Annotated in this window: 114 protein-coding genes, 1 tRNA gene, 2 pseudogenes and 1 other annotated feature (2 of these 118 only partly in view); of the genes and pseudogenes, 87 read left to right on the top strand and 30 right to left on the bottom strand. The window is 28.5% G+C overall.

What is annotated here, in order from left to right:
- From psyc5s11_RS25025 to psyc5s11_RS25000, 6 genes are all read left to right on the top strand, one after another.
- A protein-coding gene (locus tag psyc5s11_RS25025) for a glycoside hydrolase family 1 protein (protein ID WP_224035171.1) crosses the window boundary here: on the top strand, positions 1–1,118 show its 3' portion. The gene continues 295 nt to the left of window position 1, outside the view; 1,118 of the gene's 1,413 nt are visible here — the last part of the coding sequence; the start codon falls outside the window, past its left edge; the stop codon is at positions 1,116–1,118.
- Between the two features lie 73 nt (positions 1,119–1,191).
- Positions 1,192–1,560, top strand: a complete 369-nt coding sequence (locus tag psyc5s11_RS25020; RefSeq protein ID WP_224035170.1) for a Lin0368 family putative glycerol transporter subunit — start codon at positions 1,192–1,194, stop codon at positions 1,558–1,560.
- Positions 1,557–1,892, top strand: coding sequence for a Lin0368 family putative glycerol transporter subunit (locus psyc5s11_RS25015; RefSeq protein ID WP_224035169.1), 336 nt, complete (start codon positions 1,557–1,559; stop codon positions 1,890–1,892). The genes psyc5s11_RS25020 and psyc5s11_RS25015 overlap by 4 nt, the downstream gene beginning before the upstream one ends.
- Positions 1,893–2,032: 140 nt before the next feature.
- On the top strand, positions 2,033–3,460 hold the full coding sequence (locus psyc5s11_RS25010) for a 6-phospho-beta-glucosidase (protein WP_224035168.1): 1,428 nt from the start codon (positions 2,033–2,035) through the stop codon (positions 3,458–3,460).
- A gap of 19 nt (positions 3,461–3,479) precedes the next feature.
- Positions 3,480–3,737, top strand: a complete 258-nt coding sequence (locus psyc5s11_RS25005) for a SemiSWEET transporter (protein ID WP_224035167.1) — start codon at positions 3,480–3,482, stop codon at positions 3,735–3,737.
- 358 nt (positions 3,738–4,095) lie between these two features.
- Positions 4,096–4,827 (top strand): MurR/RpiR family transcriptional regulator, encoded by a 732-nt coding sequence (locus psyc5s11_RS25000; RefSeq protein ID WP_224035166.1) that lies wholly within the window; start codon positions 4,096–4,098, stop codon positions 4,825–4,827.
- A gap of 48 nt (positions 4,828–4,875) precedes the next feature.
- Here the strand turns inward: psyc5s11_RS25000 and psyc5s11_RS24995 are convergent, their stop codons facing one another.
- Both psyc5s11_RS24995 and psyc5s11_RS24990 read right to left on the bottom strand, forming a co-directional pair.
- Positions 4,876–5,421 (bottom strand): glutathione peroxidase, encoded by a 546-nt coding sequence (locus psyc5s11_RS24995; RefSeq protein WP_224035165.1) that lies wholly within the window; start codon positions 5,419–5,421, stop codon positions 4,876–4,878.
- A gap of 192 nt (positions 5,422–5,613) precedes the next feature.
- Entirely contained in the window at positions 5,614–8,304 is a 2,691-nt protein-coding gene (locus psyc5s11_RS24990) for a sigma 54-interacting transcriptional regulator (protein WP_224035164.1), read from the bottom strand.
- Between the two features lie 503 nt (positions 8,305–8,807).
- Here psyc5s11_RS24990 and psyc5s11_RS24985 point away from each other — a divergent pair.
- The 11 genes from psyc5s11_RS24985 to psyc5s11_RS24935 all read left to right on the top strand — a co-directional run bounded on the left by psyc5s11_RS24985 (position 8,808) and on the right by psyc5s11_RS24935 (position 22,409).
- The gene (locus tag psyc5s11_RS24985; protein ID WP_224035163.1) at positions 8,808–9,128 is read left to right on the top strand and encodes a PTS lactose/cellobiose transporter subunit IIA; all 321 of its coding nucleotides are present in this window, start codon (positions 8,808–8,810) and stop codon (positions 9,126–9,128) included.
- 136 nt (positions 9,129–9,264) lie between these two features.
- The gene (locus psyc5s11_RS24980; RefSeq protein WP_224035162.1) at positions 9,265–9,573 is read left to right on the top strand and encodes a PTS sugar transporter subunit IIB; all 309 of its coding nucleotides are present in this window, start codon (positions 9,265–9,267) and stop codon (positions 9,571–9,573) included.
- Positions 9,574–9,792: 219 nt separating this feature from the next.
- Entirely contained in the window at positions 9,793–11,130 is a 1,338-nt protein-coding gene (locus psyc5s11_RS24975; RefSeq protein WP_224035161.1) for a PTS sugar transporter subunit IIC, read from the top strand.
- Positions 11,131–11,525: 395 nt separating this feature from the next.
- Complete coding sequence (locus tag psyc5s11_RS24970; protein ID WP_224035160.1) at positions 11,526–12,845, top strand: ABC transporter substrate-binding protein; 1,320 nt, start codon at positions 11,526–11,528, stop codon at positions 12,843–12,845.
- A 304-nt stretch (positions 12,846–13,149) separates the two neighbouring features.
- Entirely contained in the window at positions 13,150–14,037 is an 888-nt protein-coding gene (locus tag psyc5s11_RS24965) for a carbohydrate ABC transporter permease (protein WP_224038263.1), read from the top strand.
- Positions 14,038–14,090: 53 nt separating this feature from the next.
- Positions 14,091–15,014, top strand: coding sequence for a carbohydrate ABC transporter permease (locus psyc5s11_RS24960; RefSeq protein ID WP_224035159.1), 924 nt, complete (start codon positions 14,091–14,093; stop codon positions 15,012–15,014).
- A gap of 436 nt (positions 15,015–15,450) precedes the next feature.
- A complete protein-coding gene (locus psyc5s11_RS24955) occupies positions 15,451–16,335 on the top strand; it encodes a glycosyltransferase family 2 protein (protein ID WP_224035158.1) in 885 nt (294 codons plus the stop codon).
- A 142-nt stretch (positions 16,336–16,477) separates the two neighbouring features.
- Positions 16,478–17,329, top strand: coding sequence for a LicD family protein (locus psyc5s11_RS24950; protein WP_224035157.1), 852 nt, complete (start codon positions 16,478–16,480; stop codon positions 17,327–17,329).
- Between the two features lie 679 nt (positions 17,330–18,008).
- Positions 18,009–18,992 carry a glycosyltransferase family 2 protein gene (locus psyc5s11_RS24945; protein WP_224035156.1) on the top strand — a complete coding sequence of 328 codons (984 nt, stop codon included), beginning with the start codon at positions 18,009–18,011 and terminating at the stop codon, positions 18,990–18,992.
- Between the two features lie 61 nt (positions 18,993–19,053).
- Positions 19,054–20,919: a polysaccharide biosynthesis protein gene (locus tag psyc5s11_RS24940; protein WP_224035155.1), complete on the top strand. Its 1,866-nt coding sequence runs from the start codon at positions 19,054–19,056 to the stop codon at positions 20,917–20,919.
- A gap of 2 nt (positions 20,920–20,921) precedes the next feature.
- The gene (locus psyc5s11_RS24935; protein ID WP_224035154.1) at positions 20,922–22,409 is read left to right on the top strand and encodes an O-antigen ligase family protein; all 1,488 of its coding nucleotides are present in this window, start codon (positions 20,922–20,924) and stop codon (positions 22,407–22,409) included.
- Positions 22,410–23,091: 682 nt separating this feature from the next.
- Here the strand turns inward: psyc5s11_RS24935 and wecB are convergent.
- A complete protein-coding gene (gene wecB / locus psyc5s11_RS24930; RefSeq protein ID WP_224035153.1) occupies positions 23,092–24,156 on the bottom strand; it encodes a non-hydrolyzing UDP-N-acetylglucosamine 2-epimerase in 1,065 nt (354 codons plus the stop codon).
- Between the two features lie 265 nt (positions 24,157–24,421).
- On the opposite strand from wecB, the gene psyc5s11_RS24925 reads away from it, so the two are divergent.
- The 10 genes from psyc5s11_RS24925 (at position 24,422) to psyc5s11_RS24880 (ending at position 36,452) form a co-directional block, all read left to right on the top strand.
- Complete coding sequence (locus tag psyc5s11_RS24925) at positions 24,422–25,642, top strand: glycosyltransferase family 4 protein (RefSeq protein WP_224035152.1); 1,221 nt, start codon at positions 24,422–24,424, stop codon at positions 25,640–25,642.
- A 168-nt stretch (positions 25,643–25,810) separates the two neighbouring features.
- On the top strand, positions 25,811–26,416 hold the full coding sequence (locus tag psyc5s11_RS24920) for a sugar transferase (protein ID WP_224035151.1): 606 nt from the start codon (positions 25,811–25,813) through the stop codon (positions 26,414–26,416).
- Positions 26,417–26,461: 45 nt separating this feature from the next.
- The gene (locus psyc5s11_RS24915; RefSeq protein ID WP_224035150.1) at positions 26,462–27,550 is read left to right on the top strand and encodes a Gfo/Idh/MocA family protein; all 1,089 of its coding nucleotides are present in this window, start codon (positions 26,462–26,464) and stop codon (positions 27,548–27,550) included.
- Positions 27,551–27,679: 129 nt separating this feature from the next.
- Positions 27,680–28,552 carry a UTP--glucose-1-phosphate uridylyltransferase GalU gene (gene galU, locus psyc5s11_RS24910; RefSeq protein ID WP_224035149.1) on the top strand — a complete coding sequence of 291 codons (873 nt, stop codon included), beginning with the start codon at positions 27,680–27,682 and terminating at the stop codon, positions 28,550–28,552.
- Positions 28,553–28,576: 24 nt separating this feature from the next.
- On the top strand, positions 28,577–29,656 hold the full coding sequence (locus psyc5s11_RS24905; RefSeq protein ID WP_224038262.1) for a glycosyltransferase family 4 protein: 1,080 nt from the start codon (positions 28,577–28,579) through the stop codon (positions 29,654–29,656).
- A gap of 647 nt (positions 29,657–30,303) precedes the next feature.
- The gene (locus psyc5s11_RS24900; RefSeq protein ID WP_224035148.1) at positions 30,304–31,386 is read left to right on the top strand and encodes a sensor domain-containing diguanylate cyclase; all 1,083 of its coding nucleotides are present in this window, start codon (positions 30,304–30,306) and stop codon (positions 31,384–31,386) included.
- A 501-nt stretch (positions 31,387–31,887) separates the two neighbouring features.
- The gene (locus tag psyc5s11_RS24895; RefSeq protein ID WP_224035147.1) at positions 31,888–32,301 is read left to right on the top strand and encodes a hypothetical protein; all 414 of its coding nucleotides are present in this window, start codon (positions 31,888–31,890) and stop codon (positions 32,299–32,301) included.
- 243 nt (positions 32,302–32,544) lie between these two features.
- Positions 32,545–33,822, top strand: a complete 1,278-nt coding sequence (guaD, locus tag psyc5s11_RS24890) for a guanine deaminase (protein WP_224035146.1) — start codon at positions 32,545–32,547, stop codon at positions 33,820–33,822.
- A gap of 206 nt (positions 33,823–34,028) precedes the next feature.
- Positions 34,029–35,822, top strand: coding sequence for a diguanylate cyclase (locus psyc5s11_RS24885; protein ID WP_224035145.1), 1,794 nt, complete (start codon positions 34,029–34,031; stop codon positions 35,820–35,822).
- A gap of 249 nt (positions 35,823–36,071) precedes the next feature.
- Positions 36,072–36,452 carry a RidA family protein gene (locus tag psyc5s11_RS24880; RefSeq protein WP_224035144.1) on the top strand — a complete coding sequence of 127 codons (381 nt, stop codon included), beginning with the start codon at positions 36,072–36,074 and terminating at the stop codon, positions 36,450–36,452.
- Between the two features lie 148 nt (positions 36,453–36,600).
- Here psyc5s11_RS24880 and psyc5s11_RS24875 read toward each other — a convergent pair whose 3' ends face one another.
- Positions 36,601–37,668: an NAD(P)H-dependent flavin oxidoreductase gene (locus psyc5s11_RS24875; RefSeq protein ID WP_224035143.1), complete on the bottom strand. Its 1,068-nt coding sequence runs from the start codon at positions 37,666–37,668 to the stop codon at positions 36,601–36,603.
- A 255-nt stretch (positions 37,669–37,923) separates the two neighbouring features.
- On the opposite strand from psyc5s11_RS24875, the gene psyc5s11_RS24870 reads away from it, so the two are divergent.
- From psyc5s11_RS24870 to psyc5s11_RS24855, 4 genes are all read left to right on the top strand, one after another.
- Positions 37,924–37,998 (top strand) — tRNA-Trp (locus psyc5s11_RS24870).
- 467 nt (positions 37,999–38,465) lie between these two features.
- On the top strand, positions 38,466–38,885 hold the full coding sequence (locus psyc5s11_RS24865; RefSeq protein ID WP_224035142.1) for a DUF6678 family protein: 420 nt from the start codon (positions 38,466–38,468) through the stop codon (positions 38,883–38,885).
- 128 nt (positions 38,886–39,013) lie between these two features.
- A complete protein-coding gene (locus tag psyc5s11_RS24860) occupies positions 39,014–39,268 on the top strand; it encodes a hypothetical protein (protein WP_224035141.1) in 255 nt (84 codons plus the stop codon).
- A 547-nt stretch (positions 39,269–39,815) separates the two neighbouring features.
- Positions 39,816–40,571 (top strand): phage antirepressor KilAC domain-containing protein, encoded by a 756-nt coding sequence (locus psyc5s11_RS24855; protein ID WP_224035140.1) that lies wholly within the window; start codon positions 39,816–39,818, stop codon positions 40,569–40,571.
- A gap of 161 nt (positions 40,572–40,732) precedes the next feature.
- Here the strand turns inward: psyc5s11_RS24855 and psyc5s11_RS24850 are convergent, their stop codons facing one another.
- Entirely contained in the window at positions 40,733–40,951 is a 219-nt protein-coding gene (locus psyc5s11_RS24850) for a DUF2922 domain-containing protein (protein WP_224035139.1), read from the bottom strand.
- 144 nt (positions 40,952–41,095) lie between these two features.
- A complete protein-coding gene (locus psyc5s11_RS24845) occupies positions 41,096–41,320 on the bottom strand; it encodes a DUF1659 domain-containing protein (RefSeq protein ID WP_224035138.1) in 225 nt (74 codons plus the stop codon).
- A 261-nt stretch (positions 41,321–41,581) separates the two neighbouring features.
- Here psyc5s11_RS24845 and psyc5s11_RS24840 point away from each other — a divergent pair, with 261 nt between their 5' ends.
- Complete coding sequence (locus psyc5s11_RS24840; protein WP_224035137.1) at positions 41,582–42,391, top strand: RpnC/YadD family protein; 810 nt, start codon at positions 41,582–41,584, stop codon at positions 42,389–42,391.
- Between the two features lie 452 nt (positions 42,392–42,843).
- On the opposite strand, the gene psyc5s11_RS24835 is transcribed toward psyc5s11_RS24840, so the two are convergent.
- Positions 42,844–43,248 carry a PTS sugar transporter subunit IIB gene (locus psyc5s11_RS24835; protein WP_224035136.1) on the bottom strand — a complete coding sequence of 135 codons (405 nt, stop codon included), beginning with the start codon at positions 43,246–43,248 and terminating at the stop codon, positions 42,844–42,846.
- Between the two features lie 357 nt (positions 43,249–43,605).
- Between psyc5s11_RS24835 and psyc5s11_RS24830 the strand changes: the two genes are divergently transcribed.
- The 15 genes from psyc5s11_RS24830 (at position 43,606) to psyc5s11_RS24760 (ending at position 54,197) form a co-directional block, all read left to right on the top strand.
- Complete coding sequence (locus psyc5s11_RS24830) at positions 43,606–44,889, top strand: hypothetical protein (RefSeq protein ID WP_224035135.1); 1,284 nt, start codon at positions 43,606–43,608, stop codon at positions 44,887–44,889.
- Positions 44,890–44,967: 78 nt separating this feature from the next.
- A complete protein-coding gene (locus psyc5s11_RS24825) occupies positions 44,968–45,405 on the top strand; it encodes a CPCC family cysteine-rich protein (RefSeq protein WP_224035134.1) in 438 nt (145 codons plus the stop codon).
- Between the two features lie 153 nt (positions 45,406–45,558).
- Positions 45,559–46,026 carry a VOC family protein gene (locus tag psyc5s11_RS24820; protein ID WP_224035133.1) on the top strand — a complete coding sequence of 156 codons (468 nt, stop codon included), beginning with the start codon at positions 45,559–45,561 and terminating at the stop codon, positions 46,024–46,026.
- An 86-nt stretch (positions 46,027–46,112) separates the two neighbouring features.
- On the top strand, positions 46,113–46,598 hold the full coding sequence (locus psyc5s11_RS24815; RefSeq protein ID WP_224035132.1) for a GNAT family N-acetyltransferase: 486 nt from the start codon (positions 46,113–46,115) through the stop codon (positions 46,596–46,598).
- Between the two features lie 76 nt (positions 46,599–46,674).
- Positions 46,675–47,130 carry a VOC family protein gene (locus psyc5s11_RS24810; protein ID WP_224035131.1) on the top strand — a complete coding sequence of 152 codons (456 nt, stop codon included), beginning with the start codon at positions 46,675–46,677 and terminating at the stop codon, positions 47,128–47,130.
- Positions 47,123–47,302, top strand: a complete 180-nt coding sequence (locus tag psyc5s11_RS24805; RefSeq protein WP_224035130.1) for a hypothetical protein — start codon at positions 47,123–47,125, stop codon at positions 47,300–47,302. The genes psyc5s11_RS24810 and psyc5s11_RS24805 overlap by 8 nt, the downstream gene beginning before the upstream one ends.
- Before the next feature lie 169 nt (positions 47,303–47,471).
- The gene (locus psyc5s11_RS24800; protein ID WP_224035129.1) at positions 47,472–48,581 is read left to right on the top strand and encodes a C45 family autoproteolytic acyltransferase/hydolase; all 1,110 of its coding nucleotides are present in this window, start codon (positions 47,472–47,474) and stop codon (positions 48,579–48,581) included.
- 16 nt (positions 48,582–48,597) lie between these two features.
- Positions 48,598–49,470, top strand: coding sequence for an AraC family transcriptional regulator (locus tag psyc5s11_RS24795; protein ID WP_224035128.1), 873 nt, complete (start codon positions 48,598–48,600; stop codon positions 49,468–49,470).
- A gap of 467 nt (positions 49,471–49,937) precedes the next feature.
- Positions 49,938–50,567 carry an HD domain-containing protein gene (locus psyc5s11_RS24790; RefSeq protein ID WP_224035127.1) on the top strand — a complete coding sequence of 210 codons (630 nt, stop codon included), beginning with the start codon at positions 49,938–49,940 and terminating at the stop codon, positions 50,565–50,567.
- Positions 50,568–50,629: 62 nt separating this feature from the next.
- Positions 50,630–51,121, top strand: coding sequence for an NUDIX hydrolase (locus tag psyc5s11_RS24785; protein WP_224035126.1), 492 nt, complete (start codon positions 50,630–50,632; stop codon positions 51,119–51,121).
- A gap of 32 nt (positions 51,122–51,153) precedes the next feature.
- Complete coding sequence (locus psyc5s11_RS24780) at positions 51,154–51,666, top strand: GrpB family protein (protein ID WP_224035125.1); 513 nt, start codon at positions 51,154–51,156, stop codon at positions 51,664–51,666.
- Between the two features lie 69 nt (positions 51,667–51,735).
- Entirely contained in the window at positions 51,736–52,092 is a 357-nt protein-coding gene (locus tag psyc5s11_RS24775; RefSeq protein WP_224035124.1) for a RidA family protein, read from the top strand.
- 125 nt (positions 52,093–52,217) lie between these two features.
- Entirely contained in the window at positions 52,218–52,766 is a 549-nt protein-coding gene (locus psyc5s11_RS24770; RefSeq protein ID WP_224035123.1) for a GNAT family N-acetyltransferase, read from the top strand.
- A gap of 69 nt (positions 52,767–52,835) precedes the next feature.
- Complete coding sequence (locus tag psyc5s11_RS24765; RefSeq protein WP_224035122.1) at positions 52,836–53,345, top strand: GNAT family N-acetyltransferase; 510 nt, start codon at positions 52,836–52,838, stop codon at positions 53,343–53,345.
- 63 nt (positions 53,346–53,408) lie between these two features.
- Complete coding sequence (locus psyc5s11_RS24760; protein ID WP_224035121.1) at positions 53,409–54,197, top strand: YdcF family protein; 789 nt, start codon at positions 53,409–53,411, stop codon at positions 54,195–54,197.
- 367 nt (positions 54,198–54,564) lie between these two features.
- Here the strand turns inward: psyc5s11_RS24760 and psyc5s11_RS24755 are convergent, their stop codons facing one another.
- From psyc5s11_RS24755 to tnpA (psyc5s11_RS24740), 4 genes are all read right to left on the bottom strand, one after another.
- Positions 54,565–54,750: an aspartyl-phosphate phosphatase Spo0E family protein gene (locus tag psyc5s11_RS24755; protein ID WP_224035120.1), complete on the bottom strand. Its 186-nt coding sequence runs from the start codon at positions 54,748–54,750 to the stop codon at positions 54,565–54,567.
- Between the two features lie 126 nt (positions 54,751–54,876).
- Positions 54,877–56,487, bottom strand: a complete 1,611-nt coding sequence (gene tnpC / locus psyc5s11_RS24750) for an IS66 family transposase (RefSeq protein ID WP_224033632.1) — start codon at positions 56,485–56,487, stop codon at positions 54,877–54,879.
- Between the two features lie 99 nt (positions 56,488–56,586).
- On the bottom strand, positions 56,587–56,937 hold the full coding sequence (gene tnpB / locus psyc5s11_RS24745; RefSeq protein WP_224033073.1) for an IS66 family insertion sequence element accessory protein TnpB: 351 nt from the start codon (positions 56,935–56,937) through the stop codon (positions 56,587–56,589).
- A complete protein-coding gene (tnpA, locus tag psyc5s11_RS24740) occupies positions 56,930–57,253 on the bottom strand; it encodes an IS66 family insertion sequence element accessory protein TnpA (RefSeq protein ID WP_224033074.1) in 324 nt (107 codons plus the stop codon). The genes tnpB (psyc5s11_RS24745) and tnpA (psyc5s11_RS24740) overlap by 8 nt, the downstream gene beginning before the upstream one ends.
- Positions 57,254–57,586: 333 nt before the next feature.
- On the opposite strand from tnpA (psyc5s11_RS24740), the gene psyc5s11_RS24735 reads away from it, so the two are divergent.
- Both psyc5s11_RS24735 and psyc5s11_RS24730 read left to right on the top strand, forming a co-directional pair.
- A complete protein-coding gene (locus psyc5s11_RS24735; protein WP_224035119.1) occupies positions 57,587–57,973 on the top strand; it encodes a VOC family protein in 387 nt (128 codons plus the stop codon).
- A 235-nt stretch (positions 57,974–58,208) separates the two neighbouring features.
- On the top strand, positions 58,209–58,505 hold the full coding sequence (locus psyc5s11_RS24730; RefSeq protein WP_224035118.1) for a hypothetical protein: 297 nt from the start codon (positions 58,209–58,211) through the stop codon (positions 58,503–58,505).
- 114 nt (positions 58,506–58,619) lie between these two features.
- Here the strand turns inward: psyc5s11_RS24730 and psyc5s11_RS24725 are convergent, their stop codons facing one another.
- Entirely contained in the window at positions 58,620–59,003 is a 384-nt protein-coding gene (locus psyc5s11_RS24725; RefSeq protein WP_224035117.1) for a hypothetical protein, read from the bottom strand.
- Between the two features lie 32 nt (positions 59,004–59,035).
- Positions 59,036–59,290, bottom strand: coding sequence for a hypothetical protein (locus tag psyc5s11_RS24720; RefSeq protein WP_224035116.1), 255 nt, complete (start codon positions 59,288–59,290; stop codon positions 59,036–59,038).
- Between the two features lie 225 nt (positions 59,291–59,515).
- On the opposite strand from psyc5s11_RS24720, the gene psyc5s11_RS24715 reads away from it, so the two are divergent.
- From psyc5s11_RS24715 to psyc5s11_RS24690, 6 genes and pseudogenes are all read left to right on the top strand, one after another.
- Positions 59,516–60,088: a GNAT family N-acetyltransferase gene (locus psyc5s11_RS24715; protein ID WP_224035115.1), complete on the top strand. Its 573-nt coding sequence runs from the start codon at positions 59,516–59,518 to the stop codon at positions 60,086–60,088.
- A 116-nt stretch (positions 60,089–60,204) separates the two neighbouring features.
- On the top strand, positions 60,205–60,654 hold the full coding sequence (locus tag psyc5s11_RS24710; protein WP_224035114.1) for a GNAT family N-acetyltransferase: 450 nt from the start codon (positions 60,205–60,207) through the stop codon (positions 60,652–60,654).
- A gap of 91 nt (positions 60,655–60,745) precedes the next feature.
- On the top strand, positions 60,746–62,128 hold the full coding sequence (locus tag psyc5s11_RS24705; RefSeq protein WP_224035113.1) for an MATE family efflux transporter: 1,383 nt from the start codon (positions 60,746–60,748) through the stop codon (positions 62,126–62,128).
- A gap of 43 nt (positions 62,129–62,171) precedes the next feature.
- Positions 62,172–62,279 (top strand): annotated as a pseudogene (locus psyc5s11_RS24700) (hypothetical protein); the annotation flags it as partial.
- A gap of 48 nt (positions 62,280–62,327) precedes the next feature.
- Positions 62,328–63,281, top strand: coding sequence for a methionyl-tRNA formyltransferase (fmt, locus tag psyc5s11_RS24695; RefSeq protein ID WP_224035111.1), 954 nt, complete (start codon positions 62,328–62,330; stop codon positions 63,279–63,281).
- Positions 63,282–63,588: 307 nt separating this feature from the next.
- The gene (locus psyc5s11_RS24690; protein WP_224035110.1) at positions 63,589–63,774 is read left to right on the top strand and encodes a hypothetical protein; all 186 of its coding nucleotides are present in this window, start codon (positions 63,589–63,591) and stop codon (positions 63,772–63,774) included.
- Between the two features lie 204 nt (positions 63,775–63,978).
- Here the strand turns inward: psyc5s11_RS24690 and psyc5s11_RS24685 are convergent, their stop codons facing one another.
- The 3 genes from psyc5s11_RS24685 to psyc5s11_RS24675 all read right to left on the bottom strand — a co-directional run bounded on the left by psyc5s11_RS24685 (position 63,979) and on the right by psyc5s11_RS24675 (position 65,823).
- Positions 63,979–64,179 (bottom strand): YvrJ family protein, encoded by a 201-nt coding sequence (locus tag psyc5s11_RS24685; RefSeq protein ID WP_224035109.1) that lies wholly within the window; start codon positions 64,177–64,179, stop codon positions 63,979–63,981.
- 115 nt (positions 64,180–64,294) lie between these two features.
- The gene (locus psyc5s11_RS24680; protein WP_224035108.1) at positions 64,295–64,825 is read right to left on the bottom strand and encodes a hypothetical protein; all 531 of its coding nucleotides are present in this window, start codon (positions 64,823–64,825) and stop codon (positions 64,295–64,297) included.
- Positions 64,826–65,229: 404 nt separating this feature from the next.
- Positions 65,230–65,823 (bottom strand): sigma-70 family RNA polymerase sigma factor, encoded by a 594-nt coding sequence (locus tag psyc5s11_RS24675; protein WP_224035107.1) that lies wholly within the window; start codon positions 65,821–65,823, stop codon positions 65,230–65,232.
- A 490-nt stretch (positions 65,824–66,313) separates the two neighbouring features.
- Between psyc5s11_RS24675 and psyc5s11_RS24670 the strand changes: the two genes are divergently transcribed.
- The 16 genes and pseudogenes from psyc5s11_RS24670 (at position 66,314) to psyc5s11_RS24595 (ending at position 83,807) form a co-directional block, all read left to right on the top strand.
- Positions 66,314–67,210, top strand: a complete 897-nt coding sequence (locus psyc5s11_RS24670) for an N-acetylmuramoyl-L-alanine amidase (RefSeq protein WP_224035106.1) — start codon at positions 66,314–66,316, stop codon at positions 67,208–67,210.
- Between the two features lie 424 nt (positions 67,211–67,634).
- Positions 67,635–67,811 carry a hypothetical protein gene (locus psyc5s11_RS24665; protein WP_224035105.1) on the top strand — a complete coding sequence of 59 codons (177 nt, stop codon included), beginning with the start codon at positions 67,635–67,637 and terminating at the stop codon, positions 67,809–67,811.
- A gap of 2 nt (positions 67,812–67,813) precedes the next feature.
- On the top strand, positions 67,814–68,524 hold the full coding sequence (locus tag psyc5s11_RS24660; protein WP_224035104.1) for a Fic family protein: 711 nt from the start codon (positions 67,814–67,816) through the stop codon (positions 68,522–68,524).
- A gap of 144 nt (positions 68,525–68,668) precedes the next feature.
- Positions 68,669–69,244 carry a Uma2 family endonuclease gene (locus psyc5s11_RS24655; RefSeq protein ID WP_224035103.1) on the top strand — a complete coding sequence of 192 codons (576 nt, stop codon included), beginning with the start codon at positions 68,669–68,671 and terminating at the stop codon, positions 69,242–69,244.
- A 56-nt stretch (positions 69,245–69,300) separates the two neighbouring features.
- Positions 69,301–69,660, top strand: a pseudogene (locus psyc5s11_RS24650) (PD-(D/E)XK nuclease domain-containing protein); the annotation flags it as partial.
- 418 nt (positions 69,661–70,078) lie between these two features.
- The gene (locus psyc5s11_RS24645) at positions 70,079–70,783 is read left to right on the top strand and encodes an ABC transporter ATP-binding protein (protein WP_224035101.1); all 705 of its coding nucleotides are present in this window, start codon (positions 70,079–70,081) and stop codon (positions 70,781–70,783) included.
- Positions 70,780–72,387 carry a hypothetical protein gene (locus psyc5s11_RS24640; protein WP_224035100.1) on the top strand — a complete coding sequence of 536 codons (1,608 nt, stop codon included), beginning with the start codon at positions 70,780–70,782 and terminating at the stop codon, positions 72,385–72,387. Before psyc5s11_RS24645 ends, psyc5s11_RS24640 begins: the two co-directional genes overlap by 4 nt.
- Positions 72,388–72,600: 213 nt before the next feature.
- The gene (locus tag psyc5s11_RS24635; protein WP_224035099.1) at positions 72,601–73,284 is read left to right on the top strand and encodes a response regulator transcription factor; all 684 of its coding nucleotides are present in this window, start codon (positions 72,601–72,603) and stop codon (positions 73,282–73,284) included.
- A 4-nt stretch (positions 73,285–73,288) separates the two neighbouring features.
- The gene (locus psyc5s11_RS24630) at positions 73,289–74,701 is read left to right on the top strand and encodes a sensor histidine kinase (protein ID WP_224035098.1); all 1,413 of its coding nucleotides are present in this window, start codon (positions 73,289–73,291) and stop codon (positions 74,699–74,701) included.
- A 191-nt stretch (positions 74,702–74,892) separates the two neighbouring features.
- Positions 74,893–76,110: a hypothetical protein gene (locus tag psyc5s11_RS24625; protein WP_224035097.1), complete on the top strand. Its 1,218-nt coding sequence runs from the start codon at positions 74,893–74,895 to the stop codon at positions 76,108–76,110.
- Between the two features lie 522 nt (positions 76,111–76,632).
- Positions 76,633–77,502: an IS1/IS1595 family N-terminal zinc-binding domain-containing protein gene (locus psyc5s11_RS24620; RefSeq protein ID WP_224035096.1), complete on the top strand. Its 870-nt coding sequence runs from the start codon at positions 76,633–76,635 to the stop codon at positions 77,500–77,502.
- Positions 77,503–77,888: 386 nt separating this feature from the next.
- A complete protein-coding gene (locus psyc5s11_RS24615; RefSeq protein WP_224035095.1) occupies positions 77,889–79,043 on the top strand; it encodes an AlbA family DNA-binding domain-containing protein in 1,155 nt (384 codons plus the stop codon).
- 191 nt (positions 79,044–79,234) lie between these two features.
- Positions 79,235–80,455, top strand: coding sequence for a tyrosine--tRNA ligase (tyrS, locus tag psyc5s11_RS24610; RefSeq protein WP_224035094.1), 1,221 nt, complete (start codon positions 79,235–79,237; stop codon positions 80,453–80,455).
- 320 nt (positions 80,456–80,775) lie between these two features.
- The gene (locus tag psyc5s11_RS24605; RefSeq protein WP_224035093.1) at positions 80,776–82,686 is read left to right on the top strand and encodes a flagellar hook-length control protein FliK; all 1,911 of its coding nucleotides are present in this window, start codon (positions 80,776–80,778) and stop codon (positions 82,684–82,686) included.
- 79 nt (positions 82,687–82,765) lie between these two features.
- Positions 82,766–83,023: an EscU/YscU/HrcU family type III secretion system export apparatus switch protein gene (locus psyc5s11_RS24600; RefSeq protein WP_224035092.1), complete on the top strand. Its 258-nt coding sequence runs from the start codon at positions 82,766–82,768 to the stop codon at positions 83,021–83,023.
- Positions 83,024–83,117: 94 nt separating this feature from the next.
- Positions 83,118–83,807, top strand: coding sequence for a metallophosphoesterase (locus psyc5s11_RS24595; protein ID WP_224035091.1), 690 nt, complete (start codon positions 83,118–83,120; stop codon positions 83,805–83,807).
- 134 nt (positions 83,808–83,941) lie between these two features.
- Here psyc5s11_RS24595 and psyc5s11_RS24590 read toward each other — a convergent pair whose 3' ends face one another.
- Complete coding sequence (locus psyc5s11_RS24590) at positions 83,942–84,889, bottom strand: methyl-accepting chemotaxis protein (protein ID WP_224035090.1); 948 nt, start codon at positions 84,887–84,889, stop codon at positions 83,942–83,944.
- A gap of 36 nt (positions 84,890–84,925) precedes the next feature.
- Positions 84,926–85,606 (bottom strand): DUF2225 domain-containing protein, encoded by a 681-nt coding sequence (locus psyc5s11_RS24585; RefSeq protein WP_224035089.1) that lies wholly within the window; start codon positions 85,604–85,606, stop codon positions 84,926–84,928.
- Positions 85,607–86,006: 400 nt separating this feature from the next.
- Between psyc5s11_RS24585 and psyc5s11_RS24580 the strand changes: the two genes are divergently transcribed.
- From psyc5s11_RS24580 to psyc5s11_RS24560, 5 genes are all read left to right on the top strand, one after another.
- Complete coding sequence (locus psyc5s11_RS24580; RefSeq protein WP_224035088.1) at positions 86,007–86,798, top strand: GTP pyrophosphokinase; 792 nt, start codon at positions 86,007–86,009, stop codon at positions 86,796–86,798.
- A gap of 201 nt (positions 86,799–86,999) precedes the next feature.
- Positions 87,000–87,779, top strand: coding sequence for a hypothetical protein (locus psyc5s11_RS24575; protein WP_224035087.1), 780 nt, complete (start codon positions 87,000–87,002; stop codon positions 87,777–87,779).
- A 44-nt stretch (positions 87,780–87,823) separates the two neighbouring features.
- Positions 87,824–88,909 (top strand): AAA family ATPase, encoded by a 1,086-nt coding sequence (locus psyc5s11_RS24570; protein WP_224035086.1) that lies wholly within the window; start codon positions 87,824–87,826, stop codon positions 88,907–88,909.
- Positions 88,910–89,406: 497 nt separating this feature from the next.
- Positions 89,407–90,741 carry a vWA domain-containing protein gene (locus tag psyc5s11_RS24565; protein ID WP_224035085.1) on the top strand — a complete coding sequence of 445 codons (1,335 nt, stop codon included), beginning with the start codon at positions 89,407–89,409 and terminating at the stop codon, positions 90,739–90,741.
- A 92-nt stretch (positions 90,742–90,833) separates the two neighbouring features.
- Entirely contained in the window at positions 90,834–91,508 is a 675-nt protein-coding gene (locus psyc5s11_RS24560) for a hypothetical protein (RefSeq protein ID WP_224035084.1), read from the top strand.
- A gap of 60 nt (positions 91,509–91,568) precedes the next feature.
- Here the strand turns inward: psyc5s11_RS24560 and psyc5s11_RS24555 are convergent, their stop codons facing one another.
- The gene (locus tag psyc5s11_RS24555; protein ID WP_224035083.1) at positions 91,569–91,898 is read right to left on the bottom strand and encodes a HesB-like protein; all 330 of its coding nucleotides are present in this window, start codon (positions 91,896–91,898) and stop codon (positions 91,569–91,571) included.
- A 241-nt stretch (positions 91,899–92,139) separates the two neighbouring features.
- Here psyc5s11_RS24555 and psyc5s11_RS24550 point away from each other — a divergent pair, with 241 nt between their 5' ends.
- Positions 92,140–92,883, top strand: a complete 744-nt coding sequence (locus psyc5s11_RS24550; protein WP_224035082.1) for a hypothetical protein — start codon at positions 92,140–92,142, stop codon at positions 92,881–92,883.
- 144 nt (positions 92,884–93,027) lie between these two features.
- Here the strand turns inward: psyc5s11_RS24550 and psyc5s11_RS24545 are convergent, their stop codons facing one another.
- Entirely contained in the window at positions 93,028–94,515 is a 1,488-nt protein-coding gene (locus psyc5s11_RS24545; RefSeq protein WP_224035081.1) for a sensor histidine kinase, read from the bottom strand.
- Positions 94,516–94,519: 4 nt separating this feature from the next.
- Positions 94,520–95,221 carry a response regulator transcription factor gene (locus psyc5s11_RS24540; protein ID WP_224035080.1) on the bottom strand — a complete coding sequence of 234 codons (702 nt, stop codon included), beginning with the start codon at positions 95,219–95,221 and terminating at the stop codon, positions 94,520–94,522.
- A gap of 182 nt (positions 95,222–95,403) precedes the next feature.
- On the opposite strand from psyc5s11_RS24540, the gene psyc5s11_RS24535 reads away from it, so the two are divergent.
- Both psyc5s11_RS24535 and psyc5s11_RS24530 read left to right on the top strand, forming a co-directional pair.
- Positions 95,404–96,438, top strand: coding sequence for a hypothetical protein (locus psyc5s11_RS24535; protein ID WP_224035079.1), 1,035 nt, complete (start codon positions 95,404–95,406; stop codon positions 96,436–96,438).
- Positions 96,439–96,464: 26 nt separating this feature from the next.
- Complete coding sequence (locus psyc5s11_RS24530) at positions 96,465–96,806, top strand: FlxA-like family protein (RefSeq protein WP_224035078.1); 342 nt, start codon at positions 96,465–96,467, stop codon at positions 96,804–96,806.
- Between the two features lie 133 nt (positions 96,807–96,939).
- On the opposite strand, the gene leuS is transcribed toward psyc5s11_RS24530, so the two are convergent.
- Positions 96,940–99,399: a leucine--tRNA ligase gene (gene leuS / locus psyc5s11_RS24525; RefSeq protein ID WP_224035077.1), complete on the bottom strand. Its 2,460-nt coding sequence runs from the start codon at positions 99,397–99,399 to the stop codon at positions 96,940–96,942.
- Between the two features lie 148 nt (positions 99,400–99,547).
- Positions 99,548–99,763, bottom strand: a binding site (T-box leader).
- A 527-nt stretch (positions 99,764–100,290) separates the two neighbouring features.
- Here leuS and psyc5s11_RS24520 point away from each other — a divergent pair.
- A complete protein-coding gene (locus psyc5s11_RS24520) occupies positions 100,291–100,941 on the top strand; it encodes a DUF6033 family protein (RefSeq protein ID WP_224035076.1) in 651 nt (216 codons plus the stop codon).
- 145 nt (positions 100,942–101,086) lie between these two features.
- On the opposite strand, the gene psyc5s11_RS24515 is transcribed toward psyc5s11_RS24520, so the two are convergent.
- Both psyc5s11_RS24515 and psyc5s11_RS24510 read right to left on the bottom strand, forming a co-directional pair.
- Positions 101,087–101,950 carry an aminotransferase-like domain-containing protein gene (locus psyc5s11_RS24515; RefSeq protein ID WP_224035075.1) on the bottom strand — a complete coding sequence of 288 codons (864 nt, stop codon included), beginning with the start codon at positions 101,948–101,950 and terminating at the stop codon, positions 101,087–101,089.
- A 27-nt stretch (positions 101,951–101,977) separates the two neighbouring features.
- Entirely contained in the window at positions 101,978–102,430 is a 453-nt protein-coding gene (locus tag psyc5s11_RS24510; protein WP_224035074.1) for a GntR family transcriptional regulator, read from the bottom strand.
- A gap of 109 nt (positions 102,431–102,539) precedes the next feature.
- Between psyc5s11_RS24510 and psyc5s11_RS24505 the strand changes: the two genes are divergently transcribed.
- Together psyc5s11_RS24505 and psyc5s11_RS24500 are read left to right on the top strand one after the other, a co-directional pair.
- Positions 102,540–102,827, top strand: coding sequence for a YciI family protein (locus tag psyc5s11_RS24505; protein ID WP_224035073.1), 288 nt, complete (start codon positions 102,540–102,542; stop codon positions 102,825–102,827).
- Positions 102,828–102,845: 18 nt separating this feature from the next.
- A complete protein-coding gene (locus psyc5s11_RS24500) occupies positions 102,846–103,097 on the top strand; it encodes a hypothetical protein (protein WP_224035072.1) in 252 nt (83 codons plus the stop codon).
- A gap of 103 nt (positions 103,098–103,200) precedes the next feature.
- Here the strand turns inward: psyc5s11_RS24500 and tnpC (psyc5s11_RS24495) are convergent, their stop codons facing one another.
- From tnpC (psyc5s11_RS24495) to tnpA (psyc5s11_RS24485), 3 genes are all read right to left on the bottom strand, one after another.
- On the bottom strand, positions 103,201–104,811 hold the full coding sequence (gene tnpC / locus psyc5s11_RS24495) for an IS66 family transposase (RefSeq protein ID WP_224033632.1): 1,611 nt from the start codon (positions 104,809–104,811) through the stop codon (positions 103,201–103,203).
- Between the two features lie 99 nt (positions 104,812–104,910).
- A complete protein-coding gene (gene tnpB / locus psyc5s11_RS24490) occupies positions 104,911–105,261 on the bottom strand; it encodes an IS66 family insertion sequence element accessory protein TnpB (RefSeq protein ID WP_224033073.1) in 351 nt (116 codons plus the stop codon).
- Positions 105,254–105,577 (bottom strand): IS66 family insertion sequence element accessory protein TnpA, encoded by a 324-nt coding sequence (gene tnpA / locus psyc5s11_RS24485; RefSeq protein ID WP_224033074.1) that lies wholly within the window; start codon positions 105,575–105,577, stop codon positions 105,254–105,256. The genes tnpB (psyc5s11_RS24490) and tnpA (psyc5s11_RS24485) overlap by 8 nt, the downstream gene beginning before the upstream one ends.
- An 89-nt stretch (positions 105,578–105,666) precedes the next feature.
- Here tnpA (psyc5s11_RS24485) and psyc5s11_RS24480 point away from each other — a divergent pair, with 89 nt between their 5' ends.
- A complete protein-coding gene (locus tag psyc5s11_RS24480; RefSeq protein WP_224038261.1) occupies positions 105,667–105,855 on the top strand; it encodes a GNAT family N-acetyltransferase in 189 nt (62 codons plus the stop codon).
- Positions 105,856–106,032: 177 nt separating this feature from the next.
- Here the strand turns inward: psyc5s11_RS24480 and psyc5s11_RS24475 are convergent, their stop codons facing one another.
- Both psyc5s11_RS24475 and psyc5s11_RS24470 read right to left on the bottom strand, forming a co-directional pair.
- The gene (locus psyc5s11_RS24475; protein ID WP_224035071.1) at positions 106,033–107,346 is read right to left on the bottom strand and encodes a DUF4179 domain-containing protein; all 1,314 of its coding nucleotides are present in this window, start codon (positions 107,344–107,346) and stop codon (positions 106,033–106,035) included.
- A 4-nt stretch (positions 107,347–107,350) separates the two neighbouring features.
- Positions 107,351–107,887 carry a sigma-70 family RNA polymerase sigma factor gene (locus psyc5s11_RS24470; protein WP_224035070.1) on the bottom strand — a complete coding sequence of 179 codons (537 nt, stop codon included), beginning with the start codon at positions 107,885–107,887 and terminating at the stop codon, positions 107,351–107,353.
- 346 nt (positions 107,888–108,233) lie between these two features.
- On the opposite strand from psyc5s11_RS24470, the gene cls reads away from it, so the two are divergent.
- Positions 108,234–109,667, top strand: a complete 1,434-nt coding sequence (cls, locus tag psyc5s11_RS24465; RefSeq protein ID WP_224035069.1) for a cardiolipin synthase — start codon at positions 108,234–108,236, stop codon at positions 109,665–109,667.
- A 470-nt stretch (positions 109,668–110,137) separates the two neighbouring features.
- Positions 110,138–111,289, top strand: coding sequence for an MFS transporter (locus tag psyc5s11_RS24460; protein ID WP_224035068.1), 1,152 nt, complete (start codon positions 110,138–110,140; stop codon positions 111,287–111,289).
- A 327-nt stretch (positions 111,290–111,616) separates the two neighbouring features.
- Here psyc5s11_RS24460 and psyc5s11_RS24455 read toward each other — a convergent pair whose 3' ends face one another.
- Positions 111,617–112,987, bottom strand: coding sequence for a DUF2334 domain-containing protein (locus psyc5s11_RS24455; RefSeq protein WP_224035067.1), 1,371 nt, complete (start codon positions 112,985–112,987; stop codon positions 111,617–111,619).
- A gap of 633 nt (positions 112,988–113,620) precedes the next feature.
- Here psyc5s11_RS24455 and aroB point away from each other — a divergent pair.
- Together aroB and aroA are read left to right on the top strand one after the other, a co-directional pair.
- Positions 113,621–114,673, top strand: a complete 1,053-nt coding sequence (aroB, locus tag psyc5s11_RS24450) for a 3-dehydroquinate synthase (protein ID WP_224035066.1) — start codon at positions 113,621–113,623, stop codon at positions 114,671–114,673.
- Between the two features lie 11 nt (positions 114,674–114,684).
- A protein-coding gene (gene aroA, locus psyc5s11_RS24445) for a 3-phosphoshikimate 1-carboxyvinyltransferase (RefSeq protein ID WP_224035065.1) crosses the window boundary here: on the top strand, positions 114,685–115,343 show its 5' portion. It continues 649 nt past the right edge of the window; the window shows 659 of its 1,308 coding nt (coding positions 1–659); the start codon lies at positions 114,685–114,687; its stop codon lies off the right edge, out of view.

Genomic DNA, 115,343 nt, shown 5'->3' with positions numbered 1-115,343 from the left:
TTTATAATAATTTAATAGATGAATTACTATCATATGGTATAGAACCATTAGTTACAATGTATCATTTTGATTTGCCAGATGCACTTCAAAAGGATGGCGGTTGGTCTAATAGGAAAACTGCAGATGCATTTGTAAATTATGCAAAAATATTATTTGAGAACTTTGGAGATAAGGTTAAGTACTGGCTTACAATAAATGAACAAAACATGATGATACTTCATGGAGCGGCCATTGGAACTGTTAATGCAGGTACAGATAATATTAAAAAAGAATTGTATAAGCAAAATCATCATATGATGTTAGCTCAAGCACAAACAATGAAATTGTGTCATGAAATGTGCCCAAAAGGTAAGATAGGACCAGCTCCAAACATAACAACAATATATCCAGAAAGCTCAAAGCCAGAAGATATCTTAGCAGCTAGCAATCAATCTTCAATAAGAAATTGGTTATACTTAGATATGGCTGTACATGGTAGATATAATCCAATAGCTTGGAGTTACATGGTTGAAAAAGGCATTGAACCTACAATTGAAAATGGTGATATGGAAATCTTAAAAGGTGGGAATCCTGATTTTATAGCATTTAATTACTATTGTACAGGAACAGCTGCTGAAAGTAAGATTGATGATACTGAAGTATCTACTCAAGGCGGAGATCAACAAATTTCAATTGGAGATTTAGGAGTTTACAAGGGTGCTTCAAATCCAAACCTACAAAAGACTGAATTTGGATGGGAGATTGACCCAATAGGCTTTAGAAATACTTTAAGAGAAGTATATGAAAGATATGCATTACCTGTAATTATTACTGAAAATGGATTGGGAGCTTATGATAAAGTTGAAGAAGAAGATACTATAAACGATGATTACAGAATTGAATATTTAAGAAAACATATAGAACAAGCAAGACTTGCAATAACTGATGGTGTGGATTTAATTGGATATTGCCCATGGTCAGCTATAGATCTTATAAGTACACATCAAGGATTCCAAAAGAGATATGGATTTATATATGTAAACAGAGATGAATTTGATCTTAAGGATTTAAGAAGAATAAGAAAGAAAAGTTTCTTCTGGTATAAGAATGTAATTAAAACTAATGGAGAAGAACTTTAAGATATATATATAAAGCTAAAGATACGATTTATCTATTGTCCTTCATTCTAAATTTCAATAAGGAGTTTTAGTTATGGGAAAAATAAAAATATTTTTAAGAAGCACTCTTGGATTTTGTATGGCAGGAATAGTGTTAAATAATGCTTGGAGTATTTTTGTAAATAAGTTTGGCATTAAAGGTGGATGGATTTCAGCATTAATATTAACAGGAACGCTATGGTTTATTAATCATCATTTAGGAATGGTAGAGAATAAAAAAGAAGCAATGTTTATTGATATGGGGTTAGTTGTGGGTTTATGTTCTTTAATTAGGGATAGTTTATTAAAAGGAATTAGTGGACTTGTAAGTTCAATGCCTACATTTGCCTGTGTATTAATAGGAGGAACGATTGCTGGAGTTTTGGGTGGTTATTTGCAAAAGCAGGGTGAATATAAAAAATGACAGTTAAAGAAATTATAATGACAATAACTGGAGCTGCTATATTCTCATTCTTAGTTATAACAGTTTGGGGCAAATTAGTAAATTTGTTTGGAGCAATTGGAGGATTTATAGCAGCAATGATTATACCAGGTACCATGTGGATAATAAATCATGGAGTTAATAATCATTTAATAAAACAAAGTGGAACTGTTTGGATTGATATGGCTTGGGCTGTTGGCATAGGAGTTTGCATATCATCAAAAATACAAGGTGGAAAAATGACTAAGGCCAAAAATACACTGTTTGCAGCAATTTTAAGTGGGATAATAGGTGGATATATATTAACTTTTTAGAAATAAATGATGAATGAGTAAGGAAAAAAAAGCCTTTGGCTTTTTGTATAAATAATTAAGAAATTACGGAGCAATTTCAACCGTAATTAATCATTCATTCTTCATCAATAATCATTAATCAAAATTAAGGAGGAAATTGTATGGCATTTCAAAAGGATTTTTTATGGGGTGGTGCAGTTGCAGCTCATCAATTAGAAGGTGGCTGGAATAAAGGGGGCAAGGGACCAAGTACTGCTGATGTAATGACAGCTGGAGCACATGGAGTTCCAAGGCAAATTACAGATGGAGTAATTGAAGGATTAAATTATCCTAATCATGAAGCAATTGATTTCTATGGACATTATAAGGAAGATATTGCATTATTTGCAGAGATGGGATTTAAATGCTTTAGAACTTCAATAGCATGGTCTAGAATTTTTCCAAATGGTGATGAACTTGAGCCAAACGAAGAAGGCTTAAAATTCTATGATGATATGTTTGATGAAATGCTTAAGTATGGAATTGAACCTGTAATTACATTATCACATTTTGAAATACCTTATGGAATAGTTAAAAATTATGGTGGATGGAGAAGTCGTAAAGTTATTGATTTATTTGTTAGATATTCTACAACTGTTATGGAACGTTATAAAAATAAGGTTAAGTATTGGATGACATTTAATGAAATAAATAATCAAACAGAAACAGGATATGATTTATTTGCATTTACTTGTTCAGGAATTGTATTTATAGAAGGAGAAAATAGGGAAGAAGTAACATATCAAGCTGTTCATCATGAACTTGTAGCTAGCGCATTAGTTGTTAAACTCGGTCATGAAATAAATCCAGATTTTAAAATTGGATGTATGCTTGCATATGTACCAATTTATCCATATTCCTGTAATCCAGAGGACATGATGCTTTCTGTAGAAGCAATGCACGATAGATATGTTTTTGGAGATGTTCATTGTAGAGGATATTATCCAAGTTATGCAATTAAAGATTGGGAAAGAAAAGGATTAAGGATTAAAATGGAAGATGGAGATGCTGAAATCTTAAAAGAAGGTTGTGTTGACTACATTGGATTTAGTTATTACATGTCAGCAGCAGTAAGAGCTGATAATGAATCTGCTGGAGATGGAATGTCAGGATATTCAAAAGCAGCTAAAAATCCATATGTAAAAGCAAGCGATTGGGGATGGCAAATTGATCCCGTTGGATTACGTTATGCTTTAAATTCACTATATGAACGTTATCAAAAACCGCTATTCATAGTTGAAAATGGCTTTGGAGCAATTGATGTGAAAGAAGAAGATGGATCGTGTAATGATGATTACAGAATTGATTTCTTAGGTGAACACATTACAGAAATGAAAAAGGCAGTGGAAATTGATGGTGTTGATTTAATGGGTTATACACCTTGGGGATGTATTGATTTAGTATCATTTGGAACTGGTGAAATGAAAAAACGATATGGATTCATTTACGTTGATAAAGATAATGATGGTAATGGAACGCTTGGGAGAAGCAAGAAAAAGTCATTTAATTGGTACAAAAAGGTGATTGAGACTAATGGAGAAGAACTTTAAGATATAGAGGAGAAGATTTATGATAGGAAATATTGCAGCAGTATTAACCACACTTTCATTTTTGCCACAAGCACTCAAGGTTATAAAAACTAAAAATACAGAAGGAATATCACTTGGAATGTATTCTATGTTTGTTTTAGGTGTATTTCTTTGGGGCATATATGGTTATACAAAAAGTGATATGGCAATAATGGTATCTAATTTTATTACATTCACACTTGCAAGCATAGTACTATTTTATAAGATTAAATACTCTGTTAAAAAAGTAAGTAATTAGAGAATATAAATTTAAATTATTAACAAGCTCAAATCTAATATTAATATATAGAAGGTGCTTCAAAATATAATGTAAAAGTTATTTTGAAGCACCTTATTTTAAATGTCTATTATTTTCATTAATGTGCCTTAAAAAAACTTCATAAATAGTATATAATTAAGTAAACGTATTTAGGCACAATCAAATAAATAACAAGTCTATTTGCCAGCCTATTTTCCATCATGCTGCGTCGGCAAACTGACTTAATAGGCTTGCTATGAGGGCAATTTGTCTCCTTGCCTGATGAAAAATATCCATGGCAACTTTGGACTTGTTATTTATTTTCATGTGCCTTATGAAAGAAGAGGTTGCTTAATTTATGTTTAATTATGAAATTATCCAAAGCCTGAATGAGTTAGAATTATCACTATATAGATACATAATGAAAAACAGTGAAAAAGTAATTTATATGAGAATCAGAGAATTAGCAGATGAGGCACATGTATCAACAACAACAATATTAAGGTTTTGCAAAAAGGTTAATTGCCAAGGATACTCAGAATTTAAAGTTAAGTTAAAGATGAATATTGAACAAAGTGGAAATAACAAAGTAAATAATGATACTTCTATAATAATAGACTTTTTTAAAAAATTGGATAATAGTGAATTAGATAAGAAACTAAATACCCTTTGTGATTTGATAAAAGAGGCAAGCAATGTCATATTTATAGGAGCAGGCACATCTGGAGTACTATGTAAGTATGCTGCGAGATATTTTTCTTCAATAGGTAAATTTGCTATGTATATAGATGATCCATATTTTCCGAGGAATTATAAGGTTTATGAAGATTCTGTAATAATAGCAATATCAGTTTCTGGAGAAACATATTCTGTTATTGATCATATAAGCAATTTAAGAAGAGAAAGAAGCACTGTTGTAAGTATAACTAACAGCGAAAATTGTACTATAGCTAAAATATCTGATCTTAATATATCCTATTATGTTCAGCAAGAGAAAGTTGGAATTAGTGACATAACTACACAAATACCAGTATTATATATGATTGAAAATATAGGTAAGAGATTGCATAATAAGTTTTTAGCAAATTAAAAAATTAAAAATGCAGGCATTGGAAAATATTTTCCAATGCCTGCATTTTTAAAGAAGTTTTTCTATAAATGGTGCTATTTCATAAGGCTCTACACTAGATTCAAATCTTTGCATAACATTACCTTCTTTATCTACTAGGAATTTAGTGAAATTCCATTTAATTGTATCACCTATTAAATAATCAGGTAAATCCTCCTTCAACATACTGTGTAGTAGTTTAGCGCTAGGATTATTTAAGTCAAAACCTTTAAATGGGGCTTTGCTTGCTAAATAATTAAATAAAGGATGTGCATTTGATCCCCTTACTTCTACTTTTTCGGAAAGTGGGAATGTTACGCCGTAATTAAGCATGCAAAATTGCTTTACTTCATTGTTATTTCCAGGTTCTTGTTCAGCAAATTGATTGCATGGCAAGCCAATTATTTCAAAACCTTTAGATTTATACTTATCATAGATTTTTTGTAAGTCTTCATATTGGTAAGTAAATCCACATTTGCTAGCAATATTAACAATCAATAGGGCTTTTCCCTTAAAATTCTCCATGTTAATTTGTGGACCATCAATAGAATTTATTTTAAAATCATAAATATTCATATTCCATCTCCTAAAATTTAAATTTATCAAAATTAAATTTAATACAATCTATATGCTTAATTTATCATCTAATTCTTAAGATGTCAATAAAAGTTTTAAGGGTAGATAAAAAACAGTACTGTAATAAATATATGCTATTTATTTTTAAGCAATATATTTGTTACGGTACTGTTTACACGTTAAGTATTCAAATTATTTAAGTTTATTATCTATTATAGTTTCTGCATTTGATAAAAGATTCATTAAGTAGCATATTTCATCGTCTACTATGTCTATTTTATATTTATTATTTATGAAGGTTAAATTTTCTTTTATTATATTGTACAAATCAATATTTTCTGATATATAAACATCCTTCATAGGATAAGCAGCAGGGTTGTCTTCATTTCTTAATCTACCTATAACAAAAGATAAATGCAGAATTACACCAACAGTATTTTCATCAGATAGTTTAATGGAAAGCTTATTTTCCAATATCTTTAAAAGTTTAGTTACATCATTAAATAAAGCAACACCATCTACATTATATATATTTTCTTTTATAATTTTAGGGATATTAAGCATAGCAGTTTTTGAATCTATGGAAGTTTGAAGTTCTTTTAGTACATTCATATTAAATACTTCATACATTGAGTATTGTTTTACTTTTGAATCCACTGGGAAAGAAGAAACTATAAATAGTATTTCATTCTCCTTTTGAAGATTAATTATTTTTTGCTTAAAGAACTTTTTATCTAAGCAATTTAAACAAGTGATTTCAAAATAATCACCATTTAATCTAAGATTACTAACTAAAAAGTTTTTAATGGCAATAGCGGCACCTTCGCCAGTTAAACATGCTGTTACTATTAGTATTTTATGTTCATTTTCTGGTTTATCATTTAAGTTCTTATGTATTTCTACATAAGAATTAACCATAAGGACATCATTATAAATTTCATCTAAAGATGATCCTAGCAATGCTTTTCTTGTAGCTTCTAATACATGTAGTGTTGAAACAAGAGATATTACTTTAATTTCAACTTTAAATTCTTTTTTTATAACATCTGCAAAAGTAGTTAAAGAGCCCATATCAACCAATAAAAGATAACCAGCCGAACTTGGATTTTCTTGTATTTGAACTTTTAAATTTTCTAATACTTTTGATGGAGCAACATCAATTGATGCATTTATAGGAATTACATAATTTTCACCTAAAAGTCTATTTGAAACATCAGCCATTGAAGTTGCAGTAGATTCTCCATGTGCAATAAGAATGACTTTTACTTTATCATGGGATACATCATTAAAAGTATTATCCGGTATTAAAAACAGTGAAAGATAACCAGCTTCATCTATTGGAATTGATTTATTTATATAATTTTCAATAAGTTCTTTTATTTCAAGGGCTACAGAAAATTCTAAAGGGTAAAGTTCTTTGATCTTATTTAGGTTAGTATTTATGATTATTTTGTCACTATTAATTCTATTTATTAATGTGTTAATATGCAGCGCAAAAGCTGTGTATAAATTATTATCAAAGGTTATAGCAAGCTTTTTAGAAACATGAGCTATTATTTTGTCAAAACAGTCTAATGTATCCTCATCAATAATGGTTAATAAGTTTTTTCTATTAATTTCTTCAGATACTTCAAAATTATTTTTGTTAAAATGCTTTGCAATATCTTTTTCAAGAATATTTTCAATGTCAATGTCGGAAATATCTAAAGACTTTAGCTTTTCTAGTTTATTTTCTATAAAATCATAAATAGTATTATCATCAGTATTAAATATAGTATTAGTATCTTCATTGGAACCATTAAATCTAAAATATTCAATTTCTTCGCTCATAAGTGTATTCCATAAAACTCTATGTTCCTTTTCTTTATAAAGTCCGTCTTTAATATAAGGAGGTAAAACTTTGCTGTGAATTCTTACATCAGGTTTTATATTTGTTAAAAATTCTGAATATGCTTTAGCACAAAGGAGCTGAACATCACTTTTTAGCTGACCAATATTATTAGGGCAATCATAGGAAAGTAATGCTCTAAGTGAATTTAATGATACATAGATTTCTTTGTTCAAACGAATACTCTCATATTTAAAGAAGCTTTTAATTAAAAACAATCTTTCATCTAAAGTTCTATCTTTAAGAGAAGGAAGGTTTATTACAATAGGAATTCTTCTAGTGAAAGTGTTTAATAAAGCAGAACTTGGATCTTCTGTTGTAGCTGAAATTATTAAGACATCTGATGTTCTAGACTCGGAATCACCAATTCTTCTGAAAGTTCCACTGTCTAGAAATACAAAAAGGGCCTCTTGCCCCTCAGGAGGAAGTCTATGAATTTCATCCAAGAATAAAATTCCACCATTAGCTTGTTCAATTAACCCAATCTTATCAGTTTCAGCACCAGTATAGGCACCTTTCTTTACACCAAAAAGTTGAGATGTAAGTAATTGAGGATTATTACTATAGTCTGCACAGTTAAATATTATAAATGGAGAATCTTCAGATTTTACGCTCATCTCTAAAGCATAATTATGCATTAGAGAAGCAAACATAGATTTTCCAACACCTGTGCCTCCGAGTATTAAACAATTCATACCCTTAGGAGGGTATAATATAGCAGCTTTAGCTTGCTCAACGGAATCTTTTAGGGATACATTATTTTTAGCAAGTAGGTCCAATTGAGATTCGTGACGCATAAGTTTATTTTCTGAAAGAAAGAATAATACAGGTCTGCCAGATGATTTATATAATTTACCATCTTTACAAAGTTCATTTAGTTCGTGACTTAAATTTGCGCGAGTCATATCAAGCAGTGATGCTAGAGTTTGAGTATCAATACCTTCAGAAGAATCTAATTGAAGAAACCTTTGATAAATTAAATCTTTTTTTGCCATTGAGCATCCTCCTATTATTAGTTTGTGAGTATTATGTACATATATATAAGTATTATATAGTATATTTAAAAGTATTATATAGTATATTTAAAAATATCATAGAGCATATATAAAAATATTATAGATTATATTGAAAATGATATCATAAGTTTGTTGAGATAGTCAAACATCAGTGTAGTGTTTAAGCATAGGGACAAACACTATAAACACTAGGCTAAAAAATCAAAACACTAAAGAAATCTAACAAACAGTTATGGTAAAAGATAGAAAATGGAATTAATTAAGAAAAACATAAAAATAAAATTTTAAATAAAATAAAACTTAATAATACAAGCTGAAATGAGATAGTGATAGGGTTTTTGACTAAATAGCACAGAATATAAAATTAAGAAATTAAGTTGATTTTTAAAAAAAATTAATGTTTGGCAGTGTTTGGCACGGATATTGCTTTATATATAAGCATAAGACATAAAGCAATAAAAGCAGAACTTGGAGGTAAAGTAATGGACGAATTAGAAATGGCAATTATGAATATTATAATTAATGCAGGGGATTGCAAGAATCATTGTTACATGGCTCTTGGAATGGTAAATGAAGGAAAATATGATGAGGCAGAAGAAGAAATAAAATTAGCAAATGATGCATTATCAAAAGCACATGACTCGCAAACAGCAATGATTCAAAAAGAAGCTAGTGGAGAAAAAATAGAATTATCACTATTATTTGTTCACGCACAAGATCATTTAATGACAGCTATATCAGAGAAAACTTTAATCGAACAAATTATTGAATTAAGAAAAGTAGTAAATACATTGATGAAATAATAATTAACAAAATAATATAGAAATATAATTTACAAATATTAACAAAAGAGGTATTATATAATATATTACTAGAAAAATAAAATTTAATATCAATATATATTTAAAATTGATTATAAAAATTAAGGAGGAAAAAATTATGATAATAATTAAATTATTCTGTGCATCAGGAATGTCAACAAGTGTTTTGGTTAATAAGATGAAGGATGCAGCTAAACAAAAAGGAATAGAAGCAGAAATTTCAGCATTTCCAGAAGCTCAAATGGACAGACATCTAGACAGTATGAATGTTGCATTACTTGGACCACAAGTTGGATATACTCTAGGTAAAGCAAAGAAACTTTGTGATCCAAAAGGAATTCCAGTAGAAGTTATACCAATGATTGATTATGGAATGATGAATGGAGCTAAGGTTTTAGACTTAGCATTAAAGTTAGCTCAAAAATAGAACTAATCTTAAGTTAACTTGGTGAAATAGCAGTAAAATGTATTTTGCCACCTTGAGGGAAAACCTCTACATTAGAGAAAAATCAATTCACAAACTGTAGTGATACTAAGATGAAAATTAAAATAATCACAAAAGTTTATAAACTAGGTAATAATAGCAAATTTTTATTTGTAATTATTCATATTATATTCATATTATAATTATAAGGGGGAAAAAAATATGTCAATGAATCAAACATTGAACGAAAAAGTAGTACCAGCGGTTATGAAATTTGTTAACCTTAAGGCACTTCAAGCACTGAAAGATGGTGTATTGTACACAATGCCACTAAATATAATAGGATCATTGTTCCTATTAGTAGCTGCATTCCCATCAGTAGCATACACTAATTTCATGTCTTCTATATTTGGAGCAGACTGGCAAACTCCATTGTATAAAGTACAAAATGGTACAATGGGCCTTATGGGATTAGTTTGTGTTATTAGTATAGCTTATATTTATGCAAAGAATGAAGGTTGTGAACCTTTATCAGCAAGTATAATGTCATTAGCTGTATTCTTTATTACAACTAAAAACACTATTAATTTTACTCCAAAAGATACAAAAGATGTATTTGTAGTAGGCGGTATCCCAGCAAATTGGCTTGGTTCTCAAGGCATGATTTCTGGAATTCTAATTGCTCTAGCTGTCGGTTATATTTATTCATGGTTTATGAAGAAAGACATTAGAATTAAAATGCCAGAAGGTGTTCCATCAGGTGTAGCTGATGCTTTCTCAGCTTTGATTCCAGCAGCAGTTACATTTATAATTGCAGACATAATTTATATTTTATTTAAATATGCATTTAATGATTCAACATTGGTTGAAATGATTTACAAAGTTATTCAAACACCATTACAAGGTATATCAGATACACCAGGCGGAATTTTTGTAATTGCATTCTCTATACCATTCTTATGGTTCTTTGGTGTACATGGTGCAAATGTTGTCAGCGGTGTAGTTATAAGCGTATTACAAGCAAATACTGCAGATAATGCAGCTCTTCAAATAGCAGGTAAACTTACTCTTGCTAATGGAGCTCATATCGTAACTTCACAATTCTTTGATAACTTTATTAATATGGCAGGTTCTGGGGAAACTCTTGGTCTTGTTATATGTATGCTATTATTTGCAAAATCATCACAATATAAACAATTAAGTAGATTAGGAATAGCACCAAATTTATTCAATATAAATGAACCAATTCTATTTGGTATTCCAATAGTAATGAATCCAATAATGGCAATACCATTTATAATAACACCAATATGTACAGCAATGTTACTTTATGCAGCAATTGCATCTGGTTTACTTGCTCCAATGGGTGGAGTTATGCCACCTTGGACATTACCACCAGTACTTTCAGGTTTATTAATTGGTGGAGTTCCATATGCATTAGCACAATTAATATTCTTAGTATTGGGAGCAGTAATATACTTCCCATTCTTCAAGAAAGCAGATGGTATGGCTTATGCAGACGAATTAGCTGCTGAACAAGGAAATGGCGTAGAAGCTTAATAGAAATTAATTAGCCCTTTTATTAACAATTTAAAAATATATTTAAACTAAAGATTTCAATGAAATAAGATTGAAGTTCAGTATTCATAAGATATTATGAATGCGGGGCTTCTTTCTTTTTGTGTAAATAATAAGAAGTATGGTTTAGCTACTTGAATTTATATGTAAGAAATTACGGATTTAAAAATAAAAAGCTGAGTACTTATGTAGTTTAAAAATTCCACATAAACAATAAAATAGTTTTTTTAGAAATTTTTATTGAACATATTGAGTTGAACAATGAACCATGTTAATATGAAGTTGTTCAAAAAATGAACTTAATATAAATGCAATTGTTATATATATTTTTTCGTATATTTAAAATTGCATGATAAAAATATAATGGGGGTAAATTCATGAATAAATTTATAAAAAAACTTTGTGCTATTGGATTAGTTTCAATTTTGGCAGGAAGCATGGTTGCATGTGGAGGTACAAGCACAGCAAAAGGATCTAAAAAAACTGCTAATGGAAAAGTTGAGATTGAGTATTGGTATGGTCTTGGGGGTAAGCTTGATGAAAATATGCAAAAAATAATTGCGGATTTCAATGGCTCACAAGATAAGTATGAAGTTAAGGGAGTAGCTCAAGAGGATTATAAGACTACATTTAAAAATCTGCAAGCTGCAATAGCCGCAAAGAAGACACCAGCTCTTGCATTATTAGAAGCAGATAAAGTAGATATGCTTGCAAATAAAGAGTTATTAACAAATATAAGTGATTATACAAGTAAGGATGCAGATTATAAAGAAGAAAATTATGTAGCATCACTTTTAGAAACAGGAAAAAAGGGAGACAAGTTATTTGCATTCCCTATATATGGTACAACTCAACTTCTATATTATAATAAGAAAGCATTTAAAGATGCAGGAATTTCTGAAGATTCATTAAAGACATGGACAGGAGTTGCAGAAGCAGCTAAAAAGCTTACTAAAAAAGATGGTAATGAAGTTTCATTTTATGGCTGGGAACCTATGTGGGGAGAAGACAATTTAATTGATGCATCATTAAGTAATGGTGGAAAAATACTAAGTGATGATGGAAAACAAGTATTAATTAATTCGGAAGAATGGACTGAAAGTTGGGATAGTTTTAGAAAATGGATTAATGAAGATAAAATTATGAGAATTCACTCTGGTGGACAAGGCTGGGAATATTGGTATGCAACAGTTGATGATGCTATGAAGGATAAAGCGGCTGGATATACTGGTTCGTCAGGAGACCAAGGTGACCTTGATTTTGATAAATTAGGCGCATTTGAGCAACCAGCATTTAAAGCTGGCAAAGAAGCAAAGCCAATTGCAGAAGCTAGACTTTTAGCTATTCAAAAGGATGTTAGCGAGGAACAAAAGCAAGGTGCATATGAATTTATTAAGTACTTTACATCTGCAAAGGTTAATGCAGAGTGGTCAATAGCTTCAGGATATATTTCAGTGAATAAGGCAAGTGCTAGTACTCCTGAATTTGTAGAACATGTAAAGAAAAATCCACAAGCAGCAGTGCCAACAGCTCAAGCAACTCATGCTACAAAAGTATTTATAGATCCAACAGGCGGTAAAATTATTGATGCTCTTAAAATTGCAGCAGATAAAGTTGAAATAGAAAATGTTTCAGCTAAGGTAGCTTTAGATGAAGCACAAAAAACTGCACAAGAGGCACTTGATAAAGTTAAATAACCAAAGTATGCGTATAGCCCGCCGAAATTGAATACATATTTGTTCCATAGGACTGTGAAAATTTCGCTGGAAGCATCTAAATGGGAGGTTGCACCCATTATAGTTTGCTCCAAATGTAAAATTTGGACAAACTATAATGGAACAACCTTCCATTAAGATGCTTCGGCAACTTATTTTCAATGCCTATTCCACAAATATGTATCCAATTTCTCTGTTTGTATGTATCCATAAGTAAGGTAAATACTGAAATAAAGTTGTTATTTAACTATAACTTGAAACAAAGAAAGTGGTGATTTTGGTGGAGATGACAAGTAGTTTTAAAAAGAAAATTAGCAAAGCTTCATGTGTGTTACTATTTATATTGCCAGCTGTAATTCCTCTTAGTGTATTTTGGTTATGGCCAATGGTTAAGGCTATATTTATGAGCTTTACTGATTGGGATTATATGAGTTCAACTTACAATATGGTGGGTACTGAGAATTATAGAGAGTTGTTTTCAGATAATATGTTTTATGATTCACTAAAAAATACTTTTGTATTTACACTTGGAACTTTGATACCTACTATAGCAGGTGGGTTAGCTATGGCTATGGTATTAAAGAAAAGTATTAAGGGATCAGCTTTATATAAGGCAATAATATTTTCACCATGGATAACGCCAACAGTTGCTATATCTATAGTTTGGAGTTGGATTTTTGAACCACAATATGGCTTTGCAAATTTTATATTACAATTATTTAATTTGCCAAAGTCACAGTGGTTACAAAGTTCAGACACAGCAATGATAGCAGTTATAATTGTTACAGTTTGGAAAGGGTTTGGATGGGCTATGGTATTTTATTTAACAGCGTTAGAAAGAGTACCTATAGAATTATATGAAGCTGCAGCAATTGATGGGGCAAATTCATTGAATAAATTTATAAGTATAACATTACCACTAATATCACCAACTACATTTTTCTTAAGTATAATAACAACAATAAATTCAATTCAAGCTTATGATCAAATTCAAGTTTTAACACAAGGTGGACCAGCAGGAAGTACAAGAACTATATTATATATGTATTATCAGACTGCTTTTGAAAATTTTAATATGGGACAAGCAACTGCTATGGCTACTGTTATACTTCTAATAATAGGAGTACTTGCAGGAATGCAATTTATTGCTTCAAAGAAATGGGTGCACTATTGATTGATGAATGATGAAAAATGAATGATTAATGTAAGGGAGAAGGAATATAAGTAATGGATATAAATGCTAAAAATAATATTGAGAGTCTTAGGGATATTAATAAAGATATAGAAGAGGAATACTTGTATATATCTAAAAAATTAACACTAGCACAAGCTATAATTAAGTATATACGACATTTAGTATTGATTTGCATAAGTATAATTACATTTTTCCCTTTTCTATGGATGTTAAGTAGTGCCCTTAAGACTAAGGATGAGGTATTTAATTTTCCACCAACATTAATTCCAAAAATACCCCAGTGGAATAACTTTGTCCAAGTATTTAAGGAAGCACCTTTTGGAGTATATATGGGAAATAGTTTATTTGTTGCATCAATTGAAGTTATATTTCAAGTGATTAGTGCAGCTATGATTGCATATGCTCTTACACAACTTAAATTTAAAGGTAAGAAAATATTATTTGCAATAATAATGGGTACATATATGTTGCCTTCAGCAGTTACATATATACCATGTTATATGATACTTTCAGATCTGAATTTAATTGATACATTAACTGGACTTATAATAAGCAATCTTGCTAATGTATTTGGAATATTTCTAATTAGACAAGCATTCTTACAAGTAGATAAAAGTTTAGTTGAAGCAGCAAGAATGGATGGGGCTTCTCATCTTAAAATACTTTTAAAGATTATGCTTCCATTAACAAAGCCAACTTTTATAACATTTGGCTTAATTAGCTTTGTAACTTATTATAATGAGTATATGTATCCTTCTCTTATAACCAAAAGTCCGGAAAACTTTTTGGTCTCAGCAGGACTTAGACAATTTTTTATTCAAGGAGGAGCCTATGGAATAAAGTGGCCAGAAATAATGGCGGCAAGTACACTTACAGTACTGCCACTATTGATATTATTTCTAATAGCTCAAAAATGGTTTATGCAAGGTGTAAATGATAGTGGTGTAAAAGGTTAATTGAATAAGGCACATGAAAGAAAATAACAGGTCCGAGATGCAAGCATACGGGCCTGTTTTTTTCTTGATTTAAAATATGTTTGAATATGGATAATAAGAAAGCTGCCTCAAAAAGAGTTCAATTTCTAGAGTTAGCCAGTTTTATGGTATAATTAAACATAAATTTATTAGTTTAGGTCAAAGGGACATGCTTTATATATTAAAGATAGGAGTTACTTATGGAGAAAATAAAAAAGTATGAGCCATCATTACAAAGTTTTAGTACAAATATTTTATTATATATAATAAAAGTATAGAGGATTTAAGACATCAAAAAGAAAGCCATGTACGTTATAAATGAGGTTGTTTGTACAGTGCTTAAGTGGTAAAATAAAGATGTTTGATTTTAAAAATAATAGTGCAATATATTGGGCAAAAATATAAGAGGTGATAAAATATGAATGAACCTATGGTAACTGTTTTAATGGCAGTATATAATGGAGAGAAATTTCTAAAAGAAGCTATGGAAAGTATATTAACTCAGACTTTTACTGATTTTGAGTTTTTAATAATAAATGATGGATCTACTGATAATAGTGTCAAAATAATTGAAGAATTTAATGATCCACGTATAAGATTAATTCATAATGAAAAAAATTTAAAGCTAATTGCATCATTAAATAAAGGAATATCCCTTGCAAAGGGTAAATATATAGCGAGAATGGATTCAGATGATATTTCTATGCCTGATAGATTAAAAAAAGAAGTGAATTTTTTAGAAAACTCTTTGGAATATGGTTTGGTAGGAACTTATTATACTGTTATAGATGGTGAAGGAGTAAATCAACGTAATGTAAGTTATCCATCTAGTAATGATTTGATTAAATTATTTTTATCATTAAATTGTCCGTTAGCTCATGGAAGTATAATGGGTAGATGTGAATTGTTTAAACAAAATTTATATGGAAGTAAACAATATTCTGCTATTGAAGATTATGAACTGTGGACAAGAATTGCTAAAGTAACTAAAATTCATAATATTCCAGAGTATTTATTTAAGTATAGAGTATACGGAGAAAGTTTTTCTGATACTAAAACTCAATTAATGTATAACCAAACTTTGGAGTTAAGTAAAAAAGCATATAAAAATAATATAAAAGAGTATAAAAAATTAATAAAAGAGCAATTTTTAGAAGAATCATATACTGAGGAAAAAGAAGAAGTTATAGAATATGTGAATGAATGGTTGGTGAGTTTTGTTAAAAGGCTTCTTTATGTACATGAATTTGGTTTAGCATTAAAATTATATGCTAAATCTATAAAAATAAATAAATTTAAATAAGGCACATTCAAAAAAATGTACAAAAAAAGAGTGCTAATAGCTATTAAGATGATAAAATAACCTTTGATTTATATATAAGGTTATTTTTACTTAAAAAAACTAATTTACTAGTATAATGTTTAAGGATAAGGTGTAAATCAATATGGATAATAATTATACATATAATAAAGATGACTATGAGGATTTAAGCTTAAGAGATGCTCAAATGCTTATGGCCGATATTTTGAAGGACGTTCATGAATTATGTGAAAAACACGGCATTAAGTATTTTTTAGATGCAGGAACTTTAATTGGAGCTGTAAGACATAAAGGTTTTATTCCTTGGGATGATGATGTTGATATAGGAATGATAAGAGAAGAGTATAATAAGTTCTTAAAAATAGCAAAAAAAGAACTCCCAAAACATTTATTCTTACAAACCTTTGAAACAGATGAGTATTACAATGTTTACCCAACACCATGTAAAGTAAGGTATAATAATACATTGTTTTTGGAAGATGGGACAGAAGAAAATCATAAGATGCATAATGGAATATTCATAGATGTATTTCCATATGATAGTTTGCCAAAGCATAATTTTACATATAAAATACAACGTACATTAAGTTACAATATTCTAAAGAGTTTTAAAAGACTTAGAGATATGCCAGAACATTTAAGTTTTAAAAATAAAATAACATTTTCATTTTATAAATTAGTCGTAAAAATGTTCCCTAATAAAAGAAGATTAAGATTTTTCAACTATCTAGTTAAGTGGAATGATTCAAAATCAAAATATATGGGATATGGTGTTGATACTTATTGGAGTGAATATGTCTATAAAAAATCAGACTATTTTGATTTGACGAAATTGGAGTTTGAAGGTGAGTATTTTTATGCTCCTAAAAATTATGATGCGATTTTAACGCGATTATATGGTGATTATATGACAATGCCAAAACAAGAAGATAGAGTGTGGCATGCTAAAGAAATGAAAAAACTTAAAGGGTTATAGAGGAACCATAATTATGAGTATAACTCGTCGAAATTGAATCCATGTTTATTCCAGCGGACTAAGAAAATTTCGCTGGAGGCCACTAAATGCAAGGTTGCATCCATTTTAGTTTGTTCCCAATATAAAAGCTCACAGAGAAAGTTCGAAGAACGAAATATAAAATTTCGATTCTCACTTTTTGGACAAACTAAAATGGAACAACCTACCATTAAGTGGCCTCAACAGCTTATTTTCTAATGCCGCTTTCATATTATGACCCTTGTGGTTACAAACATAGATCCAATTTCTTTGTTTAATTATATACATAAGTATAGTAAATACAATATCGAGTATAAGTGCAAATTTAAATGAGAGTATATATGGTTAAATAATGAAAACTAAGCATATGCACTTGTAAAATAGTTGATATTATACAACTTTTAATAATATATATATGTTAAGCATTGACTAAGCAACCCTATAATTATGAACTTTTACTTAATAAATGTGACTAAATATTGCATATTGATAGCAATATTAGTATAATTCTAAGAGAATATATATAATAAAATTGTTAATAAATAAAAACGACAATATGTGGACATTTTTTGGGAAATAATTTTAATTGGGTATTATTGCATAATCAAAAAATAGAGTTATAAGTAGAAGTAGTATAATTTAGTGAAGGTAGTGAATAATATTGGTAAGTGTATCTATAATTACTCCTGTTTATAATGTAGAAAGATGCATTGAAAAAACTATAAATTCAATTATAAATCAGAGCTGTAAGAATTTTGAACTCTTACTTATAGATGATGGTTCTAATGACAAGAGCATTGAAATAGCGGAGAATTTACTTATAAATTCAGACGTTGATTTTAAGGTTATAAGGCAAGAAAATAGTGGGGTTAGTGTTGCAAGAAATAAGGGGATTTCTGAAGCAAAAGGGGAATATGTTTGCTTTTTAGATTCTGATGATTATATTCATACAGATTATATTAAACTCATGTATGAAAAGGCATCAAATTGCAACTGTGATTTAGTTTTTTGTGATTATACTCAAGTTGATTCACAAGATAAGGTATTAGTGAAAAGTACAACTAGATTTTTAGATGATTTTATAAATGGAAGAGAAGCTGCTTTAAAGCAATTAAGCTGTGACATTACTATTGGGATGGGAAGTGCTTTATATAAAACTTCAATAATAAAAGAAAATAATATACTTTTTGATAGTAGTAGAAAATATGCTGAAGACGTTGTATTTACAATTAAAGCATTGCTTAATATGGATAAGATTATATCAATTGATAAAACATTGATGTTTTATGTTAGGTGGAATTCATCAGTAACTAATCTAGTTTCTTTAAAACATCTTGATTGTTATTATTCATATGTGGATTTATTGAAATATTTAAATTCCCAAGAAGATTTTAAAAACATAGAAAAATTTTTAATAGAATATAAAATTCCATATGCAATAAGTCATATTTTTTCTATTCTATGTAGAGATAAAAAATTTCATAAAGATCTTTTTGAATTTTTAAATAAAAGAGAGGTAAAAGAATCATTAGGATGTTATAAAATGCAGAAGTTTAATAAAAATGATATTAGGTATTTAATTCAATGCAAGGGTATATTGTATTTTCCTAATATTTTATTAAAAGTTTTTAGTAAGCGAAAATAATTTTAAAGATTTGACTTGCTTTTAATTAGCAAAGATCTTTCCAGAGTGGAGGAAAGTTAAAATGAAAAATTGGAAAACATTAATAATTATGACTATTGATATGTTTATGGTTAATTTGGCATACCTTTTTTCTATAAATATAACACAAACCGGAAGTTTTACAGAAATTTCGAAAATATATACTCATGATGTTATAGCATTGAGTTTAATTTATTTAGTATGTTTTTACTTATTCAAAATGTATGAAAGTTTATGGCATTTAACTGGTACAGATGAATTTTTACTAGGTGTTGGTGGAAATATTTTAGCAGGTATATTATCAATTGGATATACCAGATCATCTTTTGGGGCAGTTATACCACTAAATGTTTCAGTAGTAGGAATACTTTTAAGTATCTTCTTTGTAATAGGTTATAGAATTCTTTATAGGGTTTATAGAAGAACCCTTTTGTACATCCCATTTAAATATTCAGCAGATCAAAGAAGAGTGATGATAGTTGGAGCTGGTTCAGCTGGAACTATGATTATTAATGAAATGATGGCAAGAAGAGAATTAAAGTACAATCCTATAGCTCTTATAGATGATGATAAAAATAAGCTTGGTAAAAGAATATCAGGAGTTAAAATAGAAGGAAATAGGCATGACATACCTTATATTGCTGGAGAGCAAGAAATTGACTTGATTTTAATTGCTATACCATCTCTTGATGCAAAAAATAAAGCTGAAATAATTGAAATTTGTAAGAATACTAATTGTAAATTAAAAATAATTCCTGGAATGTATGAAATATTAAATGGAGATGCTACAGTTAGTAGGATTAAAGATGTTGATTTAGAAGATTTACTTGGAAGAGACCCTATTCAGTTGGACAATAAGGGGATTTCAGAATACATCAAAGGAAGAACTATATTAGTTACTGGTGGTGGAGGATCTATAGGATCAGAACTTTGTAGACAAATAGCTATATATAATCCTAAAAGACTTATAATATTTGATATTTATGAGAATAATATATATGATATTCAAAATGAGCTTAAAGAAGACTTTCCAGATGTGAATATTACTGTATTAATAGGGTCAGTTAGAGATAGAAAAAGACTACATGAAGTGTTTACTAAATATAAAATAGATGTTGTATTTCATGCAGCAGCACATAAGCATGTGCCTCTAATGGAAGATAGTCCTAAGGAAGCGGTTAAGAATAATGTATTTGGAACACTAAATTTAGCTTTAGAAGCTAGTGAAGCTAATATTGAAAGATTTGTTATGATTTCAACAGACAAAGCTGTTAATCCAACTAACATAATGGGAGCAACAAAGAGATTATGTGAAATGATTATACAAGCTATGGATAAGCAATCTAAAACTGAGTTTGTTGCAGTTAGATTTGGCAATGTACTAGGAAGCAATGGTTCAGTAATACCATTATTTAAAAGACAAATTGCCAACGGTGGGCCTGTAACTGTAACTCATAAAAAAATCATTAGATATTTTATGCTAATTCCAGAAGCTGCTCAATTAGTACTTCAAGCAGGAGCATTTGCTAAAGGTGGAGAAATATTTGTCTTAGATATGGGAAAACCAGTTAAGATTTATGATTTAGCATGTGATTTAATTAAGCTTTCAGGTCTTGAACCTAATAGAGATATAAAAATTGTGTTTACAGGTCTTAGACCAGGTGAAAAATTATATGAAGAACTTTTAATGAGTGAAGAAGGTCTTGAAGATACTGTTCACAAAAAAATACATATAGGCAAACCAGTGTTTGAAGATATGGACACTTTAAAACAAAAGCTTGAACAATTACAGAATTTATTAGATTTAAATGATATATCAGAAATTAAGCACCAAATGCAAAAAATTGTGCCAACATATCATTATAAAAATGAAGATGAAGTAGCTGCGGATAATGCAGATAAGGAGTAATTATGACTAGAGAAGACAGAAGTATATATATTGTTTTAGCGATTGTATTTGCGATTGCAGGATTTTTAGGAATATCAAATGGAAGTTACTTAATAACTGCAATGTATATAATAACAGTATTAGCAGTAACTTTTATAATAAAAGAAAAGGATGTTTATAATCTGCTTTATGCTGTGCTTTTAGTATCTGCATTTTATGATTATGCACTATTTGTTCCGGGAATACAAAACATATATATTTTTCATATAGTTTTAGGTGTATTCACACTTTTATCATTATATAAAGTATTTAAAGACAAAGATGTTTTCAAAAATTTAGATAAGAAAGTTTTGGTGATATATGTTATTTGGTTTATTTATATGTGTGTTAGTATTAAATGGGCATTAAATAGAAACCTAGCAATTAAGTATATAGCTATCTATTTGATGATGTTTGCATTTATTGTTGATATGATGATTTATAATGTAAATAAAGAAAGAATAAAAAAGACTATTAATTTACTATTGTTTTTGATTTCGATAATAATCATTATTGGGTTAGTAGAAGTGCTTTTAGGTAAGCAGCTACCTATAAGACATTATATTGATGGATTTATAGAAAATTTACCACAATGGCAAATTAATACTATACAAGCAAGACCAATAGCATTTTCATATAATACAAATAATTTAACAGCAGCCCTTGCAATACTTGTACCAATTTGTTTATTTGCGATTTACAAATTTGAAAATGTATTAGCAAAAATATGGTTCACGGTAGTTTCTTGTATAAGTTTTTCATTAGTTGTTACGACTACTTCAAGAACAGGATTTTTTGCATTTTTGTTTGGATTTGCAATATTTATAATTTATTCAGTATTTAATGTTAAGAATTTAGGTATTAAGCAAATGATTTATCCAATATTATTAGTATGTGGATTTGCTTTGGCTTATAATTATAGTTATTTGCTCATGAATATAAAGCCTTCGGATGATCAATTAACAACTAGTCTATCAGGTAAATTGAGTTCATTAGAAGGCCTTACAGAAGGTGAAATTAATGCAGAAGGTTCTGCATTACACAGGATGGAGATAATTAAAGACGTATTTAATGGTGTAATAACAGAAAAGCAATATCAAGGTTATGGAGTAGGTAATGTTGAACAACTTTTAAAAGATAAAGGAAATACTGGATCTGTATATAGCCCACATTGCTACCCAATTGAAATTTTGGGTGATTTTGGACTACCAGGAGTAGCCCTATATGGTATTTACTATTTATATCTACTTATAGAAAATTTGATTATTGGAATAAAGAAAAAAACTATTGTATCATTTGCGGCAGTGGCAGGTCTTATAGCTTTTGCACCAGCAAGTTTTGGGCCAAGTTCCATAACATATGTATTTTCATATTGGATACTTATGGGATTTGCTGTGTCATGTATTCAAGTCTATAAAAAAGAAAATAATAAATATGGGAAATCATCTACAAAAGAATATAGAATGATATAGCAAACTACCTGAGGATATTGCGAAATAGAGATACCCAAAGTGAAAAATAAAGTTAGTTGCATAAATCACCGAAATGAAGGTCATGCATTTGTTCGGGTTACTGAGGATTTACCCGTGAATTTCTAACAGTTCAAGTTGTACCCATTTCTACATGTTCCTAAGGCAAGCTTAGGACAAGTAAAAATAGAACAACTTATACTGAAGAAATATCTACAGCTAAATCCTCTGATGTAACGCCTCCACAAAAGCAAAACCTTCATTTTTATTTTAATATATATTTTAGGATATAAGTTTAACTTAAAATTGGGCATCTATATATAAAATACTTGCAGTAATATTCAAACTTGAGTTTACTGGATGTTTCTAACATAGAATGGTAGGTATTCCTTTTCATAGAATCAAATATTATATCAGATATATTCTTAGAATTATCACAATACAAAGAAAGAGGATACATACATGTGCAGCAGGCATTGAAAAATGAGCTGATGGTATATTTTAATGGGAAGTTGTTCCATTTTAGATTGTCCCAATCTTGTATTGGGAGCAATCTGAAATGGGTGCAACTTCCCATTTAGATATACCCAGCGAAGTTTTTCTAGTCCTGCGGAACATGTATGTATTCTCTTTCGAGGGTTTATTGCCGCACTTTAAGTAATTCGCAATAGCTGTAAGATGAGAATTATCCTATATATTTCCCTATAATGTCTGTAATTATTGAAGATGTATCTCCATTTCCAAATGCTGAAGCGGGAGTACCTGTTGGATTGAAGTTATCTAACGCATCTAAAATTTTATTAGAATCACTTCCAACTATTACGTTCCAACCATTGTCTACAGTTTCAACCCATTCAGTTTCATCTCTCATAGTTATACATGGCTTCTTTAAGAAATAGGCTTCTTTTTGAACTCCACCACTATCTGTCACTATTTTTTTTGCATTTTCTTGTAAGGAAATCATATCTAAATACCCTACAGGATCTATAATTTCAATATTTTCGCCAACATGCAAATTATATTCCTCAATGAACTTCTTTGTTCTTGGGTGAAGTGGAAGTATTATTTTCTTACCAGAATTACTTAAAGCACTTATTATTGAAGTTAATCTTTCGATGTTATCTGTGTTTTCAGCACGATGTATTGTTGAAAGTATATAGCTGTCTGGACTTAAATCAAGTTTTTCATTTATTGTTGAAATCTCCTTAGCTCTTTCTTTAAAAAGATTTATTGCATCGTACATTACATCTCCAGTATTATGAACACCTTTTGTGACATTTTCATTTTTTAGGTTATTTACTGCTGTTAATGTTGGTGCAAAAAGCAAATCTGAAATATGATCTGTAAGTATTCTATTTTGTTCTTCAGGCATAACTTTATTAAAACTTCTAAGTCCAGCTTCTACATGGGCTACAGGTATTAATAATTTACTAGCACAAAGACTTCCTGCAAGTGTTGAATTTGTATCTCCATAAACTAAAACCATATCTGGCTTTTCTTTTAAGTAGATTTCTTCAAGAGCTATTAGCATGCTACCAGTTTGGTGGCCATGACTTGATGAACCAATACTTAGATTATAATCAGGCTTTGGAATAGCAAGTTCTTCAAAAAATATATCTGACATATTATTATCATAATGTTGTCCAGTATGTACTAATATTTCACTATTTCCATCTTTTCTAATTTTATTTGATACTGTTGCAGCTTTTATAAACTGTGGTCTAGCTCCAATAACAGTGAGTACTTTCATGTATTGTTCCTCCTTAAATTTCAAAAAAAGTTATTTTAATTAAACATAATATCATTTTAGCATATTATAGATATTAATAAAACTAAACTATTATAAACTTAATTGACTGAGTAAGTTCGAAAATCAAAATCATAGATTTAGATTCTCACTTTCCCAACTGCATTGGATAAGTTCGAAGGACAAAATCATAGATTTTGATTCTCACTTATGTTATAATTTATGAAGTTAATTAGCATTATAATGTAAAAAAAAGGAGCAAATTAAGATGAATATCTTACTTATAAATCACTATGCAGGGTCTGATTATCATGGAATGGAATTTAGACCTTATTATATGGCTAGGGAATGGGTCAATATGGGGCATAATGTAACTATACTTGCTGCAGATTTTTCTCATTTAAGAAAGAAGAATCCTAACATAAAAGAAGATTTTGAAGAAGAAATAATAGATGGAATTACATATGTATGGGTAAAAACTCCAGAGTACCATGGAAATGGTGTGGGAAGAATTAAGAATATATCAACATTTATGTATAAACTAAGAATGAGTTATAAGAAGGTTGCAGATAAATATAAACCCAATGCAGTAATAGCATCTTCAACTTATCCTTTAGATATATATCCAGCACACAGAATTGCAAAGAGATCTAAGGCTAAGCTTTTCTTTGAAATACATGATTTATGGCCATTGACTCCAATGGAAATAGGAGGATATTCTAAGAGTAATCCTGCTATAGTCTTGATTCAAAGAGCAGAGGATTTTGCTTTTAAAAATTGTGATAAAATTATTTCGATTTTACCAAATGCTGATAAGCACATGGAAGATAGAGGATTTAAAACTGACAATTATGTGCATGTTCCAAATGGAATAATTGTTGGTGAAAAGAAAAATACTCCTATAGAAGAAACTATTGAAAGATTACAAGAACTAAAAGAGCAAGGTTATTTTTTAGTTGGATATACAGGAAATCATTCTCCAGCAAATGTTTTAGATACAATGCTTGATGCTGCTAAAAAGACAACTGACAAAAATATAAAATATATATTGGTTGGAAATGGAAATGTAAAAGATGAATTAATAAAATATGCGAAAACAAATAATATAACAAATGTAGAATTCCTAGAACCGGTGTTAAAGGATAACATGGATAATGTACTACAATTATTAGATATTTGCTATATAGGTTTGAAAAAGCAAAATTTATTTAATTATGGAGTAAGTCCAAACAAACTATTTGATTATATGATGGCAGCAAGACCAGTAATATATGCAGTAGAAGCTTCTAATGATCCAGTTAAGGATTCAAATTGTGGTATTACAGTGCCAGCAGAAAATCCAGATGCAGTAGTAAATGCTGTTATGAAGATTAGGAATTTAAGCGAAGAAGAAAAAAGCAAAATGGGCCAAAATGGGAATGATTATGTATTAGCAAATCATACCTATCATGGACTCGCAGAAAAATTCTTAAATGCATTGCTTCCTTAAAAAGTGATTTGTGTAAATCATGTGATTAGCGAACAAATGCGAATAAAATTTCATTAGTATTAAAAAATTTATTAAGAAGTAAATTTATATGAGCTAAATTGATTAAAAAGTTGTAGAATAGGAAATATATATGATGTATAGTGAAATAATTTTAACGGGAGTAGATACATGAATAAATTTAATAAAGCAGTTAAGAGAATATTTGATTTTATATGCTCTACTTTAGGACTTATAATTTTAAGTCCAATTTTGATTGCAATTGTAATTAAAATAAAAACTGATTCTGATGGCCCGGTGTTTTTTAAACAAATAAGAGTTGGTGAAAAAAAGAAGGAATTTGAAATTCTTAAGTTCAGAACTATGGTTGTTGATGCCGAAAAATTAGGAAGGCAAATAACAGTAGGAAATGATAGTAGAATCACTAAAGTAGGTGGATTTTTAAGAAAATATAAGCTAGATGAATTGCCACAATTAATAAATGTATTTAAAGGCGATATGAGTTTAGTTGGACCAAGACCAGAAGTGCCACGATATGTTAAACTTTATAATGAAGAACAAAGAAAGGTATTAGAAGTTAAACCAGGAATAACTGATTTAGCATCCATTAGATATAGAGATGAAAATGATTTACTTGGAGAAGCAGAAAATCCAGATGATTTGTACATAAATACAATTATGCCAGATAAATTAGCATTAAATCTAGTATATATAAATAAGAATAATGTATTTTTTGATATTTATATAATACTTAAAACAATAATAAAATGTATTTAATCAGTTAAGAGTTAATTGTTAACTGAAAAAGAAGGGGTAATTAAAATGAAAAAATTAAAATTTGCTATTATTGGTTGTGGAAGAATTTCTTATAAACATGTTGAAGCTTTAGTTAAAAATAAGACACATGCAGAATTAGTTGCAACTTGTGATGTGGTTTTAGAAAATGCTGAAGCAAAGAGAACTGAATACATAGAAAAGACTGGAGTAAATCCAGACTATGTTCATGCATATACAAACTACAAGGAAATGTTGGAAAAAGAAGATATAGATGTAGTTACTATAGCTACAGAAAGTGGATATCACGCAGAAATTGCTATTTATTCTATGAAAAAAGGAGCAAGTGCTTTAGTAGAAAAACCAATGGCTATGTCTATTGAAGATGCTAACGAAATGATTAAAGTAGCTAAAGAAAATAATGTTAAGCTTGGAGTTTGCCATCAAAACAGATTTAATAAGCCAATACAAAAATTAAGAGAAGCTATAGAAGATAACAAATTTGGAAGATTGATTAATGGTACAGCAAGAATACTTTGGAACAGAAATATGGGTTACTATGAACAAGCTCCTTGGAGAGGAACATGGGCTTTAGACGGCGGTACACTTATGAATCAATGTATACATAATATTGATTTGTTACAATGGATGATGGGTGGAGAAATCGAGAGAGTATATGCTGAATGTGATACTTATTTAAGAGATATCGAAGCAGAAGACTTTGGAGCAATAATTATAAGATTTAAAAATGGTGCAATTGGAATTGTTGAAGGTTCAGCTTGTGTTTATCCTAAAAATTTAGAAGAAACATTAAGTATATTTGGAGAAACTGGAGCAGTATCAATTGGTGGTCTTGCAGTTAATGAACTTGAAACATGGAGATTTGAAGGCGATGATGAAGCAGCTATTATGAATGAAGTAAATGTAAAAATAGATAATGTATATGGGGAAGGACATACACCTTTATTTAAAGATGTAATTGATTCTATAAATGAAAATAGAGATCCGTTAGTATCTGGAGAAGAAGGTAAGAAGGCAATGTCAATAATCCTGGCAGCATATAAATCAAGAAAGACAGGAATGCCGGTACAATTTCCGTTAACAAATTTTAAAACATTAGATATGAAGGATAATTAATTATATATTGTAAACCGCTAATTATAAAAATTAAGTTATTTCAATCTATATATTGTCATATAGTTATATATAACAATATATAGATTCTTAAGAATTGTAAAATCTTTAAGATGAGAGGATGTATATGACATGAAAGTAAAAAAGGCTATTATACCAGCTGCAGGACTTGGAACAAGATTTTTACCTGCAACTAAAGCTCAACCAAAGGAAATGCTTCCAATAGTTGATAAGCCAACAATTCAGTATATAATAGAAGAAGCAGTTGCTTCTGGAATTGAAGAGATTTTAATTATCACAGGCAGAAATAAAAAATGTATAGAAGATCATTTTGATAAGTCAATAGAACTAGAGTTAGAATTAGAGAAATCAGGAAAACTAGAATTGCTTGAAATGGTAAGAAATATTTCTGATATGGTTGATATACATTATATAAGACAAAAAGAACCAAAGGGCTTAGGTCATGCTATCCATTGTGCAAAAACTTTTGTTGGGAATGAGCCATTTGCAGTTTTATTAGGAGATGATGTAGTTGATAGTGAAACTCCTTGTTTAAAGCAATTACTTGATTGTTATAGTGAATATAACACTACTATTTTAGGAGTTCAAACTGTCGACAAGGAGAAGGTTTCTAAATATGGAATTGTAGATGGAATCCATATAGAAGATAGAGTTTATAAGGTTAAGGATTTAGTTGAGAAGCCTTCTGTGGAAGAAGCACCAAGTAATGTTGCCATACTAGGAAGATATATTATAACACCAGAAATATTTAATATATTAGAAAACACTAAGCCAGGAAAAAATGGAGAAATTCAATTAACAGATGCACTAAAGACTTTAGCTAGTAAAGAAGCTATGTATGCATATAATTTTGAAGGCAAAAGGTATGATGTAGGCGATAAGATTGGCTTTTTACAAGCTACTATAGAATTTGCTTTAAAGAAAGACGAATTAAGAGAAGAATTTATAGAGTACTTAAATACTAAACCTTGGGAAAATATGTAGGAGAATAAATAAAAAATGAATATTATAAAAATATGCTATTTAGCAGATATCAATAGTACGCATACTCATAAATGGTTAGATTATTTTGTTAATAAGGGATATGACATTCATGTTATATCCCTTGGAGAAGGTCAATATGAAGGAGTTACAGTTCATTCTTTAGATGTGCAAGATAATGTTATGAAGAAAATTTCTGATAAGAATAAATTAGAATACTTAAAAAAAATAAAAAGAGTTAGATCTTTGATTAAAGAGATTAAGCCTGATATACTTCATGCACATTATGCGAGTAGTTATGGATTATTAGGTGCTTTGGCAAACTATCATCCATATATAATTTCGGTATGGGGTAGTGATATTTATGATTTCCCAATTAAATCACCTATACATAAATTTATAATAAAATATAATTTAAAAAAAGCAGATCATATTTTATCAACAAGCAATGTGATGAAAATAGAAACTGAGAAATATACAAATAAGGATATAAAAGTAACTCCTTTTGGTGTTGATATTAATAAATTTATTCCGAATAGAACAGAAAAAGAAGAGATTGTTATAGGAACAATTAAAACTTTAGAAGAGAAATACGGAGTGCAATACTTAATAAAAGCTTTTAAAGAAGTTAAAGAAAGAAATAAATGCTTAAAACTTAAACTTAGAATTGGAGGACGAGGAAGCCAAGAAAGTTATCTAAAAGAATTAGTTAAAGAATTTGCTATAGATGAAGATGTGACTTTTTTAGGTTTTGTAAATCCAAAAGATGTAATAAAGGAATTTCAAAACTTTGATATAGCAGTTTTTCCATCAACCCTTGATAGTGAAAGCTTTGGAGTTGCCGCAGTTGAAGCAGAAGCGTGTGGAACTCCAATAGTTGTAACAGATGTGGGGGGGCTTATGGAGTCTACTAAACCAAATGTAACAAGTTTAGTTGCTAAAAAGAATTCAGTAGAAGATTTATCAGAAAAAATAGAAATTTTAGTCAAGGATAAAGATTTAAGACTGAAAATGGGAACTGATGCAAGAAAGTTCGTAGAAGAAAATTATAGTTTGGAAAATAATTTTAATGATGTGGATAAAATTTATATAAATATAATGAGTTAAATAGGCCTTAAGGAATCCTACAAAGTAAAAATTAATTTTAGGATTCCTAATTTATTGATTAGTTATATATATGTCGTAGTTTTTCAGATTTTCTTTTATGCATCTTAAATTAATAATGTTTGATGAACCTTTGAATTAAAAAACTTACAATAAAAATAATTAGACCGCTTAGCAATACTATATTCAATACTGCAGTACTAAATTTTATAAACAATAAACAGATGAGTAAAAACATAAATATACTTAAAAGCCAGTGTATAAATTTCATTTTCATATCCCCTTTTATTTTAAAAGTAAATTTGTACTATTAGTTTATCCTAAATGCAAAGATGAAATTCATAAAAAATTATACTTAGATTTTAGTTATTTATAATTTTAAAATGAAGTATAATAGAAATATATATATGTTGCAAAATGATTCTTCATTTCAAATTTAAGAAATTCTGTAAAAATTTCATCCGGAATTTTATATTGTAAATTGTTAATTGCAACACATATATATACATTCAAATAAGTGTATTCAAATATTGGATTAATTGTAGTATAATTGTAGTGAATTAAAAATCGTTATAAATAAATGTAAGTAATTAAACAAAAGTTGTTAAATAGTCATAATGGGGTTATGGTTTGAGGATGGTGAGGAATAAATGCAGAATTATGAAAAGATTTATAGTACATTAAAAATAGAATATGAAACCTATCAAATGTTTTCAGAACAACATATACAAGAATTAAATCAAAAGAATGTAAAGTTAGAAAAAAGCATAGATTCATTATCAAACATAATAGAAGTGAGCAAGTATATAAATACATTTTTCAGTAATGATGATTTGATATCAATGATTAATGATATGATACTCGGAATATTAGGAGTTACATATTCAACAATATTTTTACTTGAAGACGGTGAATTAGTTGTTAAAGCTAGTAATATTGAAAATATGGACATAAAATTAACATCAGAAGAACTTTTACATATAAATAAGGAAGAAGAATTTATAATAAATTCAGAAAAAACTTTAAAAGAAACAGGGGAGAAAAAAACTCAGATACACTCTATTATGGGATCTCCAATTAAATTAAGAGATAAATTTATTGGATATATAATGGTAGAACATAATCTTTATAAATTTATGACTATAGAATTAAAGCTTTTTCTTAGATCAATTGCTAATCAAATTGCAATTGCTATTGAGAATTCTTTATTATACAAAGAATTAGAAAAAATAAATCAAAGAGACTCGTTACTTGGTATATATAATAGGAAATATTTTTTTGAATTTTTAGAAAAAAACAAGTGCAAAAAAATGGAAGATAAATTTGCTATAGTAATGATAGATATAGATGATTTTAAAAAGGTGAATGATACTTATGGACATCAATTTGGAGATAAAATACTAATTAACACAGCAAAAATTGTGGAAAGTGGTATAGATAAAAATGATATTCTAGCTAGATACGGTGGAGAAGAATTTATTTTATACATTTCAAGTTTTGTTGACGAAAATAGTGTATATAATAAAATTGAAACAATAAGAAGTGTTCTTGAAAATAGTGGAGTTAGTTTAAATAACGAAAATAAATCTGTAACAGCTAGTTTTGGAATTGCATTTTCTAATTTAAATGGTACAGGTATAAATGAATTAATAAAGAATGCTGATGATTTATTGTATAAAGCTAAGAAAAGCGGTAAGAATAGAGTTTTGAGCGGACATATATTTAAAATTTAATATAGATACGCAAAGTGGAAATTGCATTTATGTGGATACCACCGAAATCGGATACATGTTTGTTCCTGAGACTTAAGAAAATTTCGTTGGAAGACATTAAATGGCAGGTTGTGCCCAGTTAAGTTTAATCCCAATACAAAAGCATTATGTGAAAGTTAGAGACGCCAAATATAAAAGCTCCAGGGAGAAAGTTCGAAGAATGAAATGTAAAATTTCAATTCTCACTTTTTGGACATTCGTTTTTGGAGAATCACTTTTTGGACGCTCAATTTTGGGACAAACTTAACTGGAATAGCCTGCCATTAATTGGTTTCAACAGCTTATTTTCTAATGTCTCGCACAAATATGCATCCAATTGTTATGCTTGTTTATGCGCCAAGTATGATGGATATAGTAATGAATTAAAGCTATTTAGGGATTTTTTAGAATCGGTCTGACATTAGATTAATTTTTATTGCATATAAATTAACTATAAAAAATTTATAGGGAGTTTGATTTGTAATGAAAATGGTATTTGAAAAGATATTTCAGGATTTAAATAAAACTGATGAGAGAAATTTTAATGAAGAAATTTTAGTTGCTATGTCAAAGGAAAATGATTCTGGAACTAAAGATTCTATAGGTTTTGACTTCGTTTTGGATAATAATGGAGATTATAGCTATACGACAAGTGAACATGGTTTTGGCAAAACTGTGAATATTCGTGGAAAGATTGTATTTCCGGAAGATGGCATTTATTCTGTAAATATTAGATGTTCAGATGGAGGTGGAGGGAAATGGGATGGAGTTAAAGCAAACCAAGAAGTATCATGTATTATAAATACAAGTTTTTGGCATGTAACAACTATTACAGTTTATATACATTCAAATAAGCCTAATTGTAATGGACATGCAATTATAGATTATTCTATATAAGATACATCATACATTGGTCACAGACTAACCACAAATGGCATAAATTGTTAATTAAAATATATATAAAGCATTATGAACTTAATAATAGATATAAAAAAATTTAGAGTAATGTTAAACATTAATATTTATCAAGTGAAACTTGATTCAGGTGGGGTTTGATCACCATCTGAATCTTAGTTGAACTTATCTAGGAGCAAACTGTGGCTATTGAAGATATTTTTATTTATGAGGAGGAAAAATAAAATGAAAAAAAGTAGTCATATTAATATTTTAAAGGGGAATATAGTACATACTGAAACTAGTAAGTTGTTTAATATATCAAAAAATGGATACATAGTAGTACAGGGTAATTGTATTGAGGGAGTATATGATAAATTACCAGAAAGATATAAAAATATTGAAATTGAAGACTATGGAGATAAATTAATAATCCCTGGATTTGTTGATTTACATACTCATGCTCCTCAATTTGCTATAAAAGGTATTGGTTACGATAAAGAACTTATACCATGGCTTGAAACATATACTTTCCCAGAAGAAGCAAAGTTTATAGATAAAGCGTATGCTGAAAAAATATATAAGGAATTTGTTAATGAATTATATAATCAAGGTACCACAAGAGCAGTTATTTTTGGCACAATTCATGAGGAGTCTACAGAAATTTTAATGGATTTACTTGAGGAAAAGGGAATCTCTTCATATGTAGGAAAGGTAAATATGGACAGAAACTGTCCTGATACTTTAAAGGAAGATAGTAATGAGTCAATTAAAAAGACTATCAAATGGGTAGAAAATTGTAGTGGAAAATATAAATTTGTAAAACCAATAATTACTCCTAGATTTGTGCCAAGTTGTACAGGTTATTTAATGGAGGAGCTTGGAAAAATTGCAGAGAAATATAATCTTCCAGTTCAATCTCATTTATCAGAAAATCCATCAGAAATTGAATGGGTTAAAGAGCTGCATCCTGATTGCAAAAATTATGGTGATGTATATGATAAGTATAATTTATTTGGACAAACTAAAACAATAATGGCACACTGTGTTCATTTAACTGATGAAGAAATTGCTACAATTAAGAAAAATGAAGTAGTAATAGCACATTGCCCAACTTCTAATGTAAATTTATCTAGTGGAATATCCCCAATTAGTAAGTTGTTAAAGAAAGATGTTCAAATAGGTCTTGGATCAGATATATCAGGTGGAGAAACTTTAAATATGTTTGCTGTAATGGCTAGTACAATAAAAATGTCAAAATTAAGATCTGTTTGCTTTAAAGAGGAAGAAAAACCTTTAACAATTCCAGAGGTATTTTATTTGGCAACCAAAGGTGGTGGAAGATTTTTTGGTAAGGTTGGAAGCTTTGAAGAAGGTTATGAATTTGACGCGCTGGTAATAGATGATGATAATTTGTGGAAGGTAAGTAAAGGCAGTATAGAAGAGAGAGTAGAAAGATTAATATATTTTGGGTGTGAAAAAAATATAATTAATAAATATTTATCTGGAAAAGTATTAAATTAATATTATAATGCACATTTAAATATGTTATAATTTAAATGTGAGAAAAATGCGAATAATTAGATTATTTTCACATATAAAGTCTAAATTGAATAAAAAAATTTAAATTACATATAAATATTGAATATAATTCAATTACAATCAACAAACAGTATGATGATGCACATTAAAAGGTAATTAAATGCTTTGATTGAAAGGATGATATACTAATGAAGGATTTTGAGTATGAGAAAATATTAAAAAAAGCACCCTTTGGATATGCATTACATAAGATATTGTTAGACGAATATGGAATTCCAGTTGATTTCGAATATGTAGAGATAAATGATGCATTCGAAAAAATTATGAAATTAAATAGAAATCAAATTATAGGAAAAAAAATTACTGAGATATTACCAACTATAAATGATAATAAATTTGATTGCATAAAACACTATGGGGACATTACGATAAGTGGTTCAGAAAGTGAATTTGAGCAATATCTGGAAGAGCTTAAAGGTTGGTATAAGATTAAAATTTATTCTCCTAGTAAATACTATTTCATTACTTATTTAAATGATATAGGGAATGAGATAAAAGAAAGGGAATTATTTAAAAGTACTTTATTATCAATAGATGAAGGTATAATAGCAACGGATTTGTATGGGAAAATTGTTATTATCAATAAAACTGGAGAGAGATTAACAGAATGGAAGGAAAAAGATATATTAAATTTAAATATCTTTGATGTTTTTAAAGTTTGTGATGATAATGAGGAAAATAAAATTACTGAAAGTATACTAGAACTTATACAAAATGGTGAATGTATAAAGAATGAAGAAAATATGCTGCTAAAATCAAAAACAGGAATAGATATTCCTATAGTATATGATATTTCTCCAGTTAAAGATAGTGAGGGCGAAATATATGGTATGGTAATCAATTTTAGAGATATTTCAGAAAAAATTGCTAAAGATAAAGAAATAGATTATATAACTTATCATGATGGGTTAACAGGAGTGTATAATAGGAATTTTTTTAATGAAAAAATCATAAGTATTGATTTAGAAGAAAACTTACCAATTTCTATAATTATGGGAGATGTGAATGGATTAAAACTTACTAATGATGCTTTTGGACATTTGATGGGAGATAAATTACTTTTATCTGCAGCTAATATAATGAAAAGAGTATGTAGAGACCGTGATATTGTTATAAGGTGGGGTGGCGATGAATTTATAATTTTATTGCCAAAAACTAAACAGGAAGATGTAGAGGAAATTAGTGAAAGAATAAAGAATGAGTGCATAAAAGAAAATATAGATCTTTTAAATATATCAATTTCTTTGGGATATGATACTAAAACTAATAAAGATGCAGATATAATGAAATCAGTTACGAATGCAGAAGAAATGATGTATAAGGTAAAAATGTTAGAAAGTAAAAGTGTAAAAAGCAGAACACTAAAAATAATTATTAATACACTATGTGAAAAAAGTGAGCAAAATGATTTACACTCAAAGTCAGTAAGTAAAATATGTAAACAAATTGGTCAAGCAATGGAAATGTCTAAGGAAAAAATTTCAGAATTAGAGATTTTGGGTGAGATTCATGACATCGGAAAAATAGGTGTAAGTGAGAGTGTATTAAATAAAGTAGAACCACTTAATAGTGAAGATTGGGAGGAGATAAGAAAGCATCCACAAATAGGATATCATATTGTTTGTTCTTCAGGTGATATATCATTTTTAGGAGATAGTATTCTTGCACATCAAGAATGGTATGATGGCTCAGGATACCCAAAGGGACTAAAGGGTGAAGAGATTCCATTAATGGCAAGGATTCTATCAATTGCAGATGCCTATGATGCGATGGTAAGTTATAGATCATATAGAAAATCACTTACAAAAAATGAAGCAATTAAAGAAATTAAAAAATGTTCAGGCATTCAATTTGATCCTAATATAGTGGAAATATTTGTAGGTAAAGTTGCGAAGAAATTGAATGAAATTGATATAAGTTGAAAATAGAAATTGACAAAGGTATATAACAGTTCTATTAGTTTAGAATGAAATCATACCTATAGACGGACACATGAAAAAAAGAGTTTAGTCTGTAGGTACTTTTTAATTCATGGTAATTCAAAAAAATTGTATATGAAATAATAAGGGGATACAATTAAATAAATTAAGTTAATATAAACTAATCAACTATTTAGGCATTTGAAAAAATAACAAAGAAGATGTCTTGCATATTTTGGGGAGGAATTAAAAATGTTAAAAGTAACAAACACAGAAAAAGCGCCAGCAGCTATTGGACCATATTCTCAAGCAGTAAGTTTTGGAGATTTATTATTTACTTCGGGGCAAATAGCTTTAGATCCAGCAACAGGTGAAGTAGTAGGAACTACTATAGAAGAACAAACAGAGCAAGTTATGAAAAATATTTCAGCTATATTAGAATCAAATAACATTGATTTTAATAATGTTATTAAAACAACTTGTTTTATTGCTGAAATGGGTGATTTTGCTAAGTTTAATGAAGTCTATGCTAAATATTTTATAAGCAAGCCAGCACGTTCTTGTGTAGCTGTAAAAGAACTTCCTAAAGCAGTTTTATGTGAAGTTGAAGTAATTGCTTATAAAAATTCATAATTAAATATTTATATAATTTATATTGGTTTAATTAAAATATTTGTGAGGCAATACATAATGTAATTTTATAAAGAAAAGTAAAATGGACTGTTACAAGGAAAGCTTTCTGTAAAGCAATTCCTTATAACAGTCCATTTTTATTAAAAATTTAAGCTTGTTTTATTTCTGAAACTAATTCATCCATAAGTTCTTTAACAGTAGTCATTTTTGTAAGTCTGCTAGCATTTTCTCCACAGAATATAAGACCTTCATCAATATTTCCGTTTACTGCGTTTATTAAAGCTTTGCTTATACAGTAAGGAGTATTCGCAGGATTACACGGTGTTAAACAATTATAGCAATGAGTTATTTTTTCTTTTTCAGTAAGAGTTCTTTTAACAAAAGGATTTCTAATAGCACGACCAGGCATTCCTACAGGGCTTTTAACTATTTGGACATCCTCTTTTGAACAATTTAAATATGCATCTTTAAATGCTTGTGAAGCATCGCATTCTTCAGTTACTACGAATCTTGTTGCCATTTGAACACCATTTGCGCCTAAATTAAGATATTTAGCAATATCATATCCATCAAAAACTCCTCCAGCAACTACAACGGGAATTTCCTTATTATATTTTTCGGCATATTTTTTTGTTTCAGCTATTATATCTGTAACAGTTTTATCAAAATCAAAAGTTTCATCTTCTAATTCTTCTAATTTAAATCCTAAATGACCACCAGCTTTTGGACCTTCAATTACAATAAGATCTGGAACTATATCATTATGTTTATCCCAAAGTTTTAATATTACTTTAGCAGCTTTTAAAGAAGAAACAATAGGTGCTATTTTTACAGAAGTTCCTTTTACTATTTTAGGTAACATAGTAGGAAGTCCTGCGCCAGAAATTATTAAATCAATTCCAGCTTCTATTGCAGCTTTTATATGTTCTTCATAAAAATTAGTTGCAACCATAACATTAATACCTATTATGCCGTTGGGTGCTTTAGCCTTTGCTAGAGCAATATGTTTTTTTAAAGCCCTTAAATTTGATTCTACAGGGTTTTTTATAAAATCATCTTCATTATATCCAAGTTGAGCAGCAGAAATAATTCCAATACCACCCGCATTTGCAACAGCAGAAGCTAATTTAGAAGATGAAACACCAATACCCATACCACCTTGAATAATGGGAATAGGTGCAATTAAATTTCCGATTTTAAGCGAATTAAAATTCATTTTACATATATCCTTTCATGAGAAAATTCGATAATAAAATATTTTGACAATCAAAGTATATTATATTATTATATTATAAAATAATATTAGTACTTAAACAAGGAGAATTTAAAAAAAGTACTGTTTTATTATAACCACTCTTAAACAATTAAGACATTGTTTCATTATAATAAATTCAATTTTAAGATTTCATGAATTTGAAAATTATACTTATTGACATTAACTACAAATGCATGATACAATACTAAATGTCTTAGGGGTATGGCTCAACGGTAGAGTAGTGGTCTCCAAAACCATTGATTCTAGGTTCGAATCCTAGTGCCCCTGCCACAAAGGTCGTAGTACGTTGTACTACGGCTTTTTTTATTTTAAAAGACAAGCTACCCTTTAAAATGGCCTATATAGCCATTCTCCAGTGTGGTGATGTTACCGTGTACTAGCTAATACTCATTTGTGGGGGGCAATAAGGGGCAAAAAAGGGAGTAAATTTGTACAAGCCAGGTTAAAAACGTGCTGGAAATTTTTAATTTTTTATAAAATTTAATGGATTTTTAATATATATATTGTGGAAAAAGCTAATGAATATTTATATATATTTAAATAAAAAAGATTTCGATAACTGTTAATTTTAACTCTGTTAAACAAGGTAGTTTATAACAATATTTTTTTACAGTTCTATTCTATAAATAAATTTAGTTATAATATAATATGTGTATGGAATGATACATAATAGTAAATAATTGTGTAATATATACACATGGATTATTTATATTTTCTTGGTTAATAAGGAGGATGTTATGACTAAAAGTGAAGAAGTCATTAAACAAATAGAAAAACAAAAACGTAAAGTCAAAGAGTATGTAGAGAATAATGGATATTTTTCGATAATGAATAATACAAAATGGAAAGAACTTATAAATGATATACATGATTTGAAATTTCCACCAGCATATTGTGTAAAGGATATTTTATCAAATAATAATCCTCAAATGGCATCAAAACCTACATATTGGGGTGATTGGGCTTTAGAATTGTTATATCCATGTTTTTGGATTGAGTGGATGGAAATCGCACCTTACTATTACAAACATAGAGGTAAGTTAATTGAGGATGAGTTAATAGATGAAACAAAAGAAGTTTTAGAAATTTTAGAAAGAAACAACATACCTTATGAATTAAATGGTAAAAATATATTGATATATGGATACAAAAAATGAGAATAATCTTTACTTCGTATTAATGTCTCAACATTCTTGTAATATCCATCAAACCAATATATGATTTAGGGAATAGCAGTAAATTACTCCGAAACAACCTGATTTTATCAAGAAAGTGAGAATATCGTATGATAAATGATATATGTGAATGCTCTGAAGTGAACAACGGAAGTAGAGTTGGGTTTCATTTTAAACTTACTGAAGAAAATGATTTTACAGAAGAAGAGGTTAGAAATGCTAAAAAACTGTGGAGTAAGGTTGGTTTTGGTGAAATGACAGAAGTTTATAAATGCACAGTCTGTGGTCAATTATGGGGAGTGTCTCCCAGTGGTCATGGTTGGATGTCCTATAGGAGATTATCAACAGAATATAATTATAAATAATAATGAAATTAGTTCCAAATGTTCTTAATTTCTGTATTATTAAGCAGTAAAAGAAGAACTTCATATTTTAGTATTATATCAAAAATATAGTCTAAAAAATATTCTTTCAAGGTTTGAGATAGCATAAATATAGTATAACAACATAAAAAGGAGACTGCTTATTAAACAGTCTCCATAATTTCAGCAAGTCTATCTAATTTAGATGCGGCTTTTTCTTTTATATCATCAAGTACGTGAGTATAGGTATTCATTGTAACTGCAATGTTACTTAATTGGCGAAAGTTCAGGATACCAAATATCAAAAGAATTCTTAATAGAGATGAGAAACTATTGGTTTAATAAAAGCAAAAATAAATAGCAGATTTAAATATCACATTATTCAGAAGTGTGATATTTTTTTGTGCCGAATTATAATTTGTTTTGCACAACTACGATAAAAAAGAAACTAAAATTAAATACATTGAAGTTTAACTACTTTATTAAAGAATATTGAACATTGATATCTAATTGTTGAAAATATATAAAATCTGAGAAGGAGATTAGCAAAATGGAGGGATTGAAAATTTTCAAAGCTGAACAATTTGGTGAAATAAGATGGGTAAAGATTAATAATAAAGATTATGCTGTTGGAATTGATATAGCTAAAGCATTAGGATATAAAAAGCCTAATGATGCAATTTCAAGACATTGCAGGGGGTCCGTGAAACACGGAGTAGGGGTAGTTACTGGAAAGAGGAAAGATGGAACGGATGCTATTCAAAATGTAGAAATGAGTGTAATTCCGGAAGGGGATATTTTTCGCTTGGCAGCTAAATCTGAATTACCAGGTGCAGAAAAATTTGAAGCATGGATTTTTGATGAAGTATTACCTTGCATACGAAAAACAGGAATGTATGCAACAGATGAATTATTAGATAATCCTGATTTACTTATTGCAGCAGCTACAAAGTTAAAAGAAGAAAGAAAAGCAAGATTAGAAGCTGAAAATAAAGTAAAAGTATTAGAACCAAAAGGACAATTTTATGATGATGTTGCAGGATCTAAAGAAGGTGTAGAAATGGGACAGGTTGCAAAAGTTCTTGGAATTAGAGGTATGGGAAGAAATAATCTATTTTCATTGCTCCGGGATAAAAAAATCTTTGATAGAAATAATATTCCTTATCAACAGTATGTAGACTTAGGGTATTTTAGAGTGTTGGAGCAAAAATATACGGTACATGGTGGAGAAACCAAGATAAATATTAAAACAATGGTATTTCAAAAAGGTATAGATTTTATAAGGAAAAAGATTAAGGAGTCATAAATTAAAGGAAGTGAGGAGGAAAACACAATCATGAAAAATTTATTAAGAGAGTAGTTATTGTGGATTTTCAATACAAGGATTGAAAACACTATTAATATAAAAAAAATAGAAGCTCGTCTCTTATAAATTTGAGACAAGCTTCTATATTTCAAAATTCAATACTAAGCTAGATCATATTTAGTAACTTTTCTTTCAGCCAATTGAGCGCTTTCTTTTTTAGAAAGAGCACCAGTAGTTGTTATGAAAATATTCTTAGCAATGATTAAGTCCATTAAAGCATTTGCTTCAGCGTCAGTAATAGTAGATTTAATACCACTTACACTTAAAGTTGATTTAACACCCATTGCAGTTAAAAAAGTCATTGATAAAGTATATTCCATATAGATTCACCTCCATTCGTTCAGTTAACAGTTAAGAGTTAATGCCCTTTAGGGTATCCTGTGGGCAAGTAACAGTTAATGATGAGATTACTGCGTAATCTCTTTGATTTTTGAGAAAATTTTTGGTTGGATGTTGTGAATTGACTATGCTTTTACTAAGTTAGAAGATACAGTTAAAGAAGCATTTCTAGTACTTGCTTCTAAAACAGCTTTGATAGCTTCTGCAACATCATAAGCATTTTGTTCTGATACGTCATTTCTTACATTGGCAAAAGATTTCTTTGTGTATAAAGGATCACCTGATTTATCTACTCCTTTTTGAACTTCAATACTAAGAGTAGTCGCATTTATAACTTTACTTACAGCCATGTGTTTCATCTCCTTTCATTTTGTTTTCATATAGGATATATGTGTGATTTTCAATTATTACATTAATAATAAAAAAATTTAAAAATAATTTTTTGATAAATCTTAAAAAGAATAGAAAAAATTTTCTTAGAGATAAAGGATAATTATTTTAATTAAACTTATAAGCTAATAAATAATAATTTTATAAAATATGGGGTTAGGTATAGTTAGTCATTAAAGATTTGGTTATAATAAGAGTATAGAACGTAAGGCGGTGCATATGTGAAAACAATAAATTATGAAGATATGATAATGAAGCGAGCAATGGACATATTTGCAGAAGATGGATTAAAGTTCTTTGGAATAGATAAGAAAGTAAAAGATACAGGATCTACTGAAATTGTGGTTCTTGAGATAAAGAATATGTTTATGGATTATACATTTTTAATGGAAGACGATAGCTATATACATTTTGAGTTCCAAAGCACCGACAAAGGAGTTTTAGACTTAAGAAGATTTAGAACATATGAAGCACTTCTAAATTTACAAACCGGCAAGGATGTTGTAACTTATGTAGTTTATTCAGGAGATATTAAAAATCCTTTAAGTGGGTATGAAAGTGGAATTAATTCATATAGAGTTAATGCAATTTCAATGGCTAGTAAAGATGGAGATAAGATTTTTAATGATATAATAGAGAAAATGAAATCAGGAGAAGAAATTAGCAAGCAAGATATTATAGCCTTAACATTTAGTCCAATAATGGGTGGTAAGCTTAGTAAAGGTGATAAGATATTAAATGCTATTAGAGTTGTTAAAGATATTGATAAGGTCTATAGATATGATGTTGAGTCAATCCTATATGCTTTTGCAAGTAAATTTTTAGAAGGTAAAGATTTAGAAAAAGTGAGGGAGGAGATAAAAATGACTGAGCTAGGTAGAAGCCTAATAAAAGAAGGTAAACAAGAAAATGCAATAGAGACTGCTAAAAGAGCTATTAAAAAAGGTATGAGTGATGAATTAATTAGTGAATTAACAGAACTACCTATTGAACAAGTAGAGATAATAAGAAAAGCTATCAAAAATAATTAGATATGGATAAGTAAGACTTCGTGTAAAATTTATGCGAAGTCTTTTAATTATGTATAATTTTATCCGATAGCTAGCATCCGTAACATTCCCACTATAGAGGAAATTCCTCTTCCTAAAGTCAGATGAGTAAGCGATTCACACTAAATCAATTTTAATGAGGTTAACTAAGTTCAAGTAACCAAATCATAGATTTGGACTTTCACTTATCTGCTTAAGTTGGAGATAACGGTTGCACGCTCCTGGACATTGTGACCCTTGAGGGTATAAGGTCAACTAAGATTCAGATGGGGATCAAACCCCACCTGAATCAAGTTGCACTTAATTTCATGCATCTATTAAGTTCCATTTCTAAAACTGCAGCTATATTATGTTTACCAAGATAATCTAAAGATCTATATTTATTTAAAGTATTTATTTCATCATCAGATAGTTGGATTTTTGTTAATTAATAATTAAACTTTACTATTTCTATAAGCAACATATCTAGTAATCGACATAGTATTTTCTTCTCCAGGAAAATGTATTGGATTTACTTTATTTTTATTATATAGATCTATTACATCTATAACATCTAATGCTAACTCTTTGATATTCATAAGTCCGTACATTTTTGGTGGAAGAATATAAATAGGTATATCAAGACTGGAGTTTTTTAGCATTCTCTTAACATCATATATTAGATGAGGACAGCACACAAGGATATCAAATTCAGATATTTTATTAGTTGCAGTAAAAAATGGAGAAAATTCAATATCAAAATCGTTTTGCATGTTATTTTCTAGTATTTCCTTTTTCGCCTTATTAGACAAGGCACTTGAGGAGAAGCCTCCCCCGCAACATAAAAGAATTTTTATCATTTTAAACCCTCCATTTTAGAAAATAATATTGTGACAAACTTATTATTAATAAATAAATCATATCAAAATAAATATAGTAATTCAATAAATAAAATATAACATGGAGAATTTATAGTATTTTTTCTTCAGCAGTAAGTTTTTCTGTATTTTCTAATGCTTTTGAAAGAAATTTACAAGTAGTCACTGGAGTATGAGGAAAATCACTACCGTAAAGAATATGTAAATTTGACGCAGTAAATTTAGAAAATGTTCTTTGAAAGTTGAATAATGTGATAATTACAATATATGTTATAATTAATTCATATATTGTAACCAATAATGAACCAAAGATTACTTTTATTATGAGGAGGAAATTCTATGTTATTTCATAAGAATAAAATTAATGTTGATGTCGTAAAAGATATAGATGTTTCATCTTATTATTGGTGTTCTTCAGCAAAGTTGGTTCTGGTCAGTGGAACTGGAGCGTTAGAAACTGAAACAATGATGGAGGCGGATGATTATTATGGACATAGGTTTTTATCACATATTAAATTGAATGGTGTTCCATTGGTACAAAAAGATTCACCATCATGTCCTACATGTGCCAGTATGCTTGCTACTGGATATGGAATTAATACTGTTGATTGTCCTGAAATTAGAAATATACGTGAGAAGTTAAATATGTCATATGTGAATTTAGAACATTCAATTATGGATATGGCACCTTTATTGGGGTTGTTACAAAGTGGACTATACGTAATTGCAGACATTGAAGCATATCCAACAGATGGAAATGGACATTTCTTTTGGGAGGTGAATGATTCATTTACCGATAATCCTGCAACGGCGGGAATATTAACTGAAGATTATGACTATGTTAATGGTATTCCAGCATATTTATATCCTACACAAAATACAGAGTGTTTTGATGAAAATAGAGTTGACTACTACATTAAGAAGTACGAAGATTATGAAAATGCTCCAAGAACTATTGTTTATAATTATTCCGAATTTGTTAGCCTAATACTTGATGGGCATCATAAGGCTTGTGCCGCTGCTAAACTCGGGAAAAAAGTTAAATGTATTGCGATACTTCCATATAGCGGAATAATGTATGAAAGAGAAGAAAATATTAATGTTCCTTCGACAGTTCTTTATTCTGGAATTAAAATTGACTATGATAATATTCAAAAAAAATTTCAACTTAAATACATGAATAGAGATACTAAAACACAATATACAAAAGTCAATAGATTAAAAACAAGTCTTATTAATAGAATATGGGAAAGATGCTATCATGATTCTACTAAGTACTATTTAGAAATAAATGAACTAGCAGAAATGGTATTATGGGGAGCAAATATCATAGATTTTTCTGATAAAGAAATAGAATTATTATTCTCTAAAATAGATGATGAAAAGCTTAAGACATTACGAAGTTTGCTTCTTATTTTATCGAGTAATACAGATCATAGAACTAAAGATATTGCATTTAAATGTGCGAAAATTGATTGTTATAATCTAAAGGCTACAGCTTTTAAGGTACTTAACAAGATAAAAGATGATCCGAAAATTGAAGAATTCTTTATAGATTATATAGTTGAAGATAATGATAAGCATAGCTTATTAAGAATGATAGCTTCAAGTTATTGGGACTAGATAAGCATTTATTTTAAGAATACTAAGTGAGATTAATTAATGTAACGAGAACTTATACTTAAATAAGAGGTGAATTCTATGATAAATAAATATAAAAAGAAATTTAAGTGTCCATGCTGTGGTTATCCTACTTTAGATGAAAAATCAAATTATGATATCTGTATCATATGTAATTGGGAGGATGATGGGCAAGATGATGCAGATGCTGATCAAGTTTGTGGTGGACCCAATGGTGAGTATTCCTTAACAGAAGCTCGAAATAATTTTCGTCTTTATACAATAATGTATTACCCAGAAAGAGACATGCGTATAACAGGTGCCGATACAGAAGAAGAAATAATCATAAAGAAAGAACTTATGAAAGCTTATGATGATTTTTCAGAAAATGTTAATTCAAACGAAGTGAGGTTACTATATAACAGAATAGAAGTTTACGAAATAAGATTATATGAGATTGTACATGAGCGAATTGAAGAATATACTAAGAAAATTAAATCAAAAGAAAATAAATTATAGATTAATATTTTACATTATTCAAAAACGTAATATTTTTTTTGAGTCATTCTAATAACGGATGCAGCTGCTCCTATTAAAATTGAATAGTGTAATATTTACAAATTATGTTATAATTGAGTAAACGGTAAATGGTAATTTGAAAGGATGAAGCTCATGAAATTTAAGAATCCTATGTTGATTGTAACAGATATGGAAAAATCAAAAATATTCTATAAAGATGTTTTAGGATTAAAAGTTATTATGGATTTTGGAGAAAATATCACTTTAACTGGTGGTGTTGCGTTGCAAACAAAAGAAAGTTGGAAAGATTTTATTCAGAAAAATGATAATGACATTATATTTAATGGTAATGATTCAGAACTGTATTTTGAAGAAGATAATTTTGATAGTTTTATTGAAAGATTAAATGTTATTAAATACATTGAATATGTACACCCTGTCTATGAGCACAGATGGGGACAAAGAGTGGTTCGTTTCTATGATTTAGATAAGCATGTTATTGAAGTTGGTGAAAACATTAAAGTCGTATGCAAACGTTTTTTAGATAGTGGTCTTACATTAGAGGAAACAGCAAAAAGAATGGAGGTTCCTATTAAATTTGTTAAAGCATGTGCGAAATAGATTCTAATTTATGGGTGAGTATTATAAATAGGAATTTGAAAGGAAGAGGACTTTATGAATTATGAAGAATTTATAGAGGATAGTTTATGATAAAACAGGCAGATGAAAATGATATTCTTACGATTGAGGGGATTCTGATAGATGTAGTAATTTGGATGAAAAAAAATAAATTGCAGAATCAATGGAATGAGGACAGTATAAAGTGGAATTCTCTATCAAAAGATTATCAAATTAATGATTTCTATATTGATTATCAGAATGGGGTTCCGGCAGCATGTATAGCTATAACTGATTTAGACTCAAAATATTGGCCTAAAATTCCACAGGGAAAGTCACTATATATACATAAGTTAGCTGTTAAGAGAGAATTTGCAGGTAAGGGCATTTCAAAAGAACTTATTAAATTTGCAAAAAAATTATCTTTAAAAAATGGTATTAATTCACTGAGATTAGATTGCAATTTGCAAAGAAATAAATTGAGGATGTTATATGAAAATGAAGGTTTTATATATGCAAGTAGGAAAAATTCAGAAAATAATTATGATATGGCACTATATGTATGGCATATATAAAACTTCGTTTAACGATAAATTTCAATTTGTAGGGGAGTTTGAAATTAAAGATTTTTATATATGATGGAGGAATAAAATGCATTTAGGTCCGATTTATTTAATAGTTAGGTATTTTAATAAGTCAGTAAATTTTTATGAAAAATTACTGGAGATGAAAGTAACGGCAAAGAATATGGAGCGTTTTGCTCAATTTGAATTTGAGGGTCATAACATATCTATAATGAACGGTTATTTTGATAATAAAAATCCAGAATTAACAATACATAAGGGACAATATGTTGAGAAATTTGATAATCTTGTTGCTATATCAGAGGCAAAAAATACCAATAAGTTTGTATTAAATTTTTGGGTTGAAGATTTAGAAAAAGAGCGAGAAAGAATAATAAATTTAAATATCAGCGATTTAGTGACTAAGGTTAAATATATAAATAATGTAATGCCATATTATTATTTTCAAGTTGCAGATCCAGATGATAATACCATAGAGATTACAGGTCAATATATACCCAAAGAGGGTGAATATAATGAATGAAGATATTGTCAAACTGGCTAAGCAGGAAATTGCTACTTTGCAAAGTAGTGTTTCGAAGGGAAGTCATGTAAAAACAGGAGATATCCGAAAATCACCTGCTATATTAAAGAATGATTATGCCAATAATAAAAATAGAAGCTTGTCCATATCGTTTTGGGATAAGCTTCTATAATTTTTGCCCAAATTTGAGCTATTTAAGTGTAATATTTATATAATATGTTATAATTAACCAAACGATAAATAGTAATTTGAATAATGAATTAATTATATAATCCGCAGAAAATATCAAGTATATCGTCTTATTTTATCTTATAATTTCTTTGAAAGGTAAGGTGTTTTTAATGAAAAAAACAAAGATGTACTTAAAGAATTTTGTAGGAACAAGTTATGAGGTTGGAACACAGATTGGTAATTGGATTTTATCCCAACCTGATTTATTGCAAAAGGTGATTTTACCACCTAATGCTTATCCTCAAAGTAAATTAACAAAAATATCTAACTTGCTTGACTGTTATAGCAGTGGCGTCAACGAGGAAATCAAAGGCTTTGCAGATATAGTCGGAATTTCGAAAGAACAGGTTATTTTTTATGCAATAACATATTTGGAACGAGGGTGCAGTTTGATGTCCGCAGTTTCTAATAAGACTGAAAACGGACACACCTTGATGGCACGTAACTATGATTTTAATGATGAAATGGAAGAAATGTGTTTTGCATATACAGCTATTAAGGGAAAATACAGTTATATTGGTTCTACACTCAATTTGTTCGGGCGATGCGATGGAATGAATGAATATGGGCTGGCAGCGTGTAAAGCTAGCAATGGGTTGCCTGTTGGTAACTTTGAGGGTGGTCAGAAAGGTGATATAACCGGTTTTTCTTTTTGGATTGTTATTAGAAGCATTTTGGAAAACTGTAAAAATGTTGAGGAGGCGATTGCATGGACAATGGATGCACCTATCGGATATAATATCAATTTAATGCTTGCTGACAGCAACAACAAAATTGGGCTGTTACAATGTATAGACGGTCACAAAGCATATCGCATTTTAGATGACGATTCTAAACAGAACTCTTTGATTTCTACAAACCATGCAGTTTTACCAGAAATAAAACCATATGAAAAGATGCTGATTGAAAACTCGGTGATTCGTTACAAAGCAATCGAAAAAATGTTTTCTGAAAAAGAAAAAATATCAGTACAAGATTTAAAATGGATACTGTCGACATCTTATCCTCAAGGATTGTGTTGCCACTATTATCCAGAATTCTTTGGAACTTTACGTTCTATGTTGTTTGATACAACAGAGAAAAGAATAGAGATTGCATTTGGTTCGCCTCAAGCTAATGATTGGAGAACTTTTACGGTACAAAAATTAAAAGAGCAAGAAATTATAGTAAATCTTCCGTGTGAAAAAGCGGGAAAAGATTTTTACAATATAATATATTAAAAAGGAGGAGACTGCATTGGAAAATAAGCACATCATTGGCAGGGCGATTATATTTATTGAAACAAATTTGTATGAGCCATTGACTGTTGAATCGGTCGCTAATTCAGTTTCCTATTCTTATTATCATTTCCATCGTTGTTTTCAAGCGGTGATGGGAGAAACAATTGGTAGCTATATCAGAAGCCGGCGACTGACTCAAGCAGCATACGAAATTGTATACAGCAACAAAAAAATTGTAGACATCGCAATCTCACTTTATTTCGAGTCTGCTGAAAGCTTTACAAGAGCCTTTAAAAAGAGATATGGTATTACACCGACTGAATACAGAAGAAATGGTATTGATGTGTTGATTGGAAGCCATCAGTCCGTGCAAATTGACAAATTGACTGAATGCAATTATGGGGAGTTGGTACCGGAAATCGTAACATTCCAAGCCAAATCTGTTGTAGGGTTCAGATTTGAAATGAGTATAAAGAAAAATAACTGTATTGAAATGTGGGAAAAGCTGAATGTTCAATTGGCCAAACAAAACTATATTTTCAGCCATAATAATCGGTATAGTATTTATGAAGCAGGTGATACCTGCCTGCCAAACCAATTTAGCAAAAACAGTGAGACTACTGTATTTATAGGGATTGAAACCTCGAGTGCCACTAATATCATAAAAGGTATGAAGTTAAAAGAAATTGGTTGTGGGAGGTATGCTAAATTCCTACACAAAGGAACAGTAAAAACTTTGATTTCTACATATCGTTATATTTGGGGGGTGTGGTTTCCTAAGAGTAGCTTTCAACTTGCTGACAGAGATGATTTGGAATGTTACACAGAGCAATTTTTAGGACCAGAAAATAAAAACTCTCAGATTGAGATTTATTTTCCGATACAATAGTAAGAGTATGAGCATAATAGGAAATAGTTAAATTTCAATTTAAATGAGGAGGAGGAATCAATTACAAAAACTCTATATGACCAGTTGTAGAAGAAAGAGGAATTGAAAAAGGTGAAAATAAAAGAGCATTAAAAGACGCAATGAATTTTTTGAAACTTGGTGTGAGCGTTGAAATTGTATCACAGGGCACAGGGCTTTCAATAGATATAATAAGAGAACTTAAAAAAGAAATTATGAATTAGTATAGTTATTAATCAATAATAAAAACAGAAGCTTGTCCGTATCATTTTGGGCTAAGCTTCTATAATTTTTGCCCAAATTTGAGCTATTTCTGTGTAATATTTATATAATATGTTATAATTAACCAAACAATAAATAGTAATTTGTAGAGTAACTCAACAGAGATTTAACCAACTAAGGGACAGAGCGACAAGTTAGAATTTACATTATACATATAGGAGGATAATATGTTTCCAAATAGAGAAATGGCTGAAAAGGAATTAGAAATGGCAAGACAATTAAACCAAGGACCATGGACAGAACATTCTATCAATGTAGGAGTAGCGGCTCAAATGATTGCAGAAAAATGTAGTAATCTTAACCCAGACAAAGCATATGTGTTAGGACTTCTTCATGATATAGGTAGAAGATATGGCATAAGTGCAAGAAGACATGGTATTGATGGATATAAATTCATGATGGAAAAAGGTTGGGATGAAGTGGGTAAAATTTGTTTGACACATTCATTCCCAGTTCCTGACTTTGACAAAGAAATAGGAAAAAATGATATGAGTGACGAAGAAAGCGAATTTGTTAAGAAGTATATTAATGACATAACTTATGATGACTATGATAGACTGTTGATTGTTTGTGATTCACTTGCAGATGCTCAAGGTTTTTGTATGTTAGAAAAGCGGTTTGTCAATACAACAAGGCGCTATGGAACATTTCCATTTACTGTGGAACGTTGGAATGCAACATTTGAAATGAAAGAGTATTTTGAACAACAAATAAATTGTTCTATATATGATATTCTTCCAAATGTAAAAGAGACTACATTTATAGATGTACCATTATGGAAACTGCCAGTAAAATAGACAAATTGCAATTTTGTTAAACTATTCAGAAAAATAAAATTCATAATTAGGGAGATATAGCGATGGAAAAGTTTGCAAAACCAGCAGTAGGTGCAATAATCGAAAAGAAAATAGATGGAGAAAATTTCATTTTGGTGCAAGAAAGACAAAAAGAAGACGGTGGTAAAGAAAATGGAATGCTTGAAATCCCAGCAGGAAAGATTAGGGAATACGAAAATATTTTTGAAGCTTTGCGTAGAGAAGTAAAGGAAGAAACAGGATTAATTATTACAAAAATAAATGGAGAAGAGTGCAGTTCACAATCTTGTGTTAATGGTAATAAAGTTATCAGTTTCCAGCCATATTGTGTTACTCAAAATTTATCTGGAGCATATTCTCTTATTTTAAATACATTTCTTTGTGAGGCTGATGGGGTACTAGCTGAATCAACGAATGAAACACAAAATATACATTGGGAAAAAGCCGATATTATACTAGATATGTTAAAAGCCAATCCAGATAGTTTTTTTCTTATGCATGTTAATGCACTAAAGAAATATTTTAAATTATTGTAAAAGACAAATTCCAATTTAGCGAGGAGATTTTGATGAGAACGAAACATGTAATAGTAGAAGATTATAACCTAGAATGGAAGAATGAATTTGAACGTATAAAAAATGAATTATTAGTAATTTTGTCGGGAAAAATAAGTTCGATTGAGCATGTAGGAAGCACATCTGTTGAAGGATTGGCGGCAAAACCAATTATTGATATAGATATTGTGATTGACGAAAATTTCGAAGAAGTAAGACAATCATTGGAATCAATAGGATATATTTATGAAGGAGATTTAGGTGTATCAGGTAGGGAAACATTTAAGTATCAAAATAAGCCACATTTAATGGTACATCATTTATATGTATGCAATAAAGATAATGAAGAGTTGCTTCGGCATATCAAATTTAGAGATTATTTAAGACAACATAAAGAAGATAGAGATAAATATAGTGAAATAAAAAAGGATATGGCTTTTAAATATCCAGAAGATATAGATTCCTATATTGAAGGAAAGCAACCTGTAATTTTAGAAATATATAAGAAATGTGGCTTATGCGAATAAATTCCAACTTAATGGTGAGTAATATAAATAGTAATTTGTAGCGAAAATAAAATGCAAGGAGAATGTAGAATGAGAGAAATTATAAGAACAGAAATAGACAAAGAATGGGCACACTCTGCGATTGTTGAGGCAGGGGATTATGTTTATATCAGCTATTGCATGAAGAGTGAGGGACAATCGATCGAAAACCAAATAAATGGTGCATTTGATGTTTTGAGTGAAAGACTTGAAAAGATAGGATTGACATTGAAATCTGTAGCGCAAATGGATTGTTTATTTAGAGATATTAAAGATTTATCGTTTTTAGGAGAAATAATTAAGGAAAGATTTGAAGGAAAATATCCAGCAAGAAAGGCATATGAAACAAAGTTTATTAGAGATGGAATTGACTTTCAGGTTGATGCAATAGCTTTCAGAGAGAATTAAATAAATTTCAATTTGTTGAGTAGTTTAAAAGAACGAAAAACATAAATTTATATAAGGCACAATCAAATAAATAAGTTAAAATTTTATGTTGAGTGTTACAAATAGTAATTTGGGAGGAAATCATAATGAGATTTGGAGAAAAGGAAATAGAATTAAAAGATGGGACAACATGCATTTTAAGAAGCCCAAATGAACAGGATGCGGAAAAAATGATTGAATATTTGAAAATGACATCGGAAGAAACACATTTTATGGTTAGATATCTTGAAGAAATTAATTTAACAACTGATAAAGAAATAGAACTTCTTAAGGATAATTTGAATAGCAATAAAGATATGATGATTGCAGCATTTGTTAATAATGAACTTGCAGGTAATGCAAGTATTAGTTGTGTAAGAGACCATATTAAGCTTAAACATAGAGCAGTATTTGGAATTTCTATTAAAGAAGAATACTGGAATAATGGCATTGGAAATGTACTGCTCAAAGAAGTAATTGAACAAGCTAGGCAAATTGGTTATGAACAGATTGAACTTGCTGTATTTTCAGATAATGAGAAAGCAAAAGCTTTATATAAAAAGTATGGTTTTGAGGTTTGGGGTAATAGGAAAAATGCATATAAACTTAAGGATGGAACATATCATGATGAAATCATAATGGGAAGAATGATTTGATAGTAATCAAAGCGACAAATTAGAATTTATAGTACCTTGTACACGAGATATTAAAAGGAGTGATAGTTTTTGAATAGCAATATTATATTTAGAAATGTTGAAAAATTAGATACAGAATCTTTATGGAATATGATGAACCAATTAGATTATGAAACAAAGTTTATGATGTATGAACCAGGTGAAAGAATTAAAAACTTAGCTAGACTTCAAGAGAATATAGATAGTGCTGTTGATGGAAATAACTTGAGTTTTTTAGCAGTAGACGGGAATGAAATTATAGGATATATTTCAGCACAGATAGGTAATGTAAGAAGGGAAAAACATAGTACATATATAGTAGTTGGTATAAGAGAAAAATATCGCAATCAAGGGATTGGTACAAAATTTTTTAAGAAGTTGGATGAGTGGGCGCTGGATAAGAAACTTGTAAGGCTTGAATTAACTGTACTTTGTACTAATGAAGTAGCTTTAAATTTATATAAAAAAAGAGGTTTTGAAATAGAGGGAACAAAAAGAAAATCGATGTTTATTGATGGAGAATATGTAGATGAATATTATATGTCTAAAATAATTAGATGATAGGAAATTTATAAATTCCAATTTAAGGTTGGGTAATATAAATAGTAATTTACGGAGGAGAATATGAAAGATAAAATAGCAGAAAGTATTAACATATTGGGTCAATTCTGTGGAAAGAGAGATGTCTCTGTGTTGACTCCAAATGAATTAAAAGTAAAATACGGTTTGGAACATGTTGATGTTATGGTTCTTTTTGGTGGAAGTATTTTGGCAGGTGGAGATGTTTTGGCAGAAGCAATGAAAAATGGAATTGCAAAGAAATATGTCATTGTTGGTGGAGCAGGACATACAACAGAAACTTTGCGAGTGAAAATGCATAATGAATTTGCTGAAGTTGAAACTAATGGACTTCCAGAAGCAAAGGTGTTTGCAGCATATTTGAAGCACAAATATAATCTGGAACCAGATTTTTTAGAATGTAAATCCACAAATTGTGGTAACAATATAACATATTTATTAGACTTGTTGAAAGAAAATAATATATCTTTTAAAAGTATAATTCTTTCTCAGGATGCAACTATGCAACATCGTATGGAGGCAGGACTTCGAAAATATATTTTTCAAGATAATATAATAATTAATTATGCAGTTTATGATGCAGAAGTGATTGTACGAGATAATGAATTAGAGTTCAAAAATGATATTTTGGGAATGTGGAACATGGAAAGATATATTACACTATTGATGGGAGAGATTCCACGACTTTCAGATGATGCTGAAGGATATGGACCAAATGGGAAAAATTACATTGCACATGTAGAAGTGCCAATTGAGGTTAGGAATGCGTTTATGGAATTAAAGAAAGAGTATGGCTCTTCCATTCGTGAAGCAAATCCGCTTTATTCATCATAACGACAAATTTCAATTTAAGGATGTAAAATATAAATGATGATTTTTGGCAATGGAATAATCCAAAAAAAGTAATAAAGGAGGTATTTAAACGGAGATTATGGCAGGTATAATTGGTGTTTTAATAATAATAATAATTGGTATGCTCTTTGGAAGAATCAATGTACTTATAGGATTAATACTTGAGGGAATTGTTAAACTGATTAGAAAACTATTCTAATCAGTAATTACCAATTTAAGATTAAGAGTTATAAGTAGTAATTTGAGGAAGAGGATATAAATGGATAACACAAATATTCCAGTATGGGAATTACTGCAAAATAGAATCTATCATCGTTAAAATTTACTATTATGATTTAAATCTTTAATTTTAAAGAATAACTAAATTATTTTCACAAAAAACACACTCAGTTATTAAATCATCAAGTAACTGACTCTTATTAATTACTTCATCCTCTAATAGGTTGTACTCTTTTTCAACTATAATATTATTTAACGTTTCCCTACAGTGCTCTATACTATAATTTAAGGTACAATTATGGCATAAATCATTCATAAGATCACTTCCTTGTGATGTAAGCGTCAAAGAATCGACGCGTAGCGGTAGTATAATTTAAGTGATAAAATAAACCCAACAGAAAAACTTATATTCTCTGTTGGGTATAATTTTATATAGAAATAATTATTTGGTAGTCTTAACGCGCAGTTCATCTGGAATGCTTTCAGACCATGGCATACATTTTTCTAGTATGTCCATTTCCTTAACTTCTGAATTTGCAAACATTTCAAATAAATATACTAAATACTTTTCCACTGCTAAGCCATTGGCTTTAGCCGTTTCAGTAATACTATAAAGTAATGCACTTGATTTTGCGCCTTTTACTGTCTTGGAGAACATCCAGTTTTTTCTGCCAATTACAAATGGTTTTATAGCTCTTTCAGCTGCATTATTATCAATTTCAAGACATCCATTTGTCAAGAAAGTTCTCATATATGGCAACAACTTTTGAGCATATGCAAGAGCTTTACCTAAAGGACTTTTAGGAAGAGCATTAACAATTTCATTATCTACATATTCTTGAAATTTATTAAGAATGGGTGCAGATCTCTTGAGCCTTATTGCATGTCGATCACCATAATAATCATCACTACATATATATTGTTCCCTTAGATCTTTTTCAACTTTATAAAGTCGCTCACAATAATTAAACCCTTCTATTGCGTGAGACTGCTTTAGAGCTTCGGGGTTTAAGGTTGATATTATATCAAAGAATTTTCTTCGAATATGGGCCATACAATATAGTCTTTTTATATTCTTAACTTTATTATAGCCATCATATCCATCTGTTTGAAGATATCCAGAGAAACCTTCAAGAAATTCTTCAGCACAAGAACCAGATCTTGTTTTCTGATAATCATATAAAATTATATGGTTCTCTATGCCTCCGGAGCGATATAGCCACATGAACCTTTTTGAGTTGGAGTCTTTTCCATTTTCCTCAATAACCTTCACATAAGTTTCATCGGCGTGGATATAATTTCTTCTTAAGAGTTCCTCTTTCATATAATGAAAAACAGGCTGAAGTTCATTTGCACAACTTATTATCCAGTTGGATAATGTCTGTCTTGAAAGATTAACATTCATCATCTTAAAATATGATTCCATTCTATATAATGGCATTGCATATTGATATTTCATGCTCACAACATGAGCTAATAATTCATTTGAAGCCATACTTTTATATAAGAAAGTATTTGGAATTTTTGCAGAAATTATATTGGCTTTATCAGCATCCGCTTCGCAATTTTTGCAAGCATATGTATATGAAATATGTTCTTCTATGTAAAGTTCTGCTGGCTTATATTTTAAAATTTCTTTTGATTTTTTACCGATTATAATTAAATCATTCCCACATTTATCGCAAAATGTTTCAGAGTCAGCAAGTTTATGCTCAATTGTAACTCTATCTAGGCCGGATAGATTATCTTTCTTTCCTAAATGAGAAGATGATTTTTTTCTTGTATATGTAATTTCTTCAATGGAAGGCTCATCTATTTTAATATCACTGTTTTTTTCAGCATCATTAAAAAGTGAGAGCTGTCTTGAATCAACTTGTTCACTAGATTGTCCAAAAATTTTTCTGTTTTTATTAAGGAGCTGTCCTTTAAGAAAAGCCAATTCCTTTTTTAAATCATCAATTTCCTTATCTTTTGATTCAATGTCTTTTTCCATTTTAGAAATCAATAATTTTGTTTTTTTATCAAGTTGATCTTCTAAATCTAAAATATCCATCCCTATACCTCACAACAAATATAGGGGTATTTTACCACAAAACCCTCAATTCCGAAACTTGTAAAAGTTCAAAATTAAGGGTTTACAGCGATATTTGTTTTAAAAGCTATTTCTTACTTCAATTGGCTTAAATTTAGACTTAGTTCTAACTTCATATCCCATAAGCAACCATTTCAATTCCTCTTTGTTGATTTTAAGAGCTTCGTCTGGAGTCATCGGCCATTTCAATTTACTATTTTCAAGTCGGAAATAGTACAGCCAGAATCCTTCATCAAAGTGAAGTATCTTAATTTTATTCATTTGCCTATTGCAAAAAACAAACAAGGCTTTTTCAAACGGATCCAACTTTAGCTGCGTTTGCACAATCACTACTAGTCCATCAATACTTTTTCTCAAATCTGTTATTCCACATGCAAGATAAACTGTATTAACTTTATTAAGATTAAACATTTGTAATCAAATCCTTAAGCAACTTACTCAAAATAGCTATTTCATTAGCCGGTACATATATTTTAGCGGCTCCTATTTCTATTATTATATTAGGTCTATCAGCTGGAACTACGGTGACTTCAGTTGTTACTTTTTCTTCTCTCATTGAAATTGCATGAAACTGTAAATTATTATCTTCATTCTTGAATTTCTTTTTATAGTAATGAAATTGACTTTTAGTAATGTGATTTGCATTGCAGAAAGTTCCTAACGTTCCTTCGTAAGAAGAAAAGGTAGCAACAATTTCTCTCCAATTTATCTTCTCATTATTATTCATGTAAATAAACCTCCATTGTTAAAATCTATGTTAATTTTAACAATAGAGACTTACATTTATCTATCCGTTAATTTTTTTACGCTTACCTTGTGATAAATATTTTTAATATATAGATTATACCATATGAAAATGTAAAAATATGTCTTATAATGTTGATGAATTAAAAATATTTGTACAAGTATATTTGTTATTTTTTTGATTGTGTCTAATGTTCATAAGTATACGAATAACTTGTAAATAAATACAATTATAATATAATATGTGTATGTGATTATACAGAATAGTAAATTAAAGCGAACTATATGTTAAATTAAGAAAGGGGAAAAATATACGATGAAAGCACAAATTAATCTTATTACGATTTGGACAAATGATATAGATAAAATGAAAAATTTCTATAATCAAGTTCTTGGATTTAGAATTGGAAATGACCTTGGTAATTATGTTGAATTTGAAAACGATGGAGCAAGGTTTGCTATTTGTATGAGAGATGTTATGTATGTGTATAGTAGCGAATATAGGAAAGAGTTATTTGGACAAGGCTTTGAACTTGCTTTCCCATGTGAAAATCCCAATGATGTTGATGAATCATTTAAGGAGTTAATCTCTAAAGGAGCAACATCTGTTCATGAACCACAAGATATGCCTTGGAATCAAAGAACAGCACTATTTGCTGACCCAGATGGAAATATACATGAAATTTTTGCGGAAATTAAATAGTACGTAGTTTTATTTTTTGAAGTAGTAAATTATGGTGAACTATAAAGAGGTGGATATCTTGACAATTATTCTATTTTAAATTTTATTCATTTTACCAATACTCATAACATTATGGGCAAGTAAACTATCTCTAAAATTATGATTTTTGGTTCCATTTATTGAATTAGGGGCAATACTCTTATTCAATGCCATCATCTATAACCCACTAAAATATATAAGAAAAGAGTGTGAAATTATGGAGTTAAGAAGAGAAAATGAAATTGTTAAATGTGATACAGGATTTTCAATAGATATTTTACTAATATCTTATTACGCTCTGTTAATAAGAAAGGATTATAAGGATTATATAGAATTTAGTATATTTCTATTATTACATATAATAGGAGTATTATTAAGTATCTTTATTTTTCCCAATGTACCTTATTTTTATAAAGGTACTATTCATATTATTTTATTTAATATTATATTAGCAATATTTTATAATAAGTTGCATATAGCAATTTTATTAAAAAAAGGTTGGACAATCTATTAACGTAATTTGGAGGTAATACTCCTATGTAAATATTAATTATTGTATGTTTAGTAGTTAATTAACAATCTTCGTAAATCATGAATTAATGGAACTCTTAGAATGAATTCCACTAATTTACATTTGTATTATCCTTTTTAATTGAATTAATGTAACTATAGCCTTATACAATCCCCATATCCAACCAAAGCAAATACCAATAATAACTCCAATAATTTCAATAATTAGTATAGAAAATGCCGTTGTTGCTGTTGTTCCTACAAGCAAGTTATCTGCCATTTTTTTATATAGACCTATTATTGAATTCAATCCATATACAATTCCCATTGGATACAAAATTATAATAGCAATAACAAATATGCTTTCTAAACTAAATAAGTGATTGTCTATATTAACATACATAAATGCATAAATTGAAAATAATATTGCTAATACTATTCCAATACCAATTAACATAAGCATTTTCTTTTTTTCTTTCTCAAATCTTATTTTATTCTCCACTTTATTCCTCACCCTTTCATAACAGAATTTTATTATTTGAAGTTATAAAAAAACTGGTCGCAAGCATGTTTAAATGATGTTGCTACCAATGAAATACGAGTACTTTGCTCATAAGTTATTTCATTTTTATTTTTTAGAAAATTATCTATGTTTCCAGATGGAGTTTTTGTGACCTTTTCAATACAACTAATTGAAAAATCATAATCTTTTTTTAAACTGATTAATAATTCAACTAATGGAATCATGTCTTGTTCATTGCACATATAAAAATCCTTAGAAGGCATCATAAAATCACTCCTTTGGAATATTATACACCATATTCTTTTTGCCTACAGCAACATAGCTATTTTTTAAAATTAAAGATTTAAAATGTGACTTTGTTAGAAAATAATGTTCATATGGTATATGAATAACTTGTAGATAAATACAATTATAATATAATATGTGTATGGAATGATACAGAATAGTAGATTATTGTAAAGAAAGAAGATTAATTTTAATTGGAGGATATAATGATAAGTTATAAAAGAATTGATTGTAATTACTTTGAAGAATACGATACAATTCCTATGCGAGTTTATGTAAAGAGTTATTATGTATTAGATAGAATTAATAACGGGCTTGGAGGTATTCTTTTAAAAGAAGTACCAGTTAAAAATTATGTACGAGATTTTTCAAAACATGCAAATGCAACAAAGTTTAGTGAAAAATTTGATATAACAAACTGGGCATTTTTTATGGCATTTGATGATGAAAAACCTATTGGTGCAGTAACAATTGTTTCAAAAACTGCTGATATACATATGCTTGATGGAAGAGATGATATGACTGTGTTATGGGATATACGTGTATCTGATACATATAAACACCAGGGTATAGGACAGAAATTGTTTGATTTAGCTGTAGATTGGTCAAGAAGCAATGGTTTTAAACAAATGAAAATCGAATGTCAAAATAATAATGTTCCCGCTTGTAAGTTTTATCACAAACAGGGAGCAATTTTAAGAACGATTGATGAATATGCTTATATTGATGATGTTGATAGCAGGTTTGAGGTACAATTTATTTGGTATCTTGATTTGTAGTAGATGTATATATTATATAAATTTAATTCACCATCTTCTTTTAAGATGCAACAGTAATTTAATGCGAATTTAACATACATGTACACTATTGATTCATGTGAAAGGAGGGTACAATTATGAGAATTACAGAGACACAACCTAATACACAAGATGCTATTGATTTAATGAAGAAACTATCTGAGAATTTAAAACTTATAACAGGTGATAGTGGAAAAAACTCTTTTAATTCTAATGATGTTTGTGTTCCACGTTCTTTATTTGTAGTAGCATATAATGAATATGGTGAGGCCATAGGCTGTGGAGCAATACGACCTATTAATCAAGATGTTGCTGAGGTTAAAAGAATGTTTGCTAAGACTAAAGCGATTGGCGTGGGAAGTGAAATTTTGCATCATTTAGAGAATCAAGCACAAAAATTAGGGTACTCCGCTATTTGGCTTGAAACCCGATTGATTAATAAAAGAGCAGTATCATTCTATGAAAAAAAAGGTTATCATCGTATTTCTAATTACGGCAAGTATGTAAATAAACCTGAAGCAGTTTGTTTTGAAAAAAACATAATTTAGATACACAATTTTTTTAATGCATAGCAATGGATTTATAATTAACAATCTATTATAAATATATAATTCAATATAACTTTTTGGAGGTAATAATATGACTGAACTTGAAAATTTTATTTTGGAAGGTAATATGAAAACATTACTCTTTAAGTTTTCGCTTCCTGCCGTATGTGTATTTTTAGCTAATGTATTATATAATGTTATTGATGCAATTTTTATAGGGAATCAGCCTAATGGTAGTTTAGGAATTGCAGCTTTAACTATAGTCTTTCCTATTCAACAAATAATACTGGCTCTTTCTCAAATGATTGGAGTTGGAATTGCTTCTATAACGTCAAGAAGTCTTGGAGCCGGAAATAAACTAAAAGCAGAAAAGGCTGTGGGTACTGCATTAACATCCTCTGTTCTATTAGGAATTTTAATTATGGTTATAGGACTGACTTTCATGAGACCTATATTGTATATTTTTGGTTCTGTTGAAACTATACTACCCTATGCTGTAACATTTTTTAGAATTACTTTATATTGCAGTATTTTCTTCGTTTTTAGTATTGTTTCCAATAGCATCATACAATCAGAAGGACATGCTAATATTGCTATGATAAGCATGATAATAGGACCTGTAATTAATATTCCGTTAGATTACATATTGGTTACAAGGCTTAAATATGGGATAAAAGGAGCTGCCATTGCTACAGACATTTCACAAACAATATGTTTCATATTCTTATTGGTATATATCTGTTTTAACAGCAAAATTTTTGGATCGAAAGTTAAAAATTTAACAATCAATATAAAGTTATTAAAGGAAGCGATTTCTTTAGGAGCATCTACTTTTATGACTCAACTAGCTTATGGAATTCTAGCCATAGTATTAAATAATTCATTAAGAATTTATGGAGGATCTGACTTATATATTTCTGCAATTGGTATATATAATCGTATATTCGGGTTTATTACCATTCCTATGTATGGGATTAGACAAGCTCTTCAGCCTATTATAGGATTTAATTATGGTGCTAAAAAATTCAATAGAGTAAAACAAAGCTTAAAGCTTGGAATTTTAACATCAGTTGTAATTTCATTAGGATTTTTAGTTATAATTATTGGTTTTACAAATAAAATAGTAGGGGTTTTTACATCTGATAATGAATTAATAGCATTGACTATTCCTATTTTAAGAGTACTGATACTTATGAGTCCTTTAGTAGGTGTTCAAGTAATTGCTGCAAGTTTTTTTCAGTATATTGGCAAACCTAAACCTGCATTATTTTTATCAATAATGAAACCATTTTTATTTATAATACCATTAATGTTAGTCATCCCAATATTTCTTAAAGTCACTGGTGTTTTTGTATCTGTTCCGTTATCTGATTTTTTAACTGCAATGATATCTTTAATTTTTATATATCATGAGATAAAAAAGGTGAATGAATTAAACGTAATTCAAGGAAAAAATAAAAATGCATGTGTTTAGGATAATTTTGAAGATAATAACATAAATTTGAAAATATAGTTATCATATGAGGGCTATTGCTCCCTTTGCTGGAGCAGCAGAAGACCCTGTTTGTGGTACTGGTAATGTATGTGTTGAATCCTATATCATTCACAATAAGTTGTGTAACTAATGAATAACTACAAAATATATTTTGTAGTATCAAAGGGAGGTATTAATAATGAAAATAGTTTTTATGGGAACTCCTGATTTTGCAGTTCCCTCATTGAAGAAAATGATAGAGAAATATAATGTAAGTGCGATTGTAACACAACCTGATAAACCAAGTGGAAGAGGGAAAAAGGTAGCAATTTCACCAATCAAAGAGGTCGGACTATCGAATCAAATTCCAATTTTTCAGCCCGAAAAAATAAGAACAGACTCTGTAATTATTGATAAATTAAAAGAAATAAAACCTGATTTTATTATTGTTGTAGCATATGGTCAAATCATAACTAAGGATATACTTGACATACCAAGACTCGGATGTATTAATCTACATGCATCTCTCCTCCCAATGTATAGGGGGTCATCACCAATAAATTGGAGTTTGATAAATGGGGAAATAACAACTGGAAATACAACTATACTAATGGATACTGGTATAGATACGGGTGATATCCTTATGAGAAGTGAGTTTGACATATCTGAATCTACGACAGCAGGAGAATTGTACCAATTATTAAAAATAAACGGTGCTGAACTGTTAGAGGAAACAATAAATGGAATTATCACAGGTGAAATTTGTGGGGTAAAACAACAGAGTGATGGAAGTTCTTATGTACAGATGTTAAACAAGCAAATGGCAAAGATTAATTGGAATGACAGTAGTATTAACATACATAATTTAATAAGAGGATTGAGTTCTTGGCCATATAAAAATATAAACTCATGGTCAACTGCTTTTACTTATTATAAAGATATTCCAGTTAAAATATTCAAATCCAAGTCATTAGAGGCAAATATTATTAAACCACCTGGTTATATCATAGATGCAAATAATGAAGGAATTACAGTTGCCACCAATAACGGTATTCTGATTATAGAAATATTACAGTTTCCAGGGGGGAAACCTCTTGAGGTAAAAGAATTTTTAAAAGGAAATAAAATAGAAAAAGGCATTGTATTATCATAATCATAATTGATTTATAGTCTATATAGGACTACAATATTATGATTATTGGTTCGTAATATTCTTTTTGCCTACAGCAACATAGTTATTTTTTAAAATTAAAGATTTAAAAAATAACTATGTCAGACAATAATGTTCATATAGTATATGAATAACTTGTAAACAAATACAATTATAATATAATATGTGTATGTGATTATACAGAATACTAATTTATGAAGTAGATACTAAATAACAAATTAAATAATGATAAATTTACAAGATATGATATAATTAATATATAAAGGCAAAGTTAGAGGAGATGATAGTAATGAAAAGAAAGCTTGATAGAACAGATTTATTATTTTATATCATCTATTTTTCATTAGCATGTTTATATATATTACTTGATATAAAAATATTGAATGTTCCTAAATCTATTGATGGATTGATTATACTTACATTTTCTATCTGTGCTTATATATATAGAAGTATTAGAAGAAAATCATTATGTTAGACACATGAAAATAAATAACAAGTCCAAAGTTGCCATGAATATTTTTCATCAGGCAAGGAGACAAATTGACTTGTTATTTTTTTAATTGTGCCTTAATAGATATGTAGTAATACACAATATTATTAACTTGTGTATTACCAAAGTCCCAAATATGAACAATATTAAAGGCAATAAACATTAAATTAAAAGTTTATTGCCTATTTCTCATGCTACTTTATGAGAATCATCATCAGATCCAGCTGCATTTATAACAACACCAAGCTTTGTTGATATTATGGTATTGAGTTTATTAATTGAACTTGATAAATTATTAATTTGTTTTTCTAAGCGAATAAGCAAATATGCAGCAACAGCTATAGCAAACCCATTGTTAACTATCAGGTTAATTAATTGGTTAACTTCCATAAATCATCACCTCCTATATTGGTTATATGTGCAAAAGTATATTATTTCATATTAAAGGATAAATAATTATTTAGGATCATTAAAAATATTCATGTATATATGTTGTAATTATAAATTATTGTGTACCACCTTCAATTAAAATGTAATTATGATAGTGGTCCAAAGCAATATCAACTATGCTACTAACACATACATTGATATCAGGATGTACGTTCTTTAGTTCATTTATTTTTCTTATTGTAGAATCTCTAAGGGTATAGGTTCTTTTTATAGTTGGAGTGGCACGATTGGGAAGTGGAGTTCTTCTATTATCAAATATATCTTTTGTAGAGGTAGAAATATTTTTTAATTGTCTTTGATCAGTGGTGTTAGTTTCAATATTAATATTGTCCTTAGTGATATTATTATCTGAAGTGAAAGTTTCATTGGTTGCTGCTCCAGTAGTAGTACTATTATTATTATGATCATTATCAGTAATTTTAGATGCTGGATTAAGTTCAAGGGTTTGAATTTCAGAAGCATTATTACAAGAAAAAGATGCAATAACATTTCCAACTATAGGAGCTTCATCAGTAAATCCATAAACTTGACCTTCATCATATTCAAAATCATTTATAGGTGGCTTTGAGTCTTTTTTTCGTCCCATATATTCTGTGTCCTCCTTGGCAAATTTTTTGAAGCTCTAAGTTTGAGAGTCTCTTAATAAGGATATATGTTAGTTTATTAAGAATTCTAAAGTTATAAAAAATTTAACAATTTAAGAACTTTAGAATTATAGAATTTTAAAACTTTAGAATTATAGAATTTTAGAATTTGCTTGTAAAATGCGGGTTAAGGAGTTATTAGGTTAGAAAAGTTAGTTATTTCTTTGTGATTTTTAGTTTTTTAATATATATCAATAATAGCAGTGAGAATTTTTGAGCTGCAAATAAATTTTGGAGTGTGTTGTTAGTAGTTTTAGTGTTGAGCAGACAGAATAAATGTAGAAAGATAATTAGGCACAATCAAAAAAAAATCCAAGAATAGTCTTGGATTTTTTTGAGAATATATTTAATTAGTATATTCATTTTGATTATAATGCAGATTGATATAATTAAAGATTTTCTTTAAGGTAACTTTCTTTTTAAGATTAGCAGTAGAGTAGCACAGGTTTTTATAATAAGCATAAGTTTGAACTGTATTGTTCTTATAAAAGATGAAATCAATAAGCTCCTTTTCCTCTTCAGTTAAATTATTAAGAGCTAATCTTAATTCTTGATAATCGCATTCCTCACATAATAAATCTTCTAAGCTAATATCCATATCTGGCAGATCTTTTTCAACATCATCATGTAAACTTAAAGCATCGTTTCCTTCAGTAAGACTTCTGATTTTAATTCTTTTGATTAAATCATTTATATTATTTCTTATTGAATTACTAGCATAAGCAACGAATCTATGTTTTTCTAAATTATATAAGGAAACACAGTTAAATAGAGTTTTGTAACATTCATTTTGAATATCATGTATTGCATATCCATGAATGAAGGTTCTTTTAGAAATATTAAAGATTAAAGGCCTAAACTCCTCGGCTAATTTTTCTTTTGATAGTGTATCACCATTTTTGCAGTTGGTAACTAATTCCTCAATGTATATAAAATTCATAAGACCTCCTTTGTTGATTTGAAATTATTAGTTTTTATATAGAGGTAATTATAAAAATAATCCCTATATATAGTATATATGGTAAAAATTCATATATCTTATATAGGGTGAAAAAAATTCTTAATTGCAGGATAGCTGTGTTTTTGGAGGTGGGAAGTTCTTGATTGTGCTGGCGCACCTTTTTTAAAGGTGTATATCTTATATGGAAGGAGAAATTAAATTAGTTTTAAGTTGGATGTGGAATTTTTTTTGAAGTTCTTGGTTGCAGCATAGCTGCTTTTTAAAAAGGTGAGAAGATCTTGATTGTGCTAGCGCACCTTTTTTAAAGGTGTATATCTTATATGCAAGTAGAAATTAATTGAGTTTTAAATTGGATGTGGGATTTTTTTATTGGAAGATCTTATATGAGAAATTAAGAAATGCTCACAGAGAAAGTTCAGTGAGCCAAATATAAAATTTGGAACTTCACTTTTGAAGGAGGGTGTAAAAAATGAGTGATTTTATAATAGCAATTGGGCATACTGCTAGTGGGAATATTGGGTGTGGTGTAATTGCAAGACTTGATGAAAGTAATTGCACGCGAGCAATTGGATCTTTGGTTATAGCTTATTTACAGGAAAAAGGACATACGGTTAATTTACTTAGGGTAGATGAAAGCAATAATTATAACTTTGAGGATTGTTATGTAAGAGCAAATGAAGCTAATGATATAGCAAAATATTCAGATGTTGAATTATATGTGGAGATTCATATTAATGCAGGGGGAGGTACTGGCCCTGAGGTTTGCGTTTCTGGAAAGTCAGAGATAGCTAATCAATATGCAGTTAAGGTAAGCAAGGGCTTGGCTAATGCTTTGAATTTAACTAATAGAGGAGTGAAGACAAGGAATCTTATTGTTCTCAATAGAACTGTTATGCCTGCAATTTTAGTTGAATGTTTATTTGCAGATAGTGATGATGCTGATATTTATAATCAAGAGGTAATTGCAAGAGCTATTGTTAATGGGTTGGTTGGTGTTAAAAGTTTAGGGAATAATGCTTGGAAATTGGGTTGGAATAGGAATGATGTTGGATGGTGGTTTTGCACCGATATTAAAAATAAATATTATTATACAGCGGATAATGGTTGGAAAGAGATTGAGTGGGATTGGTATATATTTGATAGTAGGGGATATGCTTTGCAAGACGCCTGGTATTATGATGAAAGTGATAAGTTTTGGTATTACTTAGATGGAAGTTGCAAGATGGTAAGGGGAAGCACTGATAAGCCTTTGTGGGTTTGGATTGACGATGCTTGCTATTGCTTTAATGAGCATGGGAGGATGTATTGTGATTGTGTTACTGCTGATGGGTGGAAGGTTGATGATAGTGGAATTTGGGTAAAGTAATAAAGATATTATAATATTAATATAGCTGAATTGAAAGAGCATAAAACATAGGTAATTTGATATTTGTGGGGGAGATGTATGGAGATACTTATATGAAAAATGCAATGCAGTTTAAAGCTTATATAAAGTGAAACTTTTAAGGTGTAGTGTTATACTACAGCTTGATTTGGTATTTAATTAGTAATATATGGACTAATGTATTTTAGATAAATAGTATATTGGATATAATAGATATGAACAAATAAAATAATTTTGTGGATAAGTACAATAAAATAAAGATAATAATGTGAACAAAATTAACATTATTAATGCTAAAATAAAAACATAGTTATTTATAAAGTAAATTATAGATTTTAGGACTAATAAAATATAAATATAAGAAGCAGATGGTGTTGGGAGAGAAACTAAATATCTGCTTTCTAGTATGTTTGATTTTGAAAATTCAGATGATATACAAGATGGAAGCACTAGGATTATAAACGATGTAAGGCTCAATGAAGATGAAATTAAAATAGTAAGTTATATAAAACAAAATGTTTCTATAACTAATGCTATGAGCAGAGAAGAATTTGGATTAACAAAACAGAAAGGGGGAGTGTAAGAATGCAATATGTAGATTATAAAAAATTTCTTCAAGTACTACAAGAAACTAAAGGAATTCATAATTCACTAAATGAAATACTAAAATATGATTTTATATATCATTCAAATAAAATAGAAGGAAGTACGTTTACAACAGAAGCTCTGCAACTTTTATTTGAAAAGAATATAGTTAAGGGAACTCATAAACTAGATGATGTTCAAGAAACAGTAAATTCATTTTATACATTTGATATGGTAATTGATACTTTAGATAAAAAGCTGACTTTAGACATGATAAAAGAATGGCATGGTAGTCTAATGTATAGAACTAGTTTATATGATATGGGGCTTGCTGGAATATTTAAAAAATATCAAAACAAAACACTTGGAGCTGATTTTGAAACAGCAAGTCCTTTAGAAGTTGAAGATAAGTTAAATATTTTAATCAATAATTTTAATTCACTGGAAAAAGTAACAATTGACGATATAGCAAGATTTCATTTAGAATTTGAAGTTATTCATCCGTTTCAACATGGCAATGGTAGAATAGGACGATTCATATATTTAAAGCAGTTATTAGATAATAGACTAGAACTAAAGTATATGAATGGTGAATCAGCTGACAAATATAAGAGTGCATTAGGTGCGGCTTCAAAAGATGATATAAAACCATTAATTCAGTATATAGAAGATCAAAAAGATTTTATAGTAGAAAATAAAAATATGTTTTAATAAAAAGTTCACCTAAAATTCAGCTAGGGATCAAACCCTACCTGAATTAAGTTTCACTTGATGAAAACCTCTAAAAAGCTACAGTAAAACATCATAATAAGATATAATATAGAATATAGAGTATTTTTGATGGGAGTGGATGAGATGGAGAACAATTTAATTAAAGAAGAATGGATTAATGGTATTGTGATGATGTCACCTAGGCCACAGTATAACCATATGCAAATTGAAGGTAAAATTTATATGCAGTTAGAGAAGTATTTTAATGGTAAATGTAAAGTTGCTATAGAGAGTTCTTTATTTCTGACAAGAGATAATCCATCAGAATTAAAGAAAGATTTTGCAAGGTTAAAAGAATTGATAAGTGCAAAAAAAGCTGAAATTATTCCAGACATAGCTGTATATTGTGATAAAGAGCAGATATTTAAGAGAGGACTTTTAGGTATACCTCAGTTAATTGTGGAGATATTAAGTCCTAGTAACTCCACGGATGATACGGAAATTAAAAAAGAAACATATCAAAAATATGGAGTACCTGAATACTGGATAGCAGATCCAATGACTAAAAAAGTTTTTGTATATGGTTTAGAAAATGAACACTATGAATTAAAAGGTGAATATAAATTCCTAGAGGAAGAAATAAAGTCTAGTAGGTTTTCTGACTTAGTAGTGGACATAAAAGATATTGAATTATTTGAAGATGATGATGATGATATTTAACGCAGCGCAGTAGTTAATTCTACTGCTTTTTTTAATGTATAGTAAACAGCTTGCGGAACTGGCTTTTGAGAAAAACTATAAGTTTTAATGATGCATACGAGAACTTTTATCATGGATTTGTTGTTGGAGTATTGTCAGGTATTGATGGATATATAGTAAAATCAAACCGAGAAGCAGGAGACGGCAGAAGTGATATTTATATACGCCCCCTTTCGATATTTCAGCGTGCAGTAATTATAGAAATAAAGGTATGTGACAAACCAAAAGAGTTATTTACTAAATGCGATAAAGCCCTTGAGCAGATAGAAAAAATGAAGTATGAAGAAGAGCTGAATGAAGAAGGCTATGAAGATATAATAAAATATGGGATGGCTTTTTATAGGAAAGACTGTTTGATAAAAGTTAAAGATGTATAGTTGACTATATAGATGAATTAACAAAAAGTGTGGATTATGATAAGGCAGCTGATAAATCAGAAGTCAATAAATTAAAACATATGATAACTTTAACAAGGAAATTGCCAGAATTTATTGATGAGACAAAAGAAAAATATGAGTAATATAAAGTAGTGTATACTTTACTAAACAGAATAGTATTAATAAAGATTATTAAAATCAGCCTAAAGTAGAATTAAATTTTAAAGATTATCTACTTTAGGATTTTTATATTTATAGAACTTTTGAATGGTAATTGAAATTAAGATTAACAATAACTAGATTTAAGATTGAATTAAGGATGCAGGGAATATTTTTCTGTATAATATTATATGAGATAAGATGGATTTATAAAATGAAATAAAAATATTTCATTGATACAAATACGGGGGGAAATAATATGCAACTAGAATTAAAAGGCATTAAGAAATCTTTTGAAAGTAAACATGTACTAAAAGATATGAATTTTACTTTTGAAAAAGGAAAAATATATGGACTCCTAGGGAGAAATGGAGCAGGAAAAACTACTCTTTTTAATTGTTTAAGTGGTGAAGTTATTCAAGATGAAGGAAGTGCTATTTTACATAGTGATGGGATGGAAATGGATCTAGATAATGATGATATAGGTTATGTTTTCTCAACTCCAATTCTTCCAGAATTTCTTACAGGATATGAGTTCGTAAAGTTTTTTATAGACATAAACAAAAATACTATTATTGAATTAAAAACTGTTGATGATTATTTTGATATGATGAAAATTGAACAGGATGATAGGCATAGATTAATAAAGGGATATTCACATGGTATGAAAAATAAACTTCAAATGTTATGTTTCATAATAGCAAGACCGCCTGTAATATTACTTGATGAACCTCTTACTTCTTTAGATGTTGTTGTGGCATTAGAAATTAAAAAAATATTAAAAGAAATAAAGCATGACCACATAATTATATTTTCCACTCATATTTTACAGCTTGCTACAGATTTATGTGATGAAATTGTAGTGCTTAGTGATGGTAAACTAGAACAAATTGATCATGAAATGTTAAAAAGCAGTAAGTTTGAAGAAAAAGTAATAGAACTTTTAAAGGATGATGAAAAATGATTGAAACTTTAAAAAATATTTATAAGATTAATATGTCAAATAGAATTAATTTCTTAATTTACTATTTTAAATACATACCATTAATAGGAAGGCTATTGAAGGATACAGTATATAAAGAATTAAAAATTAAAAAGATTATTTCTATATTTGTGTTAATAAGTAAGGGTGTTAATGGATTTATAGAATCAATTGTATATGTTGTAATTGCAATAGGTTTACCTATATTCTTTCTATATAAAGATTATAGTAGAGAAAATAAATATTCTGTGTTTGTATATTTACTATTTGTACTTAGTTTTATGATTGGAGCATTTGCAATTTCTAAAGTATTAGATTCTAGTAAAGAAAAATTTATTTGTGTCAAGTTAATGAAGATGAGAGCAAAAGATTATGGCATTTCAATTGTATTTGGAGCAAATATATGGGGGTTTATATGTTTGTTACCTACATTAATTATTGCAAGTAAGGTTTTAGGTGGAACAATTTTTCAAGGAATTGCTTTAGCATTTTTGATTACTATGTTTAGATTTATAGGTGAAGCATTTCATTTATTTGTTTTTGAAAAGAAGAATATAATATTATGCAAAAAATATATTTTTGTAATAATTTATTGTGTCTTAATGTTGTCAGTAGCATATGTACCAGTTGTTTTTCATGTAATATTGCCAATAGATAAATACTTGTTAAATCCTGTCGTTATGTTAATTATACTTATAAGTGGAATTGCTAGTATTTCATATATTTTAAATTATAAATTATATTATAAGGCATTTAATAGCGCTAATAGGTTAACTGAATTATTTGTAGATGAATATAAATTAAATGAGATAAAATTTGAAGATGTAAAGATAGATGAAAAAGAGTTTGAAAAGTCAGAATTAAATTCTAAATTATTTAATAATAAAGAAGGATATGAATACTTAAATGCAATTTTTTTTAAGAGACATAAGAAACTTTTGTACAAGCCTATGTTTATAGAACTTATTATAATTGTAATACTCTTTGCTATAAGTTTTATAGCGCAAATTATAGTCCCTAGTTTTATGCATAAATTTTTTGAAGGAATTTATAATATATTTCCAGGACTTGTATTTATAATGTATATGCTTTCTAATTCTAAGAGAATAACGAAAGCAATGTTTTATAATTGCGATATAAGTCTTCTTAGATATGGCTTTTATCGTGATAAAAGAGTAATTCTTCAAAATTTTAAAATAAGACTATTTAAAGTTGCCTTTATTAATTTAATTCCAGCATTGGTATTATCAACTTCACTTACTATTCTTGTAATTATGAGCGGGGCAGAAACCTTTATAAGAATGATACCAATGGTATTTATGATTTTGATTTTATCATTGTTTTTTTCTGTACATGATTTATTTTTGTATTACATATTGCAGCCATATACAACAGAACTAAAAATGAAAAGTCCATATTTTAGTATAATTAATGGAGTTACATATTGGGGTTGTTATTTATGCTTAAAGATTAAAACACCTCCAACATATTTTGTTTGGATGGTACTTGCAATTACTATTGCATACATAATTATAGCGCTTTATTCAGTTTATAGATTTTCGCCAAAGACTTTTAAGGTTAAATAATAATTTGGATGATAAGGCAAATATAAAAATAAAAGCATGTTCAGTATTAAAATTGCACTTATGTAACAATTTTAGTTAGGACATGTTTTTGTTTTTTAGAATTATGGATTGATTTACTATTTTCTTTTATATATCTAAGTTTTACATAAAGAAACATTTATGTAACAAATAAATGTTAGAATGGTAATATAATCTAAAATATGAGGTGAGGATATGGGAAATAGAATTTTAGTCGTAGAGGATGATAATAGTATAAGAGAAATGCTTACATTTGCTCTTGAAACAGAAGGATTTACAGTGGATAACAGTAAAAATGGAATAGAGGCTTTAAATAAAAATAATGAATTTAAACCAGATTTAGTTCTTTTAGATTTGATGTTGCCTGATATAAATGGATTTGAGGTATGCAAAAAAATACAGCAAGAAAGGGATATTCCAGTAATTATGGTTACTGCTAAAGACGATATTGTGGACAAGGTATTGGGATTAGAAATAGGAGCTGATGATTATATTACTAAACCTTTTCATATAAAAGAAGTAATAGCACGAGTTAATAAATCATTGCAGAGAATAGATAAAGCTACAAAATTAGAAAAAGAAAGTAACTTAATAGAAATAGGAAAAGAGACATATATAGATGAAGATGGCAGAGTTGTGATTAAGAAGGGAATAGAAATAAGTTTAAGACCTAAGGAATATGAAGTGCTTCATCTATTAGCAACTAATAAAGGAAAGGTATTTTCAAGGGAACAGCTTTTGAATAAAATATGGAGCTATGATTATTTTGGAGAATTAAGAACTGTAGATGTACATATTAGAAGGCTAAGAGCTAAGATTGAGGATAATGAAAATAAATACATTGAAACAGTATTTGGTGTGGGATATAAGTTGAGGTAGCTATATGAAAAATAGAAAGTTAAGAACAAAAATAACTATAAGAGTTGGGATTTTACTGATTTTAGGGGGTGTCATTTTAAATATAGTTGTAAAAAATATTATAGATTATAGTAGCAATAGTACTATAAAGAACGATATGATCATGCAACAAAATAACTCTACAGAATTTATTAATCAGTATTTTATGATAAATGGTAAAAATCTAGATAAGCAAAATTTAATAAGTAATTCTCCTAACATAGCAATGAAATTATCCGAATATAGTAATTCCACTATAGGTATTTATGATGTTAATGGGGAACTGCAATATCAAAGTGTGAAAGGTGAAGTAAACAAAAGCATAAATGCACATATAGCTCAAGCAAAGAATAATAAAGCATACATATATTTTACCCAGGAAAATAATGAGTATAAAGGATATTTTGCATATCCTCTTTATTCTAAAGAAGAATTGGTTGGAATAGTTGAAATTATTAGAGATTATAATGAGATAGTTAAAAATAACAGTAATATATATATTCTTTTTACAGGAGTAGAGAGCTTTTTCTTTTTAATAATATTAATTTTAACTAACCTTATAATGAGAAAATCAACACGACCTATCGAGAATTTATTAAAAGGGGTTAGGGAAATTTCAAAAGGCAACTATGGATATGAGGTATTAGAGTATACAAATAAAGATGAAATTAGTGATTTAGCTTATGAATATAATAAAATGAGGAAAAAGATAAAAAAGCAGATAGAAGTAACTCATAACTTAGAGAAAAGTAGAAGAGATTTTTTTTGTAATATTACTCATGAATTAAAAACACCTTTGACCTCAATATCTGGATATGCAGAACTTTTACAAACAAATTATAGCAATGAAAAATTTAGAAAACAGGCAATAAATTCTATTGAAAAGGAAAGCAACAAATTAAATAATATGATTTCTAGTATATTGGAGGTTTCAAGAGGACAAATCTTAAGCAAAGAAAAAAGTGAGTTTAATATTGGGATAATGTTAAATAAAGTTTCAGAAGAAATGAAAATTAGAAATAACAATAGTATAAAAGTTAAATTGAATGTTGAGGAATGTAATATTACTGGCATATATGATGAAATAAAAAGTTTGTTACTAAATTTGCTTGAAAATGCTTATAAGTATTCAATAGACTACGGAGATATAGAAATTGCAGGAAATAAAAAGGATGATTATTATAACATAGCAATCTCAAATAAAAGCTGTAATTTAAGTGCAGGCTTTGAGGAAAAGGCTTTTGAACCATTTATAAGAGGGGAAAATGCTACTGAATTAGAGGGGAATGGTTTAGGATTATATATATCTAAGTTAATTGTAGAAGAACATAATGGAGAGATAACAATAGAGATTGTAGAAAATGTTGTAAAAGTTAATGTAAAGTTAATATGTTTGTAACGATTTTTATAACGTTTGAAATATGAAAAAAGTAATATGTTTCATAGAAGATATATTCTAAATAGGTAGTTAAGCAGTATTTTATATATTATAAAATATTGAATAATTTTAGTAAAACTACAAAACATGAAAATCTCATTAGATATAGCAAACTTTTTGAATATGTCTAAATTTCATTAGGGGGAATTGCAATGAAACATATAAGTAAAACTATGATTATCGGATTTATAGCAGTAGCAGTTATAGTAAGTGGATGTGCTAAAACAAAAGAAATTAAGGTTTCGGAGGACGTAAAAAAGGATGCTCTGATAAAAGCTGAGGATAATAAACTTAGAAATGAACCTGTATTAAAAGAAAAATTAAATGGATTAGATAATCAAGATATACTATTTTGGATAGATGACGAGAATCTTTTAACAGCAGAAAGAACAGAAGAAAAAGTAATTTTATATAGTTATAATTTGGAGAGTGAACAGAGCACTAAAATATTAAATGAAAAGAATATAACAAGAATATATGGTAAGGAGAAGGATGGGATAATATTACTTGGAAATACAAAACAAGCATTTGTATATGATGTTAAGGAAAGAAAACTTGAAGAAGTATTAGACCTTGATAAAGAATTTAAAGATGGATTTCCATGGATTAAAGATTCAAAAGAGAAAATGGATTTAGGGTTGATTCGTGTGCAGTTAATTAAAGATGGTTATATTTCGTATATTAGCAATATAAAATTAAAAGATACAGCAGAGGATACAGCAAAATATACAATACTAAATTACAAAGATAATAAAAAAAATACCATTGAAGCAGGTTATTCTATGGCTGGAATTAATTGCAAATTTGATTTAACAGGTAAAAATGTTTATATAGGAGGAGAATTTTCTGAATTAACCAAATTAAATTTGGAAACGGGAGAGAAATCATCTATGGAATTAAGTATGCCAATAATCAAAAATGTGTTTGAAGATGGAACCTTATTAGTTGATTGCACAGAAGAAAATCGAAAAAAATATGATAAAGATAGAATATATTATGATAAAGATAGAATATATAGGGTAGATTTTGATAATAATAAAATCACTAGATATAATGAAAATTATGAAGGAAAAAATTTAGTAATTCAATCAATAGATTATAAAAATGAATTTGTTTGTTATACATATTTGGGTGATGGTGAAGATAGAAATAAAAATATAGCTATGTACGGAAAATTAGATGGAAATAAATTTGTTGTAACAGATAAATTATTTAAAAATAATGAAAAAGAGGGCTATAATACTACTAGGGACTTTATTTTTAGCCCAGATCACAACAAATTTATTACTGATGTTACCATACAAAAAGTGGATGATAGCACTAATAAATCTACAGCAAAAAAGGATGAATATCTTTTTGAATTAAAATAGTATTTATATTATGTTGCAATTAACAATGTACAATTGATGCCCTTTATGGGTAGTCTGTGACCAATTATGGTTGAAGCTCAAAGAGAAAGTTCATGTGTCCAAATATAAAAGCTATAAAGAGAAAGTTCGGGATCCCAAATATAAAATTTAGACTCTCACTTTTTGGACATTCACTTTTCCGTACAGGATTTCTTGAATTTATAATGTAGAATTAATAGGGCTGTTTCAAAATGATTTTTAAAATTATTTTGAAACAGCTTCTTTTTATTGGTCTATTGGAAATTATAACGATGAAAATTTATCAATTATTATTTAAATAACTTAATTATTCACCATCACATAGTAATATTTATTTCCGTAGTGGCTGTTTTAAAGAAATGTTGTTAATATGTTTAGAAATTGAATTATATGTCAAGTATTAAAAAGGAAGTAAATATGTATTTTAGTTAACAATAAGTGTAAGTACTAACTGCAATTTGAATATTAATAAAAATTAAAGACTATAGTAAGAGGTGAACCTTTTTGATACAAAAAAGTGTGAATTTAAATGAATTAAAAGAGCATATAAATAGTTTTTTGGAAAAAGAAATTTATAAAAATAAGAATATTGAATGCTGTCCAATTTGTGGCGGGAAAAAACATATTAAATATGGGTCATATAAGGGAATACAAAGATATAAATGTAAAAAATGTGAAAGAACTTTCTCAAATACTACAAATTCACTATGGAGTTATTCAAAGAAAGATCTAAATAAATGGATAAAATTTGTTGAATTAATGATAAAAAGGAAGTCATTACGGTTTTGTGCTGCTAAATTAAAAATAAGTTTAGGAACAGCATTTTATTGGAGACATAAAATCTTGCATGGATTAAAAGTAGATAGCATACCAAATAAACTAGAAGGAGCTGTACATATTAATAAAACAATAGTAGTAGAAAACTTTAAGGGATGTCGAAATATAACAACAACTAAAAGAAGTAATATTTGGATTATAGCAGCAAAAGGAGACGAAGATTCAATGCTTGTTCTGCCTGCATTCAAGGATTGTTGGATGAGGGGAATATTTTATGAAAAAGTATACTCTAAAATCCAAAAAGGATCTTATATTGTTCCATATAACGACAGATATATTACTGCAATAGCAAAAGAACACAACAAAAAGTCATTAAAAGAAAGAAAAGAGGATGACAGGGTAGGATATATTATGATGAATATAATGAGATGGTTTAGCCCTTATAAAGGAATTGCTACAAAGTATTTGGAAGAATATCTTTCGTTCTTTGTATTATTTAATTTGGATAAAATGATCGATTATGTTGATATCATATCTTACTTGTCTTTTGGAGAAAAATTTATACGTACAAAAGACATAGGATTAAAGAACAAGTAAAACTAAGCTTGTACTAAAGAACTAAAACTAACTTGTAGATGAGTGAATAAATTAGGCTTTAGATATTATAATTATTAACAACATTTTTTTAGAACACTCAGCATGGAATTTAAATAGCATATACTAAGCCATTTGGTATAGTAGATTTCTATTCTTTAACAGCCCCATTTGTGAGTATAGACTTATGGTTTAAATTTAAAAACATAATAACTGGGTACTTTAATTGAAATGAAAAATGCATTAAGATAAGAGGATAAAGTATAATATATAGTTAATTAGTAAACTTAGATGATATAAAAAGAGATAATTATTAATTAACAAAAATAATAAGAAAAGTGAGCAAAAATGATTAGACATTTTATAGGGATAGGAGGATTACATTATTTATGGATATCAAAAAGTTACTCTCTTTGATAAAAAGGGAAGAAGGCATCAAGTTAGATTTCAAATTGAGATTAGAACTTTATAGTGAAACAGGAAAAAAAGAATTAACTAAGGATATATGTGCTATAGCTAATTCAAGTGGTGGACGAGGATATATAATTGTTGGAATTAAGGATAAAAGCAAAGAGATTATAGGTTTGCAAGAAGACGATATATTTAAAGAAGAGCAAATACAACAAATAATAACAACAAGATGTGAACCACCTATACCTATAGAAGTAGATTTTATTGATATTAAAGATAAGAAAATAGGAGTGATATCAATTTATGATGGCGGCCAAAAACCTTATCAAGTAAGGGACAATGGGGCTTTCTATATAAGAAGAGGATCTACGACAGATGTAATGAGAAAGCAAGAACTAATAGCTTTATTTGAAGAAAACCTAAGTTTAACAATTGAAACTTGTCCACTAATAAGAAGTGATATTGAAATGTTAGATATGGAATTAGTTAATAAGTACTTTAATAAAAAGGGAATTGAAGTTAATGAAGAAAATAGAAAGTTTTTATTACTCAGTGCTGGAATAGCATTTGAGCATAAGGAAAATTCACCTCTTAAATGCACTTATGGAGGATTACTCGTGTTTTCTGATAAAAACTATCTATATATTCCTAATAATATGATAAAAATCACCAATAATTTAAATAGTATTTGTGGGGAGCTACACATAATTCAAGGAAATCTTTTATCTATGGTTGACAAAGCAGAAGAAAAAATAAAAGAAATTTTACCTAAGGATTATCCAGTGCAAGCTGTAATCGAAGCAGTAAAAAATGCAGTATTATATAGAGAGTACTTTGATTTAAATAAAATAATTGAGATAACTATAGATGAAAACAAGATTGTAATTTCAAGTCCAGGTGAATTTATAGGTGAAAACATTAAAGGTGAAAGAACCAATTACAATAAAAGAAATATTTGGCTTTATGAAAAATTAATTGCGATAGATGAAAAAAAGAGATTTTTAAGTAGTGGAAGGGGATTTATGGTTATTAGAGATTCATTTAATGGAAAAGGAAAGGGAAAAGTTAAATTTATTAATTCTAGAACAGAGCATAACTTCAAGGTAATATTACCAGGAGTGAAGAATAAATAAAGTACCATTTTGAACTTAGATATCTAGAATTGTTGCTAAAAGTTAATGTTGAGGATATACTATAATAAGTGATTCTACCATGAAATGACACATAATATCATGGTATGCAATAAACTTTAAATTTGAGAATATAAACTTATTTTATATTAGGCACAATCAAATAAATAACAAGATTTTTAGGAGGTACTATAATGGCAAACGTATTAGATGAGCTATTAGAAAGAGGATACATAAAACAATTTACCCATGAAGAGGAAACAAGAAAATTATTAGAAAATGAGAAGGTAACTTTTTATATAGGCTTTGACCCAACAGCAGATAGCTTACATGTAGGACATTTTATAGCTATGATGTTTATGTCACATATGCAAAAAGCAGGACATAGACCAATAGCTTTAATTGGTGGCGGAACAGCTATGGTTGGAGATCCAAGTGGTAAAACTGATATGAGAAAAATGCTTACAAAAGAAGATATACAACATAATGTTGATTCTATCAAAAAGCAAATGGAAAGATTTATAGATTTCTCTGATGATAAAGCATTAATTGTAAACAATGCAGATTGGTTATTAAATCTTAATTATGTTGATTTCTTAAGAGAAGTAGGGGTTCATTTTTCAGTAAATAGAATGCTAAGTGCTGAATGTTTTAAACAAAGATTAGAAAAAGGATTATCATTTTTAGAATTTAACTACATGATAATGCAAGGATATGATTTTTATGTTTTAAATCAAAAATATGGTTGTAAGATGGAACTTGGTGGAGATGACCAATGGTCTAACATGATAGCTGGTGTTGAGCTTGTAAGAAGAAAAGCTGAAGGTGATGCAATGGCTATGACTTGTACTCTACTCACTAACAGCCAAGGTCAAAAGATGGGTAAAACTGTTGGAGGAGCATTATGGTTAAATCCAGAAAAAACTTCTCCATATGATTTTTATCAATATTGGAGAAATGTAGATGATGCAGACGTACAAAAGTGTTTAGCGTTATTAACATTTGTGCCAATGGAGGAAGTAAGAAGACTTGGAAGCTTAGAGGGGTCTGAAATAAATACTGCTAAGAAGGTACTTGCATATGAAGTAACAAAGCTTGTTCACGGCGAAGATGAAGCTAAAAAAGCAGAAGAAGCAGCAGTGGCTCTATTTGCAGGTGGAGCTGATATGTCAAATGTGCCAACAGTAACAATAACTAAAGAAGAAATTGGATTACCAATATTAGATATTATGGCTAGCACTAAGATTTTACCATCTAAAAAAGAAGGTAGAAGATTAATTGAACAAGGTGGACTTACTATTAATGGAGCTAAGGTTGACGATGTAAATAGAACCTTGAATCAAGAAGATTTCCAAGATGGAGCTGCTTTGATTAAAAGAGGTAAGAAGAATTACAATAAAATAGAAGTTAAATAATTTAAAGTATTAAGCCCATAAGAATCAAGGGATTTTTCACATCCCTAATCAGAATTCTGGAAGGCAGAAAAAATACTGTAAGAAAAAAGCTATCTGTTTAACGGATAGCTTTTTTGATTATGGAGAAGAATATTACCATAAATATGGTTCAACATATATATGGTGAAGAATATAATTAAAATTTGTATACAAAACATTGATATAAGGCACAATTAAAATATAATTTATCAACATTATATTTTAAAGTTAATTTATGCTTTTTTTATACGATAAATATATTAGAGTAGAGTGAAGTATAAGTTAGTAGGGGAGAAGAGAATATGCCAGGAATTTATAATATAAATAATGGATACAATGTAAATACTAAGAAAGTTTCTAGCAAGTTAACTTTTGAAGTCGGGGAAAAGTTTACGGGAAGAGTGGTTTCAAAGGGAGATGGCAAGGATGTTACAATAAAGCTCGCAGATGGATGGCAATTCATTGCAGAACTTGAGGGCAATGTTGATTTAGATGACATCAAACTAGTTAAATTTCAAGTAGATGGATTTCAAAATGGAAAATTAAATTTAAAATTAGTAAAAGGAAATGAAAATGAAGAAACAATTGGAGATGAAAATTTCCAAGATGTTATTGAAAAAGAAGGCCTTTCCAAGGACGATATTGATGTTTTGAAAAAAATGGTTAAGAATAATATTCCATTAACTAAAGAGAATATAAATCAAATTAAAGGATTAATTCAATTTAGTGAAAAAATGGCTTCTAATCCAAAAGAAATAGATAACTTTATTCAAACATATCTTCAAAGCAAAGATATACCAGTTGATAGTGAACAAGGGCAAGCTGTTAAGCAATTGCTTACAAAATTTTTAGGTGAATTTAAAAAAATGACACCAGAAGATATACTTGCATTTGTAGAGAACAAATTGGAGTTTTCAGAAGAAAACATAACTAGTTTTAATAAGTTATTTAAAGGAGATTCTTCAATAGAGCAAATTCTTAAAAAAATAAGTAATTCTTTAGACTCACTAGATATTTCAGATGCTATTTCAGATGATAATATTGAAACTATAATGAATAATAAATTAATAAACAAAGAAGCAGAATCAAGTAAAAATGCGACCTTAGCATCAAAAACTTATAATGAAAATGATCCATTAACTAAAAAAATAAATATATTAGATGTGTTAAAAACACTAGCAGGAAGTGAAAACAGTGAACTAGATATGGTTCAAAAAAATGCTGGCAAAGAAAGTAATAATGCGGCCAAAGAAAGTAATACTGTTGAAAAAGTAAATCTTTCAACAGTATTGACTAAAACATTAGATGATCCGGAAGCAGTAAAATTGATTAAGGATACTATTGGAAATAGTTTAACAACTAGTGATGCGCCTAAGACTCAAGCAGAAAGCCTTATAGAAGCAACAAATAAAACGAAGTTAGAAGGAATATTGAGTAACATAGAAGGCAAAGAAGTTAAAATTACAGATAGTGAATTTAAAGAATTTAAAGAGTTATTAAATAATAAAATTGCAGGAAAAGAAGTTGTGCAAGATAATGTAGTTAATGATAAGAATAGTATTCAACCTAAAGAGGCTTCAGTAAATATTGTAAAAGAAACAGTTATAAATAAAGAAATCTTAGGGAAGTTTAATATTCAGAATTTAGGGATGGGTAGCTTAGATAATAAAGAAGCAATAAAAGTTGAAATGAAGAATAATATTGATAAGATAAGGGATATAGTGAAAAATTTAATAGCTCAAACAGATTCCAAAGACGTGGGATATGAAAAGATAATGAATTTAGTAAAAGCAAATATTAGTGACATTAAAGTATTCAATTCTATTAGTGATGAATATTATTATTTAAATATTCCTATAACAGCAGAAAACACAGAATATCCTTGTAAACTTATAATAAAAGATAATAGAAAAGATGGCAAAAAAATAGATTCAACTAATGCAAAAATGGTTGTTAGTGTTAAAACTATAAATTTAGGAGAAGTTGATGGCTATGTGACTATGAGAGAAAATAAAATTGATGTAAAATTAAAATGTGAAAGAGATTTCACTTCTGTTTTAAATAATAATAAGTCAAAATTACTTGATGGATTAGCTTCACTGGGGTTATTTGTTAATGTAAGTGTATCAGCAAAAGAGAAACCTATAGATTTAGTCAGTTGTAGAAGTTTCTTTAACGATTTAACTATTTCTACTATTGATATTAAGGTATAATTTAATCAGTTAACAATTAACAATTAACAATTAACAGTTAATTGTGCACTGTTAATTGAAGCTAGGGGTGTACAAAGAAATGAATCAGAGAAAAAAGGCAGTAGCATTAAAATATGAATTTAATAGTGACGCTCCAATAGTTACAGCATCAGGAATTGGTCACATTGCAGATAATATTATTCAAAGAGCAACAGAAAATGATGTACCAATAGCATATAATAAAGAATTAACTGATTTATTATGCAATGTAGATGTTGGAAATGAAATTCCAACAGAACTATATGAAGCAGTAGCACATGTAATAGCTTTTCTTACAGATTTAGATAAGAAGAGATAAGATGAGGCATATTCCATAAAATAACAAGTCAGTATGCTAGTCTATTTTGACTTGTTATTTTATTGCATATGCAAGGCAGAAAGGTGATAAATAAATGGCACTTTATACTATTTCAGATTTGCACTTAGGATTTAATGTTGAAAAGCCAATGGATATTTTTGGGGATAAATGGAAAGATCATGCCCATAAGATAAAAGAAAATTGGCTTAGTAAAATAACAGAAGAGGATATGGTGCTTATAGCTGGAGACATTTCTTGGTCTTTGAAAGAACAAGACAGTAAATATGATTTGGATTGGATAAATGAATTACCGGGGAAAAAGATTATAAGTAAAGGCAATCATGATTATTGGTGGGGAAGTATTGCAAAGCTAAATAGTATGTATGAAAACACTAAATTCCTTCAAAATAATTTTTATGTTTATGAGGATTATGCTATATGTGGAACTAGAGGATGGATGTGCCCTGATGGAGATAAACATAGCGCTAAGGATGAAAAAATATACAATAGAGAGCAAATAAGATTAAGGCTTTCTTTAGATGCTGCTAAGAACAAAGGATTTGAAAAGATTATAGTTATGCTTCATTATCCTCCAACAAATGAAAAGTTTGAGGAATCTGAATTTACCAAGATAATAAAAGAGTATAAGGTGGAGAAGGTTATCTATGGACATCTACATGGACCAGTATTACTTGGAAAATTATTAAATGGATATTTTGATGAAGTGGAATACATATTAACATCAGCAGATTATCTTGATTTTAACCCTAAAAAAATTAAGTGATAAGTACTTTAAAAAGATGATTTTGTTTGAATCACTTACTCAGTAAGCGAATATGAGAGCCTGGTTTCCTTAAGTACATAATAATAAGCTATCTAAAAAATTAGATAGCTTATTATTATGTACTTAATTCACAATTATAATAAATTTGTTATTGAATTACTAATATTTTTTATAGCATCTTTTTGAGTATTTAGACCTGAAGCAATTTCCTTAGATAAAGCTTGATTCTCTTGAAAAAGAACACTAATATTATCAACTGATGATATTACATTATCTTTTTGTTCAGAAGCAGTAGTTAAGTTTTCTATAGATGTAGTAATTTCTTCAGCTGCATCTTCAATAGAAGCTTTTATGTCAGAAAAACTATTTTTAGCATCTTCTAATGAATTGTGTTGAATACTTAATGCAGAATTACCAGAATTCATAGCATTAGATGCTTTTATAATATCTACTTTAATTTCCTCTAATATGCTAGTTATACTTTGAACAGCAAGTTTTGAATTTTCAGCAAGCTTTCTAACTTCACCTGCAACAACAGAAAATCCTTTACCAGCTTCACCGGCTCTAGCTGCTTCTATAGCTGCATTTAATGATAAAAGATTAGTTTGAGTTGCTATTTGACTTATAGAATCAGTTATACTATTTACAGATTCTAGTTTTGATACTAATGCATTTACTGTTGAAGTTGAAATTGTGAATGCATTTTCTAAGTCGTTTAGTGATGTATCTAAATGACCTATGGTATTTAAACCAGTATCAGCTAGTTTGTCAGTATCTAATACTTTAATATGGACATTAGTAATATTAATTGCTAAATCCTCCATATTTGAACTGAAATTAGATAATATATTTTTAGCAGTATTTAGTTCTTTATGTTGAGATTCACTATGCGATACCAATGATGAAGCAGAAGATGTAATATCAACAATAGAATTATCTATTATATCAGCCTTATCCTTCAAGACATTAATCTTATTACTTAAATCCTTTTGATTGGAATCAAAATTAGTATTGCTACTTTCATTTTGAGAAATTTGTGAAAATGTATCCTTATTAGCTTGTTTGTTTTTAAAAATACCCATTATATGTTCCCCCTTATTAAAAATAAAAATTAAATTTTAAACATCTGCAGCTTTAATCAAATCTTTGCCAATACGAGCCATTTCTTTAATCTTATAAGAAGAATTTATACTAACAATAGTCTTTGAAAACCACAATAATGCATTTTGGTAGTCTCCTAATTTTCTGTTTAATTCACCAAGTAGATACATTAAAGAATCTCTTTGCAATCCATATATAGGAAAAGCTTCTTTTATATATGCATCATTAAAACCTTCAAGGGCTTGCTTTAAAAATAGTGTTTCTTGGGCATTGTTACCTAATAACCTATTCATCCAAGCAATTTTTAATGAAATCATGCCTTTGGTACTATCTGGAAGATTGATAAGCATGGCGTTTAGCAAAGCTAGTTTATAACGCTCAATTGCTAATTTTTCATCTAAAATATCAGGATATTGTCTTGGTTTCCATTTTGGAGTTACATTGCTGAAAACAAGTTCTTTTTTATGAGATTTAATATTTTCGAAGTCTGATTTCATTGCAGCATAACCACAAGAATTACATATCACTACATCATAAAAATATGGATTTGCAACTGAATATCTTACAAAAAAATCAGAATCTTTGGAATTAACCCTCGGCGACTTAGATTTTACAGTTTTAACTTTAAAATTTGCGTCACAAACAGGACAAATTACCTGTTTATCAAATAGATGATTTAGTATGTCAGTATCGTTCATTATTTAGTCACCTCATTAAAAGTACAATAATTAAAAAAATTTTTCAATATTTTATATAGATTATACCATATTAAACGCATTCATAAATAGATTAAAAAAATTTTTTCAATTATTATGAAGAATATAAATTATGTGATGATATTAATGAATTATTGTAAGTAAGCAAGTGTTTAATGCATATGGAAGTTATTACAACAGATGTGGAAGAGATTATTTTAATAAATGGAAAAAGAATTTATATTATATATAAGTGCATATTTTTTTATTATTAATTACACATAATTTAAAGTTTTTGATATAATGGATAAGAATGATATTGAGAAATGATATTAGGCATATAAAAAAATAGTAAAATATGTTATGTATATTTTTGTAATGTGTCTTTTTAAAGGGTGGTATTATGGCAATAAATGATTGGAAGATTTTTTTAATGCCTTACGAGCAAGCAGTAGATGAGCTTAAGGTTAAATTAAAATCAATTAGAAAAGAATATAGAAAAAAAAATGAGTATTCACCTATAGAATTTGTAACAGGAAGAGTAAAAGAAGTATCAAGTATGTTAGAAAAAGCTAACAAATTTGAAATTCCAATAGACAGAGTTAGGTATGAGCTTGAGGATATTGCAGGCATAAGAGTAATGTGCCAATTTGTTGATGATATAGATACTGTTGTTGAAATATTAAGAGGACGCAGGGACATGCAAATTATTTATGAAAAAGATTATGTGAAAAATGTTAAAGAAAGTGGATATAGAAGTTATCATATGATAATAAAATATCCGGTAAATATGGCAGAAGGAGTAGTTGAAATCTTAGCAGAATTTCAAATAAGAACATTAGCAATGAACTTCTGGGCAACAATTGAACATTCTCTTAATTATAAATACAAACAACATATACCCGAACAATTAAAAGAAAAGCTTAAGCGCTCTGCAGATGCAGCATTTAGATTAGATGAAGAGATGCTAGAGATTAAAGATGAAATTAAAGATGCTCAAAAATTATTTGAAGTTAAATCTCATTTGATTTCAAACATAATGAATTCTCTATTGACATTGATTTCATTAGGTAAAGAAGCAGAAGCATCTAGATATCAAAAGACTTTAAATAAGCTTATAGAAGAGGGTGAAGTTTGGGAATTGAACAGTTTGCTTTTTTCTGTTAAGAAAGAAATTGAAAAATATAAAGATTAAGAAGGAATATTCTAAATCGTATATCCTACCACAGAAATAAAGGGTACTCTGATGCACAAAAGAGTACCCTTTATTTGTTTTCATGTGCCTAAAATGTTGAATGTACCTAAATAGAAGTGTATTATAGATTTAGATTATCATGCAAAGGAGGTCAACTTTAGTGAGGTTTGCACGTATAAACTATCGCACTAAAGATAATATATGAATAGAGAAGAAATATTACTAAAATTGAAAAATAATCCTGAATATATTAAAGAATTAACTGAAGTAGATGAAGAATTAGAATTATTTATAGTTAAGAGTAATGGTAATAATATTAAGTATATTGAAAATCCCAAAAAAGAAGTTCAAAAGCAAGCTATTAAGAACACTCCTCTATCTGTTAAATATATTAAAAATGTTGATAAAGAGATTGGGATAATGTGTGTTAAAAGTTTATGGAATTCATTAGAATTAATAAATAATCCAAATGAAGAAATAGTAGAAGAAGCTATTAAAACTAAGGGTTGGGCTATACAGTTTGTAAAAGAACCAAGTGAGAAATTGCAGCTACTCGCAGTAAGTAAAGACTATGATTCAATTAAGTATATAGAAAATCCGTCTGAAAAGGTTCAACTAGTAGCCATAGAAAATTATTATGTAGCAATTAGATTTATAAAAAATCCAAGTCTAAAAGCTAAGGTAAAAGCTGTAATATCGAATGGAGAAGCTATAAATTATATTTCTAATTATGATTTAGATGATGTAAAGGTATTTATCTATGAAAATATAAATGTAGTCAAGTATATTTATGAAAGTATTGATATAGATATGGTTGTTGATATTCTTAAGCAAAAAATTAAAGATGAAAATATTGAAAACAAATACATTGAAGATTTCTTGGAATTAGAGATTTTGGAGATGGATAAAATCAATTTTGTTAGGGAATATGGAAGCAAGAATGCTAAAAAACTATTAGTAGATTATAAATTATCAATGTAAAAATGATGAATGATTAATTAATTAATAGAATAGAGGTGGGAATTTTGAACTATTCAGAATGTCTAAGTACAGTAGATCTAATAATTGCAACAAATGATGTCCCTTTAATTATAGGAGAAAGCGGAGTTGGTAAAACTTCTTTAGTTAAATACATAGCTAAAAATAATAAATACTATTTAGTTACAATAGATGCTAATTTATTAAAGGAAGGAGAAATTGGAGGATTACCTGTAGTTGAAAATAGAACGACTATATATGCAACACATAATAAACTTATTGAAATTGAAAAAGCATTAAAAGAAGATGAAAACATAAATGTTATTTTATTTATAGATGAATTAAATAGATGCGATCATGCAGTAGCACAGGAACTTATGAATCTTATTTTAAATAGAGAAATTAATGGGTATATATTAGATGAAAGAGTTAAGGTAATTGCAGCAATGAATCCTTCTAATAAAAATGATGGCTTTAATAATAGCCAATATGATGTTGTAGATATGGATCCTGCTCAAGAGGATAGATTTGTGTGGGTGAATCTTGATTCAGATATTAAGGAATGGATTAAGTGGGGGATGAGCTTTGACGGAAATATTAATGAACATATTATAGAATTTTTGTCTACTTTCCCAGAATATTTACATATGCCTAGTAGCGAAGAATCTATAAAGGCAACACCAAGGAGTTGGGAGAGAATATCTAAAGCATATGAAATATATTTAAAAAATAAAGAAAAGTATTCTTTTAATATATTTTTAAATGTTGTAAAAGGAAATGTTGGAGTAAATATTGCAAATGATTTTGGAAACTTTTTGCTTAATTTAAAAAAGCCTTTAATAAAGGTGGAAGACATATTTAATAATGAAATTTTAAATTTTGAATTAAAAGAAAAGATAGAAAGAGAAAATCATTCAAGATTATACATATTAGCAAAAAATTCATTAAGGTATTTAGAAGATAGGCCTATAGAAAATAATCTAAAACTGTTTTCAGAACTTCTAAATTTATATCCTAGGGATTTAAGACTTGGATTAATGAAAGAAATAAAAAGAGATTATAAGGATGGAATATATAAAGAATTATTAGAAAATGAAGAGTTCCTAGATGCATTTTTCAATATATTCAAATAAGTATTTATAGATAACCACAGTGGAACTCATACTTATGCCTACATCCGCCGAAATTGAATACATATTTATTCCGTAGGACTGTGAAAATTTCGCTGGAAGCATTCTAAATGGGAGGTTGCACCCATTATAGTTTGCTCCAAATGTAAAATTCGGACAAACTATAATGGAACAACCTCCCATTAAGAAGCTTCAGCAGCTTATTTTCAATGCCTACTTCATAAATATGTATCCAATTTCTCTGCTTGGATATGCTCCTAAGTATAGTAAATGTTGAATATAATACCAAGCATAAGTAAAATTTCAGTTGTAAGTATCTATATTAGGCATAGCAATTATAACAAGGTTTTGAATTTTACTCGCAAATTATTGGATAATTTAGATTACTAATAAGGAAGTTTATAAAATTATTAATAAAAATGCTTTTCTTACAGTATTACAATATGATACAATTGTAAATATATTACAAAAAAACAAATTCAATAAGGAGAAAATAACGTATGGATTTTGAAGAAAAGAGGCAGCAACTCTTAAAAGAAGCATATTCATTAGAAGAGAATGTTAAATTTAATGATGATTATAAAAGAAATTTCTTTGAATTAATTGAAGATGTTATATTGTATTTATTACAAACCCAAGATGCTTTTTTTGGGCAATTCATGCTTAGAGTAAGACGAGGTATAAATGTTAGTATAACTGCGCCAATAGCTACTCTTCCTAAACGGGATGGTTTTAATATGTACTTTAATCCTTTTTTATTTTTAAATTGTAGCAAAAAAGAAATGGCAGCTTTATTCAAACATGAAATATATCATATAATGAATTCTCATTTTGAAAGGGAAAGAAAGCTAAAGAATAGATTTAATAAAGAATCCATAAGTGTTGCTCTAGATATTTCAATAAATCAATACATAAAGGATTTGCCAGTATATAGCAAAAAAATCAATGAGATAAATATGGAATATAATTTATCACTTGAGGAAAATAGAAGTATTGAAGAATATGCTGACGCGATTTATAAATCAATAAAATCAAGGACTAAAGAAAACAAAATAAGTAAAGATGACGATTCGAAATTTGAAATAGATATTAATAAAGCACATGAGTTGTGGGAAGAAATAGAATTAAGTGAAGAAGATATTAAAAGCTTAACTAAGAAAACAGCCATAAGTGCGTATAATAAAAATACACCAAAAGGATTAGAAAATATAATCTTAGCATATAAAGAAAAAGCTGAAATACCATGGCAAGCTGTTCTTAAAGATATTTTGCCGACTATAAAATCAGGATATAAAAAAACTATAACAAGAAGAGACCGAAGGCAACCGGATAGATTAGACTTAAGGGGGAGATTACCAGAAAATAAAACACAGTTGATTGTTGCTATTGATATAAGTGCTAGTATGAAGGATGATGATATTCACAGAATACTGGTGGAAATATTATCAATAACTTCAAGTACTAAAAATAAAGTTACAATTATTGAGTGTGATAATGAAATTAGAAATATATATGAACTTAGAACTGAAAGTGATATAAGAAATAGATCTAAAGATAATGGGTCAACACAATTTACGCCAGTATTTAAATATATTATTGATAATAATTTAAGACATGTTGTATTAATATATTTTACTGATGGTATTGGAGAAAAAGAATTAAGTGTAAAACCAATTAATAAAAAGACAATATGGGTAGTATCTGGAAGTGAGGAGCTATCTTTAAAGAATACCTATGGGGAAGTAAAAAGAATAAATTCAGAAAAAAAGGAAGTCATAGAGGGAAATATAGGCTTGAAAATGTTGAATGAAGAAATTCATGAATGGGCTAGATAAAGCATAATTTCATTTTATTTTATATGCTTAATTTTAAATATGCAAATACAATCTTATATGTTAAAATGAGTTGTAAGGCTGGAGGGATATGCTTGATAAAAAAAATGAAAAATATAGATTATATAATGCTAATATCTGTACTTCTTATGGTCAGTATAATAGTAAATATATATGCGTTATTTAAAATGAATAATTATAAATATAAAATAGAGCAGCAATCATATATTAAAATGGAAGATATTAAGCAAAGAAATGAGAGCAATATGGATATATTATCAAAAAGTATAAAAAATGGTAGTATAAAAAATGAAGAGTTGCTAAAACTTTATAAAAGCTATGATGTTATAACAGGTGATGTAATGGATTTATGGCAACAATATGGAGCATATAAACAAAGTTCATTACCTATATTTTCTAAGAAAATAAAAACAAATAAAATAATGGAAAATGATATACATGGAAAAATAAAAGAATACATGTCATCTACTTTAAATAGAGAAATGAAAGATGAGCAAAATAAATTACAATTAAAAAATGAAGATTTACAGTCTTTTAAAGATATGTATGAGATTTCTTCAAGAATATATGAGTATTTAAATAAATTTAATGAAGAAACATTAAAGGGAATTAAAGGAGAAGATAAAGAAAAGAAGGTTATAAAAGGACATTATTGGATAGACATGTTAGAAGGTATATATGACATAAGTGATGATTACGTAAATGTGCAATGGAAAATAGAAGCAACAGATATACAGTCAATAGAATAAATAAAAAATGTAGAATGAATATTTTTACATTTGTTCTACATTTTTTATTTAAATATAAATTTAGTGGCATCCACTACAAGAACCACCGCATCCACCTTCAGGTTCAATGATAGGTTTTAGGCTTAAGCCATTGCCTTCATTTTCTTCAGAAGAAAGGATTAAAAAACCACCAAATTGTTCTATTAGGCTTTTTTCATATATAAATGAAATGTCGTTGATTTTTTCAACTTCATCACCATCTTTAGCTTCTGAAACGGATATATTAAAAATTGGACCGCTACATGCAAAGCCAGAAAAATTTAGTCTAATATTGAAATCAGTTATTTTATTTTCTTCTAAAAAAGCTTTAAACTCATTATAAGCGTCTTCGCTTATAGTAACATTTTTCATATAAACACCTACTTTACAAAATATTAATGATACTAAGTCATTAACATTAGTATAGCATAAATATATCTAAATAAAAAGTCAATTTAGCAGTTATATTATGAAGAATAATGTGTTATTATATTAGAGTTTGTTGAATATGTAAATGAAATAGTTAAATAAAAATTATAAATTAGACTAAATCTAATTTAATAAATATGAAGTGAAACTTTTGATATAAATATTTCAAGAAGGGGAATTAATTATGAAGCCATATAATAAAAATTTTGTGTTCCAAGAGATGACTAGATATAACAATTTAATTAGTTCAGGAACTTGTGGTAATTATAAAATAATTAAAAATATCATAAAAAAACAAAATTTACAAGGATATATGTATGATAATAAAGAAGAATATAATATAGATGCAATCCAACTATATAAAGATGATGTTAGTTTAATGAAACTTACACCTAAAGAAATAGAAAGCTCCTATGGAGCTATCCATGCTGCACATGGTAAAGTAGGAATTGTTGGATTAGGATTAGGTTATGTAGCTCAAGAAATTGCTATGAAGTGTAATGTAGAAGAAGTTATTGTATATGAAATCAGTGAGGAAGTAATTAATTTATATGATCATAATTTTATTCAAAATGAAAAGATAAAAATAATTAAAGGTGATGAGACTAAAGCAAAAGGAACAAAATTTGACTTTTTTTATGTCGACATATATGAATATAAATTATCTTCAAGAGTAGTTCAAGATTACAAAACTTTTAATGAATTGCATGAAATTGAAGATTATGCTTTTGGGGGACTAGAACATTTTTTGTTAAGTTGTAAATATGAAGACATAGTATGGGTATATATACCTGAAAATTGGATTGCTATGAGTAAAAAGGCGTATGAATCATTGGATTCATCAGGATATATCAAAGAATATAAACCTTTAGATGAGAATTTAGTAAGGAAAATACTATTAGAATTTAAAGAATTATTAAATGAATAGGGGCATAATGCACATTTGAAAAATAACAGACCAATGGGATTCTCTATTTTGAGTATATTTAGTTTGTTATTTTATGTGTCTAGAGTGAATTTATAAAAATAATATACAACACAAGTTTCAAGCTGTGTATTGAAACTTGTAAATTTATTTATAATCATGAATTATGGGTAGTTCAATTACAAATAAAGCTCCTGGATTTAAATTGCTAACACTAATTTTACCGTTTAATTTTTCAACAACATTTTTGCTTATGGAAAGTCCAAGTCCGCAGTGCCCTTTTGCTCCCTTGTAGAACCTTTCAAATATATTAGGAAGTTCATTGACTTCAAAGCCCGGACCATCATCAGATATTAGAAGTTGTACTGTCTTATTATCTATTACTTTTAAATCTAAAATGACAGCATTATGTGCATATCTTATGCAATTACTAAGGATATTAGTAATTGCTCGAGAAAGTTTTTCATCATCTCCATGAATTTGAATTATTTCTTTCGGTATGTTAGTAGTAATATTTATGTTACTTTTTTCAGCAATCAAATTCATTCGGTCTATACATATATTTATCAAGCTATTAAAATTTAAGTTAATGTAGTTATAGCTTTCCTCAATTGCATCAAGACGTGACAAATATAATAAGTCTTCTACTAAAGTGGTCATACGTTTTATTTCATCAAGTATAATTGGAACAGCGATATCATTATTAACAACATCATATTTAATACCTTCAGCATAGCTTTGAATAGACATAAGTGGAGTTCTAAACTCATGAGATACATTTTGCAAAAAGGTCTTTTGTGCTTTATCATGGGTTTCAAGTTTTTCGGACATAATATTAATATTATTTACCAATTCACGCAATTCATCATATACTGGCATTTCAATTTTCTTTCCAAAATTTCTTTCAGAAATATCCCTTATATAGTGATTAAGGTGAGAAAATGGTTCGGATATTTTCTTGGATACACGAGAAGAAAATACTATAGTAATTAAAGCAGAAAAAACAAGTATAAGTAAAAGAATTATATTTATAACTAATTGTAGTTGATTTATCTGTTTAATATTTGAGTATATGATTATCCAACCTAAACCAAAAGAATTTTTATCCGATACAGGTTTTATAATGGCTATGTAATTAGTGTTCGACAAATTGAAGTTTATGTATTTTTCTTGATTACTTTTGTTAGTTTTACTAATTTCATTTGCTAATTGTTTCATAAAATCGGCAGAAACAGAATTAGATTTATCTGGAGAAGGCGTGATTCTATCTTTATTCTGATCTAACAATATAAAGTCTGCATTTAGTATAGTAAGTGGTTCTTTAAGTGAACGCTCCAACATAAAATAATATTTAAATACATCACTAGTATTTTGTAGATCAATAGGTAGATGTTCATTGTCTTGTAAATCATGCTCAGGAGGTGGCAATGGTGGCATTCTTTTGAAAAAATCTGGACCATGTTCTAATGCAGTATCCTCAGCATTTGATGCTATTTTATGTAACTGTGTTACAATATCCTTTTCAAGGTACAAGCGTATGGCCACATTAAATATTATTGTAGTCAACGTAATAAACATGACAATTACAATAATGTTATATTTGAAAATTCTCCATTTTATTGTATTTATTCTCATAACATCATTCCTCATCTTTTATTTTGAAACCAAACCCCCATATTGTATCAATTTTTAGATTAGAACCCACATCAGAGAGTTTCTTTCTAATTCTTTTTATCATATCATCAGTAGCTCTAGTTTCCACTTTGTTTTCAAAGCCCCAAACTTTATCTAAAAGCTCACTACGGCTAACAGCTTTATTTTTATTTTTTATAAGATAATAGAGTAGGGATAATTCCATTACCGTAAGATTTAAGGTGGTACCGTTAAAGTCCACTTGTTTAGTATCAAAATTTATTGAAATATCAGAGACTTTAACAATATTATTAATAATAATATTGCTAGGAGCCTTGTCCAAATTTATTCTTCTAAAAATACTATTAATCCGTGCAATAAGTTCTAAGGGACTAAATGGCTTAGTAAGATAGTCATCACTACCAAGCTTAAGACCTGCTATTTTATCAGATTCTGTATCTTTAGCAGATACAATTATTATAGGTACACAACTTTTAAGCCTTATTAAGGAACACAGTGCATAACCATCTATTTCAGGCATCATAATATCTAATATCAACATATCTGCCTGTTTTTTACTGAAGGCGTTAAGAATAGAACGTCCATCATTAAATGTTTCTACATCAAAACCATCTTTGACCAAGAATGATTTTATAATATTACAAATATTTATTTCATCATCAGCAATATATATTAATTTCTTATCCATGAATTTATTTCACCTCAAAGTACATTCTACCATATGCACAGCATAATATTATTTTAAATTTAAAAGGATTAAATTTGCCACAGATTTGCCACAACATGACGTTAGATTATAAGTCGTAGATCTCGATATACTTATTAAGGGATAAAATATATGCAGGGACGCAGATTAAAGGAGACAATGATATGAATACAATAAGTAATAGTCAAAGCACCATTGATGTGTATGCTCTAAAAAGAATACAAGAAGCAAAGGCTTTAGAACAATCCAAAACCCAAAATCAAAAAAAACAAGAAGAGAGTGACTCAATATTAATTAGTCAACAAGCACTTCAAACTACACAAGTTGCAGCAATGAGCAGTCCTTTAGATAGTTTAGTATCTAAAGGAACAATTACTCAGGATCAAGCAAATGCTGTTCAAAGTATATTCCAATCTGGAGGCAAGGAAATTCAATCTTCAGGAACATATAGTAATAAAACTAAACCTCAAAATCCTTTAGATAGCTTGGTAACTACAGGAACAATAACACAAGCTCAAAAAGATGAGATTCAAAGTACATTTCAGTCTGCAATTCAAGCAAATAGATCAAGTAGCGAAACAACTAGTACAAGAACAAATCCATTAGATAGTTTAGTAGCAGACGGAACAATAACACAAGAACAAGAAGATACTGTTGATAGTGCTTTTCAAACATTAATGAAAGCAAATAAAGCAAGTGAATCTAAAACAACTAATACAAGAACAAATCCATTAGATAGCTTAGTAACAAACGGAACAATAACACAAGAACAAGCAGATGCTGTTGATAGTGCGTTTCAAGCATTAATGAAAGCCAATAAACCAAGTGAAGCTGAAAAAACAAATACAAGGACAAATTCATTAGACAGCTTAGTAACAAATGGAACAATAACACAAGAACAAGCAGATGCGATAGAAAGTGCTCTTCAAGCAGCAATGGGGACAAGTAAATCAAGTACTTCTGACAAAACTAATACAAGAACAAATCCGCTAGATAGTTTAGTAACGGATGGAACAATTACCCAAGAACAAGAAGATTCTATACGAAAAGCTTTTGAAGCATTAATGAAAGCAAATAAACCAAGTGAATCTGAAAGAACTAATACAAGAACAAATCCATTAGATAGCTTAGTAACAAACGGAACAATAACACAAGAACAAGCAGATGCAATAGGAAGTACTCTTCAAACATCAATGTAGTCAAATAAAAATTAGGAGGAAAAATTATGAATATTTCATCAGTCTCATCATCAAATAATGCATACTCAACAACAAGTAGTACTACTACTGATACAAGTTCCCTTGAAAAACAAAAGGCAAGCCTTAATAAAGAGATACAAACAGAGCAATCAAGTAAGGACGATGAGAAAACAAAAAGCTCAAAAGTTGCATCATTACAAGCTGAGATACAAAATATTGATGCGCAAATTCAAGCGGCAAAATCTGGTAAGACAAGTGGGGCTTCTAATAAGCAAGGGCCACCGCCTCAAAATGGGGATAATAAAAATAATATTACTACAGAAAAATCAAGCGAAAAGAGTGATAATACAATTGATGTTTATGCTTAGAAAATTAATGTTATAGATATCCCCAATATACGTATAATTTAGTATTTATAAGTATATTAAAAAAAAGATAGTATCTAAATGATTTACTAAAAACATTTAGATACTATCTTTTAAATTATGAGAATTTTTTTATTTACTTAATAACTATATTAACAAGTCTTCCTTTAATTACAATAACCTTGACTATAGTTTTACCTTCAGTATTTTCTTTAATAGTTTCATTTTCTAAAGAAGCTTTCTTTATGCCTTCTTCATCTAAGTTTGAAGGTACATCGATTTTTGCTTTTATCTTACCATTAATTTGGATTGCAATTTCAACTTCATCTTTAATTAAGGCAGAAGGATTAAATTCTGGCCATTTTTCGTTGAAGATTGTTGAAGTATTCCCAAGTAAGTTCCATTGTTCCTCTGCAAAGTGAGGTGCAAATGGTGCAAGTAATTTTAAGAAATCGACTATAGTTTCTGTTAATACTACAGAATTTTTAATTGGCTCTTGAAGATATTTATGAAGAGCATTTGTAAATTCCATAAGTCTTGCAATAGCTGTATTAAATTGCATTTTCTCTCCATCTTCGCTAACACCTTTAATAGCTGTATGTCTCCAGAAGTTTAATTCTTTTTCTTGAGCATCAGTAGTAGCTTTTATTGAAGAATCATCATGACAAGTGCTTATGACGTCCCTAGCTGCTTCTAAAGTTCTTTCAATTCTGTCTACAAATTTACCCACAGATTTGATTCCGTCATCACTCCATGCTCCGCCTTCAGTGTATCCAAATCCAAACATTAAGTACATTCTAAATACGTCAGCACCATAATCTTTAATATAATCATCAGGAGAAATTGTATTTCCCTTTGATTTACTCATTTTAAGTCCATCTGGGCCGAGGATTAATCCTTGGTGAGTTAAGCTTAAGAATGGTTCATCAAAGTTTAAATAGTCCATGTCTCGAAGAGCTTTTGTTATAAATCTTGCATATAATAAATGCATACAAGCATGTTCAGGTCCACCAACATATTTATCAACAGGAAGAATCTTATTGATTTTTTCAGTATCAAAAGGTGCATCTTCATTTTTGCTATCTGCATATCTTAAGTAGTACCAAGATGAACATACAAATGTATCTAAAGTATCAGCTTCTCTTTGTGCAGGACCTCCACAATGAGGACAAGTAGTGTTTATAAAATCTTCAGATTTACTAAGTGGTGATTTACCATCTGGAGTAAATTCAACATCATAAGGAAGCTTAACTGGAAGATCCTTTTCTGGTACTGGAACTATTCCACATTTGTCACAATAAACAATTGGAATTGGAGCGCCCCAATATCTTTGTCTTGAAACTAACCAGTCTCTCAATCTAAAGTTTTTCTTCATTGCACCTGAATTATCTTTTTCTAATTCCTCAATAATCTTAATTTTTCCTTCTTCAGTTGTTAAATTATCGAATTTTCCTGAATTCAAAAGTACTCCATATTCACAATAAGGAAGTTCTGGATCAGTATTATCTTTGTTAGTTATAACTCTTTCAATTGGTAAATTGAATTTAGTTGCAAAAGCAAAATCTCTTTCATCATGAGCAGGAACTGCCATAACGCAACCAGTACCATAGGTAGCTAATACATAATCAGAAATCCAAATAGGTACTACTTTCCCGTTGATAGGATTTATGGCATAAGAACCAGTAAATACTCCACTCTTTTCTTTTGAAAGAGATTGTCTTTCAATTTCAGATTGCTTAGAAGAAACTTCCTTATATGCTTCAACAGCATCTCTATTATCTGTAAGTGTTAGTGTATCAACTAATTCATGTTCAGGAGCTAATACAACGTAAGTAACACCATTTAAAGTATCAGCTCTTGTAGTGAATACGCTAAAGTCTAAATCTGAGTCCTTAACCTTAAAAGTAACTTCAGCGCCATATGATCTACCAATCCAATGCTTTTGCATAGATTTAGTCTTTTCAGGCCAATCTAAGTCATCCAATTTATCAAGTAATTCATCTGCGTAATCAGTTATTTTAAAGAACCATTGAGTTAATTCTTTTTTAGTAACTTCAGTGCTACATCTTTCACACACACCATCTACAACTTGTTCATTAGCTAAAACAGTATTACAAGATGGACACCAATTTACAGGTGCTTTCTTTCTGTAAGCTAAACCTTTTTCATATAATTTTAAGAATAACCATTGAGTCCATTTATAATAATCAGGAAGGCAAGTAACAACTTCACTTTCCCAGTTAAACATAGCACCCATTGATTTTAGTTGCTTTTCCATAGTTTCGATATTCTTTAAAGTAGAATCATGGGGATGTATACCTGTTTTAATTGCATAATTTTCAGCAGGTAAGCCAAAAGCATCAAAACCCATTGGTTGAAATACATTATATCCTTGCATTCTCTTAAGTCTTGCCCATGAATCTGTTGGACCATAGTTAAACCAGTGACCAGCATGTAATTGAGCACCTGATGGATAAGAGAACATTTCAAGTGTATAAAGCTTCTTATCTGATTTTGTGTCATCAAATTTGTAAGTCTTATTTTCTTCCCATATTTTTTGCCATTTTTGATCAATTTTAGTTCCGTAATTTGCCATTGTATAGCCTCCTATAATATTTAATCAATGCGTATTCATGCCTTTTATGGTACATTGTTGGCTATGTACATGCACAATTAATAAATAAACTCTGATAGAGTTTGAAAAATATAATTAATTATATAAAAAAAGCCTTCGTCTCTAAAAATAAAGAGACGAAAGCATAATTTCCGTGGTACCACTCTTAATTAGAAGAAAAAACAAAATTAATTCTTCTCACTTAATATTTTAACGGATTTAACCGTACTTGCTTTTAACAAGTAAGCTCCTAGGCAAGTTCATAATAATATAACACTGTTTTACACCAGACAACAGCTCTCTTTAAGATATAATTATTATTAATACTCCTATTCATCACTAATATAAAATTTTAATAACATTATATATTAAAAAATCTAAAAAAGTCAAGAAACGGATAAATTTAATTTTGTAACATTGTAGAGTAAAGTTACAAAAACAAATGTAGATATAGATACCCACAGTGGAAATCATACTTATGCGTATAACCGCCGAAATCAGAAACATTGTTGTTTCGCAGGACTATGAAAATTTCGCTGAAAGCACTAAATGTAAGGTTGCACCCACTCTAGCTTGCTCCAACTATTCAGTTGGACAAGCTAGAGTGGAACAACCTTACATTAAGTGCTTTTAGCAGCTTATTTTCAAATGCCTGCTGCACAACAATGATTCTGATTTCTCTGTTTGGATATGCTCCTAAGTATAGTAAATGTTGAATATAATACCAAGCATAAGTAAAATTTCAGTTGTGGGTATCTATAAGATAAAACTATTGAATTGGAAAAAATGAATAAAAATCTATTAAGTGTAAAAATTTACATACGACAATAAAATTGACGGAATTTATTTAAAATGTATGAGGGAGTGAATAATATGTCAATAGGAATTAATAGTAATTATAGTTCGCATTATACACAAGTATCTAATAAAACTGGAAGTAATAATGATAAAACTAAAGTTAGTGATGCTGATAAAACTACAGTTAGTAGTACAAGCACAACAGATAAAACAATTTCGAAAGATGAGTATTTTAAAAAAATTTCCAATAAATATTCAAATGTCAATCTTAATATGAGTAATTCACATTTGAATAAAGGGACTGAAATAATTTGTAACGTTTCTCCTCAATTAATAAACAAAGCAATTAGTTATCCTAAAGCAGCTGAAAATTTAAATAGATTGTTAGATCAAATGTCATCAATACCACAATATATTAATGAACATAAATATACTTTAGATGGCAGAGAAGTAAAGAATGTAAGTTTTGTAATAGATGAAAATGGTGGAGTTAGTTGTAAGTGTGAATACGTAGAAAAAGATTCTAAGAATACAAGTAAAACAAGTGATGAGGAAGAATTACGTGAAAAGAAGAGAAAAGAATTAAAGGAAAGAGCGAAAGCTTTAATAGAAGCTCAAGGAGAAAAATTAAAAGGAACTAAAGAATACAAAGTATCTAATTATTATAAGAATATAGCTACCAATAGTGATATGAACTTGTTAGATACATTTGATACTAATATATAGTATTATTTTAAATTTTGATATTGAAAGGAAGTGAATACTTGTAATAGACTTTAGGGATGCTAGATTCACATTTGTTTTTTGGAAAAGTACTGTAAAGTTTAACCAAAACAAATGTGAAAGGCTTAATTTATCTTTTTTATGAGAATCAAATTGATTGGTAAAAACTACTGATTAATTTTAAAATATCTCTAACTCCATTTCTAATATCATCGCATTCAGAATTTCCAACACTTATTGTTAAAAGATCACTGCTAAAATAATCTTTTAAATAATAGCCTTTCATATCCCTAAGGTATATATCCTTTTTACCACATTCTTTAATTAGCCAATCTATATTAACCGTATTTAAAAATTCAATACATCCATAAAAACCAGTGTCTGGTATGTGCCATTTTATATTAGAAATTTCAATTTCATTTGTCACTTCTTTTAATGTATTCATTCTTTCGCTATATATTTTCTTTACATGTTTTTGATTTGATTTAAACATTCCACTTTTAATGTAAATTTCTAAAGCTCCTTGAGATAAAACGGATGTATTTAAATCCATCCACTGTTTATATTCTTCAAAGGTGTTTCTTAAAACTTTAGGGAGTACAACTGCTGCAATTCTAAGTCCTGGAAGAAGTGTTTTTGAGAAGCTTTTTATATAGGCAACTTTAGAAGAAACATCACTGTAATACATCGGATAAACATTATTTTTAATCTCTAATTCTCCAAGATAATCATCTTCAATTATGTAAACATCATATTTTTCAGCTAATTTTATAATTTGTTTTTTCTCATCATTAGAATAGCTTATCCCAAGTGGATTGCTAAAACGTGGAATTGTATAAAAGCACTTTATATTATCATGGGCAAATTTTCTTTCAAGTTCTTCAAAGTCGAGTCCATTAAATTTTCTTTCGATACCAATTACTGGAGTTTTTGTGGTTTCAAGAGTCTTTAGTACACCGTGATAAGTTGGCTGTTCCACAAGCACATTGCTTTTACCACTTGGAAAAGGCATACTGCAAAGTATATGTATTGCTTGCTGTTAACCAGAAGTTATATAAATATCTTCTAAAGTACAAAATATCTGATAATCCTCAAAGTATGTCTTTAAAGTTTTGATTAACCCTGTAAGTCCTTTTGGAGAGGAATAATTAAAAAGAGTAGCTTTATATATTTCTATAGCTTGATTTAAACAGTGCTGAAATTCTTCATATGGCAGTATACTTTCATCTGGTGAACCTGCTGAAAAATCGATTATTTTATTTAAATTATTCTTATGGATTTCTTTTTTATCAACTAAGTAATATCCACTTTGAGGTATTGAATATACAATATGTTCAAGTTGAAGTTTTTCATAAGCATGGACAACAGTTTGTTTACTACAGTTAAATTTTTCAGACAAGTCTCTAATAGTTGGCATTTTTTGACCATGTAGTATATTTCCATTTTCTATTTCATAATGAATATAGTCTACTATATCGTTATATTTGCTCATATAGCCTCCTTTTGTACTAGGACAATCTTACATTAAATTTGTTGAATTGAATTATTTGGTGATTTACACTGTAATTGTATCACAAATTTATTTTAGGAGGACAACCATTATGTTTATAGTAATTTTAAAATATGAAAAACCAATAGAAACTGTCATGAATTATTTAGAGGAGCATATAAATTTTCTTGAAAAATATTATGCACTTGATAAATTCATATGTTCTGGAAGGCAAGAGCCAAGAACAGGTGGAATAATATTATGTAATGCAAAAGACAAAACAGAGGTGAATTCAATAATTAAAGAAGATCCTTTTTATAAAAACAACATTGCAAAATATGAAATAATTGAATTTATACCAACTAATTATGCAGATGGATTTAAAGAATTTATTGTATAAAAGAAGGGGCGTATTACTATGTATGAAATAATAGAATATAAAAAAGATGATTTTTATATTACAACGGATTTTGAAAAGATAGATATTGATGCTGTCAGTTCACTTCTTGGACAATCTTATTGGGCAAAGTCCAGGGAAATAGATGTAATTATTAAATCATTAAAAAATTCATTATGCTTTTCTTTATTGCATAATGATAGACAAATTGGTTTGGTAAGGGTTATCACAGACTACTCTACATTTGCATACTTATGTGATGTTATAATGTAAGCGTCAAAGAATCGACGCGTAGCGGTAGTATAATTTAAGTGATAAAATAAACCCAACAGAAAAACTTATATTCTCTGTTGGGTATAATTTTATATAGAAATAATTATTTGGTAGTCTTAACGCGCAGTTCATCTGGAATGCTTTCAGACCATGGCATACATTTTTCTAGTATGTCCATTTCCTTAACTTCTGAATTTGCAAACATTTCAAATAAATATACTAAATACTTTTCCACTGCTAAGCCATTGGCTTTAGCCGTTTCAGTAATACTATAAAGTAATGCACTTGATTTTGCGCCTTTTACTGTCTTGGAGAACATCCAGTTTTTTCTGCCAATTACAAATGGTTTTATAGCTCTTTCAGCTGCATTATTATCAATTTCAAGACATCCATTTGTCAAGAAAGTTCTCATATATGGCAACAACTTTTGAGCATATGCAAGAGCTTTACCTAAAGGACTTTTAGGAAGAGCATTAACAATTTCATTATCTACATATTCTTGAAATTTATTAAGAATGGGTGCAGATCTCTTGAGCCTTATTGCATGTCGATCACCATAATAATCATCACTACATATATATTGTTCCCTTAGATCTTTTTCAACTTTATAAAGTCGCTCACAATAATTAAACCCTTCTATTGCGTGAGACTGCTTTAGAGCTTCGGGGTTTAAGGTTGATATTATATCAAAGAATTTTCTTCGAATATGGGCCATACAATATAGTCTTTTTATATTCTTAACTTTATTATAGCCATCATATCCATCTGTTTGAAGATATCCAGAGAAACCTTCAAGAAATTCTTCAGCACAAGAACCAGATCTTGTTTTCTGATAATCATATAAAATTATATGGTTCTCTATGCCTCCGGAGCGATATAGCCACATGAACCTTTTTGAGTTGGAGTCTTTTCCATTTTCCTCAATAACCTTCACATAAGTTTCATCGGCGTGGATATAATTTCTTCTTAAGAGTTCCTCTTTCATATAATGAAAAACAGGCTGAAGTTCATTTGCACAACTTATTATCCAGTTGGATAATGTCTGTCTTGAAAGATTAACATTCATCATCTTAAAATATGATTCCATTCTATATAATGGCATTGCATATTGATATTTCATGCTCACAACATGAGCTAATAATTCATTTGAAGCCATACTTTTATATAAGAAAGTATTTGGAATTTTTGCAGAAATTATATTGGCTTTATCAGCATCCGCTTCGCAATTTTTGCAAGCATATGTATATGAAATATGTTCTTCTATGTAAAGTTCTGCTGGCTTATATTTTAAAATTTCTTTTGATTTTTTACCGATTATAATTAAATCATTCCCACATTTATCGCAAAATGTTTCAGAGTCAGCAAGTTTATGCTCAATTGTAACTCTATCTAGGCCGGATAGATTATCTTTCTTTCCTAAATGAGAAGATGATTTTTTTCTTGTATATGTAATTTCTTCAATGGAAGGCTCATCTATTTTAATATCACTGTTTTTTTCAGCATCATTAAAAAGTGAGAGCTGTCTTGAATCAACTTGTTCACTAGATTGTCCAAAAATTTTTCTGTTTTTATTAAGGAGCTGTCCTTTAAGAAAAGCCAATTCCTTTTTTAAATCATCAATTTCCTTATCTTTTGATTCAATGTCTTTTTCCATTTTAGAAATCAATAATTTTGTTTTTTTATCAAGTTGATCTTCTAAATCTAAAATATCCATCCCTATACCTCACAACAAATATAGGGGTATTTTACCACAAAACCCTCAATTCCGAAACTTGTAAAAGTTCAAAATTAAGGGTTTACAGCGATATTTGTTTTAAAAGCTATTTCTTACTTCAATTGGCTTAAATTTAGACTTAGTTCTAACTTCATATCCCATAAGCAACCATTTCAATTCCTCTTTGTTGATTTTAAGAGCTTCGTCTGGAGTCATCGGCCATTTCAATTTACTATTTTCAAGTCGGAAATAGTACAGCCAGAATCCTTCATCAAAGTGAAGTATCTTAATTTTATTCATTTGCCTATTGCAAAAAACAAACAAGGCTTTTTCAAACGGATCCAACTTTAGCTGCGTTTGCACAATCACTACTAGTCCATCAATACTTTTTCTCAAATCTGTTATTCCACATGCAAGATAAACTGTATTAACTTTATTAAGATTAAACATTTGTAATCAAATCCTTAAGCAACTTACTCAAAATAGCTATTTCATTAGCCGGTACATATATTTTAGCGGCTCCTATTTCTATTATTATATTAGGTCTATCAGCTGGAACTACGGTGACTTCAGTTGTTACTTTTTCTTCTCTCATTGAAATTGCATGAAACTGTAAATTATTATCTTCATTCTTGAATTTCTTTTTATAGTAATGAAATTGACTTTTAGTAATGTGATTTGCATTGCAGAAAGTTCCTAACGTTCCTTCGTAAGAAGAAAAGGTAGCAACAATTTCTCTCCAATTTATCTTCTCATTATTATTCATGTAAATAAACCTCCATTGTTAAAATCTATGTTAATTTTAACAATAGAGACTTACATTTATCTATCCGTTAATTTTTTTACGCTTACGTTATAATTGATAATAAATATAGACACAAGGGTTTGGGAGTATGGTTTCTTAAATGTATTTTCAAACATCCTGATTTACAAAATTTGAGAAGATGGTGTCTTGCAACAAATGATGCACATGAGTTTTATAAAAAATTTGGATTTAAAAATTTAATTAAACCCGAAATATTTATGGAAATAATTAAATCTTAGTATCAATTAATTCGCAATGTTCTTTTAAAATCTGCAGAAGTATTGGTCAAAGAAAGGATATTGTATAGGACATTTAACAATTGCTACTCGCTGAGTAGTGAATTGTTAAATGTCCTGAGAATTTACACTAAAGCTATTCTCTCTCTGGTTAAATATTTTCTAGAAAAATCTTGAAATTCATTTAACTTTGACTGTATCTAAAAGAGTATAACTATTATTTATATCCCTCATATTAAGAAAAGAAAGTTTGATTTTTTTGTCTTTAGGAAGATTATTAAATTCTAGTATAAAATCATTTTTATCATTAGGATTAAGTATAACTTTGGAAATAGCCAAATTTATATTTCCTTCATACGATGCGGACATGTCGCTTAACGAAATAATATCACTTGATTCTCCTTTATAATGAATTATTATTGTATTTTCATTTTTTTCTAAGTTATAAAATTCTCCTTTATGTCCGTCTAAGAAGTTATAGTATGGTAAGAAGAAAACATTTTGTTCTTCAATATTAGTTGGTTGTTCTATAATTTTTTTTAATGACTCATTACGATCATCACATTCATCTTCAGAATACTTTGCTTCATATATTAACAAACTTATATTTTTAGAATTATTAATTGCATTTACATTTAATCCTTCAATTCGAGTAGTCATTTTACCTGATGATAGAGATTCAAGGCCACCATAAAGTTTACCATCGATATTTAGTAGGAACTTCAATTTATCTTTTTCATAGCCTTCACTAACGATATTTGTTTCTATTATACTTGAATTTATTTCTTTAACTTTTACTCCATATTTATCTATGTTTGTATTTATTACAGGAAGAGATGTAAATTCAGTGTAGCTTCTATCAAAATCAGATTTAAATTCAAAAGTACCATGAGAATCAGTATCCCTATAATCAAAAGACTCAATATCAATTTTTATAGTTGATTTTTTGGGAATTTTATTTAGATAATCATGTTCAAAAGTAATAACTATATTATGGTCATCTATCCTATAGTCTTGAGAAGAACCAGAATCACAATGAACACCACCTATACTTGGGGTTATCATAAACCCTTCATGATCTTCTGGGATAGGTTCAGTACTTGTAATTTTAACTGCCATTAGAGATTTATATGGAGTAACCATTATATTATCTATTGTATAAGTATATTTAGAAACATTTATACTTTGTCCAATATACGTTGTGTAATCTTTATATTCATGATATATCCCTAATGTTTCATATATATTACTTAAAATAGGAATATTACTTGCCATAGCTGGAGGTGCAATTATAGGAGTAATACTAATAGCTATAACTAATGCACAAGCAATACCAACCTTCTTTACAATAGAACTTTTTTTAATAATAGTTTTTTTATAGTTTTTTCTTATTCTCTTTTTTTCAATATCATTAAGTTCAACATCTATGTGATCAAATTCCTTTTCACTTATATCTATATTATCTAATATATTCGTAATTCCTTTTTCATTCATAACTTTAAAGTACCTCCTGATTTAGTGATTCAATAAGTTTCAATCTACAGCGTCGTAATCTATTACTAATGGCATTTTCACTTATTCCAGTAGATTGACTTATATCTTTTATTGAGTAATATAAGAAGAATCTTTTGATGAAAATTTCCTTATTATCTTTATCAAACTTATTAATTTCTTTTAAGATTTCTTCTTTAGTTTCCTTCTGCTCAAGATTATCTTCAAAGTTTACATCTTCTTTATCATAGAAATCTAAATTTGTTACATTGCTGTGCTTACTTTCTTTTCTAAGCAGATCTATAGCAGTATATTTTGTAAGAATTATAATCCAACCTTTAAATTTGCTATCATCATTTTTAAATGAATCTATATTATTCCAAATTTTAAGTAATGAATCATTTACACATTCTTCACTAAATTGTCTATTATTAAGTACAGAATATGCTACTTTGAAAATTAAATTTCCATATGTGGCAAAGACATAATCTAAAGCTTTAGCATTATGATTTCGCAGTTCCTTTAAAAAGTTTTTTTGCTTCATTATTTTACCTCTTTATGTTTGATTGAAAGTACTTTCATTAATTAAGTCGTATTATTTATAATAAATCTTTCGCTTAAAATAATATTAATAAAAAATAAGCATTAACATTGATAAAAATTGTTAATAACTTATTTTCATGTATATATTTAGTATATAATTTTAAAATGCTAAGATATAGTAATTTTAAAAAATAAAATTAGTAAAGAGTTAAAGAAATTTTATGATATCTTATAGTATAATAATGATACAATAAGATATGAACTAGTAATAAATCTAATTTAACAATAGATGACCTAAGTAGATTTTTATTAACAATTTAGTTATAGGAAAAAGGAAGTGAAAAGAAATGAACATACTATTAGTATTAATTGTTGTAATTCTAATATTAAATATATTTCTTTCTTTATCATTAGTTTTTATAGAGAGAAAAGATCCAACTACAACCTGGGCATGGCTTTTAATATTATTGGTTTTACCAGGTTTCGGGTTTATAATATATATTATGTTTGGTCAAAATTTGAGCAGACAAAAGATTTTTAAAGAAAAGATACGTGTTGATGAGGATAAAAGGAAAAATATAAATGACAAATATGAAAGAGGTCTTCATAAACATGATGGAGGAGAGACATTTGCGGATTTGAAAAAAATGAATTTTAATAATTCAGGTGCAAAATATACAACAAATAATAATATTAATGTATATGCAAATGGAGAGGATAAGTTTAAACAATTAATAGAAGATATAAAAAATGCAAAAAGATATATACATATACAATATTATATTTTCAAAAATGATACTCTTGGAAAGAGTATCATTGAAGAATTGACTCAAAAAGCAAAAAATGGATTAGAAGTTAGATTATTAGTAGATAGTATGGGATCTCGAAAATTAACAAAGAAAGCAATTAAAGAATATGTAGATGCTGGAGGAAAATTCTCAATATTTTTTCCGGGAATTTTACCTCATATAAATACCCGTATAAACTATAGAAATCATAGGAAAATAGTTGTAATTGATGGAGAATATGGATATGTGGGAGGATTTAATGTTGGAGACGAATATATAAGTAAAGATCCAGAAGTTGGATTTTGGAGAGATACTCATGTGAGAATTGAGGGAGAAGCAGTAGATGATTTAAATGAAAGATTTCTACTTGATTGGTGTTATGCAGCAAGTGAAGAAATAAAAGGTTATGAGAAATATTCACAAAAAGGCAACAAAACTGTTGGAGACGTAGGAATACAAATTGTAACTAGTGGACCCGATCATAAGGAGCAATATATTAGAAATGCTTACATAAAGCTTATAAACAATGCAAAAGAGAATGTATATCTTGAAACACCATATTTAGTACCAGATTTACCTATATTAGAATCTTTAAAAATATCTGCACTATCTGGGGTTGATGTAAGAATAATAATACCAGGTAAGCCAGATCATTTTTTTATGCAATGGGCAGCAAGCTCATATATAGGAGAATTACTAGAGGCAGGAATAAAAATATATAATTATCAAAATGGTTTTATTCATGCAAAGACAATAGTTGCAGATAGTACAGTTATGAGTATAGGTACAGCAAATTTAGACATAAGAAGTTTTAAATTGAATTTTGAAGTTAATGCATTTATTTTTGATGATAGAATTGCAAAAGAAGGCGAAATACAATTTATGAAAGATATGGAAGCATCAAAAGAAATAACAAAAGAAATATATAATAATAGAAGCATTAGCATTAGGATTAAAGAATCATTGATTAGACTAGTGTCACCTATATTATAGATAACCACAGTGGAACTCATACTTATGCCTACATCCGCCGAAATTGAATACATATTTATTCCGTAGGACTGTGAAAATTTCGCTGGAAGCATTCTAAAAGGGAGGTTGCACCCATTATAGTTTGCTCCAAATGTAAAATTTGGACAAACTATAATGGAACAACCTTCCATTAAGAAGCTTCAGCAGCTTATTTTCAATGCCTACTTCATATTATGACCCTTGTGGTTACAAATATGTATCCAATTTCTTTGTTTGGATATGCTCCTAAGTATAGTAAATGTTGAATATAATACCAAGCATAAGTAAAATTTCAGTTGTGGGTATCTATATAAGGAAGAATTGAATAAAGTCAAAATAAAATTAATTATAATAAAGTAAAAACTGAAATACAAAATTTATTGGATAAAACCCATCAATCAAACAATGCAGGGAAAAACTGTATGAATATAGGGGGATACAAGGAGTTTCATATGAAAGACAAAGTAAAATTTTATTATTCGCTAGCTACATTTATTAATTATGGAGTAATAAGTATCGTAACGACTTTTTATGTACCGTATTTAAATCAAGTAGTTGGATTATCATTAAGTGAAGTAAGTAAAGTAGTATCTATAGGTGCATTATTTGCAATTATTTCACAACAATTTTTAGTTGGTAAGTTTTCTGCAAGTGAAAATAAGAAGAAGTTCATTATTGTGCATTTGTGTGGCTTAATTTTTATGATAGTGTTTTTAATGTTTCTAAATAGAAGTAGTATATACTTCTTTGCAGTTTTGTATGGAATGATTATACAAACAGTTGGAACAATATATGAAGTGTATGTTGAAGAATTATGTGTTAAACAAAGAATGGAATATTCTCAAATAAGAAAATGGGGTTCTATTGGATTTGGATGTATAGTGCTTTTAAGTGGTAGTATAATTTCAAGATACGGATTTAAAATGGTCCATTTATTAGGTATTATAATGATAAGTATAGTTATAATTATAATAATTATAAAATTTAGAAATATTGAATCAAAAGATAAAAATAAGACAATAAGATTAAGTGACATATTGAAAAATAAAAATTCAATAATCCTTGGATTTACTAGTATTTTAATTATTGGAGTTTATAATGCAATAGAATTTGCATATTCAACTTATTTGATAGAAATAACGGGAAGCACTGCCTTAGCTAATTCTATATACAGTAAATCTATATTTGCTAGAGTTTTTGTTGAATTTATATCTTTTATTCTTGTTGGAAGGTTTTTAAATGGCAAAAGTCCTAAAAAATATTTAATTATAGCTTTTCTTATAGGAGCTATGAGGATATTGTTATTTTCAACAGGATATATACCATTAATTGTTTTAGGTGACCAATTACATGGATTAATGTATGCGTGTTATTTAACATTTTTATTTAAATATATTAGAGAAGTTGTTAATGATGAATTGGTTGCAAGTACATATGCATTTGTAACGGTACTAGGGTCTGCTGGTGCTAATTTTGTATATCCTCAAATGTTTAGTATAATTCAAGGAAGATTTGGATATACTACAATGTATTTTGTGGGATTTTCAATTATATTAATATGTTCATTAATTGCGTGTAAAATTCTTCCCAATAAATCTATATAACGGTATAATAAAAATCATTCATAAGAGTTGAGTATATATAGATACTCAGAGTGGAAATCTTACTTATGCGTATAATCCGCCGAAATCAATGATACTCTGTTGTTTTGGTTTCTAAGGAATTTTGATGGGTTCTTCTAAGATCGCAAGTTGTACCCAAAATGCTTGCTTCAAAGGCAAGCTTTGAACAAGCGTTTTGGAACAACTTACAATCTAAGAAGCACAACCATCAAAATTCCTAATGAAACACTGCACAACAGAGTATTATTGATTTCTAATTATGAATATATATTCATGGTATAAGTAAAACTTTGCATCTGTTTATCTATATTAAATATCTGTAACTTTAATCATTTTAAAACCTTTCTCTTCTAATATGCCTACTAATCTTTTTAAAGTTGAATTATCTTTATAAGTAAAAGTAGGTGCACCACTAGAGTCTTCAGTTAAAGAAATATAGGTACTTTCTAAATTGGGATGAAAAAAGACACTACCCATATTATTAACATTAGCATTTTTAAGTTTAGCCAAAGCACTATCTTCTTTGCCTTGGGGAATATAATCAAGTGGAGTTGAAATATAATAAGAAGATTTATTATAAGGGCTTAGCTGTGGCTTAGTTAAATTAGCTTTTTTAACTCCATAATCATTAAATGGGTAATACAATATTTTGAAGTATTCTTCAGCAATTTTATTTTGTTGTTGTGTAATTTCATAATGTGGAACTTCAAAGAAATTAATTGGGATATCTAAATAAGAAGCTGTTTCAATAGCCTTTTTAATCTTTTCTCTAAAAACAGTTGGAGAAGGCTCGTATCTTCCAAATTCAAAGCCTGCTCCTGATTCTGATTTTCCACATTGATGAGTATATCCATGAAGTCCAATTATTCCGTTATGCGTTGTAAAATAATCTAGACTATAAACCATTTCTGCAATTTCAAAATTATTTTTAGTTAATGGATCATTATCAACTCCATTATTTGGAATCATATATCGTGGAATCCATGCTATATGATATGGGATTTTCTTTTCATTCATATAATTTGCTAATATACGAAGTTTTTCAAAATAATCTTTAGAATAAGGCTGAGAGCATAAGCCAACGTCTTCAAAGCGTATAAGACCAATTTGATTTATTTTAGATTTATATGGAGTAATATTTAAATTACTAGAATTATTAGTTTTACAATTAATAATTTTCTTGTCTTTATCCCATCTAGTATAAAGATCAAGCATATGTGAAAAATCAGAAAATCCTATATAATATATATCATTTTCACTTAATAATGATTTTTTTAGTGAAAAACTATTATTTGGACATGTTACTATATTGCTTGATAAGTTAATTGAATAATTCTGATCATTAATTTTGATGTTTAATAATGTGTCAACTTTTTCAATTTTTCCATTAAGTTTATCAACAAATTCATTTAAAGAAATATAATATCTATTTTTATCTAAATATATTGGTAATGTAAGAGTTAAGGGTGTACCATCAATTTTAAAGATTACATTGTCTTTTGTCATATTAAAACCTTTAAAACCATCATAATCTGAATGTAGTTCATTAGTTGAATTAGTTGAAGTTGTTTCTGGTATATCTTCTACATAATTACTTTTAATGGCCTCTTGAGGTGTGCAACTAACTAAAAAAAATATTAAAAGAGTAAAAAGAATGCAAATAAATTTTTTGTTTAACATTATTATTTACCACCTTATTTATAGAATATACTTTCTTTAGTGTTTACATTTATATGTTTTTTATTATTTATGTTATAAGAAAGCTGATTGGTTTCAATTTACCATATATTGTTATAAAGTGCAAATAAGTTATATTTTAGAATTATTAACATTTAAACTATTGCAAATTATTTTGATATATTTTTTCTGGAATATTAATAATATAAAGTTATTATTAATAAATATATATTTATTTAATATGAAAAATGAAAAATTACTAATAAATATTGACATTATATCTTAATTTGTTATAATTATAAAAAAGATAAATTTTAAATGAAAATATTATATTAAGTTAGTGCGAAATAAGCATTAATTTAGAAAAGGAGAAAAACATGGAAAAGGATATTAAAAAATCAGTTATGCAAAAATCATATAGCTTTTTTTATTTTATGTTCTGGGGCTTTTATTTTAGCGCTGGCTATTTATTTTGCAAAAAACTGAATAATACCTTTTTAATGAGTGTTTAATATTTATATAAATTTTTTAGATTAGGCAAATAATATTGATATTTTATGGAACTCATTATATGTGAGTTCCATTTTTTGTTTTAATAAGTGATGTGAAAGAAAATAAAAAAGGGGTGTTTGAAAAATGGAAGACTTAGTTGTTGATTTGGGTGAAAGAAGTTATCCTATTATAATTAAAAAAGGATTAATTGATGAAATTAATTTAGAAATTAAAAAGATATACACAGGTAAAAAAGTCTTTATATTGACAGATAAAAATGTAGATTCTCATTATGGAAATAGAGTTAAATCATGCTTGATTAACGCTGGATATGAGGTTAAGTTAATGGCTTTAGAACCTGGTGAAGAAACTAAGGCATTTAGCACTCTTCCTTCAATATATAATGAACTATTAGATTTTAAACTTACAAGAAGTGATTTAATTATAACTCTTGGTGGAGGAGTAATTGGAGACCTTGGTGGTTTTGTTGCATCTACATTCCTTCGAGGTGTAGATTTTGTACAAATGCCAACATCACTTTTAGCACAAGTTGATAGTAGCGTAGGTGGAAAGGTTGCAGTGGATTTAGAAAGAGGTAAAAACTTAGTTGGAAGTTTTTATCACCCTAAATTAGTTTTAATAGATCCAAATGTCTTAGAAACTTTAAGTGAAAGATTTTTTATAGATGGTATGGCTGAAGTTATTAAGTATGGATGCATAAAAGATAGAGAATTTTTCTATTTTCTAAAGAGCTTAAAGAATAAAGAAGAAGTTATGCACAGTATAGAAGCTATTATCCACAAATGTTGCTTTATTAAGAAGTGTGTTGTGGAAAACGATGAAAAAGATACTGGAGAAAGAATGTTATTAAACTTCGGACATACGTTAGGTCATGCTATAGAAACATATTATAACTTCAAAAAATTTACACATGGAGAAGCAGTTGCCATAGGCATGTATGAAATAAGTAAACTTGCAGAAAATAAAGGACTTACTGAAAAAGGTGTGGCAGAAGAGATTAAAGAAATATTAGTTCAATATGGTCTTCCATATGAAGTAGAAATTGATGATAGTTCAGTAATTTCAGATACCATAGCTTTAGATAAAAAGAATATTGATAATGTTCTTAAAGTAGTATTATTAAAGAATATTGGCGAATCATTTTTAGAAAAGACTAATGTTGAATTTTTTAGTTAAGGGGTGATATGATGGGAAATTTAAAAATTTATCCAAATAAATTAAGTGGTGAAGTTAAGATACCTCCATCTAAGAGTATGGCTCATAGAGCAGTGATCTGTGCAGCTCTTTCTGATGGTGTGAGTAAAGTTACTAATATAGATTATTCAGATGATATTATAGCTACTATCGAAGCTATGTCGTCACTCGGTGCAAAAATAACTCAAACTACCGATTATCTTGAGGTTTATGGAATTAAATGTCCTGAAAATATTAAAGCTAACGAATTAAGAAATGAAAGAACTATAGATTGTAATGAATCAGGTTCAACTCTTAGATTCTTAGTACCCATTGCTACTTTATTTGATGGTGTTAACAGATTTGTTGGTAGAGGTAATTTAGGTAAAAGACCACTAGATACGTATTATAATATATTTGATGAGCAAAAAATAAAATATACATATAAAGAAGGAACATTAGATTTAAAGACTGAAGGTAAATTAAGACATGGAGAGTTTAAAGTTAAAGGAAATATCAGTTCACAATTTATAACAGGGTTATTATTTACTCTTCCTCTTTTAGATGGAGATTCTAAAATTATAATAACAACAGAAATGGAATCAAAGGGATATATTGATTTGACTTTAAGTGCTATTAAAGATTTTGGGGTTGAAATTATAAATAATAATTA

This window comes from Clostridium gelidum, from assembly GCF_019977655.1.
Taxonomy (GTDB): Bacteria; Bacillota; Clostridia; order Clostridiales; family Clostridiaceae; genus Clostridium; species Clostridium gelidum.
This window is presented reverse-complemented; position numbering and strand designations above follow the sequence as displayed.

Coding starts and splice junctions, on each gene's coding strand:
- psyc5s11_RS25020 (WP_224035170.1), top strand. CDS start 1,192: ATGGGAAAAATAAAAATATTTTTAAGAAGCACTCTTGGATTTTGTATG.
- psyc5s11_RS25015 (WP_224035169.1), top strand. CDS start 1,557: ATGACAGTTAAAGAAATTATAATGACAATAACTGGAGCTGCTATATTC.
- psyc5s11_RS25010 (WP_224035168.1), top strand. CDS start 2,033: ATGGCATTTCAAAAGGATTTTTTATGGGGTGGTGCAGTTGCAGCTCAT.
- psyc5s11_RS25005 (WP_224035167.1), top strand. CDS start 3,480: ATGATAGGAAATATTGCAGCAGTATTAACCACACTTTCATTTTTGCCA.
- psyc5s11_RS25000 (WP_224035166.1), top strand. CDS start 4,096: ATGTTTAATTATGAAATTATCCAAAGCCTGAATGAGTTAGAATTATCA.
- psyc5s11_RS24995 (WP_224035165.1), bottom strand. CDS start 5,421: ATGAATATTTATGATTTTAAAATAAATTCTATTGATGGTCCACAAATT.
- psyc5s11_RS24990 (WP_224035164.1), bottom strand. CDS start 8,304: ATGGCAAAAAAAGATTTAATTTATCAAAGGTTTCTTCAATTAGATTCT.
- psyc5s11_RS24985 (WP_224035163.1), top strand. CDS start 8,808: ATGGACGAATTAGAAATGGCAATTATGAATATTATAATTAATGCAGGG.
- psyc5s11_RS24980 (WP_224035162.1), top strand. CDS start 9,265: ATGATAATAATTAAATTATTCTGTGCATCAGGAATGTCAACAAGTGTT.
- psyc5s11_RS24975 (WP_224035161.1), top strand. CDS start 9,793: ATGTCAATGAATCAAACATTGAACGAAAAAGTAGTACCAGCGGTTATG.
- psyc5s11_RS24970 (WP_224035160.1), top strand. CDS start 11,526: ATGAATAAATTTATAAAAAAACTTTGTGCTATTGGATTAGTTTCAATT.
- psyc5s11_RS24965 (WP_224038263.1), top strand. CDS start 13,150: ATGACAAGTAGTTTTAAAAAGAAAATTAGCAAAGCTTCATGTGTGTTA.
- psyc5s11_RS24960 (WP_224035159.1), top strand. CDS start 14,091: ATGGATATAAATGCTAAAAATAATATTGAGAGTCTTAGGGATATTAAT.
- psyc5s11_RS24955 (WP_224035158.1), top strand. CDS start 15,451: ATGAATGAACCTATGGTAACTGTTTTAATGGCAGTATATAATGGAGAG.
- psyc5s11_RS24950 (WP_224035157.1), top strand. CDS start 16,478: ATGGATAATAATTATACATATAATAAAGATGACTATGAGGATTTAAGC.
- psyc5s11_RS24940 (WP_224035155.1), top strand. CDS start 19,054: ATGAAAAATTGGAAAACATTAATAATTATGACTATTGATATGTTTATG.
- psyc5s11_RS24935 (WP_224035154.1), top strand. CDS start 20,922: ATGACTAGAGAAGACAGAAGTATATATATTGTTTTAGCGATTGTATTT.
- wecB (WP_224035153.1), bottom strand. CDS start 24,156: ATGAAAGTACTCACTGTTATTGGAGCTAGACCACAGTTTATAAAAGCT.
- psyc5s11_RS24925 (WP_224035152.1), top strand. CDS start 24,422: ATGAATATCTTACTTATAAATCACTATGCAGGGTCTGATTATCATGGA.
- psyc5s11_RS24920 (WP_224035151.1), top strand. CDS start 25,811: ATGAATAAATTTAATAAAGCAGTTAAGAGAATATTTGATTTTATATGC.
- psyc5s11_RS24915 (WP_224035150.1), top strand. CDS start 26,462: ATGAAAAAATTAAAATTTGCTATTATTGGTTGTGGAAGAATTTCTTAT.
- galU (WP_224035149.1), top strand. CDS start 27,680: ATGAAAGTAAAAAAGGCTATTATACCAGCTGCAGGACTTGGAACAAGA.
- psyc5s11_RS24900 (WP_224035148.1), top strand. CDS start 30,304: ATGCAGAATTATGAAAAGATTTATAGTACATTAAAAATAGAATATGAA.
- psyc5s11_RS24895 (WP_224035147.1), top strand. CDS start 31,888: ATGAAAATGGTATTTGAAAAGATATTTCAGGATTTAAATAAAACTGAT.
- guaD (WP_224035146.1), top strand. CDS start 32,545: ATGAAAAAAAGTAGTCATATTAATATTTTAAAGGGGAATATAGTACAT.
- psyc5s11_RS24885 (WP_224035145.1), top strand. CDS start 34,029: ATGAAGGATTTTGAGTATGAGAAAATATTAAAAAAAGCACCCTTTGGA.
- psyc5s11_RS24880 (WP_224035144.1), top strand. CDS start 36,072: ATGTTAAAAGTAACAAACACAGAAAAAGCGCCAGCAGCTATTGGACCA.
- psyc5s11_RS24875 (WP_224035143.1), bottom strand. CDS start 37,668: ATGAATTTTAATTCGCTTAAAATCGGAAATTTAATTGCACCTATTCCC.
- psyc5s11_RS24865 (WP_224035142.1), top strand. CDS start 38,466: ATGACTAAAAGTGAAGAAGTCATTAAACAAATAGAAAAACAAAAACGT.
- psyc5s11_RS24860 (WP_224035141.1), top strand. CDS start 39,014: ATGATAAATGATATATGTGAATGCTCTGAAGTGAACAACGGAAGTAGA.
- psyc5s11_RS24855 (WP_224035140.1), top strand. CDS start 39,816: ATGGAGGGATTGAAAATTTTCAAAGCTGAACAATTTGGTGAAATAAGA.
- psyc5s11_RS24850 (WP_224035139.1), bottom strand. CDS start 40,951: ATGGAATATACTTTATCAATGACTTTTTTAACTGCAATGGGTGTTAAA.
- psyc5s11_RS24845 (WP_224035138.1), bottom strand. CDS start 41,320: ATGGCTGTAAGTAAAGTTATAAATGCGACTACTCTTAGTATTGAAGTT.
- psyc5s11_RS24835 (WP_224035136.1), bottom strand. CDS start 43,248: ATGATAAAAATTCTTTTATGTTGCGGGGGAGGCTTCTCCTCAAGTGCC.
- psyc5s11_RS24830 (WP_224035135.1), top strand. CDS start 43,606: ATGTTATTTCATAAGAATAAAATTAATGTTGATGTCGTAAAAGATATA.
- psyc5s11_RS24825 (WP_224035134.1), top strand. CDS start 44,968: ATGATAAATAAATATAAAAAGAAATTTAAGTGTCCATGCTGTGGTTAT.
- psyc5s11_RS24820 (WP_224035133.1), top strand. CDS start 45,559: ATGAAATTTAAGAATCCTATGTTGATTGTAACAGATATGGAAAAATCA.
- psyc5s11_RS24815 (WP_224035132.1), top strand. CDS start 46,113: ATGATAAAACAGGCAGATGAAAATGATATTCTTACGATTGAGGGGATT.
- psyc5s11_RS24810 (WP_224035131.1), top strand. CDS start 46,675: ATGCATTTAGGTCCGATTTATTTAATAGTTAGGTATTTTAATAAGTCA.
- psyc5s11_RS24805 (WP_224035130.1), top strand. CDS start 47,123: ATGAATGAAGATATTGTCAAACTGGCTAAGCAGGAAATTGCTACTTTG.
- psyc5s11_RS24800 (WP_224035129.1), top strand. CDS start 47,472: ATGAAAAAAACAAAGATGTACTTAAAGAATTTTGTAGGAACAAGTTAT.
- psyc5s11_RS24790 (WP_224035127.1), top strand. CDS start 49,938: ATGTTTCCAAATAGAGAAATGGCTGAAAAGGAATTAGAAATGGCAAGA.
- psyc5s11_RS24785 (WP_224035126.1), top strand. CDS start 50,630: ATGGAAAAGTTTGCAAAACCAGCAGTAGGTGCAATAATCGAAAAGAAA.
- psyc5s11_RS24780 (WP_224035125.1), top strand. CDS start 51,154: ATGAGAACGAAACATGTAATAGTAGAAGATTATAACCTAGAATGGAAG.
- psyc5s11_RS24775 (WP_224035124.1), top strand. CDS start 51,736: ATGAGAGAAATTATAAGAACAGAAATAGACAAAGAATGGGCACACTCT.
- psyc5s11_RS24770 (WP_224035123.1), top strand. CDS start 52,218: ATGAGATTTGGAGAAAAGGAAATAGAATTAAAAGATGGGACAACATGC.
- psyc5s11_RS24760 (WP_224035121.1), top strand. CDS start 53,409: ATGAAAGATAAAATAGCAGAAAGTATTAACATATTGGGTCAATTCTGT.
- psyc5s11_RS24755 (WP_224035120.1), bottom strand. CDS start 54,750: ATGAATGATTTATGCCATAATTGTACCTTAAATTATAGTATAGAGCAC.
- tnpC (WP_224033632.1), bottom strand. CDS start 56,487: ATGGATATTTTAGATTTAGAAGATCAACTTGATAAAAAAACAAAATTA.
- tnpB (WP_224033073.1), bottom strand. CDS start 56,937: ATGTTTAATCTTAATAAAGTTAATACAGTTTATCTTGCATGTGGAATA.
- tnpA (WP_224033074.1), bottom strand. CDS start 57,253: ATGAATAATAATGAGAAGATAAATTGGAGAGAAATTGTTGCTACCTTT.
- psyc5s11_RS24735 (WP_224035119.1), top strand. CDS start 57,587: ATGAAAGCACAAATTAATCTTATTACGATTTGGACAAATGATATAGAT.
- psyc5s11_RS24730 (WP_224035118.1), top strand. CDS start 58,209: ATGGAGTTAAGAAGAGAAAATGAAATTGTTAAATGTGATACAGGATTT.
- psyc5s11_RS24720 (WP_224035116.1), bottom strand. CDS start 59,290: ATGATGCCTTCTAAGGATTTTTATATGTGCAATGAACAAGACATGATT.
- psyc5s11_RS24715 (WP_224035115.1), top strand. CDS start 59,516: ATGATAAGTTATAAAAGAATTGATTGTAATTACTTTGAAGAATACGAT.
- psyc5s11_RS24710 (WP_224035114.1), top strand. CDS start 60,205: ATGAGAATTACAGAGACACAACCTAATACACAAGATGCTATTGATTTA.
- psyc5s11_RS24705 (WP_224035113.1), top strand. CDS start 60,746: ATGACTGAACTTGAAAATTTTATTTTGGAAGGTAATATGAAAACATTA.
- fmt (WP_224035111.1), top strand. CDS start 62,328: ATGAAAATAGTTTTTATGGGAACTCCTGATTTTGCAGTTCCCTCATTG.
- psyc5s11_RS24690 (WP_224035110.1), top strand. CDS start 63,589: ATGAAAAGAAAGCTTGATAGAACAGATTTATTATTTTATATCATCTAT.
- psyc5s11_RS24685 (WP_224035109.1), bottom strand. CDS start 64,179: ATGGAAGTTAACCAATTAATTAACCTGATAGTTAACAATGGGTTTGCT.
- psyc5s11_RS24680 (WP_224035108.1), bottom strand. CDS start 64,825: ATGGGACGAAAAAAAGACTCAAAGCCACCTATAAATGATTTTGAATAT.
- psyc5s11_RS24675 (WP_224035107.1), bottom strand. CDS start 65,823: ATGAATTTTATATACATTGAGGAATTAGTTACCAACTGCAAAAATGGT.
- psyc5s11_RS24670 (WP_224035106.1), top strand. CDS start 66,314: ATGAGTGATTTTATAATAGCAATTGGGCATACTGCTAGTGGGAATATT.
- psyc5s11_RS24665 (WP_224035105.1), top strand. CDS start 67,635: ATGTTTGATTTTGAAAATTCAGATGATATACAAGATGGAAGCACTAGG.
- psyc5s11_RS24660 (WP_224035104.1), top strand. CDS start 67,814: ATGCAATATGTAGATTATAAAAAATTTCTTCAAGTACTACAAGAAACT.
- psyc5s11_RS24655 (WP_224035103.1), top strand. CDS start 68,669: ATGGAGAACAATTTAATTAAAGAAGAATGGATTAATGGTATTGTGATG.
- psyc5s11_RS24645 (WP_224035101.1), top strand. CDS start 70,079: ATGCAACTAGAATTAAAAGGCATTAAGAAATCTTTTGAAAGTAAACAT.
- psyc5s11_RS24640 (WP_224035100.1), top strand. CDS start 70,780: ATGATTGAAACTTTAAAAAATATTTATAAGATTAATATGTCAAATAGA.
- psyc5s11_RS24635 (WP_224035099.1), top strand. CDS start 72,601: ATGGGAAATAGAATTTTAGTCGTAGAGGATGATAATAGTATAAGAGAA.
- psyc5s11_RS24630 (WP_224035098.1), top strand. CDS start 73,289: ATGAAAAATAGAAAGTTAAGAACAAAAATAACTATAAGAGTTGGGATT.
- psyc5s11_RS24625 (WP_224035097.1), top strand. CDS start 74,893: ATGAAACATATAAGTAAAACTATGATTATCGGATTTATAGCAGTAGCA.
- psyc5s11_RS24615 (WP_224035095.1), top strand. CDS start 77,889: ATGGATATCAAAAAGTTACTCTCTTTGATAAAAAGGGAAGAAGGCATC.
- tyrS (WP_224035094.1), top strand. CDS start 79,235: ATGGCAAACGTATTAGATGAGCTATTAGAAAGAGGATACATAAAACAA.
- psyc5s11_RS24605 (WP_224035093.1), top strand. CDS start 80,776: ATGCCAGGAATTTATAATATAAATAATGGATACAATGTAAATACTAAG.
- psyc5s11_RS24600 (WP_224035092.1), top strand. CDS start 82,766: ATGAATCAGAGAAAAAAGGCAGTAGCATTAAAATATGAATTTAATAGT.
- psyc5s11_RS24595 (WP_224035091.1), top strand. CDS start 83,118: ATGGCACTTTATACTATTTCAGATTTGCACTTAGGATTTAATGTTGAA.
- psyc5s11_RS24590 (WP_224035090.1), bottom strand. CDS start 84,889: ATGGGTATTTTTAAAAACAAACAAGCTAATAAGGATACATTTTCACAA.
- psyc5s11_RS24585 (WP_224035089.1), bottom strand. CDS start 85,606: ATGAACGATACTGACATACTAAATCATCTATTTGATAAACAGGTAATT.
- psyc5s11_RS24580 (WP_224035088.1), top strand. CDS start 86,007: ATGGCAATAAATGATTGGAAGATTTTTTTAATGCCTTACGAGCAAGCA.
- psyc5s11_RS24575 (WP_224035087.1), top strand. CDS start 87,000: ATGAATAGAGAAGAAATATTACTAAAATTGAAAAATAATCCTGAATAT.
- psyc5s11_RS24565 (WP_224035085.1), top strand. CDS start 89,407: ATGGATTTTGAAGAAAAGAGGCAGCAACTCTTAAAAGAAGCATATTCA.
- psyc5s11_RS24555 (WP_224035083.1), bottom strand. CDS start 91,898: ATGAAAAATGTTACTATAAGCGAAGACGCTTATAATGAGTTTAAAGCT.
- psyc5s11_RS24550 (WP_224035082.1), top strand. CDS start 92,140: ATGAAGCCATATAATAAAAATTTTGTGTTCCAAGAGATGACTAGATAT.
- psyc5s11_RS24545 (WP_224035081.1), bottom strand. CDS start 94,515: ATGAGAATAAATACAATAAAATGGAGAATTTTCAAATATAACATTATT.
- psyc5s11_RS24540 (WP_224035080.1), bottom strand. CDS start 95,221: ATGGATAAGAAATTAATATATATTGCTGATGATGAAATAAATATTTGT.
- psyc5s11_RS24535 (WP_224035079.1), top strand. CDS start 95,404: ATGAATACAATAAGTAATAGTCAAAGCACCATTGATGTGTATGCTCTA.
- psyc5s11_RS24530 (WP_224035078.1), top strand. CDS start 96,465: ATGAATATTTCATCAGTCTCATCATCAAATAATGCATACTCAACAACA.
- leuS (WP_224035077.1), bottom strand. CDS start 99,399: ATGGCAAATTACGGAACTAAAATTGATCAAAAATGGCAAAAAATATGG.
- psyc5s11_RS24520 (WP_224035076.1), top strand. CDS start 100,291: ATGTCAATAGGAATTAATAGTAATTATAGTTCGCATTATACACAAGTA.
- psyc5s11_RS24515 (WP_224035075.1), bottom strand. CDS start 101,950: ATGCCTTTTCCAAGTGGTAAAAGCAATGTGCTTGTGGAACAGCCAACT.
- psyc5s11_RS24510 (WP_224035074.1), bottom strand. CDS start 102,430: ATGAGCAAATATAACGATATAGTAGACTATATTCATTATGAAATAGAA.
- psyc5s11_RS24505 (WP_224035073.1), top strand. CDS start 102,540: ATGTTTATAGTAATTTTAAAATATGAAAAACCAATAGAAACTGTCATG.
- psyc5s11_RS24500 (WP_224035072.1), top strand. CDS start 102,846: ATGTATGAAATAATAGAATATAAAAAAGATGATTTTTATATTACAACG.
- tnpC (WP_224033632.1), bottom strand. CDS start 104,811: ATGGATATTTTAGATTTAGAAGATCAACTTGATAAAAAAACAAAATTA.
- tnpB (WP_224033073.1), bottom strand. CDS start 105,261: ATGTTTAATCTTAATAAAGTTAATACAGTTTATCTTGCATGTGGAATA.
- tnpA (WP_224033074.1), bottom strand. CDS start 105,577: ATGAATAATAATGAGAAGATAAATTGGAGAGAAATTGTTGCTACCTTT.
- psyc5s11_RS24475 (WP_224035071.1), bottom strand. CDS start 107,346: ATGAATGAAAAAGGAATTACGAATATATTAGATAATATAGATATAAGT.
- psyc5s11_RS24470 (WP_224035070.1), bottom strand. CDS start 107,887: ATGAAGCAAAAAAACTTTTTAAAGGAACTGCGAAATCATAATGCTAAA.
- cls (WP_224035069.1), top strand. CDS start 108,234: ATGAACATACTATTAGTATTAATTGTTGTAATTCTAATATTAAATATA.
- psyc5s11_RS24460 (WP_224035068.1), top strand. CDS start 110,138: ATGAAAGACAAAGTAAAATTTTATTATTCGCTAGCTACATTTATTAAT.
- psyc5s11_RS24455 (WP_224035067.1), bottom strand. CDS start 112,987: ATGTTAAACAAAAAATTTATTTGCATTCTTTTTACTCTTTTAATATTT.
- aroB (WP_224035066.1), top strand. CDS start 113,621: ATGGAAGACTTAGTTGTTGATTTGGGTGAAAGAAGTTATCCTATTATA.